This is a genomic window from Rubrivivax rivuli (assembly GCF_004016505.1).
GTDB lineage: Bacteria > Pseudomonadota > Gammaproteobacteria > Burkholderiales > Burkholderiaceae_C > Rubrivivax > Rubrivivax rivuli.
Genome location: NZ_SACR01000002.1, coordinates 341,053 through 449,527, shown reverse-complemented (window position 1 = coordinate 449,527; position 108,475 = coordinate 341,053). Strand labels below are relative to the sequence as shown.

At 69.9% G+C, this 108,475-nt stretch carries 115 protein-coding genes, 2 tRNA genes and 2 pseudogenes (1 of these 119 cut by a window edge); 64 read left to right on the top strand and 55 right to left on the bottom strand.

What is annotated here, in order from left to right:
• From EOE66_RS06610 to EOE66_RS06585, 6 genes and pseudogenes are all read right to left on the bottom strand, one after another.
• Positions 1–360: the beginning of an ABC transporter ATP-binding protein gene (locus tag EOE66_RS06610; protein ID WP_128227876.1), read on the bottom strand. The gene continues 633 nt to the left of window position 1, outside the view; the window shows 360 of its 993 coding nt (coding positions 1–360); its start codon is at positions 358–360; its stop codon lies beyond the left edge, outside the window.
• The gene (locus EOE66_RS06605) at positions 357–1,334 is read right to left on the bottom strand and encodes an ABC transporter ATP-binding protein (protein WP_128227875.1); all 978 of its coding nucleotides are present in this window, start codon (positions 1,332–1,334) and stop codon (positions 357–359) included. Before EOE66_RS06605 ends, EOE66_RS06610 begins: the two co-directional genes overlap by 4 nt.
• Positions 1,334–2,269 (bottom strand): ABC transporter permease, encoded by a 936-nt coding sequence (locus EOE66_RS06600; protein ID WP_128227874.1) that lies wholly within the window; start codon positions 2,267–2,269, stop codon positions 1,334–1,336. The genes EOE66_RS06605 and EOE66_RS06600 overlap by 1 nt, the downstream gene beginning before the upstream one ends.
• A gap of 7 nt (positions 2,270–2,276) precedes the next feature.
• A pseudogene (locus tag EOE66_RS06595) lies at positions 2,277–3,258 on the bottom strand (ABC transporter permease).
• 38 nt (positions 3,259–3,296) lie between these two features.
• Entirely contained in the window at positions 3,297–3,989 is a 693-nt protein-coding gene (locus EOE66_RS06590) for a DUF3047 domain-containing protein (protein ID WP_128227873.1), read from the bottom strand.
• A gap of 151 nt (positions 3,990–4,140) precedes the next feature.
• Positions 4,141–5,139: a porin gene (locus EOE66_RS06585; protein ID WP_128227872.1), complete on the bottom strand. Its 999-nt coding sequence runs from the start codon at positions 5,137–5,139 to the stop codon at positions 4,141–4,143.
• 230 nt (positions 5,140–5,369) lie between these two features.
• Between EOE66_RS06585 and coq7 the strand changes: the two genes are divergently transcribed.
• Positions 5,370–5,996, top strand: coding sequence for a 2-polyprenyl-3-methyl-6-methoxy-1,4-benzoquinone monooxygenase (gene coq7, locus EOE66_RS06580; RefSeq protein WP_128227871.1), 627 nt, complete (start codon positions 5,370–5,372; stop codon positions 5,994–5,996).
• Positions 5,997–6,032: 36 nt separating this feature from the next.
• Here coq7 and EOE66_RS06575 read toward each other — a convergent pair whose 3' ends face one another.
• Positions 6,033–6,455 (bottom strand): OsmC family protein, encoded by a 423-nt coding sequence (locus EOE66_RS06575; RefSeq protein WP_128227870.1) that lies wholly within the window; start codon positions 6,453–6,455, stop codon positions 6,033–6,035.
• Between the two features lie 299 nt (positions 6,456–6,754).
• Here EOE66_RS06575 and ilvA point away from each other — a divergent pair, with 299 nt between their 5' ends.
• Both ilvA and EOE66_RS06565 read left to right on the top strand, forming a co-directional pair.
• On the top strand, positions 6,755–8,347 hold the full coding sequence (ilvA, locus tag EOE66_RS06570; RefSeq protein WP_128227869.1) for a threonine ammonia-lyase, biosynthetic: 1,593 nt from the start codon (positions 6,755–6,757) through the stop codon (positions 8,345–8,347).
• 45 nt (positions 8,348–8,392) lie between these two features.
• Entirely contained in the window at positions 8,393–9,496 is a 1,104-nt protein-coding gene (locus tag EOE66_RS06565; RefSeq protein WP_128227868.1) for a nicotinate-nucleotide--dimethylbenzimidazole phosphoribosyltransferase, read from the top strand.
• A gap of 31 nt (positions 9,497–9,527) precedes the next feature.
• On the opposite strand, the gene EOE66_RS06560 is transcribed toward EOE66_RS06565, so the two are convergent.
• Positions 9,528–10,127, bottom strand: coding sequence for a hypothetical protein (locus tag EOE66_RS06560; protein WP_128227867.1), 600 nt, complete (start codon positions 10,125–10,127; stop codon positions 9,528–9,530).
• Between the two features lie 98 nt (positions 10,128–10,225).
• Between EOE66_RS06560 and gspG the strand changes: the two genes are divergently transcribed.
• The 11 genes from gspG (at position 10,226) to gspF (ending at position 20,754) form a co-directional block, all read left to right on the top strand.
• Positions 10,226–10,687 (top strand): type II secretion system major pseudopilin GspG, encoded by a 462-nt coding sequence (gene gspG, locus EOE66_RS06555; RefSeq protein ID WP_205702663.1) that lies wholly within the window; start codon positions 10,226–10,228, stop codon positions 10,685–10,687.
• Positions 10,662–11,177 (top strand): prepilin-type N-terminal cleavage/methylation domain-containing protein, encoded by a 516-nt coding sequence (locus tag EOE66_RS06550; protein WP_128227866.1) that lies wholly within the window; start codon positions 10,662–10,664, stop codon positions 11,175–11,177. The genes gspG and EOE66_RS06550 overlap by 26 nt, the downstream gene beginning before the upstream one ends.
• The gene (gene gspI / locus EOE66_RS06545; protein WP_128227865.1) at positions 11,174–11,557 is read left to right on the top strand and encodes a type II secretion system minor pseudopilin GspI; all 384 of its coding nucleotides are present in this window, start codon (positions 11,174–11,176) and stop codon (positions 11,555–11,557) included. The genes EOE66_RS06550 and gspI overlap by 4 nt, the downstream gene beginning before the upstream one ends.
• Positions 11,554–12,234, top strand: a complete 681-nt coding sequence (locus EOE66_RS06540; protein WP_128227864.1) for a PulJ/GspJ family protein — start codon at positions 11,554–11,556, stop codon at positions 12,232–12,234. Before gspI ends, EOE66_RS06540 begins: the two co-directional genes overlap by 4 nt.
• Positions 12,231–13,202 carry a type II secretion system minor pseudopilin GspK gene (gspK, locus tag EOE66_RS06535; RefSeq protein WP_128227863.1) on the top strand — a complete coding sequence of 324 codons (972 nt, stop codon included), beginning with the start codon at positions 12,231–12,233 and terminating at the stop codon, positions 13,200–13,202. The genes EOE66_RS06540 and gspK overlap by 4 nt, the downstream gene beginning before the upstream one ends.
• A 101-nt stretch (positions 13,203–13,303) precedes the next feature.
• Positions 13,304–14,578 (top strand): type II secretion system protein GspL, encoded by a 1,275-nt coding sequence (gspL, locus tag EOE66_RS06530; RefSeq protein WP_128227862.1) that lies wholly within the window; start codon positions 13,304–13,306, stop codon positions 14,576–14,578.
• Positions 14,575–15,108: a type II secretion system protein M gene (locus tag EOE66_RS06525; protein WP_128227861.1), complete on the top strand. Its 534-nt coding sequence runs from the start codon at positions 14,575–14,577 to the stop codon at positions 15,106–15,108. Before gspL ends, EOE66_RS06525 begins: the two co-directional genes overlap by 4 nt.
• A gap of 2 nt (positions 15,109–15,110) precedes the next feature.
• Complete coding sequence (gene gspN, locus EOE66_RS06520; RefSeq protein ID WP_128227860.1) at positions 15,111–15,938, top strand: type II secretion system protein N; 828 nt, start codon at positions 15,111–15,113, stop codon at positions 15,936–15,938.
• On the top strand, positions 15,935–18,076 hold the full coding sequence (gene gspD / locus EOE66_RS06515) for a type II secretion system secretin GspD (RefSeq protein WP_128227859.1): 2,142 nt from the start codon (positions 15,935–15,937) through the stop codon (positions 18,074–18,076). Before gspN ends, gspD begins: the two co-directional genes overlap by 4 nt.
• Positions 18,077–18,097: 21 nt before the next feature.
• On the top strand, positions 18,098–19,534 hold the full coding sequence (gene gspE / locus EOE66_RS06510) for a type II secretion system ATPase GspE (protein WP_128227858.1): 1,437 nt from the start codon (positions 18,098–18,100) through the stop codon (positions 19,532–19,534).
• 2 nt (positions 19,535–19,536) lie between these two features.
• Positions 19,537–20,754 (top strand): type II secretion system inner membrane protein GspF, encoded by a 1,218-nt coding sequence (gspF, locus tag EOE66_RS06505; protein ID WP_128227857.1) that lies wholly within the window; start codon positions 19,537–19,539, stop codon positions 20,752–20,754.
• Positions 20,755–20,963: 209 nt separating this feature from the next.
• Here gspF and tatC read toward each other — a convergent pair whose 3' ends face one another.
• The 14 genes from tatC to argB all read right to left on the bottom strand — a co-directional run bounded on the left by tatC (position 20,964) and on the right by argB (position 29,136).
• Complete coding sequence (gene tatC / locus EOE66_RS06500) at positions 20,964–21,761, bottom strand: twin-arginine translocase subunit TatC (RefSeq protein WP_128227856.1); 798 nt, start codon at positions 21,759–21,761, stop codon at positions 20,964–20,966.
• Positions 21,758–22,279 (bottom strand): Sec-independent protein translocase protein TatB, encoded by a 522-nt coding sequence (tatB, locus tag EOE66_RS06495; RefSeq protein ID WP_128227855.1) that lies wholly within the window; start codon positions 22,277–22,279, stop codon positions 21,758–21,760. The genes tatC and tatB overlap by 4 nt, the downstream gene beginning before the upstream one ends.
• 40 nt (positions 22,280–22,319) lie before the next feature.
• The gene (tatA, locus tag EOE66_RS06490; RefSeq protein ID WP_128227854.1) at positions 22,320–22,559 is read right to left on the bottom strand and encodes a Sec-independent protein translocase subunit TatA; all 240 of its coding nucleotides are present in this window, start codon (positions 22,557–22,559) and stop codon (positions 22,320–22,322) included.
• A 102-nt stretch (positions 22,560–22,661) separates the two neighbouring features.
• Positions 22,662–23,012, bottom strand: a complete 351-nt coding sequence (locus EOE66_RS06485) for a histidine triad nucleotide-binding protein (protein WP_128227853.1) — start codon at positions 23,010–23,012, stop codon at positions 22,662–22,664.
• 30 nt (positions 23,013–23,042) lie between these two features.
• Complete coding sequence (locus EOE66_RS06480; RefSeq protein ID WP_128227852.1) at positions 23,043–23,420, bottom strand: DUF4870 family protein; 378 nt, start codon at positions 23,418–23,420, stop codon at positions 23,043–23,045.
• Positions 23,413–23,790 carry a phosphoribosyl-ATP diphosphatase gene (locus EOE66_RS06475; RefSeq protein ID WP_128227851.1) on the bottom strand — a complete coding sequence of 126 codons (378 nt, stop codon included), beginning with the start codon at positions 23,788–23,790 and terminating at the stop codon, positions 23,413–23,415. The genes EOE66_RS06480 and EOE66_RS06475 overlap by 8 nt, the downstream gene beginning before the upstream one ends.
• Positions 23,787–24,197: a phosphoribosyl-AMP cyclohydrolase gene (gene hisI / locus EOE66_RS06470; RefSeq protein WP_205702662.1), complete on the bottom strand. Its 411-nt coding sequence runs from the start codon at positions 24,195–24,197 to the stop codon at positions 23,787–23,789. Before hisI ends, EOE66_RS06475 begins: the two co-directional genes overlap by 4 nt.
• Position 24,198: 1 nt before the next feature.
• Positions 24,199–24,636, bottom strand: a complete 438-nt coding sequence (locus tag EOE66_RS06465) for an NUDIX domain-containing protein (RefSeq protein WP_128227849.1) — start codon at positions 24,634–24,636, stop codon at positions 24,199–24,201.
• Positions 24,629–25,498 (bottom strand): ATP-binding protein, encoded by an 870-nt coding sequence (locus EOE66_RS06460; protein WP_128227848.1) that lies wholly within the window; start codon positions 25,496–25,498, stop codon positions 24,629–24,631. Before EOE66_RS06460 ends, EOE66_RS06465 begins: the two co-directional genes overlap by 8 nt.
• Positions 25,499–25,509: 11 nt before the next feature.
• On the bottom strand, positions 25,510–26,163 hold the full coding sequence (gene pdeM / locus EOE66_RS06455) for a ligase-associated DNA damage response endonuclease PdeM (protein ID WP_128227847.1): 654 nt from the start codon (positions 26,161–26,163) through the stop codon (positions 25,510–25,512).
• Positions 26,164–26,194: 31 nt separating this feature from the next.
• Positions 26,195–26,866 (bottom strand): nucleoid occlusion factor SlmA, encoded by a 672-nt coding sequence (slmA, locus tag EOE66_RS06450; protein ID WP_128227846.1) that lies wholly within the window; start codon positions 26,864–26,866, stop codon positions 26,195–26,197.
• Between the two features lie 149 nt (positions 26,867–27,015).
• Positions 27,016–27,687 (bottom strand): HAD-IA family hydrolase, encoded by a 672-nt coding sequence (locus EOE66_RS06445; protein WP_128227845.1) that lies wholly within the window; start codon positions 27,685–27,687, stop codon positions 27,016–27,018.
• Positions 27,688–27,703: 16 nt separating this feature from the next.
• Positions 27,704–28,210, bottom strand: coding sequence for a hypothetical protein (locus EOE66_RS06440; RefSeq protein WP_128227844.1), 507 nt, complete (start codon positions 28,208–28,210; stop codon positions 27,704–27,706).
• A 23-nt stretch (positions 28,211–28,233) separates the two neighbouring features.
• Positions 28,234–29,136, bottom strand: coding sequence for an acetylglutamate kinase (gene argB / locus EOE66_RS06435; RefSeq protein ID WP_128227843.1), 903 nt, complete (start codon positions 29,134–29,136; stop codon positions 28,234–28,236).
• A gap of 123 nt (positions 29,137–29,259) precedes the next feature.
• On the opposite strand from argB, the gene EOE66_RS06430 reads away from it, so the two are divergent.
• Positions 29,260–29,544, top strand: a complete 285-nt coding sequence (locus EOE66_RS06430; protein ID WP_128227842.1) for a copper-binding protein — start codon at positions 29,260–29,262, stop codon at positions 29,542–29,544.
• 120 nt (positions 29,545–29,664) lie between these two features.
• On the top strand, positions 29,665–30,744 hold the full coding sequence (locus EOE66_RS06425) for an NADP-dependent oxidoreductase (RefSeq protein WP_128227841.1): 1,080 nt from the start codon (positions 29,665–29,667) through the stop codon (positions 30,742–30,744).
• Positions 30,745–30,789: 45 nt separating this feature from the next.
• Here EOE66_RS06425 and EOE66_RS06420 read toward each other — a convergent pair whose 3' ends face one another.
• Together EOE66_RS06420 and EOE66_RS06415 are read right to left on the bottom strand one after the other, a co-directional pair.
• On the bottom strand, positions 30,790–31,608 hold the full coding sequence (locus EOE66_RS06420) for a hypothetical protein (protein ID WP_128227840.1): 819 nt from the start codon (positions 31,606–31,608) through the stop codon (positions 30,790–30,792).
• Between the two features lie 124 nt (positions 31,609–31,732).
• Complete coding sequence (locus EOE66_RS06415; protein ID WP_128227839.1) at positions 31,733–33,727, bottom strand: SDR family oxidoreductase; 1,995 nt, start codon at positions 33,725–33,727, stop codon at positions 31,733–31,735.
• A 192-nt stretch (positions 33,728–33,919) separates the two neighbouring features.
• On the opposite strand from EOE66_RS06415, the gene EOE66_RS06410 reads away from it, so the two are divergent.
• From EOE66_RS06410 to EOE66_RS06400, 3 genes are all read left to right on the top strand, one after another.
• On the top strand, positions 33,920–34,501 hold the full coding sequence (locus EOE66_RS06410; RefSeq protein ID WP_128227838.1) for a phasin family protein: 582 nt from the start codon (positions 33,920–33,922) through the stop codon (positions 34,499–34,501).
• Positions 34,502–34,535: 34 nt separating this feature from the next.
• Positions 34,536–35,798 carry a patatin-like phospholipase family protein gene (locus EOE66_RS06405; RefSeq protein ID WP_128227837.1) on the top strand — a complete coding sequence of 421 codons (1,263 nt, stop codon included), beginning with the start codon at positions 34,536–34,538 and terminating at the stop codon, positions 35,796–35,798.
• A 121-nt stretch (positions 35,799–35,919) separates the two neighbouring features.
• Entirely contained in the window at positions 35,920–36,366 is a 447-nt protein-coding gene (locus EOE66_RS06400; protein WP_128227836.1) for a hypothetical protein, read from the top strand.
• Position 36,367: 1 nt separating this feature from the next.
• Here the strand turns inward: EOE66_RS06400 and EOE66_RS06395 are convergent, their stop codons facing one another.
• Positions 36,368–37,861, bottom strand: a complete 1,494-nt coding sequence (locus EOE66_RS06395) for a carboxypeptidase M32 (protein WP_128227835.1) — start codon at positions 37,859–37,861, stop codon at positions 36,368–36,370.
• 75 nt (positions 37,862–37,936) lie between these two features.
• Entirely contained in the window at positions 37,937–38,419 is a 483-nt protein-coding gene (locus EOE66_RS06390; RefSeq protein ID WP_128227834.1) for a YqaA family protein, read from the bottom strand.
• A 114-nt stretch (positions 38,420–38,533) separates the two neighbouring features.
• Between EOE66_RS06390 and dusB the strand changes: the two genes are divergently transcribed.
• Genes dusB through ruvC form a run of 6 tightly spaced genes read left to right on the top strand, consistent with a single transcriptional unit; the run spans position 38,534 to position 43,631 of the window.
• Positions 38,534–39,601, top strand: coding sequence for a tRNA dihydrouridine synthase DusB (gene dusB / locus EOE66_RS06385; RefSeq protein ID WP_128227833.1), 1,068 nt, complete (start codon positions 38,534–38,536; stop codon positions 39,599–39,601).
• A complete protein-coding gene (locus tag EOE66_RS06380; RefSeq protein ID WP_054138631.1) occupies positions 39,598–39,834 on the top strand; it encodes a helix-turn-helix domain-containing protein in 237 nt (78 codons plus the stop codon). The genes dusB and EOE66_RS06380 overlap by 4 nt, the downstream gene beginning before the upstream one ends.
• A gap of 34 nt (positions 39,835–39,868) precedes the next feature.
• Positions 39,869–41,470: a bifunctional phosphoribosylaminoimidazolecarboxamide formyltransferase/IMP cyclohydrolase gene (gene purH, locus EOE66_RS06375; protein ID WP_128227832.1), complete on the top strand. Its 1,602-nt coding sequence runs from the start codon at positions 39,869–39,871 to the stop codon at positions 41,468–41,470.
• A gap of 22 nt (positions 41,471–41,492) precedes the next feature.
• On the top strand, positions 41,493–42,113 hold the full coding sequence (locus EOE66_RS06370; protein WP_128227831.1) for a lysophospholipid acyltransferase family protein: 621 nt from the start codon (positions 41,493–41,495) through the stop codon (positions 42,111–42,113).
• 7 nt (positions 42,114–42,120) lie between these two features.
• On the top strand, positions 42,121–43,083 hold the full coding sequence (locus EOE66_RS06365; protein ID WP_128227830.1) for a phosphatidate cytidylyltransferase: 963 nt from the start codon (positions 42,121–42,123) through the stop codon (positions 43,081–43,083).
• The gene (ruvC, locus tag EOE66_RS06360; protein WP_128227829.1) at positions 43,083–43,631 is read left to right on the top strand and encodes a crossover junction endodeoxyribonuclease RuvC; all 549 of its coding nucleotides are present in this window, start codon (positions 43,083–43,085) and stop codon (positions 43,629–43,631) included. The genes EOE66_RS06365 and ruvC overlap by 1 nt, the downstream gene beginning before the upstream one ends.
• A gap of 190 nt (positions 43,632–43,821) precedes the next feature.
• Here ruvC and EOE66_RS21730 read toward each other — a convergent pair whose 3' ends face one another.
• Positions 43,822–43,995 (bottom strand): hypothetical protein, encoded by a 174-nt coding sequence (locus EOE66_RS21730; protein WP_164885010.1) that lies wholly within the window; start codon positions 43,993–43,995, stop codon positions 43,822–43,824.
• 333 nt (positions 43,996–44,328) lie between these two features.
• Between EOE66_RS21730 and EOE66_RS06355 the strand changes: the two genes are divergently transcribed.
• Positions 44,329–45,330, top strand: a complete 1,002-nt coding sequence (locus EOE66_RS06355) for an AAA family ATPase (protein ID WP_128227828.1) — start codon at positions 44,329–44,331, stop codon at positions 45,328–45,330.
• A gap of 25 nt (positions 45,331–45,355) precedes the next feature.
• Here the strand turns inward: EOE66_RS06355 and EOE66_RS06350 are convergent, their stop codons facing one another.
• Positions 45,356–47,221 (bottom strand): putative bifunctional diguanylate cyclase/phosphodiesterase, encoded by a 1,866-nt coding sequence (locus tag EOE66_RS06350; RefSeq protein WP_128227827.1) that lies wholly within the window; start codon positions 47,219–47,221, stop codon positions 45,356–45,358.
• A 404-nt stretch (positions 47,222–47,625) separates the two neighbouring features.
• Between EOE66_RS06350 and EOE66_RS06345 the strand changes: the two genes are divergently transcribed.
• The gene (locus tag EOE66_RS06345) at positions 47,626–49,683 is read left to right on the top strand and encodes a winged helix-turn-helix domain-containing protein (RefSeq protein WP_128227826.1); all 2,058 of its coding nucleotides are present in this window, start codon (positions 47,626–47,628) and stop codon (positions 49,681–49,683) included.
• Positions 49,684–49,704: 21 nt separating this feature from the next.
• Here EOE66_RS06345 and EOE66_RS06340 read toward each other — a convergent pair whose 3' ends face one another.
• A complete protein-coding gene (locus EOE66_RS06340) occupies positions 49,705–51,495 on the bottom strand; it encodes a diguanylate cyclase (protein ID WP_128227825.1) in 1,791 nt (596 codons plus the stop codon).
• 62 nt (positions 51,496–51,557) lie between these two features.
• Here EOE66_RS06340 and EOE66_RS06335 point away from each other — a divergent pair, with 62 nt between their 5' ends.
• Positions 51,558–53,810: a patatin-like phospholipase family protein gene (locus tag EOE66_RS06335; RefSeq protein ID WP_128227824.1), complete on the top strand. Its 2,253-nt coding sequence runs from the start codon at positions 51,558–51,560 to the stop codon at positions 53,808–53,810.
• 24 nt (positions 53,811–53,834) lie between these two features.
• Here the strand turns inward: EOE66_RS06335 and EOE66_RS06330 are convergent, their stop codons facing one another.
• Together EOE66_RS06330 and EOE66_RS06325 are read right to left on the bottom strand one after the other, a co-directional pair.
• Positions 53,835–54,992 carry a M14 family metallopeptidase gene (locus EOE66_RS06330; RefSeq protein ID WP_310733097.1) on the bottom strand — a complete coding sequence of 386 codons (1,158 nt, stop codon included), beginning with the start codon at positions 54,990–54,992 and terminating at the stop codon, positions 53,835–53,837.
• Entirely contained in the window at positions 54,962–56,164 is a 1,203-nt protein-coding gene (locus EOE66_RS06325) for a M20 aminoacylase family protein (protein WP_128227823.1), read from the bottom strand. Before EOE66_RS06325 ends, EOE66_RS06330 begins: the two co-directional genes overlap by 31 nt.
• A gap of 79 nt (positions 56,165–56,243) precedes the next feature.
• Between EOE66_RS06325 and EOE66_RS06320 the strand changes: the two genes are divergently transcribed.
• From EOE66_RS06320 to EOE66_RS06305, 4 genes are all read left to right on the top strand, one after another.
• On the top strand, positions 56,244–58,313 hold the full coding sequence (locus EOE66_RS06320; protein WP_128227822.1) for a molybdopterin-containing oxidoreductase family protein: 2,070 nt from the start codon (positions 56,244–56,246) through the stop codon (positions 58,311–58,313).
• A gap of 56 nt (positions 58,314–58,369) precedes the next feature.
• On the top strand, positions 58,370–59,479 hold the full coding sequence (locus tag EOE66_RS06315; RefSeq protein WP_128227821.1) for an aminopeptidase: 1,110 nt from the start codon (positions 58,370–58,372) through the stop codon (positions 59,477–59,479).
• 22 nt (positions 59,480–59,501) lie between these two features.
• Positions 59,502–59,834 carry a polyhydroxyalkanoic acid system family protein gene (locus EOE66_RS06310; protein WP_128227820.1) on the top strand — a complete coding sequence of 111 codons (333 nt, stop codon included), beginning with the start codon at positions 59,502–59,504 and terminating at the stop codon, positions 59,832–59,834.
• Between the two features lie 118 nt (positions 59,835–59,952).
• Positions 59,953–60,546, top strand: a complete 594-nt coding sequence (locus EOE66_RS06305) for a glutathione peroxidase (RefSeq protein WP_128227819.1) — start codon at positions 59,953–59,955, stop codon at positions 60,544–60,546.
• 12 nt (positions 60,547–60,558) lie between these two features.
• On the opposite strand, the gene EOE66_RS06300 is transcribed toward EOE66_RS06305, so the two are convergent.
• Together EOE66_RS06300 and EOE66_RS06295 are read right to left on the bottom strand one after the other, a co-directional pair.
• On the bottom strand, positions 60,559–61,704 hold the full coding sequence (locus EOE66_RS06300; RefSeq protein ID WP_128227818.1) for an ABC transporter substrate-binding protein: 1,146 nt from the start codon (positions 61,702–61,704) through the stop codon (positions 60,559–60,561).
• Between the two features lie 7 nt (positions 61,705–61,711).
• Positions 61,712–61,966 carry an acyl-CoA-binding protein gene (locus EOE66_RS06295; RefSeq protein WP_128227817.1) on the bottom strand — a complete coding sequence of 85 codons (255 nt, stop codon included), beginning with the start codon at positions 61,964–61,966 and terminating at the stop codon, positions 61,712–61,714.
• A 107-nt stretch (positions 61,967–62,073) separates the two neighbouring features.
• Between EOE66_RS06295 and EOE66_RS06290 the strand changes: the two genes are divergently transcribed.
• Genes EOE66_RS06290 through EOE66_RS06260 form a run of 7 tightly spaced genes read left to right on the top strand, consistent with a single transcriptional unit; the run spans position 62,074 to position 69,264 of the window.
• Positions 62,074–63,513, top strand: coding sequence for a wax ester/triacylglycerol synthase family O-acyltransferase (locus EOE66_RS06290; RefSeq protein WP_128227816.1), 1,440 nt, complete (start codon positions 62,074–62,076; stop codon positions 63,511–63,513).
• 23 nt (positions 63,514–63,536) lie between these two features.
• Positions 63,537–64,010: an SRPBCC domain-containing protein gene (locus EOE66_RS06285; protein ID WP_128227815.1), complete on the top strand. Its 474-nt coding sequence runs from the start codon at positions 63,537–63,539 to the stop codon at positions 64,008–64,010.
• Positions 64,011–64,051: 41 nt separating this feature from the next.
• Complete coding sequence (locus tag EOE66_RS06280) at positions 64,052–65,659, top strand: ABC transporter substrate-binding protein (protein ID WP_128227814.1); 1,608 nt, start codon at positions 64,052–64,054, stop codon at positions 65,657–65,659.
• Entirely contained in the window at positions 65,659–66,729 is a 1,071-nt protein-coding gene (locus EOE66_RS06275) for an ABC transporter permease (protein ID WP_128227813.1), read from the top strand. Before EOE66_RS06280 ends, EOE66_RS06275 begins: the two co-directional genes overlap by 1 nt.
• Entirely contained in the window at positions 66,726–67,637 is a 912-nt protein-coding gene (nikC, locus tag EOE66_RS06270) for a nickel transporter permease (RefSeq protein ID WP_128227812.1), read from the top strand. The genes EOE66_RS06275 and nikC overlap by 4 nt, the downstream gene beginning before the upstream one ends.
• On the top strand, positions 67,634–68,473 hold the full coding sequence (locus EOE66_RS06265) for an ABC transporter ATP-binding protein (protein ID WP_128227811.1): 840 nt from the start codon (positions 67,634–67,636) through the stop codon (positions 68,471–68,473). Before nikC ends, EOE66_RS06265 begins: the two co-directional genes overlap by 4 nt.
• A complete protein-coding gene (locus EOE66_RS06260) occupies positions 68,470–69,264 on the top strand; it encodes an ABC transporter ATP-binding protein (RefSeq protein ID WP_128227810.1) in 795 nt (264 codons plus the stop codon). Before EOE66_RS06265 ends, EOE66_RS06260 begins: the two co-directional genes overlap by 4 nt.
• A 4-nt stretch (positions 69,265–69,268) precedes the next feature.
• On the opposite strand, the gene EOE66_RS06255 is transcribed toward EOE66_RS06260, so the two are convergent.
• Positions 69,269–70,354, bottom strand: coding sequence for a tartrate dehydrogenase (locus tag EOE66_RS06255; RefSeq protein ID WP_128227809.1), 1,086 nt, complete (start codon positions 70,352–70,354; stop codon positions 69,269–69,271).
• A 135-nt stretch (positions 70,355–70,489) separates the two neighbouring features.
• Here EOE66_RS06255 and EOE66_RS06250 point away from each other — a divergent pair, with 135 nt between their 5' ends.
• Positions 70,490–70,741: a hypothetical protein gene (locus EOE66_RS06250; RefSeq protein ID WP_128227808.1), complete on the top strand. Its 252-nt coding sequence runs from the start codon at positions 70,490–70,492 to the stop codon at positions 70,739–70,741.
• A gap of 13 nt (positions 70,742–70,754) precedes the next feature.
• On the opposite strand, the gene EOE66_RS06245 is transcribed toward EOE66_RS06250, so the two are convergent.
• The 3 genes from EOE66_RS06245 to EOE66_RS06235 are packed head-to-tail and all read right to left on the bottom strand — an operon-like array spanning position 70,755 to position 73,224.
• A complete protein-coding gene (locus EOE66_RS06245) occupies positions 70,755–71,204 on the bottom strand; it encodes a universal stress protein (RefSeq protein WP_128227807.1) in 450 nt (149 codons plus the stop codon).
• Positions 71,205–71,247: 43 nt separating this feature from the next.
• Positions 71,248–72,219, bottom strand: a complete 972-nt coding sequence (locus tag EOE66_RS06240; RefSeq protein WP_128227806.1) for a tripartite tricarboxylate transporter substrate binding protein — start codon at positions 72,217–72,219, stop codon at positions 71,248–71,250.
• A gap of 24 nt (positions 72,220–72,243) precedes the next feature.
• Positions 72,244–73,224, bottom strand: coding sequence for a Bug family tripartite tricarboxylate transporter substrate binding protein (locus EOE66_RS06235; protein WP_128227805.1), 981 nt, complete (start codon positions 73,222–73,224; stop codon positions 72,244–72,246).
• Between the two features lie 295 nt (positions 73,225–73,519).
• Here EOE66_RS06235 and EOE66_RS06230 point away from each other — a divergent pair, with 295 nt between their 5' ends.
• On the top strand, positions 73,520–74,200 hold the full coding sequence (locus tag EOE66_RS06230; RefSeq protein ID WP_245478936.1) for a pseudouridine synthase: 681 nt from the start codon (positions 73,520–73,522) through the stop codon (positions 74,198–74,200).
• Here the strand turns inward: EOE66_RS06230 and EOE66_RS06225 are convergent.
• Together EOE66_RS06225 and EOE66_RS06220 are read right to left on the bottom strand one after the other, a co-directional pair.
• Positions 74,178–75,773 (bottom strand): amidase, encoded by a 1,596-nt coding sequence (locus EOE66_RS06225; protein ID WP_128227803.1) that lies wholly within the window; start codon positions 75,771–75,773, stop codon positions 74,178–74,180. The genes EOE66_RS06230 and EOE66_RS06225 overlap by 23 nt on opposite strands.
• A gap of 18 nt (positions 75,774–75,791) precedes the next feature.
• Positions 75,792–76,457: a TetR/AcrR family transcriptional regulator gene (locus EOE66_RS06220; RefSeq protein ID WP_128227802.1), complete on the bottom strand. Its 666-nt coding sequence runs from the start codon at positions 76,455–76,457 to the stop codon at positions 75,792–75,794.
• 90 nt (positions 76,458–76,547) lie between these two features.
• Here EOE66_RS06220 and EOE66_RS06215 point away from each other — a divergent pair, with 90 nt between their 5' ends.
• The 10 genes and pseudogenes from EOE66_RS06215 (at position 76,548) to hisA (ending at position 84,246) form a co-directional block, all read left to right on the top strand.
• Positions 76,548–77,483 (top strand): ABC transporter ATP-binding protein, encoded by a 936-nt coding sequence (locus EOE66_RS06215; protein WP_128227801.1) that lies wholly within the window; start codon positions 76,548–76,550, stop codon positions 77,481–77,483.
• Entirely contained in the window at positions 77,480–78,241 is a 762-nt protein-coding gene (locus tag EOE66_RS06210) for an ABC transporter permease (protein ID WP_128227800.1), read from the top strand. Before EOE66_RS06215 ends, EOE66_RS06210 begins: the two co-directional genes overlap by 4 nt.
• Positions 78,242–78,253: 12 nt before the next feature.
• Positions 78,254–78,535, top strand: a complete 282-nt coding sequence (locus EOE66_RS06205) for a BolA family protein (RefSeq protein ID WP_128227799.1) — start codon at positions 78,254–78,256, stop codon at positions 78,533–78,535.
• A 103-nt stretch (positions 78,536–78,638) separates the two neighbouring features.
• A complete protein-coding gene (hisG, locus tag EOE66_RS06200; RefSeq protein WP_128227798.1) occupies positions 78,639–79,292 on the top strand; it encodes an ATP phosphoribosyltransferase in 654 nt (217 codons plus the stop codon).
• A pseudogene (hisD, locus tag EOE66_RS06195) lies at positions 79,289–80,605 on the top strand (histidinol dehydrogenase); the annotation flags it as partial. The gene hisG and the pseudogene hisD, both read left to right, overlap by 4 nt.
• Complete coding sequence (locus EOE66_RS22350; RefSeq protein ID WP_310733101.1) at positions 80,591–81,106, top strand: GNAT family N-acetyltransferase; 516 nt, start codon at positions 80,591–80,593, stop codon at positions 81,104–81,106. The pseudogene hisD and the gene EOE66_RS22350, both read left to right, overlap by 15 nt.
• Before the next feature lie 3 nt (positions 81,107–81,109).
• A complete protein-coding gene (gene hisC, locus EOE66_RS06190) occupies positions 81,110–82,189 on the top strand; it encodes a histidinol-phosphate transaminase (protein ID WP_128227796.1) in 1,080 nt (359 codons plus the stop codon).
• A complete protein-coding gene (hisB, locus tag EOE66_RS06185; RefSeq protein WP_128227795.1) occupies positions 82,186–82,788 on the top strand; it encodes an imidazoleglycerol-phosphate dehydratase HisB in 603 nt (200 codons plus the stop codon). Before hisC ends, hisB begins: the two co-directional genes overlap by 4 nt.
• A 2-nt stretch (positions 82,789–82,790) precedes the next feature.
• Positions 82,791–83,432, top strand: a complete 642-nt coding sequence (gene hisH, locus EOE66_RS06180; protein ID WP_128227794.1) for an imidazole glycerol phosphate synthase subunit HisH — start codon at positions 82,791–82,793, stop codon at positions 83,430–83,432.
• Between the two features lie 70 nt (positions 83,433–83,502).
• Positions 83,503–84,246, top strand: a complete 744-nt coding sequence (gene hisA, locus EOE66_RS06175; protein ID WP_128227793.1) for a 1-(5-phosphoribosyl)-5-[(5-phosphoribosylamino)methylideneamino]imidazole-4-carboxamide isomerase — start codon at positions 83,503–83,505, stop codon at positions 84,244–84,246.
• A 70-nt stretch (positions 84,247–84,316) separates the two neighbouring features.
• Here the strand turns inward: hisA and EOE66_RS06170 are convergent, their stop codons facing one another.
• Positions 84,317–84,850: a CHRD domain-containing protein gene (locus EOE66_RS06170; protein ID WP_128227792.1), complete on the bottom strand. Its 534-nt coding sequence runs from the start codon at positions 84,848–84,850 to the stop codon at positions 84,317–84,319.
• A 129-nt stretch (positions 84,851–84,979) separates the two neighbouring features.
• Here EOE66_RS06170 and hisF point away from each other — a divergent pair, with 129 nt between their 5' ends.
• From hisF to EOE66_RS06150, 4 genes are all read left to right on the top strand, one after another.
• Positions 84,980–85,759 (top strand): imidazole glycerol phosphate synthase subunit HisF, encoded by a 780-nt coding sequence (gene hisF, locus EOE66_RS06165; RefSeq protein ID WP_128227791.1) that lies wholly within the window; start codon positions 84,980–84,982, stop codon positions 85,757–85,759.
• Positions 85,756–86,385 (top strand): 16S rRNA (guanine(966)-N(2))-methyltransferase RsmD, encoded by a 630-nt coding sequence (gene rsmD / locus EOE66_RS06160; RefSeq protein ID WP_310733096.1) that lies wholly within the window; start codon positions 85,756–85,758, stop codon positions 86,383–86,385. Before hisF ends, rsmD begins: the two co-directional genes overlap by 4 nt.
• 68 nt (positions 86,386–86,453) lie before the next feature.
• Complete coding sequence (gene coaD / locus EOE66_RS06155; protein WP_128227790.1) at positions 86,454–86,957, top strand: pantetheine-phosphate adenylyltransferase; 504 nt, start codon at positions 86,454–86,456, stop codon at positions 86,955–86,957.
• A gap of 34 nt (positions 86,958–86,991) precedes the next feature.
• Entirely contained in the window at positions 86,992–87,288 is a 297-nt protein-coding gene (locus EOE66_RS06150) for a YfhL family 4Fe-4S dicluster ferredoxin (protein ID WP_128227789.1), read from the top strand.
• Here EOE66_RS06150 and EOE66_RS22450 read toward each other — a convergent pair.
• The 8 genes from EOE66_RS22450 to EOE66_RS06115 form a co-directional block, all read right to left on the bottom strand.
• On the bottom strand, positions 87,173–87,610 hold the full coding sequence (locus EOE66_RS22450; protein ID WP_375137458.1) for a DUF4124 domain-containing protein: 438 nt from the start codon (positions 87,608–87,610) through the stop codon (positions 87,173–87,175). The two genes, EOE66_RS06150 and EOE66_RS22450, sit on opposite strands and share 116 nt — an antisense overlap.
• A complete protein-coding gene (gene pth, locus EOE66_RS06145; protein WP_128227788.1) occupies positions 87,607–88,251 on the bottom strand; it encodes an aminoacyl-tRNA hydrolase in 645 nt (214 codons plus the stop codon). The genes EOE66_RS22450 and pth overlap by 4 nt, the downstream gene beginning before the upstream one ends.
• A gap of 90 nt (positions 88,252–88,341) precedes the next feature.
• Positions 88,342–88,998: a 50S ribosomal protein L25/general stress protein Ctc gene (locus EOE66_RS06140; RefSeq protein WP_128227787.1), complete on the bottom strand. Its 657-nt coding sequence runs from the start codon at positions 88,996–88,998 to the stop codon at positions 88,342–88,344.
• An 82-nt stretch (positions 88,999–89,080) separates the two neighbouring features.
• Positions 89,081–90,043, bottom strand: coding sequence for a ribose-phosphate pyrophosphokinase (locus tag EOE66_RS06135; protein WP_128227786.1), 963 nt, complete (start codon positions 90,041–90,043; stop codon positions 89,081–89,083).
• Between the two features lie 68 nt (positions 90,044–90,111).
• Positions 90,112–90,188: transfer RNA gene (locus EOE66_RS06130), tRNA-Gln, on the bottom strand.
• Positions 90,189–90,226: 38 nt separating this feature from the next.
• Positions 90,227–91,132 (bottom strand): 4-(cytidine 5'-diphospho)-2-C-methyl-D-erythritol kinase, encoded by a 906-nt coding sequence (ispE, locus tag EOE66_RS06125; RefSeq protein ID WP_205702661.1) that lies wholly within the window; start codon positions 91,130–91,132, stop codon positions 90,227–90,229.
• Positions 91,133–91,134: 2 nt separating this feature from the next.
• A complete protein-coding gene (locus tag EOE66_RS06120) occupies positions 91,135–91,683 on the bottom strand; it encodes an outer membrane lipoprotein LolB (protein WP_245478934.1) in 549 nt (182 codons plus the stop codon).
• Positions 91,680–93,542: a tetratricopeptide repeat protein gene (locus EOE66_RS06115; protein ID WP_245478933.1), complete on the bottom strand. Its 1,863-nt coding sequence runs from the start codon at positions 93,540–93,542 to the stop codon at positions 91,680–91,682. Before EOE66_RS06115 ends, EOE66_RS06120 begins: the two co-directional genes overlap by 4 nt.
• Positions 93,543–93,587: 45 nt before the next feature.
• On the opposite strand from EOE66_RS06115, the gene mutM reads away from it, so the two are divergent.
• From mutM to mutY, 3 genes are all read left to right on the top strand, one after another.
• Entirely contained in the window at positions 93,588–94,427 is an 840-nt protein-coding gene (gene mutM / locus EOE66_RS06110; protein WP_128227783.1) for a bifunctional DNA-formamidopyrimidine glycosylase/DNA-(apurinic or apyrimidinic site) lyase, read from the top strand.
• 88 nt (positions 94,428–94,515) lie between these two features.
• Positions 94,516–96,531: a dynamin family protein gene (locus EOE66_RS06105; RefSeq protein WP_128227782.1), complete on the top strand. Its 2,016-nt coding sequence runs from the start codon at positions 94,516–94,518 to the stop codon at positions 96,529–96,531.
• Positions 96,528–97,553: an A/G-specific adenine glycosylase gene (gene mutY, locus EOE66_RS06100; RefSeq protein ID WP_128227781.1), complete on the top strand. Its 1,026-nt coding sequence runs from the start codon at positions 96,528–96,530 to the stop codon at positions 97,551–97,553. Before EOE66_RS06105 ends, mutY begins: the two co-directional genes overlap by 4 nt.
• Positions 97,554–97,587: 34 nt before the next feature.
• On the opposite strand, the gene EOE66_RS06095 is transcribed toward mutY, so the two are convergent.
• Genes EOE66_RS06095 through EOE66_RS06080 form a run of 4 tightly spaced genes read right to left on the bottom strand, consistent with a single transcriptional unit; the run spans position 97,588 to position 101,712 of the window.
• Positions 97,588–98,226 (bottom strand): LON peptidase substrate-binding domain-containing protein, encoded by a 639-nt coding sequence (locus EOE66_RS06095; RefSeq protein WP_128227780.1) that lies wholly within the window; start codon positions 98,224–98,226, stop codon positions 97,588–97,590.
• 8 nt (positions 98,227–98,234) lie between these two features.
• Positions 98,235–99,134, bottom strand: coding sequence for an RNase adapter RapZ (gene rapZ / locus EOE66_RS06090; protein WP_128227779.1), 900 nt, complete (start codon positions 99,132–99,134; stop codon positions 98,235–98,237).
• The gene (recN, locus tag EOE66_RS06085; protein WP_128227778.1) at positions 99,131–100,834 is read right to left on the bottom strand and encodes a DNA repair protein RecN; all 1,704 of its coding nucleotides are present in this window, start codon (positions 100,832–100,834) and stop codon (positions 99,131–99,133) included. Before recN ends, rapZ begins: the two co-directional genes overlap by 4 nt.
• 2 nt (positions 100,835–100,836) lie before the next feature.
• The gene (locus EOE66_RS06080; protein ID WP_128227777.1) at positions 100,837–101,712 is read right to left on the bottom strand and encodes an NAD kinase; all 876 of its coding nucleotides are present in this window, start codon (positions 101,710–101,712) and stop codon (positions 100,837–100,839) included.
• An 81-nt stretch (positions 101,713–101,793) separates the two neighbouring features.
• On the opposite strand from EOE66_RS06080, the gene hrcA reads away from it, so the two are divergent.
• Entirely contained in the window at positions 101,794–102,822 is a 1,029-nt protein-coding gene (gene hrcA, locus EOE66_RS06075; protein WP_128227776.1) for a heat-inducible transcriptional repressor HrcA, read from the top strand.
• Positions 102,823–102,878: 56 nt separating this feature from the next.
• Positions 102,879–102,955: transfer RNA gene (locus EOE66_RS06070), tRNA-Ile, on the top strand.
• 79 nt (positions 102,956–103,034) lie between these two features.
• Here the strand turns inward: EOE66_RS06070 and EOE66_RS06065 are convergent.
• Complete coding sequence (locus EOE66_RS06065) at positions 103,035–103,412, bottom strand: nuclear transport factor 2 family protein (protein WP_128227775.1); 378 nt, start codon at positions 103,410–103,412, stop codon at positions 103,035–103,037.
• Positions 103,413–103,501: 89 nt separating this feature from the next.
• Here EOE66_RS06065 and yghU point away from each other — a divergent pair, with 89 nt between their 5' ends.
• Entirely contained in the window at positions 103,502–104,425 is a 924-nt protein-coding gene (yghU, locus tag EOE66_RS06060) for a glutathione-dependent disulfide-bond oxidoreductase (RefSeq protein ID WP_128227774.1), read from the top strand.
• Between the two features lie 15 nt (positions 104,426–104,440).
• A complete protein-coding gene (locus EOE66_RS06055) occupies positions 104,441–105,088 on the top strand; it encodes a glutathione S-transferase family protein (RefSeq protein WP_128227773.1) in 648 nt (215 codons plus the stop codon).
• A gap of 18 nt (positions 105,089–105,106) precedes the next feature.
• Here EOE66_RS06055 and EOE66_RS06050 read toward each other — a convergent pair whose 3' ends face one another.
• The gene (locus EOE66_RS06050; RefSeq protein ID WP_128227772.1) at positions 105,107–106,267 is read right to left on the bottom strand and encodes a PAS domain-containing sensor histidine kinase; all 1,161 of its coding nucleotides are present in this window, start codon (positions 106,265–106,267) and stop codon (positions 105,107–105,109) included.
• 197 nt (positions 106,268–106,464) lie between these two features.
• Between EOE66_RS06050 and soxY the strand changes: the two genes are divergently transcribed.
• Positions 106,465–106,950, top strand: a complete 486-nt coding sequence (gene soxY / locus EOE66_RS06045; protein ID WP_128227771.1) for a thiosulfate oxidation carrier protein SoxY — start codon at positions 106,465–106,467, stop codon at positions 106,948–106,950.
• 64 nt (positions 106,951–107,014) lie between these two features.
• Positions 107,015–107,326 carry a thiosulfate oxidation carrier complex protein SoxZ gene (gene soxZ, locus EOE66_RS06040; protein ID WP_205702641.1) on the top strand — a complete coding sequence of 104 codons (312 nt, stop codon included), beginning with the start codon at positions 107,015–107,017 and terminating at the stop codon, positions 107,324–107,326.
• A 13-nt stretch (positions 107,327–107,339) separates the two neighbouring features.
• Here soxZ and EOE66_RS06035 read toward each other — a convergent pair whose 3' ends face one another.
• Positions 107,340–108,455 carry a YeeE/YedE family protein gene (locus EOE66_RS06035; protein ID WP_128227770.1) on the bottom strand — a complete coding sequence of 372 codons (1,116 nt, stop codon included), beginning with the start codon at positions 108,453–108,455 and terminating at the stop codon, positions 107,340–107,342.
• Between the last annotated feature and the right edge of the window lie 20 nt (positions 108,456–108,475).

Genomic DNA, 108,475 nt, shown 5'->3' with positions numbered 1-108,475 from the left:
GATGTCCAGCACCTTCCAGCGCGGGTTCAGGCTGGCGTACGGGTCCTGGAAGATCATCTGCATGCGCCGCCGCAGCGTGCGCAGTTCGGCCGCGTTGCGGCTGGCGTTCGTGGCCTGGCCGTCGAACTGCACATCGCCGCGGGTGGGGCTGTAAAGACCCACGAGCAGGCGCGCCACCGTGCTCTTGCCGCAGCCCGATTCGCCCACCAGCGCCAGCGTCGTGCCCTTCTCGATGCTGAAGCTCACGCCATCGACGGCGTGCACGAAGAGCTTGGGCTGGCGTTCGATGACACGGTTCAACCAGGGCGCCGAGACGTCGAAGGTCTTGGCCAGGTCACTCACTTCCACCAGGGCGCTCATGCCGCAGCTTCCTTGTTCACCAGCCAGCACGCCGCGCGCGTGGCGCCGGCATCTTGCAGTTCAGGGCGGTCTTGCCGGCAGCGTTCGAACACCTGCGGGCAACGCGGGTTGAAGGCGCAGCCGCGCGGGATGGCGTTCAGGCGTGGCATCGCGCCGTCGATCTGCAGCAGCCGTTCGCGGTCTTCGTCCATCGCCGGGATGGAGCCCATCAGGCCGCGCGTGTAGGGGTGGCTGGGCCGGTGGATGACCTCGCCCACGGGCCCGATCTCGGCCACGCGGCCGGCGTAGAGCACGGCCACGCGGTCGCAGGTTTCGGCGATCACGCCCATGTCGTGCGTGACCAGCATCACCGCCGCACCATGCTCTTTGCAAAGCCGCTTCAGCAGCGAAATGATCTGCGCCTGGATCGAGACGTCCAGCGCCGTCGTGGGCTCGTCGGCCACGATGAGCTTGGGCTCGGCCGCCAGGGCCAGCGCGATCACCACCCGCTGGCGCATGCCACCACTGAACTGGTGCGGGTACTGGTCGATGCGCTGTTCGGCCGCCGGGATGCCGGTTTCCTGCAGCAACCGGATGGCGCGCTGGCGGGCCTCTTCGGCGCTGACAGGCAGGTGCGTCTGGATGGTCTCCACCAGCTGCCGGCCGATGGTGTACAACGGGTTCAGCGAGGTCAGCGGGTCCTGGAAGATCGCGCCGATCTGGCGGCCGCGGATCTTGCGCATCTCTTCGTAGGGCAGGTTGTCGATGCGGCGACCGCCGAGCAGGATTTCGCCACCCGCGATGCGCCCGGGCGGCTCCAGCAGACCGATGATGGCCGCGCCGGTGAGGCTCTTGCCGGCGCCCGACTCGCCCACCACGCCCAGGATCTCACCCGGTGCGATGTCGAAGTTGATGTCGTCCAGCGCCAGCAGCGTGCCGCGGCGGGTGGGGAATTCGACGCGGAGGTTCTTCACCTCCAACAAGGGCGTAGCCATCAGCGGAGTCTTGGGTTCAGGGCGTCACGCAGCCAGTCGCCCAGCAGGTTCACGCTCAGGGCGATCAGCACCAGCATCACGCCCGGGAAGATGGTGATCCACCACTCACCAGAGAAAAGGAAGTCGTTGCCGATGCGGATCAGCGTGCCCAGCGACGGGCTGGTGGGCGGCACGCCGACGCCCAGGAAGGACAGCGTGGCCTCGGTGAGGATCGCAGCAGCCACCTGGATCGTGGCCAGGACCAGCACCGGCCCCAGCACGTTCGGCAGAACGTGCTTGAACATGATGCGCAGCGGCGCCACGCCGATCACGCGCGCGGCCTGCACATACTCTTTGTTGCGCTCCACCAGCGTGCTGCCGCGCACCGTGCGCGCGTACTGCACCCAACCCGTGAGCGCGATGGCCAGCACCAGCACGCCGAGGGCCAGGGTGTCTTGTGCGTTCGGGAACATCGCACGGCCCACGCCGTTGATCAGCAGCGCCACCAGGATGGACGGGAAGCTCAGCATCACGTCGCACACGCGCATGATGAACGCGTCGACCTTGCCGCCGATGAAGCCCGACAGCAGCCCCAGGCCCACGCCCACCACCACCGAGAGCAGCACCGAGGCCAGGCCCACCGCCAGAGACAGGCGCGCACCGTAGAACAACGCCGAAAGGATGTCGCGGCCCTGGTCGTCGGTGCCGAGCAGGAAGCGTTTGTCGCCGCCTTCCTGCCAGGCCGGTGGCAGGCGCGCGTCTGACAGGTTCAGCGTCGCCAGATCGAAGGGGTTGTGCGGCGAAACCCAGGGCGCGAAGACCGAGCAGAAGACGCAGAGCACGGCGATGACGGCCGCCAGCATCGCCATCGGCGAGGTCTTGAAGCTGTGCCAGATGTCGCTGTCGAGCCAGCGCGCCAGGCGCCCCGGTTGGGCGGGAGAAGTCGGTGTGCTCATGGGGAACTCAGTGGCCAGCGGCCGATTTCTCGATGCGCAGGCGCGGGTCGACCAGGAAGTACAGAAGGTCGACGATGAGGTTGACGATGACGAAGATCAGCGCGATGAGGCACAGGTAGGCGGCCATCACCGGGATGTCGGCGAACTGCACCGCCTGGATGAAGAGGAAGCCCATGCCCGGCCACTGGAAGACGGTCTCGGTGATGATGGCGAAGGCGATCAGGCTGCCCAGCTGCAGGCCGGTGATGGTGATCACCGGCACCAGCGTGTTCTTCAGCGCATGGCCGAAGTAGACGGCACGGTTGGTGAGACCGCGCGCGCGCGAACTTGACGTAGTCGGTGCGCAGGACTTCCAGCATCTCGGCGCGCACCAGACGCATGATCAGCGCCAGCTGGAAGACGCTGAGCGTGATGGCCGGCAGGATCAGGTGCTGCCAGCCGTCCACGCTGAGCAGTCCGGTGCTCCAGCCGCCGAGCATCACGGTGTCGCCACGCCCGAAGCTGGGCAGCCAGCCCAGGGTGACCGAAAACACCAGGATCAACAGGATGCCGATCAGGAAGGTGGGCAGCGACACACCCAGCAGCGAGAGCGTCATCACCAACTGCGAGCCGAAGCGCCCGCGGCGCAGCGCCGCATAGACGCCGAGCGGGATGCCAACCCCCAGCGCCACCACGGCAGCGCCGAGCGCCAGTTCCAGGGTCGCCGGAAAACGTTCGGCGATGAGGGTCGACACCTGCCGGCCCTGGCGCAGGCTGAGCCCGAACTCGCCCTGCACGGCGTTGCCCACGAAGCGCGTGAACTGCACGGCGAAAGAGCGGTCGAGGCCGAGGTCGCGGCGCAGCTCGTCGCGCTGTTCCTGGGTGGCGTCCTGGCCGAGGATGCTGGTGACCGGGTCGCCGACGTACTGGAAGAGCATGAAGGCGATGAAGGCCACCGTCAGCATGACGATGACGGCCTGCAACAGGCGACGAAGGATGAAGACCAGCATGGGTGTCGGGAGCAGCGGCAGGGTCCGCCGTCAGTGCATCAGTGCAATTCGACCGGACCGTACCACGAGCGCGCGCGTGACTTGGTGTTGTCGGTGTCGGTCATGACCGCGATGGAGTCCAGCCGGCCTGGCGCTTCGCCGAAGGCCAGGCGGAAATCGTCGGCGAGGTTGCGCCGGTGCTCGCGCCAGCGGCCGCGCGCTTCGGGCCCGGAGTCGACAACGATCTTGCGGATGCGGTCGCTGCGCGGGTTGACGATCACCGTACCCACGGGAGCCGTCGCGTCCCACACGTACATGAGCGTGGCGTAGGGCGGGCGTTCGCCGGTGAGCGCTTCGGCCAGTTCGAACATCACCCGGGTCCGGGCGGGCAGGCTGCTGACGTCGCCCTGGAAGCCGAACAGCACGCGCGCTGGCGCGTCTTCGCGGTCGGCGTGTGCGACGCTGCTGTTCTCTGGCGCTTCACTCACCCACCAGGAGAAGCTCACCTCGCCCAAAGCCTGGGCCTCGCGCGAAACGCGCTTGCGCAGCATGCTGGCCGAGCCGTCGGAGGTTGCGGCAATGGCCTGCCGTCCATCCTTCTGCACCCACCGGTACTCGGTGCTGGATTTGCCGGGCAGTGGCACAGCCTGCCAGCCGTCCGCGGCCGGGCCTTCGGCAGGCGGCTGGCGCGGCGCTATCGAGCAGCCGGCCAGCAGCAGGCTCAGCAGCAGACCGAAAAGGCGGGAGGGCATCGGCGACGGTGGTGGTTGGTGCAGGTTCGGGGAGGGTCGGCAACGGGCGCGCCGCAGGGTTGCCCCAAGCTTTCATCCCACAAGAAATTGGCCGCCCGAAGGCGGCCAATCTGGCGATGAATAGCCGCCCCCTCGGAGCGGCTGTCGCAGCTTAGAAGTCGTGGCGGATGCCGACGTCGTAACCCGTGGAGGTCTGACCGGCGCGCATGCCGGCCGGGCCGCTCGGGGAAGCGGTGTAGACGTTGTTGCCCTTGTTGGCGATGCGGCCAAAGTTCGTATACACCGAGGTGCGCTTGGACAGACCCTGGACATAACCCAGGCCGATCAGCGTGGCGCCACTGGCCTTGGCGTACTGGGCCTTGAATGCGCCCGTACCCGTCGGGATCACCGCAGCCACCGTGGCCAGCTTGCGCTTCGTGGTGCTGTAGTCGGCCTGCTCATAAGACGCGTGGAAGGTCGCGAACCCGGCATTGAAAGAGCCACCGAAGATCAAGGAGGTCGCGTCGTCGACCATGCCACCCGTTTGGTCGGCCTTGCCGTACGCGCCCGAGAAATTCAGGGGGCCGGCGGCGTAACCCAGGCGGAAGCCGGTGTACTTGTTGCCGCGTGCACCTTCTGGGGCAGCGATCATCACCTGACCGTACAAACCGCCCATGGCGGGCAGGAAGTAGCTGATCGAGTTGTTGTTGCGAGCAGCCAGACCGGCGTTACCGACGGGCGTTGCGTAGAAGCGGCTGCGCAGGTTGCCGGTAGAGGCCACGCCAACGTAGGCGAAGGGATCGTGCGACACGAAGGTGTTGAACACCGGGTTGTAGTCACGACCCAGGCGCACTTCACCGAAGCTACCGATCAGGCTCACGGTGGAACGACGCTGCCAGCTCTGGCCCGCTGCTTGGCCATCATCAGCGGAGAGGTCGCCTTCCAGCCAGAAACCCGCACGCAAGCCACCGCCCAGATCTTCGACGCCGCGCACGCCCAGGCGGCTAGAAACTTGGCCGTTGGGGCTGACCGACTTGATGGAGCCAGCGTTGCCGTTTTTCACACTACGGGCAGCCAGGTCAACGATACCGAACAGGGTGACCGACGACTGAGCCGAAGCCACGCCCGCGAACGCAGTCAGCGCGGCCAGGGCGAGCAGGGATTTTTTCATTGCAGCTATCTCCTAGGTTGAACGTGAGGTCCCGATCGGGGTGGTCACCCTGCGAGGGGCGGATCAGGCCAACCTCCTCATCGGAAGTTGACGGTATTGCACCAGACGGGTCTCAGCCTTGCCAAGGCATGCTCTGGAAACCACCAAGGAAATGAACACATCAATGTTGTCTGCCAGCAACGCGTGGCAGTTCCTGGGAAAGGTGGGTGATCGGCTATCCTGAGGCCATCATGGAAAGCACCGATCGCTTTTTGTCCAGCATCGACAACGCCTTGCGCACGCTCAGCGGCGCCGTGCATGCGGCACGGGCCGTGCCTGCGCAGCCAACGCCGCCGGCCCACCTCGGTGACGAGGAACGGCGCCTGTCGGGCGCGCTGATGCGCGTGAACCACGTCGGCGAAGTCTGCGCGCAGGCCCTTTACCAGGCGCAGGCCCTGACCGCCCGCACGCCCGCCTTGCGCCAGCAGATGACCGAAGCCGCGCGTGAGGAGACCGACCACCTCGCGTGGACGCAGCAGCGCCTGGCAGAACTCGGCGATCGGCCCAGCCTGCTGAACCCGCTCTGGTACGCCGGCGCTTTCGGCATCGGGCTGCTCGCCGGCCGGTTGGGCGATGCCGTCAGCCTGGGTTTCGTCGTCGAGACCGAGCGCCAGGTCGAGCAGCACCTGGCCGGTCACCTCGACCGCCTGCCTGCCCATGACGAACGCTCGCGGGCGATCGTGGCGGCCATGAAGGACGACGAGGCCCGCCATGCCGACCATGCGCTTGCCGCCGGCGCGCTGCCGCTGCCGGCGCCGGTGCGCTGGCTGATGCGCGGCGCCGCGCGCGTGATGACGGGCACGGCCCACCACCTTTGAGGCGCGCGGGGCCGGAGGCGGCCTGTCTCGCCCGGCTCAGGCGTCCAGCAATTCGAAACTGGTCGTGATCTCGGCCGTTTTGCCCAGCATGATGCTGGCCGAGCAGTAGCGCTCGTGCGACAGCGCGATGGCCCGCTCCACGGCACTGGCCGGCAGGCCCTTGCCGGTCACGATGAAGTGCATGTGGATGCGCGTGAAGACCTTCGGGTCCTCAGTGGCCCGCTCGGAACTCAGCTTGACCTGGCAGGCGCGCACATCGTGGCGGCCGCGCTTGAGGATCAGCACCACGTCGTAGGCCGTGCAGCCGCCGGTGCCGGCCAGAACGGTCTCCATCGGCCGCGCGGCCAGGTTGCGGCCTCCACCGTCTGGCGCGCCGTCCATGGTCAGGAAGTGGCCGCTGCCCGTCTCTGCAACGAAGCCCATGCCGGTGCCCGGCATCCAGTTGATGGTGCATTCCATGTCGAATCTGCCCCTTTCAGGCGCGCCGCGCACCGCGGCTTGGATTTGTAGAGTGTGCTCACCAGAACGCTGCGCAGATTGCATATTGCACCGCAGCATTCAGGTGCTATATTGACTTCAAGGGTGGCGTTGCAAGGCGCGCTGCCCGCCGATTGTCTCCTCCACCTCCAACCGGTGGATTCGGCCCGGGGCCCCAAGCCCCGGGCCTTTTTTCTGTCTCGGCCGGTGGCGCCTGGCAGGGCCGGCGAGCCGGGGCGGGCGCCTTATCATCCCGCCCCCATCACTCGAAGAGCCTGCCCATGCCTGCTGGCAAGAGTCCCGGCAAAAGCAGCCCCAGCCTGGCGCCGCCCGCACGCAGCCCGGCGGCCAAGGGCCAACGCATCGCCGCGTCCTACCTGAAGCGGGTGCTGACGGCGCGGGTCTACGACGTGGCGCGCGAAACCCCGTTGGAACCGGCACGCAACCTCTCGCGCCGCCTGGGCAACCAAGTGCTGCTCAAGCGTGAAGACCAGCAGCCGGTGTTCAGCTTCAAGCTGCGCGGCGCCTACAACAAGATGGTGCACCTGCCAGCCGAGGCACTGGCGCGCGGCGTCATCTGCGCCAGTGCCGGCAACCACGCCCAGGGCGTGGCGCTGTCGGCCAAGCGCCTGGGTTGCAGGGCCGTCATCGTGATGCCGGTGACCACGCCGCGGCTCAAGATCGACGCCGTGCAGGCCCTGGGGGGCGAGGTGGTTCTGCACGGCGACAGCTACTCCGACGCCTACGGCCGTGCCGTGGCCTTGCAGGCCGAGGCCGGCCTGACTTTCGTGCACCCCTTCGACGACCCCGACGTCATCGCCGGTCAGGGCACGGTGGCGATGGAGATCCTGCGCCAGCACCAGGGTCCGCTCGATGCCGTGTTCGTCGCCATCGGCGGCGGTGGCTTGATCTCCGGGGTGGCGGCTTACATCAAGGCCGTGCGCCCCGAGGTGCGCGTGATCGGCGTGCAGACCGCCGACTCCGACGCCATGCTGCAATCGGTGCGCAAGGGCCGGCGCGTGACGCTGGCCGACGTGGGCTTGTTTTCCGATGGCACGGCCGTCAAGCTGGTGGGCGAAGAGACCTTCCGCGTGGCGCGCGAACTGGTGGACGACTACGTGGTGGTCGACACCGACGCCGTCTGCGCCGCCATCAAGGATGTCTTTCAGGACACGCGCAGCGTGCTCGAGCCCGCAGGCGCTCTGGGCGTGGCCGCCATCAAGCAGTACGTGGCACGGCACAAGCTCAAGGGCCAGACCATGGTGGCCATCACCTGCGGCGCGAACATGAACTTCGATCGCCTGCGCTTCGTTGCCGAGCGGGCCGAGTTCGGCGAGCAGCGCGAGGCGCTGTTCGCCGTCACCATCCCGGAAGAGCGCGGCTCCTTCAAGCGGTTCTGCGAGCTGCTGGGCCCGCGCTCGGTGACTGAATTCAACTACCGCATCAGCGACGCAAAGGTCGCGCACGTGTTCGTGGGCCTGGGCATTCAGCGGCGTGACGAAGCCGAGCGCATCGGGCGCCAACTGGTGAAGCAGGGTTTCGCCACCGTCAATCTCACCGACGACGAACTCGCCAAGGAACACGTGCGCCACATGGTCGGCGGGCGCAGCGAACTCGCGCGCGACGAGCGGCTCTTCCGCTTCCAGTTCCCCGAGCGGCCGGGCGCGTTGATGCGTTTTCTGGCGGCCATGCACCCGGGCTGGAACATCAGCCTCTTCCACTACCGCAACCAGGGTGCCGACTACGGGCGCATCCTCGTCGGCATCCAGGTGCCGGCGGGTGACGAGGCCGCCTTCGATCACTTCCTGCGTTCCCTGGCCTACCCCTGCACCGAAGAGACGCGCAACCCGGTGGTCGCGCTTTTCCTGCAGTAGGGCCGCCGCACGGCCGCGCCGAACCGCTCGCTACACTGCCGCGCCATGGCCAGTTCGAACCGTTCCCTCGTCACGCCCACCAGCAACCCGCTGCTGGAGAAGGCCTTGCGCGAGAAACTGCAGCGCCGCAACGAGGTGGGTGGCAGCCTGGGCGAACTGGAGCCCCTGGCCATCCGCCTGGGTCTGATGCAGAACTCGCTGAAGCCGCGCTTCCAGCATCCGCAACTGCTCGTCTTCGCCGCCGACCACGGCATCGCCGTCGATGGCATCCGCGATGCCCACGGCCGCGCCACGCACGAGACCGTGCGCATGCTGCTGGCCAACCAGCTGCCGCTGACCGTGTTCGCACGCGCGCAGCAACTGGAAGTGACCGTCGTCGATTGCGGCATGGCCGAGAAACTGCCCCCGCACGACCGCCTGCTGATGCGCAAGATCACGCATGGCACGCGGAACGCGCGCGTGGCTTCGGCGATGACCCTGCAACAGGCCCACGCCGGCATGCGTGCCGGCATGGAGATCGGCGACAAGCTGCGTGGCAACTGCACCGTGCTGGCCGGTGTGGGCGTGGGCTCGCACGAGAGCGCGGCCATGGTGCTGGCGCGCATGACGAACACGCCGGTGCGCGACCTCGTGGTCAGCGGCCCGGAGATGAACAAGGACGAGCTCACGCACCTGCTCACCGTGCTGGAAGCTGCGCATGCACGGCACCGCGATGTCACCGAGCCTATCGAGGTGCTGGCGGCCTTCGGCGGCTACGAGGTGGCTGTGATGGTGGGTGTGATGTTGATGGCCGCCAGCAAGCGACACCTGTTGATGGTCGACGGCATGCCGGCTTGCGCGGCGCTGATGCTGGCGGCGCGCATCGCGCAGCCGGTCACCGACTACTGCCTGTTCTGCCGCAGTCACAGCCACCTCGGGCTGGACCAGGCCCTGAACCTGTTCCGCGCCTCGGCCCTGCTGGAACTGGGCATGGAAAGCACCGACGGCACGGGGGCCACGCTCGCCTGGCCGATGGTCAAGAGCGCTGCGGCCTTGCTCACCGAAGTGGCCGATGGTGAAGACCCGGGGCCTTCGGTGCCTGATGGCCTGGACGATCCTTTCAGCCCCGCCGAACCTGAGCCCTCGCCCTTCGGCGACGCGCTCTACTGAAAGCGGCGCTTCCGAGGCCTATCGCCGCGGCTCAGCGCTGAGGCTGGGTGTCCGCCTGGTTGGGCTGGGGCTCCACCATCTCCTGGGGCTCCACGGCGGGCATCGGTTGCCCTGGCTGGCGTTGCTGGCCGGGCAGGGGCGGCAAGGTGCCCGGGCGCGAGCCGGCGCCCAGATCGGGCAGGCTGCCCGTGGCGGGCGGCGTGGGTGGGGGCAGGTTCAGCGCCACGAGCACGGGGCCGTTGCGCAAGCCCAGGTTCACGCCGCGGGCTTCGACGCTCTGCACGATCTTGTCGCCATCGATGCGGGCACCCACGCGGTAGGCCTTGGGGGGCTGGCCGTCGATGGCGATCAAGGCCACGCCTTCGCGGCCAGCTTGTCGGGGAGGGGCGCTGAGCACCCCCACCAGCTGGAAGCGCGCATCGGCAGCAGCAACAGGCGCGGCTTCGGCCACGGGCGGCGGGGGGTCGTTGCCCAGCAGGCGGGTGAGGTCGCCGCGCGGTGCCGCCGCCGCGCCGGCCACCTGCGTGTGCGCGGGAGCGGCAGGCGCCTTCACGAAGAGCCGCAAGCCCCAGAACAGGCCGCTGCCGGCGACCAGCGCCCAAACTCCCCACGTCCACCAGCGTGCTGACATGCGCGGATTATCATGCAAGCCACCGGCCAATCTGGCCTTCCTGCCTGCCGCCGGCGCCGCCGGCCCCTGGCCATGCGCCCATGCCTTCCATGCCCCTGATGCACCGTCCCCCGTCTGTCGCGCACCCGGGCACCCAGCCCGCCGGCAGGCCACGCGAGCGCGGCTTCACCCTGATCGAACTGCTGGTGGTGTTGGTCATCATCGGCGTGCTGGGCGCACTGATCGTGCCCAACCTCTTCAGCAGCCTCGATGACGCCCGCAGCACGGCCGCGCGCACCGACATCAAGACGCTGGTGGAGGGCTTGAAGCGCTACAAGATCGACAACCAGCGCTACCCCAGCGCCGAGCAGGGGCTCGACGCGCTGGTGCGCAAGCCCACTGCGGGCGCCGTGCCCCCGAACTGGAAGCCCTACCTCGACAAGCTGCCGGCAGACCCCTGGGGTCGCCCCTACCAGTTCCTCAACCCCGGGGTGAACGGCGAGATCGATGTCTTCAGCTTCGGCGCCGATGGCCAGCCGGGGGGTGAAGGCGCCAATGCCGACATCGGTTCCTGGCAGTAGCGGCCCAGGCCGCTCCGCGGCGCTGCGGCGCGCGCGCGGGCGTGGCTTCACGCTGATCGAGCTGCTGGTCGTCATCGCCATCGTGGCGGTGTCGTCGGGCCTGATCATGCTGACGCTGCGCGATGGCCAGGCCGCCAAACTGGAAGAAGAGGGCGCGCGCCTGGCCGCGCTGCTGGAGATGGCGCGCGCCGAGGCCCGCGTCTCGGGCGTGGCGGTGCGCTGGGTGCCCAAGGGGGAGGGCAATGCCGACCCCGACCCGGCGGTGCAGTTCCGCTTTGTCGGCCTGTCTGCGGCGCAGGCCATGCCCACCCGCTGGCTCGACCCTGCCACGCGGGCCGAGGTTGTCGGCGCGCCGCAGGTGCTGCTGGGCCCTGAGGCCATCCTGCCGCCGCAGCGCATCGTGCTGCGGTTGGAAGCACAGCGGCTCGAGCTCGCCAGCGATGGCCTGGGCCCCTTTGCCGTGGCCACGGCCGCCGGCCCGCAGCCGTGAAGGGCCGCACGCGCCCGGCAGGCCGTCGGCACCGCGGCTTCACGCTGCTGGAAGTGCTGGTGGCGCTGGCCATCGTGGCGATTGCGCTGGGGGCCGGCCTGCGCGCCGCGGGCGTGCTCACCGACAACGCCGCACGGCTGGCCGATGTGGTGGCCGCGCAGTGGTGCGCGGAGAACGAGCTCACCGCCCTGCGCATCAGTCGCGTGTTCCCGGGCGTGGGCGAGGCCGACTTCAGCTGCGAGCAACTCGGCCGCAGCTACCCCGGGCAGCTGGTGACGCGGCCCACGCCCAACCCCAACTTCCGCCGCGTCGACGCGGTGGTGAAGGACAGCGAAGGGCGCCCGCTGCTGACCTTGTCCACCGTGCTGCCCAGGCCATGAACCGCGCCTGCTGTTCCGATTGCCGACGCCGCGCCGCCGGCTTCACGCTGGTGGAGGTGCTGGTGGCGCTGCTCATGATGGCGCTGCTCACCACGCTGGCCTGGCAGGCGCTGGATTCGGTGGTGCGTGCGCGCGACGAAGGCCAGGCCTCGGTCGACCGCACCGTGCGCCTGGCCACCGTGCTGACGCAGTGGGAACAGGACCTGCAGGCCCTGCACGACACCGATCTCGTGCCGCCGCTGGCCTTCGACGGCCAGACGCTGCGCCTCACGCGTCGGGCCGAAGGCGGTGTGCAGCTGGTGACCTGGGCCGTGCGCAGCGGGCGTTGGCAGCGCTGGGTGGGGCCCACCGTGGTGCGCGGCAGCGAGCTGCAGGAAGCCTGGCTGCGCAGCCAGCAATTGCTGGGCACCGAGCCTGGCACCGTGCTGCTCAGCGAAGGCGTGTCCAGCTGGCAGATCTACTTCGCGCGCGGCGGGCAGTGGAGCAACGCGCAGTCCAGCGGCAACGTCGTGGCGGTGCAGGGCCCGCCCACGCCGGCCCCTGCCGCCAGCGGGGCCAGCGCGCCCCAGGGCAACGTGCAGCTGCGCGAAGAGCTGCCCGAGGCCGTGCGCCTGCAGATCTTCTTTGGCGAGAAGCCGCTTACGCGCGACATCGCGCTGGGCCCCGCCGGGTCATGAAGCAGCGCGCGGCGGCCCCGGCCCAGCGCGGCGCTGCGCTGCTGCTGGCCATGGTGATCGTGGCGCTGATCGTCACCATCGCCTCCAGCATGGTGTGGCTGCAGACCCGTGCCGTGCAGGTGGAAGCCGCTGAGCGGGCACGCGCGCAAGCGGCCTGGATCCTCGCCGGTGCGCTGGATTGGTCGCGCCTCATCCTGAAGGAAGACGCCCGAGAGGCGCGCAACCGCGGCCAGAACCGCGATTCGCTCGACGAACCCTGGGCCACGCCCCTGGCCGAGGCGCGGCTGTCCACCTTCCTCGCCGCCGACCAGGACAACAACGCCGACAGCGGCCCCGAGGCCTTCATCAGCGGCGCCATCGTCGATGCGCAGTCGCGCTTGAACCTGCGCGGCCTCGTCGATGGCGCCGGCAAGACCGTGCCGGCGCAGGTGGCCGCACTGCAGCGCCTGGCCGACCTGGCCGGCGCCCCGGCCGACACCGCGGCCCGTATCGCCGAGGGCCTGCGCCTGGCGCAACTGCCGCCTGAGGAAGCCGGCGCCGCCGGGGCCCCGCTGCGCCCGGCGCAGGTGGACGACCTGCGCTGGCTCGGCATCGACCCCGCCACGCTGGCGCGTCTGTCGCTCTGGGTCGAGCTGCTGCCCGTGGCCACGCCGGTGAACGCCAATACCGCCCCGCGCGAGGTGCTGCTGGCCGCCATCGACAACATCGACCTCGGCACGGCCGAGCGCCTGGTGCTGGCGCGCCAGCGCAAACCCTTCGACACGCTGGCCGACGTGCAGGCGCTGTTGCCGGCCGATGCCAAGGTGGAGGGCGCGCGCATTGGCGTTGCTTCGGCCTGGTTCCTGGTGTCAGGCCGGCTGCGGCTGGAAGAGCGGGTGCTCGAAGAGCGTTCGCTGCTGCAGCGCGATGGCGACCGTGTCGTCGTGCGCCGCCGCGAGCGCCACAGCTTCACGGCCCCGACACAGTGAGCATCTGCAGCAAGGCCACAATACGCGCCGCCCGGGCCCATGGCCCGTGGCCGACCGGCTTGCGTTCACCCTTTCCTTGTCGACCTGGCGCCTGAGCACCGATGTCCCTGCTAGCCCTGCTGCTCCCCCCGCGCGAACGCCTGACGGCGCGTGCCGCCGGCGCTGCCGATGCCTTGGCCCATGCAGGCTCTGCGCTGAAGCTGCCCGCGCAGTGGAGCTTCGTGTTCAGCAGCGACGGCCGCAGCGTCACCCAGCAGGGCACGGCCGCACCGGCCCTGCTGCCCCGTGCCGACCAGACCGTGCTGGTGCTGGCCGAGGGCGATGTCAGCTGGCACCGCATCGACCTGCCCAAGGCCCCGCCCGCCCGCCTGCGCGCGGCCTTGCTGGGCGTGATGGAAGAGACGCTGCTGGAAGACGACGAGCACCTGCACTTCGCCTTGGCCGAAGGCGCCGTGCCTGGCCAGAGCGGCTGGGTGGCCGTGACGCACCGCCCACGGCTGGCTGCCGCGCTGGCTGCGCTGGAAGCCGCAGGCCTGGCTGTGGAGCGGGTGGTGGCCGCAGCCGGCCCGGTGGCCGCTGGCGAGCCCGCCCGCGGCCATTTCCACACCGCGGGCGACGACAGCGACAGCGCCCCCTGGCTGACGCTGGCCCGCGCCGACGGCGTGGCCTGCTTGCGTGCCGGCCCGCTGGCCCGCGTGCTGCAGCCCGAAGGCGAAGCCGTGCGGTACACCGCCACGCCGGCGGCCACGGCCGCCGCCGAACGCTGGCTGGGGGCGCCCGTCGGCGTGCTGAGTGAAGCCGAGCGTGCGCTGGAAGCCGCGCAGGCCGCCACCAACCTGCGCCAGTTCGACCTGGCCGTGCGCCACCGCGGCTCACGCGCGGCGCGTGACCTGGGCAAGCGCTTCTTCAGCGCCGAATGGCGCCCCGTGCGCTGGGGCCTGGCCGCGCTGGTGGGCGTGCAACTCCTGGGCCTGAACGTCTACGCCTGGCAGCAAGCGCAAAAGCTCGCCCAGCAGCGCGCCCTGATGACGGCGTTGCTGCAGTCGGCCCACCCCGGCGTGCGCACCGTGCTCGATGCACCGCTGCAGATGCAGCGAGAAACCGAGCGGCTGCGTGCCGCGGCCGGCCGCCCGGGTGAGGGTGATCTCGAATCTCTGATGGGCGCCGCCGCCGCCGCCTGGCCCGACGGCCAAGGGCCAGTGCAAACACTGAACTTCGACGGCACGCGCCTGAGCCTGTCGGCGCCCGGTTTCGGCGCGCCGCAACTCGCGCAGATGCAAGAGCGCCTGCGCGGCACGCCGCTGCGCGCGGAACTGGTGGAAGGCCGCCTCGTGCTGGCCCGCGCCACCACCTCGAACCGCAAGCCCACGCCATGAACGCACCGACCGGCACTTCTTCAGGGCCCGCCGCCCCCGGCCGTGGCGCCGCGCAGGCGCTGGCCCCGCTGCGCAGCTGGTGGCGCGCGCTGCCGGCGCGCGAGCAGCGCCTGCTCACCCTGGCTGGCGCCGTGCTCGGTCTGGCCTTGCTGTGGTGGGTCGTGCTGCAGCCGGCGCTTCGCACGCTGCGCACCGCGCCCGCCGCAATCGAAGCCAGCGAGAACCAGCTGCGCGCCATGCAGCGCCTGGCAGCGGAAGCCACCGAACTGCGCAACGCGCCGCCCGTCAACGTCGAACAGGCCGGTGCGGCCTTGCGCGCAGCCACAGAACGCCTGGGCGACCAGGCCAAGCTCTCGCTGCAGGGCGACCGGGCTGTGCTCACGCTCAACGGCATCACCACCAGCCAGTTGCGCGACTGGCTGGCCGAAGCCCGCTCCGGCGCGCGTGCCCGCCCGGTGGAAGCCAGCCTGCTGCGCAGCGGCCCCGGTTACAGCGGCACCCTGGTGCTGGCCCTGGGGGGCGCGCCTTGACGATGAAGCGCTGGGCTGTCGCCGGTGCGGCCACGGGGGTCCTGGTGGCCTTGGTGGCCTTTGCGCCCGCAGCCTGGCTGGCCGGCGCCCTGGCCTCGGCCACGGGGCAGCGTCTGCTGCTGGCCGACGCACGTGGCACGGTGTGGAACGGCAATGCCGTGCTGATACTGACCGGCGGCGAGGGCAGCCGCGACGCCAGCGCCTTGCCCGACCGCCTGCACTGGCGACTGCGCCCCACTGGCGCGGGTTTCACGCTGCACGCGAGCCAGCCTTGCTGCATCAATGGCGAGCAGCCGCTGCGGGTGGCCTTCGGGCTCGGCCGTGTGCGGCTGGAGTTGCCGGCGGCTGGTGCCGACGCGGGCACGGGCCTCGCCGCCGGCCCTGGCCCCGCCTTCGGGCAATGGCCGGCCGCTTGGCTCACAGGCCTGGGCACACCCTGGAACACGCTCCGGCCCACGGGCACGCTGCAGCTCAGCAGCCCCGGCCTGGTGCTGGAGCAGGTGCAGGGCCGTTGGCGCTTCACCGGGCGGCTCGACCTGACCTTGGCCACCCTCGCTTCCCGCCTGTCGACGCTGGACAGCCTGGGCAGCTACCGCCTCACGCTGAGCGGCGATGCCGCCGGCGAGCAGCCCGCGCGGCTGCAGCTGCTCACCACCGAAGGCGCGCTGCAGCTCAGCGGCAGCGGTGAACTGCTGGGCAGCGGCGCCGCCTCGCGCCTGCGTTTCCGCGGCCAGGCCAGCGCGGCCGGCGGCTACGAAGCCGCCTTGGGCAACCTGCTGAACATCATCGGGCGGCGCCAGGGCGCGTCGTCGATCATTTCCATAGGATGAGCATGAACCTTCGGCAACTCGGCCGCTGTGCCTTGGCCCTGGCCTTGCTGGCGCAACTGCCCGCCGGCGCGCAGGACCTCCCGACGCGCTCGCGCGCACCGGTGACGGTGAACTTCGTCAACGCCGACATCGAAGGCGTCACGCGCGCCTTCGCCGCGATGATCGGCCGCGCCATCGTGGTCGACCCGCGCGTGAAGGGCACCATCACCGTCTACAGCGAACAGCCGCAGACCATCCGCCAGGCCTGGCAGAGCTACCAGAGCGCGCTGCGCGGCCTGGGCTTCTCGGTGGTGGAGAGCGGGGGCCTGCTGAAGGTGGTGCCCGAGGCCGATGCCAAGCTGCAGACCGGCACGGTGTCGGTGGGTGAGGTGGGGGCCAAGGGTGACCAGGTCATCACGCAGATCTTCTCGCTGCGCCACGAGAACCCGAACAACCTCGTGCCCATCCTGCGGCCCCTGATCAGCGCCAACAACACCATCAACGCCAACCCGGCGAGCAACTCGCTGGTCATCACCGACTACGCCGGCAACCTCGAGCGCATCGGCCGCATCATCGCGGCGCTCGACCTGCCGTCCAGCACGGGCGTGGAGGTGGTGCCGCTGCAGCACGCCGTGGCCGCCGACCTGGCGCCGCTGGTGCAGCGCCTGAGCGATGCCTCCGCTGCCGCCGTGCCCGGTGTGCCCAACGCTGGCGGCGGCACCACCGTGGTGGCCGACTCGCGGGCCAACGCCTTGCTGGTGAAGGCCGCCAACCCCGCGCGCCTGGCGCAGGTGCGCGCCACCATCGCGCAGCTCGACCGCCCCAGCACGCTGCTGGGCCCGGGCGGCGGCATGTGGGTCGTGCACCTGAAAAACGCCGAGGCCACGCGCCTGGCCACGGTGGTGCGCGCGGCCTTCGGGGCTTTCGGCACCGGGGCCAGCGGCAGCGCTGCGGCCAGCACCGGCAGCGTGGCCACGCCCGGCGCGGGCACTGCCCCCACGGGGGCGCCCCAGGGCACGCCGGGCAGCCAGGGCACGGGCGGCGGTGCCGTGGCGGGCGCCGCCCAGCCCAGCACGGGCGGCTTCATCCAGGCCGACCCGGCGACGAACTCGCTGATCATCACGGCGCCCGAGCCGCTCTACAAGCAGGTGCGCGCGCTCATCGACCAGCTCGACACGCGCCGCGCGCAGGTCTACATCGAAAGCATGATCGTCGAGGTGGCCGGCGGCGACGCGGCCGACTTCGGCTTCCAGTGGCAGGGGCTGCTGGGCCAGAGCGGCGACCGCACCGGCCTGGCCGGCGGCACCAACTTCACGCCCGCCGGCGGCGTGGGCAACATCATCAGCGTCAACACCGGCGCGGTGCAGGGGCAGATCAACCTCGGCCAGGGCCTGAACGTGGGCTTGCTGCGGGCCTACAACGGCGTCACCTCGCTGGCGGCCATCGCGCGCATGCTGCAGAGCCAGGCGCAGACCAACATCGTCAGCACGCCGACGCTGATCACGCTGGACAACGAAGAAGCCAAGATCGTCGTCGGCGAGAACGTGCCCTTCATCACCGGCCAGTTCACCGGCGTGGGCGGCACCAGCGGCGCCACCACCAACCCCTTCCAGACCATCGAGCGGAAAGACGTCGGCATCACGCTGCGCATCCGCCCGCAGATCGGCGAGGGCGGCGCGGTGCGCATGACCATCTTCCAGGAGCAGAGCAGCGTCAAGCAGGACACCGCGGCCGGCACCACCAACGCCGGCCCCAGCACCACCAAGCGCAGCTACGAAGGCGCGGTGGTGGTGGACGACGGCGAGATCCTCGTGCTGGGCGGCCTGATCGAAGACCGTTTCGTCACCAACCAGAGCAAGGTGCCGCTGCTGGGCGACATCCCCTGGCTCGGCGCGCTGTTCCGCAGCGAGAGCCGCGAACGCCGCCGCACCAACCTGATGGTCTTCCTGCGGCCCATCGTGATGCGCGACGCCGAGGCCGCCAACCGCTTCTCGGCCGACCGCTACGAGCAAATGCGCGGCCGCCAGCAAGACGCGCAGCCTGCGCCCAGCGTGGTGATGCCGATCAACGAATCGCCGGTGCTGCCGGCGCGGCCCTCGGCCAGCCAGCCCTTGGGCAGCGCCCCGGCTGCCGCGCCCGCACCGGCACCGCGCCCCTGATCGCAGGCCCGGGACACTGCCATGGCCGTGCGTCACCCCCTGCCCTACGCCTACGCCAAGGCGCACACGCTGCTGCTCGAAGACGACGGCGAGCAACTCGCGCTGTGGGCCGCCGAGACCACCTCGCCCTCGGCGCTGGCCGAGGTCGGCCGGCTGTTCGATGTGGCTGCCTTCGAGCGCGAGAACAGCAGCACGCTGGTGCAGCGCATCGCCGCGGCCTACGCGGGCGGTGAAAGCAGCGCCGCCGCCGTCATCGGAGAGGTGGAAAGCGGCGTCGACCTCAGCCGCATGATGCAAGACCTGCCCGCGGTGGAAGACCTGCTGGAGGCCGCAGACGACGCCCCCATCATCCGCATGCTCAATGCACTGCTGACGCAGGCCGCGAAGGACGGCGCCAGCGACATCCACATCGAGCCCTACGAGCGCAGCAGCAGCGTGCGCTTCCGCGTGGACGGCACGTTGCGCGAGGTGGTGCAGCCCAACAAGGCGCTGCACGCGGCGCTGATCAGCCGGCTGAAGATCATGGCCGAGCTCGACATCGCCGAGAAGCGCCTGCCGCAGGACGGCCGCATCTCCTTGCGCATCGGCGGCCGCGCCATCGACGTGCGCGTGAGCACGCTGCCCTCTTCGCACGGCGAACGCGCCGTGCTGCGCCTGCTGGACAAGACCGAGAGCCGCTTCACGCTGGAAGGCTTGGGCATGGACGGCGAGGTGCTCAAGAGCTTCGACCGCCTGGTGCAGCAGCCGCACGGCATCGTGCTCGTGACCGGCCCCACCGGCAGCGGCAAGACCACCACGCTCTACGCCAGCCTGGGCCGCGTGGACACCGCCACCACCAACGTGCTGACCGTGGAAGACCCGGTGGAGTACGAGCTGGCCGGCATCGGCCAGACGCAGGTGAACCCGAAGATCGACCTGACTTTCGCCAAGGCCCTGCGCGCCATCCTGCGGCAGGACCCTGACGTGATCATGATCGGCGAGATCCGCGACCACGAGACCGCCAGCATCGCCATCCAGGCCAGCCTGACGGGCCACCTCGTGCTGGCCACCGTGCACACCAACGATGCGCCCAGCAGCGTCACGCGCCTGATCGACATGGGCGTGGAACCCTTCCTGCTGAGCAGCAGCCTGCTGGGCGTGCTGGCGCAGCGTCTGGTGCGCAAGCTGTGCCCGCACTGCAAGAAGCGCGGCGACGATGGCGAAGACGGCCAGCCGCGCTGGCACCCCGTGGGTTGCGAGAAATGCAGCATGACGGGCTACAAGGGCCGCACCGGCGTCTACGAGCTGATGCGTGTGGACGAGCAGGTGCAGGCGCTGATCCACAGCCGTGCGCCCGAGCAGGACCTGGTGGCGGCCGCGCGCGCCGCGGGCCTGAAGAGCATGCGGGAAGACGGTGAGCGGCTGGTGCGTGAAGGCATCACCTCGCTGGAAGAAGTGATCCGGGTCACGCGCGACTAGCCATGCCCGCCTACCGTTTCGAAGCGCTGGATGCCGCCGGCAAGGCCCAGAGCGGCCTGCTGGAAGCCGACAACGTGAAGGCCGCGCGGCAGCAGCTGCGCGGGCGCGATCTGGTGCCGCTGGGGGTGACGGCCGTCACGATGGCCGCCACCGACAACAGCGCGGGCGCGCGCTTCACGCGGCGTGTGTTCTCGGCCACCAGCCTGGCGGTGTGGACGCGGCAGCTCGCTGGCCTGGTGGGCTCGGGCCTGCCGCTGGAGCGGGCTCTCACGGCGCTGGCCGACGAGGCCGAAAACCCGCGCCAGCGCGAGCTGGTGGCGCATTTGAAGAGCGAGGTCAACGCCGGCAGTTCCTTTGGCCGCGCACTCGGCACCGCGCCGCGCGAGTTCGACGAGATCTACCGCGCCGTGGTGGCCGCGGGTGAGCAGAGCGGTGCCCTGGGCGCGGTGCTCGAACGCCTGGCCGACGACCTGGAGGACCGCCAGGCCCTGCGCAGCAAGGTGCTGGGCGCGATGCTCTACCCGGCCATCGTCTCGCTGGTGGCACTGATCATCGTGATCGTGCTGGTCACCTTCGTGGTGCCGCAGATCGCCAATGTCTTCACCACCGGCAAGCGCGCGCTGCCTTTCCTGACGGTGGCGATGCTGGGCGTGAGCAGTTTCGTGCGCAACTGGGGCTGGGCGGTGGCGCTGCTGGCCACGGGCGGCATCACGGCCTTCGTGCTGGCGCGGCGTAACGAAGCCTTTCGCGAACGCACCGATGCGGCCTTCCTGAACCTGCCGCTCTTCGGCCGCCTGGCACGGGGTTACAACGCCGCGCGTTTCGGCGGCACGCTGGCCATGCTGGCCGGGGCGGGCGTGCCCATCCTGAAGGCGCTGCAGGCCGCGGCCGAGACCTTGGGCAACCGTGCGATGCGCGCGGATGCGCTGGACGCGCTGGTGCAGGTGCGCGAGGGCGCACCGCTGGCCAGCGCGCTGGCGGGCAAGAAACGCTTTCCCGGGCTGCTGGCGATGTTCGCGCGGCTGGGTGAGCAGACGGGTCAGCTGCCGCAGATGCTGCAGCGCGCTTCCAAGCAGATGTCGGCCGAGGTGCAGCGCCGCGCGCTGAGCGCCGCCACCATCCTGGAGCCGCTGCTCATCGTGGGCATGGGCGGCGTGGTGGTGGTCATCATGCTGGCGGTGCTGATGCCGATCATTCAGCTGAATACCTGGGTGAAATAGGGCCCCCCAGCTCGCTGCGCTCGCCGGTCTCGGGCTTGCAAGCCCGAGACCGTTCGCCAGCCACTCACAAGCGCGCAGGCGCTTGTTCGGCGCCGGCTCACCCCACCCGAGGGGGAGGTTCGGCCTGTGCCCGGGGGACCCGGGCACGGCCTCTGGCTTGAACGTGGGCGGCGCTTCGCGCGCCCGGTGGCCGGAGCTGGTGCTCGGCTTCAGGCCGACGGCTTGGCGTCGGTTTCGGCGTCGGGGGCCTTGGTGTGCTTGATGAGGAGGCCGGCGGCGATGATGCCGATCTCGTACAGGATGCACATCGGGATGGCCAAGGCCAGCTGGCTGATGACGTCGGGCGGGGTCACCACGGCGGCGACGATGAAGCTGGCAACGATGAAGTAGCCGCGCCAGGCGCGCAGTTGCTCCAGCGTGACGATGCCCATGCGCGCCAACACCACCACGGCAATCGGCACCTCGAAGGCGATGCCGAAGACGAGAAACAGCGTCAGCACGAAGCCGAAGTACTGCTCGATGTCCGGCGCGGCCGTGATGGTGGTCGGCGCGAAGGCCTGGATGAACTTGCTCATCCCTGGAATCACCAGGAAGTAGCAGAAGGCCACGCCGGCGATGAAGAGAATGGTGCTGCTCACCACCAGCGGCAGCACCAGCTTCTTCTCGTGCGAATACAGCCCCGGCGCCACGAAGGCCCACAGCTGGTACAGCACCACCGGCAAGGCCACCATGAAGGCTGCCATCAACGTGATCTTCAGCGGCACCAGGATGGGCGAGATCACGTTGGTGGCGATCAGCTTGGTGTCGGCCGGCAGATGCGCCACCATGGGCGCGGCCAGCAGGTCGTACAAGCCCGCGGGGCCAGGCCAGACACACAGCGCGCCGAACACCACGCCCACGGCGATGACAGCGCGGATCAGCCGGTCGCGCAGCTCGACCAGGTGCGAGACGAAAGGCGCTTCGGTGCCGGCGAGCTCGTCGGGCTTGTTGTCGTTGCTGCTGCTCATCGGCCTGTGGACGACCCGGCGCCGGCCTTGGGACGGAAGCGCGCCACGCGGGCCGCGCCCGACAGCGCCTTGGTGCGCACGCCGTTGCGCTGCTTGTACCACTGGGGCGTGGCCCCACGCTTCAGGCGCCAGTTCTTCTTGGGGTGCGTGTAGTAGGGCGGCGGCGAGGCCAGCGGCTCGTAGCCGATGCTGCTGGAACCGCTGTTCGTGCCATCGCCGTCCAGGCCGGCGGTGGCCGAGGCCCATTCATTGTCGAAGGCGGCACTGGCCGAGTTGACCTCGCTGCGCACCGTGTCTTCCACGTTGCGCGCGGCGTCCTCGAACTGCGTCTTCATCTTCTTGAGCTCTTCGAGCTCGATGCTGCGGTTCACCTCGGCCTTGACGTCGGAGACGTAGCGCTGTGCCTTGCCGAAGAGCGCACCCACGGTGCGCGCCACGCGCGGCAGCTTTTCGGGGCCGATGACCACCAGGGCCACGGCGCCGATGAGCGCCAGCTTGTCGAGGCCGAAGTCCATCATGGCGTCAGCGCCGCAGCAGGAGCAGCTTCAGTCAAGCGGCTCAGCTCTTGGTCTTCGCGTCCACGTCCACCGTGTTGGCGTCGCTGCGCTTGGCGGTGGTGACCTGTTGTGCCGGCGTGTCGGCCGCGGGCGTGTCGTCACCGCCGGTCTTCATGCCTTCCTTGAAGCCCTTGACGGCGCCGCCGAGGTCGCTGCCGATGTTGCGAAGTTTCTTGGTGCCGAAGATGACCACGACGACCAGCAAAACGATCAGCCAATGCCAGATGCTGAACGAACCCATGATCTCTCTCCTAACGAAGGCGAAGCCCGCGATTCTACGGTTGATGCGTGAAGGGCCTGTGGCAGGCGGGTCTCACCCCGCACCGCACCAGGCCCGCTGAATTCAGCCCTTGGCCCAGGGCCGGGGCCCGCCCATCACGTGCATGTGGAGGTGGTAGACCTCCTGCCCGCCGTCGGGCCCGGTGTTGATGACGGTGCGGAAGCCCCCCGTCACGCCCAGCTGTTTCATCAGCTGCGGCGCGAGGCCCAGCATGCGCCCGAGCAGCGCGTCGTGCTCGGGTCCCACGTCGGCCAGCGTCGCGATGTGCTGCTTGGGAATCACCAGCACGTGAACCGGCGCCCACGGCGCGATGTCGTGGAAGGCCAGCAGTTGATCGTCTTCGAAGACCTTCTTGGCAGGGATCTGCCCGGCGACGATCTTGCAGAAGATGCAGTTCGGGTCGGCGCTGCTCATGGGTACAAGGGGGAAGGAAGTGGCGGGGTTTCAGGCGCCGATGGGGCGGTTGCCGTTCAGGTTCATCCAGCCGCGCACCACGCGGTAGAGGAACCAGATGGAGATGCAGGTCCAGGCGATCCAGCCCGGCACCGCGAACAGCAGCCACAGCGGTGCGGTGACGAGATAGAGGATGGCCGCGATCACCACACTGCGGATGCGCCAGCCGAAGTGCGATTCTTGCCAGGTGCCGACGGCGTCGCCGCGCTTGACGAGGTCGATGATGAAGGCCACCACCAGCAGCGCCACGCCCGGCTGCGCGCCTGGGATCACCGCGCCCACGGCCACGATGGCGTGCAGCAGGTAGCTGATGTGACCCACGGTCTTCAGGCTGTTGTCGCGGTCGACGGTGTCGATGACTTCACTCACGGCTGCTTCCTTTCGCTGCGGCTTGGGCCTCGGCAGATTCACGCTCGCGCGCCTTGCGCAGGGCGAATTCTTCCAGCCCCGACAAGCCCTCACGCCGCTCCAGTTCGGCCAGCACATCGGCCGGTTTCAGGTTGAAATGCGCCAGGGCCACCATCGTGTGGAACCAGAGGTCGGCCACTTCGCCCACCAGGGCAGCGCCGCCGCCGTCCTTGGCGGCCATCACCACTTCGGTGGCCTCTTCGCCCACCTTCTTCAAGATGGCGTCGGTGCCCTTGGAAAACAAGCGCGCGACGTAACTTTTGTCGGGGTCTTGCCCTCGGCGCGATTCGATGACCTCGGCCAGGCGGGCCAGGGTGTCGTTGCTGCTCATTTGTAGATGCTCTCGGGGTCTTTCAGCACAGGCTCCACGGCCTGCCATTGCGGCGCGGGAGCGCGGGTGTCCAGGCGCTGGAAGAAGCAACTGTGGCGGCCGGTGTGGCACGCGATGGAGGGGTCGTGGCCGTGCTGGGTCACGCTGAGCAGCACGACGTCGGCGTCGCAGTCCAAGCGCATCTCGTGCACCTGCTGGAAGTGGCCCGACTCTTCGCCCTTGTGCCACAGGCGCTGCCGCGAGCGGCTGTAGTACACCGCCTGCCCGCGCGCCGCGGTGGCGGCCAGCGCCTCGCGGTTCATCCACGCGAACATCAGCACGTCTTTCGTGCCGTGCTCCTGGGCGATGACGGGCACCAAGCCCTGCGCATCCCACTTCACTTGATCGAGCCAGTCCATGGGCCGCAGTCTAGTGGGTGGGGCCTGCGAAACCCTGCTCGGCGGCCAGCCAGGCCAGCACCGGCACGGTGCCGGGCAGCACTGGCGCCACCTGCACCGGCAGCGTCTGCCAGGCCATGGTCTGGCCTTCGCGCATCTCGAAGTCGCCCGTCCACTGCCACACCTTGCAGAAGTGCAGGCGCACGCGGGCGTGCGGGTAGTCCATCAGGTCGATCTTCCACGGCTCGGCGTGGCCGATGGTGATGCCCAGTTCTTCCTGCAACTCGCGGCGCAGCGCCTGCACCACGGTTTCGCCGGCTTCGAGCTTGCCGCCCGGGAACTCCCAGTAGCCGGCGTAGACCTTGCCTTCAGGGCGGCTGGTCAGCAGGAAGCGGCCCTCGGCATCGATCAAGACCCCGACCGCGACATCGACGGCCTGGCGCTCAGGCGTTGGTGCTGGCTCAGCCACCGTGCCGCCCCGCGTAGTCGCGCGCGAACTGCTGGGCCACGCGGCCGCTGCGGCTGCCGCGCTCCAGCGCCCAGACCAGGCTCTCCTGCCGTGCTGCCGTGATGGCGTCTTCGGCCACGCCGAAAGAACGCAGCCACTGGGCAACGATCGCCAGGTACTCGCCCTGCGTGAAGGGGTAGAAGCTGATCCAAAGCCCGAAACGCTCGCTCAGCGAGATCTTTTCTTCCACCACCTCGCCCGGGTGCACCTCGCCGTCCTCGGTGTGCTGGTAGCTCAGGTTCTCCTTCATGTACTCGGGCAGCAGGTGGCGGCGGTTGCTGGTGGCGTAGATCAGCAGGTTGTCGCTGGCGGCGGCCACGCTGCCGTCGAGCACGCTCTTCAGCGCCTTGTAGCCGGGCTCGCCCTCGTCGAAGCTGAGGTCGTCACAGAAAACGATGAACTTCTCGGGCCGCTCGGCCACCAGGTCGATCAGGTCGGGCAGGTCCACCAGATCGGCCTTGTCCACCTCGATCAGGCGCAGGCCTTGCGGCGCGTACTCGTGGAGCATGGCCTTCACCAGGCTGCTCTTGCCCGTGCCGCGTGCGCCCGTCAGCAGCACGTTGTTGGCGCCGTGGCCGGCGACGAATTGCGCGGTGTTGCGCTGCAGGCGCTCTTTCTGCGCGTCCACTTCCTTCAGATCGCGCAGGGTGATGCGCGAGACGTGTTTCACCGGCTCCAGCACGCCCGCGCTGCCACGCTTGCGGTAGCGGAAGGCCACGGAGGCCTGCCAGTCTGGGGCCGTGGCGGCGTGCGGGAGGATGGCCTCCAGCCGTGCCAGCAGCGATTCGGCGCGCACCAGCAGGTGCTCAAAGGCGGGGTTCATGGGCGCGCAGTTTAGGCGGCGGGCAGGGCGCGCACTTCGTCGCCGGCCACCACGCAGACGCGGTCGCCGGGCTGCGGCTGCACCACGTGCATCCCAGTGAACGCGCCGAAGGCCGGCAGCACACCCACCGCGGCGCCGAAGTGGAAGCAGGGCAGGCGCAGGCGCTCGTGCGCGCGCCCGCCCAGCACCACGGCCGGGTGCAGGTGCCCTGCCAGCGTGTAGGCGCCAGCAACGGGCTGCGGGTGGTGGCACAAGGCCAGGCCACCCAGGGCCCAGGGTTCGTCGACACAGCGCACGCTCCAGGCCGCAGGCGGGTCGCCGGCATGGCCATCGTGGTTGCCGCGCACCAGCGTCAGGCGCAGGTGCGCGTGGGCGTCGCGCCAGGCCGCCACCGCCGCCCAAGTGGCCGCGGTGCGCGAACGTGCCGAGTGCAGCAGGTCGCCCAGAAAGATGATTTCTTCAGCGCCCGTGGCCGCCACGGCGTCGCTCAGGCGCTGCAGGGTCTCGGTGGTGGTGCCGCCGGGCACCGGCACGCCCAGCTTGCGGAAGCTCACGGCCTTGCCGATGTGGACATCGGCCACCAGCAGCGTGCGGTGTTCGGGCAGGTAGGCCGCGCGTTGCGGCAGCAGCCGCAGCGTGGTGCCGCCCGCTTGGATGTCCAGCATGGCCGGGTGCGCTGTCGCCGCGCTCAGCGGCTCAGGTCGTCAGCCGGTGCAACGCGGGTTCGAGGTGCTCGGTGGGCAGGCGCTTGAAGCCCGAGCGCGCGTAACGCTGCAGCCGGCCGATGGCCAGAGCGCTGAGCGCCGAGGCCAGGGCCTGCGCGTCGACACTGGGCGTGGGCGAGCCCGCCGCCTCGGCGGCGGCGCGCAGGCTCTGGCGCAGCTGCGATTCCAGCCGGTCGAAGAACTGGTTCATGCGCAGCGTCAGGCGCTCGTGCTCGAAGACGAGCGCGTCGCCCACCATCACGCGCGTCATGCCCGGGTTCTTCTCGCCGAACTGCAGCAGCACGGCGACGATCTTCTGCGCCTGCACGGCCCCCGAGGTTTCGTGCTCGGTGATGCGGTTGACGAGCGTGAAAACGCTGCTTTCGATGAACTCGATGAGCCCTTCGAACATCTGCGCCTTGCTGGCGAAGTGGCGGTAGAGCGCCGCTTCGCTCACCTCCAGCTTGGCCGCCAGCGCGGCGGTGGTGATGCGCTCGGCGCCGGGCTGCTCCAGCATGCCGGCCAGCGTCTGCAGGATCTGCACGCGGCGTTCGCCCGGCTTGGGCCGCTTGCGCATGGGCGCTGCAGCGGCGGGGCTGTCGGCGGCGGCTTCGTCGAGGTCGTCTTCGCCGACCGGGGGGGTGTCATCTGTCACGTCGGACATGCGGTCGGGCGGCTCGGCTGGGGCGGGGTGTCGGAAACAAAAAAGATTCTTGCACAGCGCCTGCGCGGGGCCGCTTGCAGGTAAACACTGACAAACGCCGCGCCAGCACCCGGGGTAGGGCGGGTGCCGCGCCGGCCCGGTCCGCGTGTTCAGCCGCTGCGCAGCAAGGCGCGCAGTGCGCGCACGCGCAGGCCCACGTAGGCCGGCCGCCGGTGCGGCCGCTTGCGCTCGGGCGGCAGCCAGCGCTGCATCCACACGGTGTCCATGCCCACGCGGCGCGCGGCCTTCTGGTGCACGAGCGTATCTTCCACCAGCACGCAGTGCGCCGGGTGCACCCGCAGCCGCGCAGCCACCGCGCGCAGCATGCGCGCGTCGGGCTTGGGCCGCAGCCGGCCGAAGACCTGCATCTGCTCGATGGCGATGACGCCGTCGAAGAGGTGCGCGATGCCCAGGGCCCCCAGCACGCGTGCGGCGTAGGCCGCCGGCGCGTTGGTGAGGATGTAGCGGCGCCCCGGCAGCCGCGCCAGCGCCGCGATGTCGGCACGATGCCCGCGCACGCGCGCCTCCAGGCCGGGTAGCACGTGCGTGTGGTGCAGGAAGTGCGCGGCATCCACGCCCTGGTGCTTCACCAGGCCCAGCAGCGTGGCCCCATAGCGGTGCCAATGCTGGTTGCGCAGCGCCTCGGCCTCCGCGCGGGGGAAGCCCAGGTGCTGCTCGATGTAGTCGCCCATGGCGTCGCGGATCTGCGGCATCGACGCACCGGCGGCATCGTGCAGCGTGTCGTCCAGATCGAAGAGCCAGACGCGGCGGCGCGAGCTCATCGCACTGCGCAGCCGTTCAGAACAGCCACAGCCGCTTCTTGCGCAGTGCACGCACCGCCACGCGCTTGCCCAGCACCAGTTGCTTGATGATGAGCTCGGTGCGGCGCTCGTCGAAGCGGTGCCGCGCGATCACGGGCGAGGGCATGGGCGTGATGCGCTGGCGCAGTTCCAGCCGGCCGGCCTGGGCGTCCCAGCCTATCCAGAAGTTGTGGCTGCGCCGCCCGCTGGGGCCGGGCCAGTTGTAACGCACGCCGTCGCCCGTGAAACCCAGCGAGGCGCCCTGCTGCGAGCGCAGCCAAACGCGGAAGGCCGTGCCTTGCTTCGGTGCCTCGGTGACGACTTCGCGGCGCAGCTTCAGCTCATCGGGCAGCGCGTCGTTGAAGGCCTCCAGCCGCTGCCAGAGCGCAGCCAGCGCTTCTTCGCCGGCACGGAGGGCCTCGGCGCTGGCCTCACCGGCGGCCGCGCCCGGCGGCACTGCCGGCTTGCGCTTGCGGCGCTTGAGTTCCTTCTGGATCCAGGACATGGGGCCTCCGCCGCGCCGGCCGCTCAGTGCGAGCGGATCATGGTGCCGTAGGCCTGGTCGGTCAGGATCTCCAGCAGCATCGCGTGCGGCACGCGCCCGTCGACGATGTGCACGGCGTTCACACCGCTCTTGGCCGCGTCGATGGCGCCGGCGATCTTGGGCAGCATGCCGCCGCTGATGGTGCCGTCCTCGATCAGCTCGTCGATCTGCCGCGCCGTCAGGTCCGTCAGCAGTTCGCCGGCCTTGTTCAGCACGCCCTTGATGTTGGTGAGCATCACCAGCTTCTCGGCGTTCAGCACCGTGGCCAGCTTCGCGGCGACCAAGTCGGCGTTGATGTTGTAGCTCTCGTTCTTCTCGCCAAAGCCGATGGGGCTGATGACGGGGATGAACTGGTCGTCCTGCAGTGCCTTGACCACGCTGGGGTCGATGCTGGTGATCTCACCGACCTGGCCGATGTCGTGCTGCTTGCTTGGGTCGTCCTTGTCGGTGAGCTTCATCTGGCGCGCGCGGATCATGCCGCCGTCGCGCCCGGTCAGGCCCACGGCCTTGCCGCCGGCGGCGTTGATCAGGCCGACGATGTCCTGCTGCACCTCGCCGCCCAGCACCCACTCCACCACTTCCATGGTCTCTTCGTCGGTGACGCGCATGCCCTGGATGAAGGTGCCCTTCTTGCCGATCTTGGCCAGGGCGTCGTCGATCTGCGGCCCGCCGCCGTGCACGACGATGGGGTTCATGCCCACCAGCTTGAGCAGCACCACGTCTTCCGCGAAGTCCTGCTGCAGCGCCGGGTCGGTCATGGCGTTGCCGCCGTACTTGATCACCAGCGTCTTGCCATGGAACCTGCGGATGTAGGGCAGGGCCTGGGCCAGGATCTCGGCCTGGTCGCGCGGCGTGATGTGGGACAGGTCGGGGTCGGGGCTGCTCATGGGGGTGGATCCTGGGCGTGGGCTCGGGCGCGATTGTAGGAAGCCGCGCCTGCAGGAACCATCGGCCTGCGGCACACTCCAAGGCAGGGCCGCCGTCTGGCGGTTTGCAGGGAAGGACCTCTGATGAAGCGCTGGCTGCTTGCCTTGACCGCCGCCGTGCTGGCCGCTTCGGCCTGGGCACAGGGTGCGCCCGTGGCCGGAGAGGTGACCAAGCTCGACAAGACCACCGGCCGCATCACGCTGAAACACGGCGAGATCAAGCACCTGGACATGCCGCCGATGACCATGGTCTTCCGCGTGCGCGAGGCCAGGCTGCTCGACGGCGTGGCCGTGGGCGACCGCGTGCGCTTCACCGCCGACAAGCTGGACGGCCAGTACACCGTCACGGCCCTGAGCAAGGCGCCCTGACCGAGCGGCCTCCTACAGGCCGGTACCGCGTCGCGCACGCGACGCCGGCGCCTCCCGGGGCTCGGTAGCATCTGCCGGCAGCGCGAACTCTCGCGCTGCGTCTGTTGGAGAAAGCCCCCCATGAACACCCCCGCCGCCCCGCTGGCCACGCTTGTCAACCACCAGGTGCGCCTGGCCGCCCGCCCGCAGGGCCTGCCCGGCCCCGAGTGCTGGCAGCACACCGAGGAGCCCGTGCCCGAACCCGGCGAAGGCGGTGTGGTCGTCAAGGTGCTGGCGCTGAGCCTGGACCCGGCCATGCGCGGCTGGATGAACGAAGGCAAGAGCTACATCCCGCCCGTGGGCATCGGCGAGGTGATGCGCGCCGGCGGCGTGGGCGTGGTCGTGGCCTCTAAGAACCCGGCCTTCGCCGTGGGCGACCACGTCAGCGGCGGCCCCGGCGTGCAGGAGTACTGGAGCATCGCCGCCGACCATCTCAAGCGCAGCGGCCTCGTCAAGATCGACCTGCGCGCCGGCACGCTGACGCAGTGGCTCAACGTGCTGGGCATGCCTGGCATGACGGGCTACTTCGGCCTGATGGATGTGGGCCAGCCCAAGGCCGGCGAGACCGTGGTGGTCTCGGGCGCGGCCGGTGCCGTGGGCCAGACCGTGGGTCAGATCGCCAAGATCAAGGGCTGCCGCGTGGTCGGCATTGCCGGTGGGCCGGCCAAGTGCGAGTGGGTGGTGAAGGAACTCGGTTTCGACGCCTGCATCGACTACAAGGCCCCGGCACCCGAGGGCAGCACCAAGTGGGACGCCGTGCGAGAGGGCCTCAAGCAGCACTGCCCGGCCGGCGTGGACGTGTACTTCGACAACGTCGGCGGCGAGATCCTCGACACCGTGCTGGCGCGCATCAACCGCAAGGCCCGCATCATCATCTGCGGGGCCATCAGCCAGTACAACAACACCACCGCCGTGCAGGGCCCGAAGAACTACCTCAGCCTGCTGGTGAACCGCGCGCGCATGGAAGGCATCGTCGTCTTCGACTACGCCGACCGTTACCACCTGGCGGTGGCCGAGATGGCCGGCTACCTGAAGGACGGCCGCATGAAGAGCAAGGAAGACGTGGTGACGGGCGGCGTGGCCGCTTTCCCCGGCACGCTGCCCAAGCTCTTCACGGGCGAGAACTTCGGCAAGCTGGTGCTGCAGGTGGCCGAGGCCTGAGCCCGCCCCTGCCGCGCTGAGGCGGGCCGCGCCCGCCTCGCGACCTCAGCGCATGCTGGCGCCGCCCAGCACGCCGAGCAGCACACGTTCGACGTTCTGCTCCACCATGTTGCGCAGCACGTCGACCTTCTCCTGCGGGTCGAGCGCGTTCCAGATGTTTTCGGCTTCGATGTCCTTGCGGCCGGCGAAGAGGCGGCCGACACGGATGGTCTCGCTGCCGACGATGTCGCCGGTCTTCACCTCCATGAGTTGCAGGCGCACCATCATGAAGGCGCCCAGGAAGCCCGACGAGGGCAGCCCGGTGTCCACGTTCTTCAGCTCGGTGGTGTTGTCGAGGTAGTAGCCGATGCCCTCCACCACGCCCCGGCCGACGCTGAAGCCGTCGTTCACGGGGAAACGCGCGTCGCCGCGGTTGCGCGTGATCAGCAGGATGTGCGTGAGGCCGTTCTTGTTGATGGCTTCAATCACCCAGGCCGGCAACTCGGCGCGCGCTGCGCCGTCGGCAACGGCGCGCTGCTCGGGCAGCGTCATCGGCTGCGTGGCGCGGAACATCTGCAGCTGCGTCTGCGGGTAGTGGTTGCCCACGGTCTTCGTGACGGCGCGCAGCGCTGCCTGGTCGAAGCCGATGTTCTTGGTGGGCAGCGACTCGCGCAGGTTGCGGTCCAGGCGCGTGTCGGTGACGGGGGCGGCGAACACCAACTGCAAGCCGTCGCCCATCAGCGAAAAGACCCCCAGCTTGCCGATGCCGGCGCGGGCAGCGAGCGCGGCGCCGGGGACGAACAGACCCGCGCCCAGGGCGGCGGGCAGCGCCAGGCTCAACAGGCGCCGGCGGTTGCGGGCATTCGGATCGATGGTGGCATGCATGGCAGGGCCTCGGGGTGACAGCGATGCCGGGCATTCTGCATGCCGGCCCTGCGCCCCGTATCCACCCTTGCGACGGATGGTCACTTGGGCGGATGAAGGGCCGGCGAAGCCGCGCGAGTGCGTCTCAGAAGTGGATGCCGCGCATCAGCGCCTGCACCGCCACCGCCTCGGCGCTGAGCTGCGGCTTGCCTTTCTCGCCCTTGGCGGCGTCGCTGTCGGGGAACATGCGGAAGGTGGTGTTCATCGTGATCTGCGCGATGCGCGGCACCAGCGCGTGCAGCACCTCGCCGAAGATGCCCAGGCGCGTGGCGATGCGCACCGGCTTGGCGATGCAGGCCTGCGCGATCATGTCGGCCGCCTCTTCTGGGCTGAGCGTGGGCACGTTGTTGTAGATCTTGGTGGGCGCGATCATCGGCGTGCGCACCAGCGGCATGTTGATGGTGGTGAAGGTCACGCCCTGGTCGGCGAACTCGCTGCTGGCGCAGCGCGTCCAGGCGTCCAGCGCCGCCTTGCTGGCCACATAGGCCGAGAAGCGTGGCGCATTGGTCAGCACGCCGATGCTGCTGATGTTGACCACATGGCCCTTCTTGCGTGCCGCCATGCCCGGCAGCAGGCCCATGGTCACGCGCAGGCAGCCGAAGTAGTTCAGCTGCATCGTGCGCTCGAAATCGTGGAAGCGGTCGTAGCTGCTTTCGATGGCGCGACGGATGCTGCGGCCGGCGTTGTTGATGAGGAAGTCGACGCCGCCGTGGTCGGCGATGAGCTGCTGGATGAAGCGGTCGCAGTCGGCCATGTCGGCGATGTCGGCCGAGTAGGCCACGAAGCTGTAGCCCTTGGCCTTGGCCTCGGCGCAGGCTTCGTCGAGCTTGTCCTGGTCACGCCCGCAGATGATGGTGGTGGCGCCGGCCTCGGCGAACTTGTGCGCCGCCGCCAGACCGATGCCGCTGCTGCCGCCCGTCACCAGCACCACCTTGCCGCCCACCGTGCCCTTCAGGCTGCGGTCGATGAAGAGGTCGGGGTCGAGGTGGCGCTCCCAGTAGTCCCACAGCAGCCAGGCGTAGTCGCGCAGGTCGGGGCATTCGATGCCGCTGCCCTTGAGCACCGCATCGAGTTCCCGGCGGTCGTAGCGCGTCGGGAAGTTGATGAAGGTGAACATGTCGTCGGGCAGGCCCAGGTCCTTCATCACCGCGTTGCGGATGCGGCGCACCGGGGCTAGCGCCATCATCCCCTTCTTAACGCTCTTGGGGATGAAGCCCAGCAGTGCGGCGTTGACGAAGAGGTTCATCTTCGGGGCGTGCGCGGCCTTGCTGAAGATGTCGAGCACGTCGCCCACGCGGTAGCCCTTGGGGTCCACCAGGTGGTAGCACTTGCCGGTGTGGTTGTGCTTGTCGTGGCTGATGTGGTCGAGGCAGGCGACGACGAAGTCCACCGGCACGATGTTGATGCGGCCGCCCTCGATGCCCACGCTGGGCATCCACGGCGGCAGGATCTGCCGCATGCGCTGGATGAGCTTGAAGAAGTAGTAGGGCCCGTCGATCTTGTCCATCTCGCCGGTCTTGCTGTCGCCCACCACCAGGGCCGGGCGGTACACCGTCCAGGGCACCTTGCACTCCTTGCGCACGATCTTCTCGCTCTCGTGCTTGGTCATGAAGTACGGATGGTCCAGGCCCTCGGCCTCGTCGAACATGTCTTCGCGGAACACGCCTTCGTACAGGCCCGCCGCGGCGATGCTGCTGACATGGTGCACGTGCCCGGCGTCGATGGCCTTGGCGAACTCGACCATGTTGCGCGTGCCTTCGACGTTCACCTGCACCTGGCTCTCGGCGTCGGCGCCCAGGTCGTACACGGCAGCGAGGTGGTAGACCGCATCGATCTGGCCCTTCAGCGCCTTCAGCGCATCGGCCACCACGCCCAGCTTCTTGGCCGTGAGGTCGCCCGTCACCGGCACTGCGCGGGCCTTGCCCGAGCCGCTGAGGCCCCAGTACTCGTACAGCGCAGCGAGCTTGCTTTCGCTGCCCGCGCGCACGAGGAAGTGCACCTTGGCGCCACGCCGCGCCAGCAGCGCCTTGACGAGTCTCTTGCCGATGAAGCCGGTGGCGCCGGTCACGAAATACTGCATGCAGTGCTCCTCGCGGGGATGGTTCAGGGTGGTGCGGTGGGCGCACAGCATAGAGCCGTCTCACTAGAGATTTAGGCTGCGCCCCCCAGGGGGGAACCCTATATTCATCGTCGTGGTGTTGCCGCATTCCGCGCCGTGGCACCAGCCCCCACAACAAGCGGCTTCGGCCGCAGCAACCCAGAGGAAGCCACCATGGTCAAGAAGACGAAAGCCGCCGCCCCCAGCGCCCCCGAAGCTGCGAAGCACAGTCAACTGGCCGGCGCCGTGAAGGATTCGGCCCAGCAGATCTGGCTGGCCGGCATGGGCGCCTTCAGCAAGGCCCAGGAAGAAGGCACCAAGGTCTTCGAGGCCCTGGTCAAGGAAGGCATGACGCTGCAGAAGAAGACGCAGGGCATCGCCGAAGAGAAGATCAGCGAAGTCACCGGCAAGATGAGCGCGATGGCCGACACCGTCAGCAACAAGGCCGGCCAGAACTGGGACAAGCTGGAGAGCATCTTCGAAGCCCGCACCGCCAAGGCGCTGAACAAGCTGGGCGTGCCCACCGCGAAGGACGTGCAGGCCCTGGCCGAGCGCGTGGACGCGCTGGCCGCCGCCGTGGCCAAGCTGGGCAAGGGCGCGGCGCCGAAGGCTGCCGTGAAGGCCGCCGCCAAGCCGGCCGCGAAGGCTGTGAAGGCCAAGCCGGTGGCCAAGCCCGCCGCCGTGGAAGCCGTGGCCGAGAAGGCGCCCGTCAAGCGCGCCCGCAAGACCGCCGCCAAGCCGGCAGCTGCCGCCTGATCCAGGCCGCTGACGTCGGCGTCCGAGCCTTGCCGTGCCCGTAACGCGCCCGCGCATCGGGCTGGCCCTGGCCGGCGGCGGACCGCTCGGCGCCATCTACGAGATTGGCGCGCTCTGCGCCCTGGCCGAGGCCCTGCCGGGTCTCGACTTCACGGCGCTCGACGGCTACGTCGGTGTTTCGGCCGGCAGCTTCATCGCCGCGGGCCTCGCCAATGGCCTGACGCCCAGGCAGCTGTGCACCTCCTTCGTCGAGAACGAGGGGCCGGCCACCGATCTGATCCGCCCCGGGCTCTTCTTCCGCCCCGCGTGGCAGGAGTACGCCCAGCGTCTGCTGGCCGCCCCGCGGCTGGCCGGCCAGGCCGCTTGGGACGTCACCGTGCGCGGCCGCACCTTGTTGGCCGCGGCCGAACGCCTGGGGCGCGTGCTGCCTGCGGGACTGTTCAGCAACGCCGCGCTGCAGGCCCAACTGGCGCAGGTGTTCTCCGCACCCGGCCGCAGCAACGATTTCCGCCAGCTCCAGCGTGAGCGCGGCCGCCGCCTGGTGCTGGTGGCCACCGACCTGGACAGCGGCGAGGCCGCGCCCTTCGGCCTGCCCGGCTGGGACCACGTGCCCATCTCGCAGGCCGTGGCCGCCAGTGCCGCGCTGCCCGGGCTGTTCCCACCCGAGCCCATCAACGGCCGCTGGTACGTGGACGGTGCCCTGAAGAAGACGCTGCACGCCCGCGTGCTGCTGGACGAGGGCCTGGACCTGCTGCTGTGCCTGAACCCGCTGGTGCCTTTCGATGCCCGCGGCGCCTCTTCCCGCGAAGCCCCGCGCCACCGCGTGCTGGGCGGTGCCAGCGAGCGCATTCCGCAGCTGGTAGCCGGCGGCCTGCCGCTGGTGCTGAGCCAGACCTTCCGCTCGCTCATCCACTCGCGCCTGGAACTGGGCATGAAGGGCTACGAGGCCAGCCATCCGGGCACCGACATCCTGCTCTTCGAGCCCGACCACGCCGACCCGGAGATGTTCCTGGCCAACACCTTCGGCTACTCGCAGCGGCGCGTGCTGGCCGAACACGCCTACCAGCACACGCGGGCCGACCTGCGTTCACGCCGCAGCGAACTGCGCGCCACGCTGTCCGCGCAGGGCCTGGTGCTGGACGAGGCCGTGCTGGACGATGCCCAGCGGCGCTTGTTGCGCCGCCGCATCGGTCGCCGCCCGGCGGCCCTGCCGGCTTCGCGCACCGAGGCGGGTCGGGCGCTGCAGCGCCTGGACGAGGTGTTGAACGACCTGGAGCGCGCGCTGGCCGCGCGCTGAGGCCGCCCGGGCGGGCTCAACGTGACGAAATGTCGCTGCCGGCGCCCACGTCGGTGACGTGCGGGCTGGCTTGCGGCAACATGCGCCATGCGCGAGCCCGCCGCCTGCTTCGAGCCCGAACATGAGCCTTTCCCCACCGCCCAGCCCTGCCCCCCAAGACCGCCTGCGCGGGCGGCTGATGGCTGAAGCGCTGGGCCGCCTGCTCGACCGCGTGCGCGGCTCGCGCGAGGTGCTGCCTCATCTGGCGGCGCTGGAGCGGGGCCTGCTGGCCGAGGGCCTGCCCGCGCTGGCCGCGGCGTCGACGCCCGCGCTGGGCCGCATCGCCTCGCAACTGGCCAGCCTGCCCTTGCCTGAAGACGACCGGCCGCTGCAGGACCTGCTGCACCGCGTGATGGACAGCCTGGAAGCGCGCCGCGCCGAGGTCAGCAACCAGCCCTTCGACATCGAGAAGACGGTGGTCATCGAGGAGATGAGCCACACCGACTTCATGACCATCCAGCGCGCCGAGGCGCCCACAGAATTCGACGACGGCCGTTCGCTCGACGGCCGCCCTGCCCAGCCGCGCTGAATCAGCCCAGGTAGCGCGTTTCCAGGTGCGCCTTGAAGTGGGCCGCGTTCAGCGGCTCACCGCTGGCCCGGCGGGCCAGCTCGTCGGTGGTCCAGCGGCTGGCCTGCGTCCAGATGTTGTCGCGCAGCCAGTCGAACACCGGGGCGAGGTCGCCCGCGCCGATGCGGGCGTCCAGGTCGGGCATCTGCCGGCGCATGGTGGCGAACCACTGCGCCGCGTACATCGCGCCCAGCGAGTAGCACGGGAAGTAGCCGAACAGGCCCGAGGGCCAGTGCACGTCCTGCATGGCGCCGTCCTTGAAGTTGCCGCGCGTGTCGACGCCCAGCAGCTCCATCATCTTCGCGTCCCACAGCGCCGGGATGTCGTCGACCTCGACCTCGCCTTCGATCAGCGCTTTCTCGATCTCGTAGCGCAGGATGACGTGGGCCGGGTAGGTGACTTCGTCGGCATCGACACGGATGAACCCGGGCTTCACGCGCGTGATGAGCCGGTGCAGGTTCTGCGGCGTGAAGGCCGGCTGCGCGCCGAAGGTGGCGGTGACCATGGGTGCCAGGCGCGCCACGAAGCCGGGGTGGCTGCCCAGCTGCATCTCGAAGCTCAGGCTCTGGCTCTCGTGCAGCGCCATGCTGCGCGCCTGCGCCATGGGCTGGCCGAGCCACTCGCGCGGCAGGTTCTGCTCGTAGCGGCCGTGGCCGGTTTCGTGGATGGTGCCCATCAGGCTGGTGATGAACTCGTCATCGCGGAAGCGCGTGGTCAGGCGCACGTCCTCCGGCACGCCGCCGCAGAAGGGGTGGGTGCTGACATCGAGCCGGCCGGCCTCGAAATCGAAGCCGAGCAGGCGGATGACCTGCTCGCACAGCGCCCGCTGTTTCTCGATGGCGAAGGGCCCCACGGGCAGGATCACGTCTTCCTGCGCCTGCTTGGCGATGACCTGCTGGATCAGGCCTGGCAGCCAGCGCCGCACGTCGCCGAAGACCTGATCGACCTGCGTGCAGCGCATGCCAGGCTCGAATCGGTCCATCAGCGCGTCGTAGGGGCGCAGGCCGCTCTTGTCGGCCAGCAGCTGGGCCTCTTCACGCGCCAGGGCCAGCACTTCCTTGAGCTGCGGTGCGAAGCCGGCCCAGTCGTTGGCCGGGCGCTGCTGGCGCCAGGCGTGTTCGCAGCGCGAGGTGACGATCTGCTGGCGCTGCACCAGGCTTTCGGGCAGCGCGGTGGCGGCCTGCCACTGGCGCTGCATCTCGCGCAGGTTGGCGCGCTGCTCTTCGCTCAGCGGCTCCTGCTCGGCGCACTGCAGGCCGTGGCCCAGGTTCGGGTCGGTGCGCATGCGGTGCAGCAGCGCGGCCATCTCGGCCAGCGCGGCCGCGCGCGCCTCGTTGCCCTTGGGGGGCATGTTGGCGGCGTGGTCCCAGCCGGCGATGGCCTGCAGGTGTTCGAGGTTGTGCAGGCGCGTCCAGGTGGAGGCCAGCTGTTCGTAGGCGGGGGTGGCGGTGCTCATGGCTTGCGGCAGGGCGGGCAGAAGAGGCCGGCATTGTGGCGGCCTGCCGCGCTGCTGGCGAAGGCCACAACCCCGTTACAGACTCAACTGCCCCGGAAAGAGCCACAGCAGCGCCGCCGTCATCGTGACGTAGCGCAGGAACTTGCCGATGGCCATGTAGAACACGCAGGGCCAGAAAGGCAGCTTGAGCCAGCCGGCCAGCGCGCACAGCGGGTCGCCCACCGCGGGCAGCCAGCTCAGCAGGCAGGCCTTGGGGCCGAGCTTCTCCAGCCAGCGCAGGGCCCGCAGTTCCAGTTTCTTGTGCTGGATCTTCTCGTACAGGGCTTCGGCGCCGTAGCCCATCCACCAGCTGATGGCGCCGCCGATCGTGTTGCCGACGGTGGCCACCAGCACGGCCGGCCAGAACAGATCGGCGTTGAGCTTGAGCAGGCCGATGACGGCGAACTCGCTGCCCATGGGCAGCAGCGTGGCCGAGACCACGGCCACGAGGAAGACGACGGCGAGGCCGTAGGTCGGCTCGGCCAGCGTGTGCAGGAGGGACAGGAACCAGGCTTCCATCGGGAGGCCGGATTATGGGCAGGCCGCCCGGGCCCAGGCCGTGCAAGGCCGCTGGCGGGTGGGCTGGCTATACTCGCGCCTCATTTTTCAGCACCACCACCGGCCCTCCCTTCCATGCGCATCGGCTCCATCGAACTGCCGAACAAGCTGTTCGTCGCACCGATGGCCGGTGTCACCGACCGCCCTTTCCGCATGCTGTGCCGCAGTCTCGGCGCGGGCTATGCGGTCAGCGAGATGGTCACCAGCAAGCGTGAGCTCTGGAAGAGCCTGAAGACCTCGCGCCGGGCCGACCACGAAGGCGAGCCGGCGCCCATCGCGGTGCAGATCGCCGGTGTGGACCCTGCCGAGATGGCCGATGCCGCGCGCTACAACGTCGACCGCGGCGCGCAGATCATCGACATCAACATGGGCTGCCCGGCCAAGAAGGTGTGCAACAAGTGGGCCGGCTCGGCGCTGATGCAGGACGAGCCGCTGGCCACCGCCATCGTCGAGGCCGTGGTGGCCGCCTGCGCGCCGCTGAACGTGCCCGTGACGCTGAAGATGCGCACCGGCTGGTGCCAGGCCGAACGCAACGCCGTGCGCCTGGCGAAGATGGCCGAGAGTGCGGGCGTGGCCATGGTCACCGTGCACGGCCGCACGCGCGAGCAGGGCTACAAGGGCTGCGCCGAGTACGACACCGTGGCCGCGGTGAAGGCGGCGCTGAAGATCCCGGTGGTGGCCAACGGCGACATCCACAGCCCCGAGAAGGCGCTGCAGGTGCTGCGCGCCACGGGCGCCGATGCGCTGATGATCGGCCGCGCGGCACAGGGCCGGCCCTGGATCTTCCGCGAGATCCTGCATTTCCTGGCCACTGGCGAGCACCTGCCGCCGCCGGCCACGCACGAGGTGCGGCGCTGGCTCACCGAGCACCTGCACCAGCACTACGGCCTGTACGGCGAGCACATTGGCGTGCGCAGCGCGCGCAAGCACATCGGCTGGGCGGTGCGGGCCCTGCCCGGCGGCGAGGCCTTCCGCGCCGAGATGAACCTGATCGACGACACCGGCGCGCAGTTGCGCGCGGTGAACGACTACTTCGAGTCCCTGGCCGAGACGCACCCGCTGCTGCCTCAGCAGGCCGCGGCCCTGGCCGCCAACGATGAAGACGGCGCCGAAGCCACCGAGCCGGCGGCCCAAGCCGCATGAGCAAGAAAGACATCGATGCCTGCATCCGCACGAGCGTGGAGCAGTACCTGAAAGACCTGCGCGGTGCCGACCCCGCCGACCTGCACGAGCTCTTTCTCGGCGCGGCCGAGAAGCCGTTGCTGGAGGTGGTGCTGCGCCACGCCGAGGGCAACCAGAGCAAGGCCGCCGAATGGCTGGGCATCAACCGCAACACGCTGCGGCGCAAGCTGCTCGACCACAAGCTTCTGAAATGAACGCGGCCCTCGCCGGCCGCAAGGAAAGCGCATCTTGGCTGCACCTACCAGCAACGCCCCCCTCACCGCCCTGATCTCGGTCTCCGACAAGACCGGCGTCGTCGAATTTGCCCAGGCCCTGGCTGCGCAGGGCGTGCGCCTGCTGTCCACCGGCGGCACCGCGCGGCTGCTGGCCGATGCCGGGCTGGCCGTCACCGAGGTGGCCGAAGTGACCGGCTTCCCCGAGATGCTGGACGGCCGCGTGAAGACGCTGCACCCGCGCATCCACGGTGGCCTGCTGGCGCGGCGCGACCTCCCCGAGCACATGGCCGCGCTGGCCGCGCACGGCATCCAGACCATCGACCTGCTGGTGGTCAACCTCTACCCCTTCGCGATGGCCACCGCGCGGCCCGATTGCACGCTGGAAGACGCCATCGAGAACATCGACATCGGCGGCCCGGCCATGCTGCGCGCCGCGGCCAAGAACTGGGCCGATGTGGCGGTGCTCATCGACCCGAGCGACTACGCGCAAGTGCTGGCCGAGCTGCGTGCCGGCGGCCTGCAGCGCAGCACCAAGTTCCGCCTGGCCAAGAAGGTGTATGCACACACCGCGGCCTACGACGGCATGATCAGCAACTACCTCGGCGCGCTGCAGCCGGGCGTGGAGTCACAGGCCGACGCCGTGCCCGCGCGCGAGCCTTTCCCCGCCACCTACACGCTGCAGCTCACCAAGACGCAGGACATGCGCTACGGCGAGAACCCGCACCAGGCCGCCGCCTTCTACCGCGACGCCAAGGTCGCCCCGGGCCTGCTGGCCGGCTGGGTGCAGCTGCAGGGCAAGGAGCTCAGCTACAACAACATCGCCGATGCCGACGCCGCCTGGGAGTGCGTCAAGACCTTCGACGTGCCGGCCTGCGTGATCGTCAAGCATGCCAACCCCTGCGGCGTGGCGGTAGGCAGCAGCCAGGTGGCGGCCTACATCCAGGCGTGGAAGACCGACCCCACCTCGGCCTTCGGCGGCATCCTCGCGTTCAACCGTCCGCTGGACGAAGCCACGGCGCGGCAGATCGGCGAGCACAAGCAGTTCGTGGAGGTGCTGATCGCACCGGCCATCACGCCCGAGGCACGGGCGCTCTTCGCCGCCAAGCAGAACGTGCGCTTGCTGGAGGTGCCGCTGGGCGCCGACGCCAACGCGCTGGACTTCAAGCGGGTGGGCGGCGGCATGCTGCTGCAGACGCCCGACGTGAAGAACGTGGCGCCGGGCGAGCTGCGCGTGGTCACCAGGCTGGCGCCCACGGCGGCGCAGATGGACGACCTGCTCTTCGCCTGGAAGGTGGCCAAGTTCGTGAAGAGCAACGCCATCGTCTTCTGCGGCGGCGGCGCCACGCTGGGCGTGGGTGCCGGCCAGATGAGCCGGCTCGACAGCGCGCGCATCGCGCGTGTGAAGGCCAACGCGGCCGGCCTGAGTCTGGCCGGCTCGGCCGTGGCCAGCGATGCGTTCTTCCCCTTCCGTGACGGGCTGGACGTGGTGATCGACGAAGGCGCCACCTGCGTCATCCAGCCCGGTGGCAGCATGCGCGACGACGAGGTGATCGCGGCGGCCGACGAACGCGGCATCGCCATGGTCTTCACCGGCACCCGCCATTTCAGACACTGACGGTGTCGCAAACCCTCCGCCCATGACACGCGCCGATGTTGCGGGCGGCCTGCTGGCCTTCATTGCGCGCCTGATCACGGGCGCGCAGGGGCACTGGAAGGGCTGCCCGCCCAAGGCCGAGCAGCGCATCTACTTCGCCAATCACCAGAGCCACCTCGACTGGGTGCTGATCTGGGCGGCGCTGCCGCATGAGCTGCGCGCGGTCACGCGGCCCATCGCGGCCAAGGATTACTGGACGGCCACGCCGCTGAAGCACTGGATCACGCGCGAGGTCTTCAACGCCGTCTACGTGAGCCGCACGCGCACCGACGACCAAGACCCGCTGGAGCCGCTGGTGCAGGCCTTGGGCAACGGCGATTCGCTGGTGATCTTTCCGGAGGGCACGCGCAGCAACAAGGGCGAGCCGCAGGCCTTCAAGAGCGGCCTGTTCCACCTGGCCGAGCAGTTCCCGCAGGTGCAGCTGATCCCGGCGTGGGTCGACAACGTGCAGCGCGTCATGCCCAAAGGCGAGGTGGTGCCGGTGCCGATCCTGTGCACCGTGACCTTCGGCGCGCCGCTGCAACTGCAGGCCGGTGAAGACAAGCGCGATTTCCTCGCCCGCGCACGGCAGGCCGTGGTGGACTTGCGTCCGCACCTGGCCTGAGCGGCGCATGAGAACCCTGCGCGAGCTCAGCGTCGACCAGCAGGTGAGCCTGCTGTTCGTGGTGCTCTTCGGGCTGCTGGCCGTGGGCTCGCTGCTGGCCTTGCTGCTGCTGCGTCGCGAGGGCGAGGCGAGCGACCGCCGCCTGCGCCTGCTGCGCGACATGCGTGCGCTGTGGGTGGGTTCTCTGGTCTTCTGGCTGGCGTGGGTCACGGCCCCGGTGGGGGCCACGCTGCTCTTCGGCGCCTTCAGCTTCTTCGCGCTGCGCGAGTTCATCACGCTGATGCACACGCGCCGGGCCGACCACCGCAGCCTGCTGCTGGCGTTCTTCGTGGTGCTGCCGTTGCAGTACGTGATGGCTGGCGGGCGCTTCTTCGACCTGTTCACCGTCTTCATCCCGGTCTACGTCTTCCTCGCCATCCCGGTGGCCAGTGCCCTGGCCGGCGACCCCGAGCGCTTCCTGGAGCGCAACGCGAAGATCCAGTGGGGCATCATGGTCTGCGTCTACGGCCTGAGCCACGCGCCCGCGCTGCTGCTGCTGAACTTCCCGCGTTTCGAGGGGCGCGGGGCCTTCCTGCTGTTCTTCCTGGTGGTGGTGGCGGTGGTGGCGCAACTGGTGCAGGAGGCCTGCAGCCGCTGGCTGCGCCGCCGGCCCGTGGCGCGCCACATCGACCGCAGCTTCAGCTACCGGGCCTGGTTCGCGGGCGCGCTGGCCGCGGGCATCACGGGGGCCTTGCTGTACTGGGTCACGCCCTTCAAGGCCGGGCAGGCGCTGGCGATGGCCTTCATCGCCGGCGGCGCCGGCACGCTGGGCGAACTGGTGATGAAGGCGCTGAAGAAGGACGCCGGCGTGCGCTACTGGGGCAACACCGCCAGCGTCACGGGCGCCGTGGGCCTGCTGGACCGGCTGGCGCCGCTGTGTTTCGCGGCGCCCGTGTTCTTCCATTCGGTCCGCTGGTACTTCAAGCTCTGATGCGCATCCTCGGCATCGACCCCGGTTTGCAGCGCACCGGCTTCGGCGTCATCGAGGCCGACGGCCCGCGCCTGGCCTACGTGGCCAGCGGCACCATCAGCACGCTGGAAGCGCCGCGCGGCGACCTGCCGGGCCGGCTGAAGATCATCTTCGAGGGCGTGAAGGAGGTGGTGCAGCGCTACACGCCCGATTGCGCCTGCGCCGAGATCGTCTTCGTCAACGTCAACCCTCAGAGCACGCTGTTGCTGGGCCAGGCACGCGGCGCCGCGCTGGCCGCGCTGGTCTCGGGCGGCCTGACGGTGGCCGAGTACACGGCGCTGCAGATGAAGAAGGCCGTGGTGGGCCACGGCCTGGCCAACAAGGCCCAGGTGCAGGAGATGGTCAAGCGCCTGCTCAAGCTGCCCGCGCTGCCCGGCAAGGACGCGGCCGACGCCCTGGGCCTGGCCATCTCGCACGCGCACGCCGGGGCCTCGTTCACGGCGCTGGCCGCCGCCGCGCCGCTGGCGCGCCGCCAGCACGCGCAGTACCGCAAGGGCCGCACGTTCTGAGGGCAGGGCTGGCCGCGTGGCGGCACTGGCGCTGGGCGCGCCGCCCCGAAGAGAGGCGGTTCGTGCAAGGCGCACGAACCCAAAAAAACAGCCCCGGCAAGCCGGGGCTGGAAGGGTCTCGGTGTTGACTGAGACTCAGGAGTGATCGGTGGGCCGCGCCAGGGCGGCCGGCGTGGGCCCGGGGGCGGTTTCAGGCCTTGGGCGCCGTGACGCCATGGTGCGCCAGTTGCGCTGCGGTGGGCTCGCTGGTGGCCAGGCCGTTGACGGCCAGCAGCATGGCCACCGTCATCACGCTGGCCAGGGCCAGGGCCGACAGGCGGGCGGGGGTGGCGGGCTTCAGGGTGTTCTGGGCGGTGGTGTTCATGGCGGGGTGTCCTTCTGTGCGGTGTTGCGTTGCGCTTTGTCGATGGGTGCACTGTAGGCAGCGCCGCCCCGCGCCGCGACGGGCTTGCGATGGTCTGCAGGCTTGCAGCGGCCAGCGGCAGAAAGCGGCGACGAACGGCATGGCGCTGGCGTGAAGCCTGCCCGCAAGCCGGGGCCGAACGAGCCCTGATGCCCCGATTTGCGGTGTGAGACCGGGTTTGATTCAAGGCCTGCTTGTGGCACGCTTTGCTTCAATCAAGACGCACCTGCAAGGTTCTCTTGTCGTCCGTGTGTCCCGTGCAAACGTTCGGTGCAAGTGGAAGGAGCCCGCCTGATGAGCGCTGAAACCGGCCTGGTCCCTGTTTCTCACCTCGGCCACGGTCTGCCCGTGGCCCGCATGCGGGCGGTGTACCGCCTGGACGAGGTGGAAAAGCGCCTCGACAAGCTGCCCCAGCGTGAACACGAGAACCTGCGTGCCACCTACGAGCGCATGCTGGAGAAGGGCCCCGAGCGCTTCCAGGTCAAGCCCGGCGGCCTGCCGGCCATGGACCATCTCTACGACGAGATGCCCAACTTCAATGCGGTGCTCGACGACGTCAAGCGCCAGCTCGCGCTGTGCACCGACAGCCGCGACGCGCTGGAGATCACGCCCATGCTGCTGCTGGGCCCGCCGGGCATCGGCAAGACCCACTTCGCGCGCGAGATCGCGCAGCTGCTGGGCACGGGCCTGGGCTTCATCAGCATGAGCAGCCTCACCGCCGGCTGGGTGCTCAGCGGCGCCTCCAGCCAATGGAAGGGCGCGCGGCCGGGCAAGGTCTTCGAGACCCTGGTCGACGGCCAGTACGCCAACCCGGTGATGGTGGTCGACGAGATCGACAAGGCGCGCGCCGAGCACGCCTACGACCCGCTGGGCGCGCTGTACAGCCTGCTGGAGCACGACACCGCCGGCGCCTTCACCGACGAGTTCGCCGAGGTCGCCATCGACGCCAGCCAGGTGATCTGGGTGGCCACGGCCAACGACGAGCGCAGCATCCCCGAGCCCATCCTCAACCGCATGAACGTGTTCGAGGTGCAGGCGCCCGATGCCGATGCGGCGCGCGCCATCGCGCTGCGCCTGTACCGCCAGCTGCGCGCCAGCCACGACTGGGGCCAGCGCTTCGACGAGCAGCCTTCGGAGGCCGTGCTCGAACGCCTGGCCAGCACCGCCCCGCGCGAGATGCGCCGCGCCTGGATGACGGCCTTCGGCAATGCCCGGCTGGCCGGCCGCAGCACCATCGAGCTGGCCGATCTGCCCGGTGCCAGCGGCAAGCGATCGACGATCGGCTTCGTGCAGTAGGCGCCGGGCCTGGCGCCATGGGCGCTCAGGCAGCCCGCGGCGTCGCGGGCGGCGTGGGGCCGCCGCGGCGCGGCGCAGCCTCTTCCTGCAGGAAGCGTGAGCAGTCGGCGCTGCTCAGCGGCCGGCTGATGAAGTAGCCCTGCACCACGTCGCAGCCCAGGTGGCGCAAGAACTCCAGCTGCGAGGTGGTTTCCACCCCCTCTGCCACCACGCCCACGCCCAGGCTGTGCGCCAGCTGGATGGAGGCCGAGCAGATGACGGCGTCGTTGGCATCACGCTCGATGTCGCTCACGAAGCTGCGGTCGAGCTTCAGGCAACTCAAGGGCAACTGTTTCAGATAGGCCAGGCTGGAGTAGCCCGTGCCGAAGTCGTCGATGGCCACGGCCACGCCGATGCGGCGCAACTGCCCGAGCAGCGTGGCCATGCGCTCGGGGTCGCCCATCGCGACGCCTTCGGTCAGCTCCAGCTCCAGCGCGTTGCTGGGGAGGTGATGCCGTTCCAGCGCCCGGGCCACCTCGCCCACGAAGCTGTCGGCCTGCAGTTGCCGGGCAGAGACGTTCACGGCCACGCGCAGCCTGGCATGCCCGGCCTGGCGCCAGAGCGCCACCTGCTGCAGCGCCTGCTCCAGCACCCACAGGCCGATGGGCTCGATCTGCCCGGTTTCCTCGGCCAGGGGTATGAAGTTGGAGGGCGGCACCAGCCCGAGCTGGGGGTGCTGCCAGCGCACCAGCGCTTCCACGCCGATGATGAGCCCGCTGCGCAAGTCCAGCTGCGGCTGGTAGTGCAGCACGAGTTCGCCTCGTCGTGCCACGCCGCGCAGGCCGACATCCAGCGCCAGCTGCATCTGCATGGACTCCCTCAAGGCCGGCGTGATGAACTGGTAGTTGTTCCGGCCCTGGCGCTTGGCGTGGTACATCGCCGCGTCGGCGTTTTTCATCAGCGTGGCGCTGTCTTCGCCGTTGTCCGGGGCCAGCGCGATGCCGATGCTCGGGCTGGAGTAGATCTCGTGCCCCTGCACCACACACGGCTGGCTCAGGCTGTGCAAGACCTTGCTGGCCAGGGCCTCGGCGGCCGCGGCCGCCCCCGGGCTCTCGGTCGTGAGCACCAGCCCGAATTCGTCGCCGCCCAGGCGCGCCACGATGTCGGTGCCCCGCACCAGCGCCCGCAGGCGGCGCGCCACCTCCACCAGCAGCGCGTCGCCCACGCCGTGGCCCAGGTTGTCATTGACCTTCTTGAAGTGGTCGAGGTCGACGAACAGAACGGCCAGCCCGTGCCGGTCGCGATGGGCCGCGGCGAGCGCCACCTCGAGCTGGCCCCTCAGGTGGGCGCGGTTGGGCAGTTGCGTCAGCGGGTCGTGGCTGGCCAGGTGTCGCAGGCTCTCCTCGGCCTGCCTGACTTGCGAGAGATCGATGGCGCTGCACACGTAGTGCGTGACCCGGCCCAGTTCGTCGCGCACCACCGACATCGTCGTCCAGCGCGGGTACTCGTGGCCTTCCTTGTGCCGCACCCACACCTCGCCGCGCCACAGCCCGGTGGTGGCCAGGGTGCCGAACTGCTGGGCCAGAAGTTCGGGATCCTGGGCCGCATCGGCCAGCAGCAGGCGTGAGTCTGTGCCCAGGATGGAAGCGGCCTCATGGCCGGTCTCGCGTTCGAAGGCCGGGTTCACTTCGATGAGGCGCAGTTCCTTGTCGAGGATGGCCATCGACTCCCCGCTGTTCGCGAAGAAGCGTGCCAGCAGATCGATGCGCTGGCGTGCCCGTTGGTGGTGACGGTGCAGCCGCCACCAGAGCAGACCACCGCCGCCGTAGCCCAGCAGCAGCACCGCCCAGGCCAGGCCGAGCGCCGACGGCGCGCTCTTCGGAGGCGGCGCAGGGGTGGGCGCAGACGCCAAGCCCCGGCCCGCTGGGTCGGCAGCGTGTGCTTCGGCCAGCCACGGGGTCCTTGCAGCCTGGGGGCCTCCCTTCGGCCCGTGGAAGCTGAACACCGCCAGCAGGAGCGCTGGCCCCAGCAGGATGAGCGTCAGGGCGGCGGTGCCCGGTCGGAAAGCGCGTTTCAACGGTGGACGTCGGAGCAAGGGGTCGGCGTGAAGGCCGGGGCGGTTGGCCCTCGAAGAGAATCATTCTTGTCATCAGAAGTGATCGGAGCCACACTCTGGCGGCCGCGGCGACAAGATTGAGCCAGGATTGAACCCGCGGGCCGCCTGCCTGCCCTCGGGGGCCCGTTAGGGTCGCGGCCTCGCCGCGGCCGAGGTCGCCCCGGCTCTTCCAACGCCACCCGGTGCCACGCCGCAGCTTCATGAACCGCATCGCCCACGAACCGCCCGTCGCGGCCCAGCCCCCTGTCCTTTGCTTCGGGAATTGCGAGTTGCGGGCCGGCACGCGTGAGCTTCTCGTCGATGGCCGGCCCCAGGCCCTGCGGCGGCGGGTTTTCGATCTGATGCTCTACCTCATCGCGCACCGTGCGCGCGTGGTGCCGCATGCCGAGCTGTTGAAGGAGGTCTGGCCCCGGCCCAGCGTCTCTTCCAAGATGCTGGCGCGCGCGATGATGGAAGCGCGGCGTGCCTGCGGCGATACGGCCCAGCAGCCCGCCTTCTTCGCCTCGGTGCATGGCGTGGGCTACCGGTTCGTGGGGCAGCTCCGGGACGCTTCGGTCGCCCCGGCCGGCGGCAAACCCTTGGCAGAGCCGGGTGCCGCCGGGGTGCTTGACCTGCTGCAACAGGCCAAGGCTGCCCGCGACGCCGGCCGGTTCGACGAGGCCCAGCTGCTCGCGGAGCGCGCCCTGGTGTTGGCAGGCCAGGTCCCTTCGCCCACTGCACGCGTGCAGGCGCTGGCGCTGTGTTCTGCACTGACCCTGCGGCGCGGCACGGCGGGCGCGGCTGCCAGGCTGGCGGCGCAGGCCCTGCAGGTGGCGCGCGCTGAAGGCAGCGATCAGCTCGAAGCCCAGGCGCGGCTGGCCTTGGGCTGCGTTCACGTGGCCGCGGGTGACAGCGCCTTGGGCCTTCGGTATCTGCAGGCAGCCCACGAGGTGCTGCGGGCCTCGGGCAGCCCGGAGGACCTGATGCGCTGCAAGAGCTACATGGCGGCGGCGTTTCGCGACAAGAGCAACGCGCAGAGCGGCCTGCGCTTGTGTCGGGACAGCCTGGCCTATGCCATCAGCCAGAACGCCACGCAGCAGATCCTGGCCGAGCGCTGCAACGAGATCGTCTTCCTCATCAACCTGGGCGAGCAGCTGGAGGCCGAGCGCCATGCCGCCCAGGCACGGGCCACCTACGAGGAAGGCCTGGCCCTGGTCGAGGCCTTGATCCGCGACATCGCCGAACTCGGGGCCGTCAACCGGCGCGAGCCGGCCCTGGGCAACCGGGCGAGCCTGCTCGAAAAGCTGGGCCGTGTGGACGAGGCCTGGCAGGCGATGGCCGATCTTGAGCAGGCCATGGACTTGTCGGCCGGGGCTGGCAGCCCCGTGCATGCGGAACGCCAGCAGATGTTCCTGACCCTGAAGGCGATCCTGCTGGCCCGTTCAGGTCGGTATGCCGAGGCGCTGCAGCACATCGAGGGCTGCATCGAGGTCGCGCAGCGCCCCGGTCATGTGAGCAACCTGCCCTGGATGTACGGTGTTGCCAGCGACTTGGCCGAGCGCGCCGGGCGCTGTGGCCTGGCCTTGACCTGGGCGCGCCAGCAGACGGCGGCGCAGGCTGCCCGCCACGCCAGCGATGCGGCTCAGCTGGTGCGCATCCTGGAGGCTGAACGCAACATCGAGGACGTGCAGGCCGACCTGGAACGCTCGCGCCACCAGGTGGCCACGCTGCTCCAGGAGAACGCCGCCCTGCGCCAGCAGGCCCAGGCGATGGTGGGTGCGCTGCATGTCTCGCCGCTGACGGGTCTTGCCCCGGAGTCCAGCCTCGGCGCGGCCTTTCACGGGCCTCACTGGCAGGCCCGGGCGCGGGGCCTGCCCATGTGCCTGGGCCTGCTCAGCCTGAACGGCGCGCTGCTGGCGCGCATGCAGCATGCGCCTGAACTGCTGCTGGCCTTCCACAAGCGTGCGGCCGAGGTGCTGCGCAACCATGCCGACATTGCCTACCCTGCCGTGGAGGTGGGTGCAGGTCAGCTGGTGTTCCACATCCGGGACGCGGGCCTGCTCCGCGCGGCCGAGGTGTGCCGGGCCGTGGCGGCGCAGTTGCACCGCCAGGACTGGAACCCTGCCGAGCCCGGCTCGGCACCCGTGTGGCAGGCGCACCATCTGGACGGCGCGCTGCTGGAGTCGGTGGACAGCGTCGTGCACCAGCTGCGCGCCCGCGCGGCGGCGCAGGCCAGCCCGGGTGCCGTTGCCGGCCCGGCGGCTGTCGCCAGCGACTGAGCGCCGGCATCGGCAGCGCCTTCAGGCCGTGGCGAGCGAGCGCCCGCCGCGCTGCACGCGGTGGCGGCCGGCTTCCTTGCCGGCATACATGGCGGCATCGGCGCGCTTGATCAATTCGTCGGCGGTGTGGCCGTCCAACGGTGCCAGGGCGTAGCCGGCGGTCAGGCCCACGCGGCAGTGCTGCCCCTCGATGACGAAAGGCTCTTCGAAGGCTGCCAGCATCTTCTGCCCCAGGGTCTGGGCGGTGGATTCGTCGGGCAGCCCGGCGGCCAGCACCACGAATTCGTCGCCGCCCAGGCGCGCCACCACGTCGCTGGCGCGCAGCTGCGTCTTCAGGCGCTGCCCCACGGCCACGAGCAAGGCGTCGCCCACGTCGTGCCCGTAGCGGTCGTTCACGGGCTTGAAACCGTCCAGGTCCAGCAGGTACAGCGCCAGCAGCTGCTGCGGGCGCGCCTGGGGCAGCGCAGCCGTCAGGTGCTGCTGCAGGCCGCGGCGGTTGGGCAGGCCGGTGAGGGCGTCGGTCTGCGCCAGCGTGCGCAGGGTCTCGGTCTCCAGGCGCGCGCGGTCGGCGCTGCGGTGGATGGCCTGCACGCGCAGGCTGAGCACGGCCATCCAGGCGCTCATCTCCACCATCAGAGAGAAGGGGTAGACGTGCTGCGCCCAGAACGTGGGCTCGACATGGCCGCGCAGCAGCCCGGCCGTGACCACCGCGCCCACGGCATAGAAGGCCCAGCCGAAGAGCATGTAGACCGCCGTGTGAGCGCCCTGCCGGGCCCGGATGTAGGCCGCCGGCAGCACCGCGATGGTGGCCACCATGCCCAGCGCGGTGACGGCGGACTGCGCGCTGCGGTAGTCGAGCAGCCCCGTCAGCGTGGCGCCCAGGGCCAGCAGCGCCGCGATGCTGATGCCCTGCAGCACGCGCGAGATGAAGCGGCTCACCTCCCACACCGCCAGCGCCGCGTTCATGAAGCGCGCTGCCGCGGCCACGGCCACCATCACCGCCATCGGCGCCACGCTCATCGACAGGGCGGGCCAGTCGGGCCACAGGTACTGCGCGCCCAGGCCGAAGTAGGCCAGCACGAACACCAGGTTGCCCGCCAGCAGCAGGGCGTAATCCAGGAACAGCGCGTCGCGCAGCGTGATCCAGTGCGTGAGGCTGTAGATCAGCATGCACAGCGCCAGGCCGATGACGATGCCCAGCAGGACCTGCGACCGCGATTCGTGCGCGGTGAAGTCTTGCGGCGTGCGCACGGTGATGGGCAGCACCATCGAGCTCTGCGTCTGCACGCGCAGCAGCAGCTCGTGGCGGCCGGGCGCCAGGTTCAGCGGGGCGGCGTGCGTGCGCGCCGGCATCACCTTGTCGGCGCCGCGCTGCTGGTTGCCCAGGCGCAGGTGCTGCACCAGTTCGCCCTGGCTCAGCACATACACATCGATGAGGTTCAGCGAGGGGTAGTCGATCTGCAGCACGCGCTGCACGGGCAGGGCGCCGGGCACCTCCACCGCGAAGCGCAGCCACAGCACGCTGGCGCTGCGGCCGAGGTTCGAGACGGTGCCGGTGGGCACCTGGAAGCGCTGCGGCGTGGCCAGCACGTCGTTCAGCGACCACTGGGCTGCGGGGTCGGGCAGCACCTGCACCGCGGGCCAGACAGGCACGGCAGGGCGGCTGTCGAGCAGCAGGCTGGCGGGCCCCTCGGCCGCCGGGCCGCCCGCAGTGGCACGCGCCGCGGCGCTGAAAAGCAGCAGCCAACCCAGCAGCAGTGCGCAGCACCAGGCGGCTGTGGCGGGGGGCAGGGGGCGTGGAGATCGGGCCATCGGTCTTCGTGTATCGGCCGCGGGCGGCCAGGCTTGAGGCGGCCGCGCCAGAATCCGACCCCATGGCCCGCTTCCACCCTGCAGACTGCCCCCCCCGCGACGCCAGCCGGCCCCGTCGGGCGTGGGCCGGCGCGGGCCTGGCGCTGCTGCTGGCGCTGCAGGCGGTGGCGCCGGCCTGGGCGCAGGAGCCCCCGCGCCCGCGCGTGGGCCTGGTGCTGGGCGGCGGCGGGGCGCGCGGCGCGGCCCACATCGGCGTGCTGGAAGAGCTGGAGCGCCTGCGCATCCCCGTGGACTGCGTGGCCGGCACCAGCATGGGCGCCCTGGTGGCCGGGGCCTGGGCCGCGGGCCTGACCCCTGCCGAGATGCGCCAGGAACTGGCCCGGGCCGACTGGGCCGACATGTTCCGCGACGATCCCGGCTACGAGGAGCTCAACTTCCGCAACAAGCGGCTGCAGCAGCGCTTCCTGCCCGGTTCGGAGACGGGTTTTGCCGGCGGCAGCGCCGTGGCGCTGCCGGGCGTGGTAACGGGGCAGAAGATCAAGCTCTTCTTCAACCACCTGGTGCGTGCCGACACCGGCGAGCGCGAACTGCAGCAACTGCCGCTGCCGGTGAGCATCGTGGCCACCGACATCGGCACCGGCGAGCGCGTGGTGCTGCGCGACGGCAGCCTCACGCTGGCCATGCGCGCCAGCATGAGCGTGCCCGGCCTGCTGGCGCCGGTGGAGTACCGCGGGCGCAAGCTGGTGGACGGCGGCCTGGTGGACAACGTGCCCATCAAGGAGGTGCGCGAGCGCTGCGGGGCCGATGTCGTCATCGCCGTGAACGTGGGCTCGCCGCCGCTCAAGCCCGAGCAGGTGCAGGGCCTGCTGAGCATCACCACGCAGATGGTGGCGCTGTTGACCGAGCAGAACGTGGCCGCCAGCCTGGCCTTGCTGCGGCCGCAGGACATCTACATCCAGCCCGACCTCGGGCCGGTGACCGCGGCCGACTTCGACCGCCACACCGAAGCCGCCGACCGCGGCCGCGCCGCCGCGGCGCTGCTGGCCGAACGCCTGGCGCCGCTGGGGGTGCCCGAGCCGGCCTATGCCGCCTGGCAACGCAGCGTGGCCGTTCGCGAGCGTGACGTGCCGCGCATCGACGCGGTGGAGATCGCCGGCCTGGGCCGCGTGAACCCCGAGGTGGTGCGCCGCTACCTGGAGCAGCGCGACGGCGCGCCGCTGGACACCAACGCCCTCAACCGCGACCTGCTGCGCGCCTATGGCGACGGCTTCTACGAGCGCGTGGACTACAGCGTGGTGCGGCAGGATGGCCGCAACGTGCTGCGGCTCTTCCCGGTGGAGAAGGCCTGGGGCCCCGACTACCTGCGCCTGGCCCTGCGCCTGGACAGCAACCTCAGCCAGGGCAGCAGCTACACGCTGCGGGCGGGCTACCAGAAGACCTGGCTCAACCGCCTGGGCGGCGAACTGCTCTTTGTGGGTGAACTCGGGGGCAGCACCGGCGGTGGCGTGGAGTGGTACCAGCCGCTGGACGAGCGCCACCGGGTCTTCGTCGCCAGTTCCATCGACTACAAGCGCGAGCGCAACGACTACTGGTTCCTGGAGCAGCGCATCGCCGAGTACCGCACCGCGCGCACGCGGGCCGAACTGGCCGTGGGCCTGAACTTCCGCTTGCTCGGACAGGTGCGCCTGGGCTGGCGCGAGACGCGCATCAGCAGCGGTCTGGAGACCGGGCTGGACGTGCTGGGCGGCCTGGCCACCAACCGCGCCGAGCGCGCCAGCGGCGGCTGGCTGTTCGCGCTGGACCTGGAGCAGGCCGACCGGCTGCACTTCCCGAGCCGGGGCTGGGCCACCAAGCTGAGCCTGTACGACTCGCCCCGCCGTGATTACGGGCGGCTGGCGCTGGAAGGCAGCGTGGCGGTGCCGTGGGAACGCTACGTGATCTCGGCGCGCAGCACCTGGGTGGGCGCCACGCGTGGCGAATTGCCGCTCAGCGATGCCGCCCGGCTGGGCGGGCTGCTGAACCTCACGGGCTTTGCCGCCGGGCAACTGGTGGGCGACGAAGTGGCCTACGCGCAGTTGCGTGGCGAGCGCGTGATCGGCCGCGCGCCGCTGGGCCTGCGCGGCGAGTTGCGCGCCGGTGTGGCGCTGGAGGCGGCGCGCATCGGGGTGCCCTACACGAGGCAGGTGCGCACCGGCACGCTGCACAGCCTGGCCGTCTACCTGGGTGGTGAAACGCCAGTGGGCCCCTTCTTCGTGGGCGTGGGGCGGGGCAGCGGCGGGCTGGTCAACGCCTACCTGGTGATCGGCGCGCCTTGATGGGCCGGCCGCGCGGCGCGCGGCTCAGGCCTGCGACAGCCCGGCCAGCGCCAGCCGGGCGGCTGCCAGGCCCTGCGTGACGATCTGCTGTTTCCACAGCGGGGTGTCGGTGTAGAAGGCCTCGCGCATGGCGCTGCGGGCGGCCTCGCGGGTGTCGGCCGGCACGGTGCCAGGCGGCTGTGCGGCGCACCAGTGGTCGAAGCGCAGCGCCCACAAGGTCTGGGCCAGAGAAACCGTGCCGTACTCCAGGGCGATGCCGGTGTACTCGGCTCGCGGGCAGCTGTCTCGAGCGGCCTGCCACAGCATGCCGCTGATCTGGCTGGCGCTGCTGCTGCCGTCATGCAGCGCCGTCACCACGCCGCCATCGGCCTGCCACCAGGCGCGCGCGCGGGCCAGGGTCTGGGCATCGGCGGGCGCCGCGAAGATGCGTTCGCCATGGCCGCTGGGGCCCAGGCCGGTGTGCAGGTCGATCCAGGCCAGCTGCTGCACGCCAGCGCCATGCTGCCGCAGCACACGCTCGATGGCCAGGCGGCTCCACGTGGGCCCGCTGCCGCCGTAGAACAGGCCTAGCGGGTGCCGGTACTGCCCGCCGCTGACGGCCTGCTGGAAGCCGCGCTCGCCGTGCTGCTGCGTGTAGGCCTGCAGCGCGGCTTCGTTCTCTTCGCTGGGCGGCCAGGTGGGGGGCACCAGCAGGTGGGCCAGCGCGTCGTAGCCCGTGTTGGCCGGCCGGTGCAGGCCATCCAGACCCTCGAAGGCGATGAAGTTGCGGTTCAGGTCCACGCCCTCGTGCGTGACGCGCCGGCTGTGCGAGAAGCCGTGCGGGTTGAGCGCGTGCACGAAGAGCAGCGCCACGCCGGCGGCCTGCGCTTCCTGCAGGAAACCGGGGTTACCCAGCAGCGCGTGCTGCACGCCCGAGCCGCAGTGCCCTTCCACGCCGTGGCAGGCGCTGCTGATCACCAGCAGGCGCGGCAGGTCGAAACCACCCACACGCGCCACGTCCATCGCCAGGGCTTCGCCTTCAGCGCCAGGCAGCGGGTGGGCCAGCGTCTGCACCGTGGCGCCGGCGGCGCCGCTGGCGTCGAGGAACAGCCGCCGCGCGGCGCGGTAGCTGGGGGCGAAGTGGTGGTCGGCGTCCATGTGCAGCGCCGGGCTCAGCGCACCGGCGCCGGGGCCTTCAGCCACTCTTCGGCCAGGCGCACCCAGGCCGTGGCGCCCAGCGGGATCAGCTCGTCGTTGAAGTCGTAGCTGGGGTTGTGCAGCGTGCAGGGGCCCAGGCCGTGGCCGCCTTCGCGGTGCGCGCCGTCACCGTTGCCGATCATGAAATAGCAGCCCGGCTTGGCCTGCAGGAAGTAGCTGAAGTCTTCGGCGGCCATCGTGGGTTCGAAGCCCTGCACGTTCTCGGGGCCCACCACCTCGCCCAGCACGCGCTGCACGAAGGCCGTCTCCAACGGGTGGTTCACCGTGGGCGGGTAGTTGCGCTTGAAGCTGAACTCGCAGCGCGTGCCGAAGGCCGCGGCGGTGTGCTCGGCCACCTCGCGCATGCGCCGCTCGATGAGGTCGAGCGTCTCGATGCTGAAGGTGCGCACGGTGCCCTGCATCTCGCAACGGTCGGGCACCACGTTGGTGGCCTCGCCGGCGTGGATCATGGTCACGCTGATCACGCCCGGGTCCACCGGGTGCCGGTTGCGCGTGATGATGGTCTGGAAGGCCATCACCATCTGCGCCGCCACCGGCACCGGGTCGATGCCCAGGTGCGGCATGGCCGCGTGGCTGCCCTTGCCGTGGATGGTGATGCTGAACTCGTTGCTGCTGGCCATCATCGGCCCGTTCTTCACCGCGAAACTGCCCACGGGCATGCCGGGCCAGTTGTGGGCGCCGAACATGGCCTCCATCGGGAAGAGGTCGAAGAGGCCGTCCTGGATCATTTCGCGCGCGCCGCCGCCGCCTTCTTCGGCGGGCTGGAAGACGAGGTAGACCGTGCCGTCGAAATCGCGGTGCCGGGCCAGGTGCTTGGCCGCGGCCAGCAGCATGGCGGTGTGGCCGTCGTGGCCGCAGGCGTGCATCTTGCCGGGGTGCTGGCTGGCGTGGGCGAAGGTGTTGTGCTCGGTCATCGGCAGCGCGTCGATGTCGGCGCGCAGGCCCACGGCGCGGCTCGACGTGCCGTTCTTGACGATGCCCACCACCCCCGTCTTGCCCAGGCCGCGGTGGATGGGGATGCCCCAGTCGGTGAGCGCCTTGGCGATGACATCGGCCGTGCGCACTTCCTGGAAGCACAGCTCCGGGTGCGCATGGATGTCGCGGCGCAGGGCCGTGACTTCGGCCGCGTCGGCCAGGATGGGTTCGATGAGCTTCATGACAGCAGGCCCCTCAGTGGAAGGCGGATCTTAGCCAGCCCCCCGGCGCTGTGCCGGGTGGGTGTGCGATAGTCTTTCGATGAGTTCCGCTTCCCTCGGCGCGCCCGGCGCGCCTGCCGCCACCGTGGTGCAGGGCGCCTGCCCGCACGACTGCCCCGACACCTGCGCGCTGCACATCACCGTGGAAGACGGCCGCGTCACGCGCGTGGCCGGCGACCCGGAGCACCCGCCCACCCACGGCGCGCTGTGCACGAAGGTGAGCCGCTATGCCGAGCGCACCTACCACCCCGAGCGCGTGCTCACGCCGCTGAAGCGGGTGGGCAAGAAGGGCGAAGGCCGCTTCGAGCCCGTGGGCTGGAGCGAGGCGCTGGCCGACATCGCCAGCCGGCTGCAGCGCATCGCTGCGCGCAGCCCCGAAGCCATCCTGCCCTACAGCTATGCCGGCACCATGGGGCTGGTGCAGGGCGACGGCATGGCCGCGCGCTTCTTCCACCGGCTGGGCGCGAGCCTGCTCGACCGCACCATCTGCGCCAGCGCCGGCGCCGAGGGCCTGATGGCCACCTACGGCGGCAAGGTCGGCATGCACGTGGAGTTCTTCGCCGAAAGCAAGCTCATCCTGGTGTGGGGCAGCAACCCCATCACGAGCAGCGTGCACTTCTGGAACTTCGCGCAGCAGGCCAAGCGGGCTGGCTCCAAGCTCGTCTGCATCGACCCGCGCCGCACCGAAACGGCCGAGAAGTGCCACCAGCACATCGCGCTGCGCCCGGGCACCGACGGTGCACTGGCGCTGGGCCTGATGCACGAGCTGATCACGCACGAGCTGCTCGACCACGACTACGTGAACCGCTTTGTGGAAGGCTGGCCGGCGCTGCGCGAGCGTGCACGGCAGTGGCCGCCCGAGCGCGTGGCGCAGGTCTGCGGCCTCACGGCCGACGAGGTCCGCGGCCTGGCACAGGACTACGGCCGCACGCGGCCTGCGGCCATCCGCCTGAACTACGGCATGCAGCGCGTGCGTGGCGGCGGCAACGCCGTGCGCCTGGTGGCGCTGTTGCCTTGTCTGACCGGCGCCTGGCGCCACCGCGCCGGTGGCCTGCTGCTGAGCAGTTCGGGCTGGTTCAAGGGCGTGCGGCACGACGCCTGGCTGCAGCGGCCCGACCTGCTGGGCCAGCGTACGCCGCGCACCATCAACATGAGCACCATCGGCGACGCACTGCTCAGCGAAGCTTCGCCCACCTTCGGGCCGAAGATCGAGGCCGTGGTGGTCTACAACAGCAACCCGGTGGCGGTGGCGCCCGAGAGCGGCAAGGTGGCGCAGGGCTTTGCGCGCGAGGACCTCTTCACCGTGGTGCTGGAGCACTTCCTCACCGACACCGCCGACCACGCCGACTACGTGCTGCCCGCCACCACGCAGCTGGAGCACTGGGACGCGCACAGCGCCTACGGCCACACCTACGCGCTGCTGAACCGCCCGGCCATCGCGCCGCTGGGGCAGGCGCGCAGCAACGCCGAGATCTTCCGTGCGCTGGCCGCGCAGATGGGCTTCGAGGAGCCCTGTTTCACCGACAGCGACGAAGCCTTGGCCCGCGGCGCCTTCGACGCGCGGCACGTCGACCTGGACGAGCTGTTTGCGCGTGGCTGGTCGAAGCTGAAGATCGCCGAAGCGCCTTTCGCCGAAGGCGGTTTCCCCACGCCCAGCGGCAAGGCCTGGGCCGACGCGCCGGGCTACGGCCTGCCCGACCATGTGCCCAACTATGAAAGCGCCGAGAGCGCGCCCGAGCTGGCCGCGCGCTACCCGCTGGCGATGATCTCGCCGCCGGCGCGGCACTTCCTCAACAGCACCTTCGTCAACGTCGCCAGCCTGCGCGCGGCCGAGAAGGAACCGCTGCTGGAGATGCACGCCGACGACGCCGCCGCGCGCGGCCTGGCCGACGCCACCGAGGTGCTGGTGTTCAACGACCGCGGCCACTACCGCTGCCGCCTGAAGGTGAGCGCACGCGCGCGGCCGGGCGTGGTCAACGGCCTGGGCATCTGGTGGCGCAAGCTGGGGCTGGACGGCACCAACGTCAACGAACTGACGCACCAGCGCCTGACGGACCTGGGCCGGGCGCCCACGTTCTACGACTGCCTCGTCGAGGTGCGGGCGGCTTGAGCGGCGGTGGACACACGGCACGCCAGCGGCGCAGGCCGCTCTGGATCGTCGGACTGATGGCCACGGGCGGCCTGATCGGCACCGTGCTGCTGGCGGCAGCGGCCGTGTGCCTCACCAGCGGCTGCAGCACCCTGGGCTACTACGCCCAGGCCGCCGGCGGCCACCTGGACCTGCTGCAGCGCGCCCGCCCCGTGGCCGAGGTGGTGGCCGACCCCGCCACGCCCGAGCCGCTGCGCCAGCGCCTGCAGCGCAGCCAGCAGATGCGCGACTTCGCCGTGCGCGAGCTGCAGCTGCCCGACAACGACAGCTACCGCCGCTACGCCGACCTGCAGCGCGAGGCCGTGGTGTGGAACGTGGTGGCCGCGCCCGAACTGGGCCTGACGCTGAAGACCTGGTGCTTCCCGGTGATGGGCTGCGTGGGCTACCGCGGCTACTTCAGCCGCGAAGCCGCCGAGGCCACGGCCGCGCAGCTCAAGGCCGAAGGCTGGGAGGTGATGCTCTACGGCGTGCCGGCCTACAGCACCCTGGGCTGGAGCAACTGGGTGGGCGGCGACCCGCTGCTCAACACCTTCATCAGCTGGAGCGAAGCCGAGCTGGCGCGCCTGATCTTCCACGAGCTGGCCCACCAGGTGGTCTACGTGGCCGACGACACCACCTTCAACGAAAGCTACGCCACGGCCGTGGAGCGCCTGGGCGGCCGCCTCTGGCTGGCGCAGCACGGCAGCGCCGCGGCGCTGGCCGAGGTGCAGGCCACCGAGCGGCGCCGTGAAGACTTCCGCGCGCTGACCTTGCGCGCGCGGCAGCGCCTGCTGGAGATCTACGCCGGCCCGGGCAGCGACGACGAGAAGCGCCAGGCCAAGGCCGCGGCGATGGCCGCGCTGCGCGCCGAGTACGCTGCCCTGAAGGGCGGGCCCTGGGGCGGTTTCGCGGGATATGACGGCTGGTTCGCGCGTGCCAACAATGCATCCTTCGGTGTGCTGGCCGCGTACAACGAGCTGGTGCCGGGTTTCGAGGCCTTGTTCGAGGCCGAAGCGCGCGATTGGTCGAGGTTTCATCGCGCCGTGAAGGAACTGTCAGCCCGGCCCGGAGACGAAAGACGACAACGGCTCGTGCAGCTGGGGGCGCGGCCCCCGGCGGCCGGCACCCCCACCCCTGCAACGCCTTGAAAGAAGCAGCGAGAACGACACCATGGCCGACATCCACATCCACCGAGAACACAGCCTGGGCCTGGCCCAGGCGCGCAAGATCGCCTGGCAATGGGCCGAAGAGGTGGAGAACAAGTTCGACATGGAGTGCACCGTGGTCGAAGGCGAGACCAGCGACACGGTGGAGTTCAAGCGCACCGGCGTCAGCGGGCGCCTGATCGTGGCCGGCGACCATTTCGAACTCGAGGCCAAGCTCGGCTTCCTGCTCGGGGCCTTCAGCAAGACCATCGAGGCCGAGATCACCAAGAACCTCGATGCCCTGCTGGCCAGCAGCAAGCCGGCGAAGAAGGCCGCGGCCCGCAAGACGGCGAAGTGATGCACGCCGGGCGCCCAGGCCTGCTGGCCGCCGGCGTTTAAGCCGCGTTTGCCCCTGAGGCCACGCGCCGCGGCGCTTGGTGGCAGCATCCGCGCTCCGTCATTGCCAGGGCCGTTCCATGAAAGTGCCATCGATCCTCGCTCTCTCCGTGCTGGCTGCCGCCTTGGGCACCACCGCCGCCGTGCCCGCATGGGCCCAGGCCGCGCCTGCGGCCGCGGCTGCTGCGGCCTGCCCCGCCTTGCTGCAGCACAGCTTCCCGCGCCTGCAGGACGAGAAGCCGCAGAACCTGTGCCAGTACGCCGGCAAGGTGCTGCTGGTCGTCAACACCGCCAGCAAGTGCGGCTTCACGCCGCAGTACGAAGGCCTGGAGGCGCTGAACGCCAGGTACGGCCCGCAAGGCCTGGTGGTGCTGGGCTTCCCGAGCGGCGACTTCGGCGGGCAGGAGCTGAAGGACAGCAAGGAGATCGCCGATTTCTGCTTCAACACCTACGGCGTGAAGTTCCCGATGTTCGCGAAGAGCTCGGTCAAAGGCTCGGCCGCCAACCCGCTGTACGTGCAGCTGATCCAGGCCACCGGCAAGACGCCGGGCTGGAACTTTCACAAGTACCTGATCGGCCGCGACGGCAAGCCGCTGGGCAGCTACGGCAGCAACGTCACGCCCACGGCGCCCACGCTGGTGGCCGAGATCGAGAAGGCGCTGGCTGCGAAATGAGACCGTGCGGCCTCAGCGCCGCACCTTGCCGTCGCCGGTGAGCATCGAGAGCTCGACGAACGTTGATCCACGCCGGTTGCGCGGCCCGAAGCTCACCTGGAAACCGCCTGCGTCGTAGCGCTGCATCGACTCCAGTGCGTCCACCAAGCTGGCGCGCGTGGGGTTGCCGCCGGCACGGCGCAGGCCCTCGGCCAGCACCTTGGCGGCGAGGTAGCCCTCAATGCTGCTGTAGTTGGCCGTGGCATCGCCACCGGCGCGCTTGACGGCGTCGAGGTATTCGCGCGCCAGGGCGTTGGTGGTGCTGAAGGGGAAGGGCATCACCTGGCTCACCACCACGCCCAGGCCGTCCTTGCCCAGTTCGTCGGCCAGGGCCTGCGTGCCCACGAAGCTGACGTTGTAGAAGGTGCCGCCGTAGCCGGCCTTGCGCGCTTCGCGCACGAAGGCAGCGCAGCTCTTGTAGGCGCTGATCTGCACCACCGCGTCGGGCATGGCCGGCACGATGGCCTGCACGGCCGCGGCCACGTTGACCGAATTGCGCTCCACCAGGCCCACGGCGGCGGGGGCCAGTTGCTGCGCCTTCAGTGCGCGCAGTACGCCGTCCAGCCCGGCCTGGCCGTAGCTGTCGTTCTGGCGGAAGACGGCGATCTTCTTGCGGCCGAGCGCGGTGAGTTGCTTCACGATGAGCGCCGTCTCGTCGTAGTACGAGGCGCGCACGTGGAAGACGTTGCGGTTGAAGGGCTCGCGCAGCGCCTCGGCACCCGTGAAGGCACCGAAGAAGGGGATGTTGGCCGCCGTCACCAGCGGCAGGGCGGCCAGCGAGGTGGGCGTGCCGACGTAGCCGAAGAGCGCGAACACCTCGTCGTCGATCAGCGTGCGCGTGTTGACGGCGCAGCGTTCGGGCTCGTAGCCGTCGTCCATCGCGCGCAGTTCGATGCGGCGGCCGTTGACGCCGCCTTCGGCGTTCAGGCGCTCGAAGAAGATGCGCGCGCCGCGGTTCATCTGCAGGCCCAGCTGGGCGGCTGGGCCGCTCATCGCGGCGCTCTGGCCCAGCAGGATGCGGCGTTCGCCTTGGGCCCAGGTGGGCAGGGCCAGGGCAGCGGCAGCGCCGCCGGCCAGGGTTTTCAGGGCCTGGCGGCGCGGCAGGGTCGCAATCGGCATCTGGGCTTTACTTCAGCGATTCGATGAGGTCGACGTAGGACTGCATGGCCTCTTCGGCGCTGGTGCCCTTGAGGGAGTCCCAGGCGTCGAACTTGGCACGGCCCACCAGGTCGGTGAAGCCGGGGCGCTTGCCCTGCACGTCGCCCTCGGTGGCTTGCTTGTAGAGCGAGTAGATCTTCAGCAGCGTCATGTTGTCGGGCTTTTCCGGCAGCTGCTTGCTGGCGGCAACGGCGGCTTCGAAGGTGGCTTTCAGGTCGGCCATGGCGGGGGGCTCCGTGGGTGAAAATCCTTGGTTGACGGGGCGGATGTTACCCAGCATCGTGCGCCGCGCCGGTGCCCCGCGCCCACCCCTTGCAGGAGTTCCTTCACATGTCCCATGCCGCCGAGCGCATGTCGCGGGTCGATACCGCCTGGCTGCGCATGGACAACGAGGTGAACCTGATGATGATCGTCGGCGTGTGGCTGCTCACGCCGGCCCTCACGCTGGAGGCGCTGCGCGAGCGCATCGAGAGCAAGCTGCTGAAGTACGAGCGCTTCCGCCACAAGGCCGTGGCCGACGCGATGGGCGCGACCTGGGTGCCCGACGACGACTTCGACATCGCCCGTCATGTGGTGCGCGCCACGCTGCAGCGCCAGCCCGGCGAGAGCGAACGCCACGCGCTGCAGCGCCTGTGCGGTGAACTGGCCATGACGCCGCTGGACCCGGCGCGCCCGCTGTGGCAGTTCCACTTCATCGAAGACTACGAAGGCGGCAGCGCGCTGGTGGCCCGGGTGCACCACTGCATCGGCGACGGCATCGCGCTGATCAGCGTGATGATGAGCATCACCGACGGCGGTGCCGAGCCGCCGAAACGCCGCAAGCGCGAGGCCGCCGAAGACGCGGGCGAGGCCGACTGGCTGGCCGATGCCGTGCTCAAGCCGCTGACCGACCTCACCATCAAGGCCATCGGCATGTACGGCGGCGGCATGGCCAAGAGCATCGACATGCTGGCCAACCCTTACCAGCCGCTGCTGGGCAGCATGGACATGGCGCGCACCGGCTACAAGGTGCTGGGCGACGTGGCCGCGCTGGCCGTGATGCCCGACGACTCGCCCACGCTGCTGAAGGGCAAGCCCGCCGGCCGCAAGGCCGTGGCCTGGAGCGAGCCGATGTCGCTGGACGCGGTGAAGACCATCGGCAAGGGCCTGGGCTGCAGCGTCAACGACGTGCTGCTGGGCTGCGTGGCCGGCGCCATCGGCGAGTACCTGCGCGGCCGCGGCGAAGACCCCGCGGGCAAGGAGATCCGCGCCATGGTGCCGGTGAACCTGCGCCCGCTCGACAAAGCCTGGCAGCTCGGCAACCGCTTCGGCCTGGCGCCGCTGGTGCTGCCCATCGGCATCAGCAACCCGGTGGAACGCACCTACGCCGTGCACCAGCGCATGAACGAGCTCAAGGGCAGCTACCAGCCGCTGCTGGCCTTCGCGGTGCTGGCGATGTCGGGCCTGTTCATCAAACCAGTGCAAGACGCCGTGCTGGGCATGTTTGCGAAGAAGGCCACCGCGGTGATGACCAACGTGCCGGGGCCTGCGGCGCCGCTGAAGTTCTGCGGCAGCACCTTGCGCCAGACCATGTTCTGGGTGCCGGCCTCGGGCGACATCGGCGTGGGCGTGTCCATCCTCAGCTACGGCGGCGGCGTGCAGTTCGGCCTGATCACCGACGCGGGCCTGTGCCCCGAGCCGCAGCAGATCATCGACCGTTTCGAGCCCGAGTTCGAGAAGCTGCTCTACCTCACGCTGATGCTGCCCTGGGCCGGGCAAGACGGCGCCTGACAACACCTCGCAAGGAGACCTGCATGACCATCACCGTCGACATCGACCTCGGCTACGAATTCACCGTCAAGGCGGGCATGAAGGACGTGTTCGACGTGCTCTCGCACGTGCCCACGTCGGCCAGCTTCTTCCCGAAGGTGGACAAACTCACCGAGATCGCGAAAGACACCTACCGCTGGGAGATGGAGAAAGTGGGCACCGCGCAGGTGAACATCCAAACCGTCTACGCCAGCAAGTACGTGACCGACCGCAAGAAGGGCACCGTGGTCTGGACGCCCGTGAAGGGCGAAGGCAACGCGCTGGTGGGCGGGCACTGGAAGCTGAAGGAAGGCAAGGCCGGCACCGAGATCGAGTTCAAGGTGGCCGGCAGCGTGGACGTGCCGCTGCCCGGGCTGATGAAGGCGCTGGTGGGGCCGGTGGTGAGCAGCGAGTTCGAGAAGCTGGTCGACAAGTACATCGCCAACCTCATCAAGAAGTTTGGAGGCGAGGTGGAGTGACACACTCTCGGGCTGTCGTCTTGATCGCCCGGAGTACTGTCTTGTCCCACCCCCAGTTCACCCGCCGCCGCCTGGGCCAGGCCGCGGCCGCTCTCGGTGCCACCGTCTGGTGGCCCGCCCAGGCCGCCACACCGCCCGACACGCTGGTGCTGGCCATGCAGCTGGACGACCTCATCAGCCTGGACCCGGCCGAGGCCTTCGAGATCACGGCTGGCGAGCTGCTGGGCAACACCTACAGCGCCCTGCTGCGCTACGACGTGGCCGAACCCAGCAAACTGGTGCCCGAACTCGCCACGCAGTGGGCGGTCTCGGCCGATGGCAAGCGATATAGCTTCACGCTGCGACCGGGCCTGAAGTTCGCCAGCGGCAACCCGCTCACCGCTGAAGACGTGGTGTTCAGCCTGCAGCGCGCCGTACTGCTGGACAAGACGCCGGCCTTCATCCTCACGCAGTTCGGCTTCAGCAAGGCCAACGCGAAAGAGCGCATCCGCCAGACCGGCCCGCTCACGCTGGAGCTCGACACCGACAAGGCCTACGCGCCCACGCTGGTCTACAACTGCCTGACGGCCGGCGTGGCGGCCGTGGTGGACAAGAAGCTGGTGCTGAGCAAAGAGGCTGGTGGTGACCTCGGCAACGGCTGGCTGAAGACCAACTACGCGGGCAGCGGCGCGCTGAAGATCCGCGAGTGGCGCGCCAACCAGCTGGTGGCATTGGAGCGCAATGATCAATACACGCTCGGCCCCAAAGCGCCCCTGGCCCGCGTGATCTACCGCCACGTGAAGGAAAGCGCCACGCAGCGCCTGCTGCTGGAAAAGGGCGATGTCGACATCGCGCGCAACCTCACGCCGCAAGACCTGGAGGCGGTGGCCGCCAAGCCCGAGATCGCCATCACCGCCACGCCCACGGGGCAGCTCATCTACCTGGGCCTGAACCAGAAGAACCCGGTGCTGGCCAAGCCCGAGGTGCGCGAGGCGATGAAGTGGCTGGTGGACTACGACGCCATCGCCGCGACGATCATGAAGAACATCGGTGTGGTGCACCAGAACTTCCTGCCGGTCGGCTTGCTGGGCGCCTCGAAAGAGCGGCCCTACAAGCTGGACGTGGCGAAGGCGAAGGCCTTGCTGGCCAAGGCTGGCGTACCCCAGGGCTTCAAGGTCACGGTGGACATGCGCACCACGCAACCCATCCAGGGCATCACCGAGGCCATGCAGCAGACCTTCGCGCGCGCCGGCATCCAGATGGAGATCATCCCCGGCGACGGCAAGCAGACGCTGACCAAGTACCGCGCGCGCAGCCACGACCTCTACATCGGCAACTGGGGCGCCGATTACTGGGACCCGCACACCAACGCCGACACCTTCGCACGCAACCCCGACAACGGCGACAACGCGGCCACCAAGCCGCTGGCCTGGCGCAACGCCTGGGCCATCCCCGAGATGACCAAGAAGGCCGACGCCGCCGCGCTGGAGCGTGACGCTGGCAAGCGCGCCAAGCTCTACCAGGAACTGCAGGCCGAGTTCCGCAAGACCAGCCCCTTCGTGATGCTCTTCCAGCAGACCGAGGTGGCCGCGCACCGCAAGAACGTGGCCGGCCTGCGTCTGGGCCCCACGGCCGACGGCACGCTGCTCTACAAGGTCAGCAAGCGCTGATGCGATGGCGTGAATCTGGGCCGTTGCGCGGGTTGCGCGCGGTCGGGGGCCTGGCCTTCTCGGTGGCGCTCACGCTGCTGGGCCTGCTGGCCGTCACCTTCTTCATAGGCCGCGTGGTGCCGGTGGACCCGGTGCTGGCCGTGGTGGGCGACCGCGCGCCCGAGCACGTGGTGCAGCGTGCGCGTGAAGAGCTGGGGCTGAACCTGCCGCTGCACGAGCAGTTCGCGCGTTACGTTGCCAAGGCCGCGCGGGGCGATTTCGGCACCTCGGTGCTGACGGCCAACCCGGTGTGGGAAGACGTGAAACAGGCCTTCCCGGCCACGCTGGAGCTGGCCACCTGCGGCATCCTCATCGGCGCGGGCCTGGGCGTGCCGCTGGGCGTGTGGGCCGCGGTGCGCCGCGGCGGCGCCGCCGACCACGCGGTGCGCGTGATGGGGCTGGTGGGCTACTCGGTGCCCATCTTCTGGCTGGGCCTGATGGCGCTGGTGCTCTTCTACGCCAAGCTGGGCTGGGTGTCGGGGCCGGGGCGCATCGACGTGGCGCACGAGTTCAGTGTCGACCGTGTCACCGGCCTGCTGCTGGTGGATGCGGCGCTGGCGGCGCGCAGCAGCGGCGACTGGTCGGCCTTCCGCAGCGCCTTGAGCCACCTGGTGCTGCCGGCCAGCCTGCTGGGCTACTTCTCGCTGGCCTACATCAGCCGCATGACACGCAGCTTCATGCTGCACGAGCTGGCGCAGGAGTACATCGTCGCCGCGCGCGCCAAGGGCCTGAGCGAGGCGCGCATCGTCTGGCGCCACGCGCTGCGCAACGCGATGGTGCCGCTGGTGACGGTGATCGCGCTCAGCTACGCCGGCCTGCTGGAAGGCAGCGTGCTCACCGAGACGGTGTTCTCCTGGCCGGGCCTGGGCCTGTACCTCACCAACAGCCTGCAGAACGCAGACATGAACGCCGTGCTGGGCGCCACGCTGGTGGTGGGCACGGTCTTCATCGTGCTGAACCTGCTGAGCGATGCGCTGTACCGGATGCTCGATCCGCGAACGCGAGACACCCGCGCCGAGGTGCCGCGATGAAGGCGCAATGGCAAGACCTGCAGCAGTGGCTGCTGAGCGACCGCCCTGCCTCGCGCCGCCAGGCCGCCTGGGGCCGCGCCTATGCCGGCTGGCGCAGCTTTGCTCGCAACCGGCTGGCGTTGGTGGGCCTGGTGCTGGTGCTGGCGCTGGTGGTGCTGGCCGTGCTGGCGCCGTGGATCGCGCCGCACTCGCCCACGGTGGGCGACCTCGCGCAGCGCCTGCAGCCGCCCTCGGCCACGCACTGGTTCGGCACCGACGACCAGGGCCGCGACATCTTCAGCCGCCTGCTGCACGGCAGCCGCATCACGCTCTTCGTGGTGGTGCTGGTGGCGGTGCTGGCCGCGCCGATCGGGCTGCTGGTGGGGACGGCGGCCGGGTATGCCGGCGGCTGGGTGGATGCGCTGCTGATGCGCATCACCGACATCTTCCTCGCCTTCCCGCGGCTGATCCTCGCGCTGGCTTTCGTGGCCGCCCTGGGGCCGGGCATCGAAAACGCGGTGATCGCGATCGCCATCACCAGCTGGCCGCCCTACGCCCGCATCGCCCGCGCCGAGACGCTCACGCTGCGCCAGGCCGACTACATCCAGGCCGTGCGCCTGCTCGGCGCCGGGCCGGTGCGCGTGGTGCTGCGCCACGTGATGCCGATGTGCGTGCCCAGCGTCATCGTGCGCGTGACACTGGACATGGCCGGCATCATCCTCACCGCCGCCGGCCTGGGCTTCCTGGGCCTTGGCGCGCAGCCGCCCCTGCCCGAGTGGGGCGCGATGATCGCCGCCGGCCGCGCCTACGTGCTCGACCAGTGGTGGGTGGCCGCCGCACCGGGTGCGGCCATCTTCATCGTGAGCCTGGCCTTCAACCTGCTGGGCGACGGCCTGCGCGACGCGCTGGACCCGAGGGCGGCGTCATGAGCGAGGTGCTGTTGACGGTGGACGACCTGCGCGTGGCCTACCCGCGGCGCGAAGGCGGCCTGCAGGAAGTGGTGCGCGGCGTGAGCTTCACGCTGGGCCGCGAGCGCCTGGGCATCGTCGGTGAATCGGGCAGCGGCAAGAGCCAGACCGGCCGCGCCATCCTGGGCCTCACGGCGCCCGGTGGCGTGGTCAGCGCGAAGGCCTTGCAGTTCGGTGATGTGGACTTGCTGCGCTGCCCGCCACGGCAGCGCCGCGCCTTGCGTGGCGGCCGCATCGCGATGGTGCTGCAAGACCCCAAGTACTCGCTGAGCCCGGTGATGCGCATCGGCGCGCAGATCGAAGAAACGCTGCGCATGCACACGCGCTGCACAGCGGCCGAGCGCCGCGCACGCATGCTGCAGGCGCTGGCCGATGTCGGCATCGACGACCCGCCGCGCGTGGCGCGCCTCTACCCGCACGAGGTCTCCGGTGGCATGGGCCAGCGCGTGATGATCGCGATGATGCTGGTGGCCGGGCCCGAGCTGCTGATCGCCGACGAACCCACCTCGGCGCTGGACGTCACGGTGCAATTGCAGGTGCTGGGCGTGCTCGACCGCCTGGTGCGCGAACGCGGCATGGGCCTGATCTTCATCTCGCACGACCTGCGCCTGGTCAGCAGCTTCTGCGACCGCGTGCTGGTGATGTATGCCGGCCGCGTGGTGGAGACCCTGGCCGCTTCCGAGCTGCACAACGCGCAGCACCCCTACACACGCGGCCTGCTGCACTGCCTGCCGCAGCTGGACGCACCGCGCCACCCGCTGCCCGTGCTGCAGCGCGACGAGGCCTGGGCGCGATGAACGCAACGCCAAGCACCACGCCGCTGGGCCTGCACGTGCAGGGCCTGCGTGTGGTCTACGGCAGTTTCGCCGCGGTCGAGGGCCTGAGCTTCGACGTGGCGCCGGGCGAGAGCTTCGGCATCGTCGGTGAATCGGGCAGCGGCAAGAGCACGGTGCTGCGCGCGCTGTGCGGCCTGGCGCCGCGCACGGCGGGCGAGATCGGCCTCACCAGCAGCGAGCCTGGCGCTGCGCTGCCGCCGCCCGGCAGCCTGGGCTGGCGGCGCGCGGTGCAGATGGTCTTCCAAGACCCCTACGGCAGCCTGCACCCGAGGCAGACGGTGGACCGCATCCTGGCCGAGCCCCTGGCCATCCACGGTCTTGGCGAAGGTGATGAACGCGAGGCCCGCATCCAGCAGGCGCTGGACGAGGTGGGCCTGGGCGCGGGCTTCCGCTTCCGCTACCCGCACCAGCTCTCGGGCGGGCAGCGCCAGCGCGTGGCCATTGCGCGGGCCTTGATCCTGCAGCCGCAGGTGCTGCTGCTGGACGAGCCCACCTCGGCGCTGGACGCCAGCGTGCAGGCCGAGGTGCTGAACCTGCTGGAAGCGCTGCGCGCACAGCGGCGCCTGAGTTTCGTGATGGTGAGCCACGACCTGGCGGTCGTCACGCACCTGTGCCAGCGCCTGCTGGTGATGCAGGGCGGCCGTGCGGTGGAAACGCTGGCCGCAGCCGACCTGGCGGCGCGCCGCGTGCAGGCGCCCTACACGCAGCGCTTGATGGCAGCCGCCGCGGGCTTCGTGCGGCCGGCCGCCTGACCGTTCAGACCCCCGCGGCCACCCGGGCCGCGATGGCCTGGCCCATCACCGTGGTGCTGGCGCTGCCGCCCAGATCGCGCGTGACTTCGCTGCGCGGGCCCGTCAGCGTGGCTTCGATGGCGCGCAGGATGGCGTCGTGCGCCGCCTGCTCGCCCAGGAACTGCAGCATCAGCGCGGCGCTCCAGATCATCGCCACCGGGTTGGCGATGTTCTGGCCGTAGATGTCGGGCGCGCTGCCGTGCACGGGCTCGAAGAGGCTCGGGAAGGTGCGCTCGGGGTTCAGGTTGGCCGAAGGCGCCAGGCCGATGGTGCCGGTGGTGGCCGGGCCCAGGTCCGACAGGATGTCGCCGAAGAGGTTGCTGGCCACGACCACGTCGAAGCGCCCGGGCTGCAGCACGAAGCGGGCGCTCAAGATGTCGATGTGCTGCTTGTCCACCGCCACGGCCGGGTAGTGCGCATGCATGGCGTCGGCGCGGCCGTCCCACCAGGGCATGCTGATGGCAATGCCGTTGCTCTTGGTGGCCACCGTCAGGTGCTTGCGCGGGCGGCTGTTCGCCAGCTCGAAGGCGTACTTCAGCACGCGGTCGCTGCCGTGGCGGCTGAACACGCTCTCCTGGATCACCACCTCGCGCTCGGTGCCCTCGAACATGATGCCGCCGAGCTTGGTGTACTCGCCCTCGGTGTTCTCGCGCACGATGAAGTAGTCGATGTCGCCGGGCTTTCGGCCGGCCAGCGGGCAGGGCACGCCTTCGAACAGGCGCACCGGGCGCAGGTTGATGTACTGGTCGAACTCGCGGCGGAACTTCAGCAGGCTGCCCCAGAGCGAGACGTTGTCGGGCACCGTGGCCGGCCAGCCCACGGCGCCGAAGAGCAGCGCATGCTGGTCTTGGAGCTGCGCCTTCCAGTCGGGCGGCATCATGTCGCCGTGGGCGGCAAAGTGGTCGCAGCTCGCCCATGCGATGGGCGTGAGGTCGAGCTGCACGCTGAAGCGCTGCTGCACGGCCTGCAGCACGCGCAGGGCTTCGGGCATCACTTCCTTGCCGATGCCGTCGCCGGGGATGACGGCAATGCGGTGGACAGGCTGGTTCATGGTGGGCGCGGTGGGGCTGTAGAAGGCGCCAGCATCGTACGGGGCCGCACGGCGGGCCGGCGTGTGGGCTTTGCTTAGGGCCGTGCCCCGCCTGCACGGCACGCCCGCCCTTGCTCGTGCGATAGTGCGGCCCCCATGACCGAGTTCGAACCCGACCCCTACCGCCCCATCAACCGCCGCCGCCGCGTGCTGGTGGCTGTGCTGGCCGTGGGCACGGCGTCTTTCGGGGTGTGGGCGATGACACGCAAGTCGGGCCTGGTGCGCAACGCGGCGCTGCACCCGGTCGACGTGCCGGCCTGCACCGCGGGCCAGCGTGCCGACCCCAAGGCCGGCTGCGTGGGCAGCATGACGAGCGTGATCAGCGTGCCGGCTTCCGGCGCGCGCTGAACACGCCGACGTTTCAGCCCCTCGCGCCTTCGCTCGGCCGCGGCGGGCGCACCACCGTCACCGGCACCGGGCTGTGCGCCAGCAGCGCCAGCGCCACGCTGCCCACCGGGTGGGCTGTCTCGCCGGCGCCTCGGGCCCCCATCACCACGGCCTGGCAGCCGTAGTTCTCGATCAGGTCCACCAGCACGTGGCCGGGGTCGCCGCCGGCCACCTCGCTCTCGAAGCCCAGCCCCGCGGCATCGAGCATGGCCTCGGCGGTGCGCAGCAGGTCGGCGCCGGCGTCGGCGCGCACCTGGTCCAGCACCACCGGGTCGTGCGCCACCACCACCTCGTACAGCGAAGGCGGCTCCTGCACGTTGGCCAGCACGAAGTGGGCCTTGAGGCCCCCACGCACCAGTTGCACCGCGTGGTGCACCGCCGCCAGCGAAGCCAGCGATCCGTCGACAGGCAGAAAGATCTTCATGGCTTGAGTGTGCGCCTTTGCCGCGGGCTGGTGAACGCCGGCCTCAGGTCTTCATCGCCATGCCCAGGCGTTCGATGGTCGCCTTCTCGGCCTGGAAGGTTTCACGCGCCCACTTGGTGTACTGCTCGGTGCCCATGTAGATGATGGTCTGGTCGAACTTGTCGAAGATGGCCAGCACGGCCGGGTCTTCCAGCGTCTTGCGGAAGGCGTCGTGCAGCGTGCGCGTGACAGCCGGGTCCATGCCCTTGGGGCCGCACACGCCGAAGGGCGAATCGCTCACGGTCTTGTAGCCCAGCTCGGTGAGCGTGGGCACTTCGGGCCAGCGCTTGGTGCGTTTGCTGCCGTAGGTGGCAATCAGCCGCAGCTTGCCGCTGGCCACGTGCGGGGCCCAGCCGGTGGCGTCGCTCGCGCCCATGGTGTGGCCGCCCAGGATGGCCTGCATGTTGTCGGCGTTGCCCTTGAAGGGGATGTGGTTCAGCGTGATGCCGGCGCGCTGCGCGAACTCTTCCATCGCCAGGTGCGGGCTGGTGCCGGTGCCGGTGCTGCCGTAGGTGAACTTGCCCGGGTTGGCCTTGGCGTAGGCCACGAGATCGGCCACGCTCTTGATCGGCCCCTCGGCCGGCACCACGAGGCCGAAGGTGTAGCCGGTGAGGCAGGCGATCCAGGTGAAGTCGGACAAAGTGTCGAAGGTGGTCTTCTGCATGTGCGGGATGCGGAAGACGCCGTGCGGCAGCTGGCTCAGCGTGTAGCCGTCAGGCTTGGCACTCACCAGTTCGTTGGCGCCCAGCATGCCGCCGGCGCCAGGCTTGTTGTCGACGATGATCTGCTGGCCCAGCGTCTTGGCCGCGCTCTCGGCGATGGCGCGGATGACGGCATCGGTGCTGCCCCCGGCCGGCCAGGGGCAGATGTAGCGGATGGGCCGCGCCGGGAAGGCCTGCGCCAGGCCCAGCGAGGGCAAGGCCAGCGTGGCGGCGCCCGCGGCGGCGGTGGTGAGGACGTGGCGGCGTGTGGTCATGCGGTGTACTCCGTTGGCAAGGGGTCAGTCTGCTTTGGCGCCAGAGTCTTTGACGACCTTGGCCCATTTCGTGATCTCTCTCGCCTGGTAGGCGCTCAGTTCCTCCGGGGTGCTGATCCACGGCTCCAGGCCCAGGGTCTTCATCTTCTCGGCCACGTCGGGCAGCTTGTAGACGCGCTGCATCTCGGCGTTGAGCCTGGCGACCACGTCTTTCGGCGTGCCGGCCGGCGCGAACATCGCGAACCAGGTGGTGGCCTCGAAGCCGGGCACCGTCTCGGCCACGGTGGGCACGTCGGGCGCGGCGGCGCTGCGCTTGGCGGTGGTCTGTGCCAGCGCGCGGATCTTGCCTTCCTTGGCCATGGGAAGCGCCGAAGGCATGTTGTCGAACATCACCTGGATGCTGCCGCCCACCAGGTCAGGAATGGCGAACTGCCGGCCCTTGTAGGGCACGTGAGTCATGCTGGTGCCGGTGAGGCTCTGGAAGAGCTCGCCCGAGACGTGCACCGATGTGCCGATGCCCGGGCTGCCGAAGCTCAGCTTGTTCGGGTTGGCCTTCATGTAGCTGATGAGCTCGGCCACGCTCTTCACAGGCAGGTCGTTGTTCACCACCAGCAGGTTGGGCGCCGAAGCCACGTGCCCCAGCGGCGCGAAATCGCGCACCATGTCGTAGGGCATCTTGCTGTAGAGCGCGCCGTTGATGGCGTGCGTGCCCACCGTGCCCATCACCAGGGTGTAGCCGTCGGCCGGCGCCTTGGCCACCATCTCGGCGCCGATGTTGCCGCCGGCGCCGGGCTTGTTGTCCACCACCACGGGCTGGCCGAGCTGGGCCTTGTCGGCGAACAGCCGCGCCAGGATGTCGGGCGCGCCGCCGGGCGGGAAGGTCACCACCAGGCGGATGGGCTTGTTCGGGTAGGCCTGCTGGGCGCCGGCGGGGCCGGCCAGCAAGGCTGCGGCGGCCACGCCCGAGAGCGCGGCCAAGGCTTTCAAGAAGGTCTTGCGCTGCATGCACCTGTCTCCTGCTTCGCCGTGCGGCAAGACAGCCGCCGGGGGGCTCTGCCGGCCCCGGCGCAGGATAGGACAAGCCCTGCGGCATGCGTCTGCGCACAAGCCCTGACGGGTTTCCCCGCGGCTTGTCGCTTGCGGGACAAGAGACCCGGCGGATGCCCTGGCCACGGGGCGAGGGGCCGCCTCGCGGCCGTGTCGCGCAGGGTCGACGGGACCCGCCGGTGGGCTAAGCTGCAGGCTCCACCACCGGAGACCGCCCGTTCGCCTGACCCTGCTGCACGAGGACGCCGAACTCGTGGCGATCGACAAGCCCGCCGGGCTGCTGGTGCACCGCACGGCCCTGGACGCCCACGAGCCGCTCAACGCGCTGGACCTGCTGCGCGCGCAGTTGGGTGAGCCCTTGTGGCCCGCCCATCGCCTGGACAAGGGCACTTCCGGCGTGCTGCTCTTCGCCCGCAGTGCCGACGCGGCGCGGGCCATCGGGGAAGAGTTCAGGGCCGAGTTCAGCGCCGGGCGCGTGGCCAAGCAGTACCTGGCGCTGGTGCGCGGCTGGCCGGCGGACGAGGGCCTGGTGGACCACCCGCTGGCCCGCGACCCCGAGCGGCCCTCCACCGGTCAGCCGCACTTGCAGGCCCTCACGCGCTGGCGTGTGCTGGCGCGTCACGAATGGCCTTTTCCGGACGGCCGCCATGCCAGCAGCCGCTATGCCTTGGTCGCGGTGTGGCCCGAGACCGGCCGTCGGCACCAGATCCGTCGCCACTTCAAGCACCTCGCACACCCGCTGGTGGGCGACAGCACCCACGGCAAGGGGCCGCACAACCGCGCGGTGGCTGCTTGGCTGGGGACGGCGCGGCTGTGGCTGCATGCCCAGCGGCTGACCGTGGCCGGCCGGGTGATCGAGGCCCCGCCCGGGCCCGAGTGGGCAGCGCTGGGCGCGCAGGCCCCGGGCGCGGCTACACCGGCACGCTGCGCTTGACGTAGGCCGGTGCGCAGCGGTGCTGCGTGGCCTGCTCGAAGGCCAGCCCATAGGCCAGCAGCTGCGCTTCGGTGTAGGGCCTGCCGACGAAGCTCAGGCCCAGCGGCAGCCCTTGCACGAAGCCCGCCGGCACCGTGAGGTGCGGGTAGCCCGCCACCGCCGCCGGCGTGCTGAAGCTGCCGCCGTAGTGGTCGCCGTTGACGGGGTCGATGAGCCAGGCCGGGCCGCCGGTGGGGGCGATCAACGCGTCCAGGCGGTGGGTCTCGAAAGCGCGGTCCAGGCCTTCGGTGCGCGCGCCCTTCACGCAGGCTTCCAGCGCTTCGCGGTAGGCCGGGCTGTCCAGGCCGCCCAGGGCCTGCGCCTTCTCGAAGAGCTCTTGCCGGAACCAGGGCATCTCGCGCGCCGCGTGCTGGCGGTTGAAGGCGATGACGTCGGCCAGGCTCTGCACCTTGGCCTGCGGCGCGTAAGTCTTCAGCCAGACCGCGAGATCGTGCTTGAGTTCGTGGAGCAGCACACTGAGTTCGGCGTCGCCATAGCCGGGCGCGGGCAGGCCGGCGTCGTCGACGATGGTGGCGCCGAGTTCACGCAGCTTGGCGATGGCGGCTTCCAGCACGGCATCGGCTTCGTCGTTGCCCGTGAAGTAGGCGCGCGCCACGCCCATGCGTACGCCCTTCAGGCTGGCGGCCGCCAGCGGACCGGTGGGCGCCGCGGGCTGCTTCAGCGTGACGGCGTCGTCGGCATCGGGCCCGAGCATCGCGGCATAGAGCAGTGCGGCATCCGCCACCGTGCGGGTCATCGGACCGGCCGTGTCCTGGCTGTGCGCGATGGGGATGATGCCGGCACGGCTCACGCGCCCGATCGTCGGCTTCAGGCCCACCAGGCCGTTGATGGAAGCCGGCGAGACGATGCTGCCGTCGGTCTCGGTGCCCACGCCCAGGGCGCACAGGCTGGCGGCGATGGCGGCCCCCGTGCCCGAGCTGCTGCCGCTGGTGCTGCGGTCCAGCGCGTAAGGGTTGCGCGTGAGGCCGCCGCGCGCGCTCCAGCCGCTGGTGCTGCGCGTGCTGCGGATGTTGGCCCACTCGCTGAGGTTGGTCTTGCCCAGGATCACGGCGCCGGCCTCGCGCAGGCGCTTCACGATGTGCGCGTCGCGGTTGGCGCGCACGCCATCGAGGGCCAGCGAACCCGCGGTGGTGGCCATCTTGTCGGCGGTGGCAATGTTGTCCTTCAGCAGCACGGGCAGGCCGTGCAGCGGGCCGCGCAGTTTGCCGGCGCGGCGCTCGGCGTCGCGTTCACGCGCGATGGCCAGCGCGTCGGGGTTCATCTCGATCACGCTGTTGAGCTTGGGGCCGCGGCGGTCGAGGGCCTCGATGCGCGCGCTGTAGCCCTTCACCAGCGCTTCGGCCGTGGTGCGGCCGGTCTGCAGCGCTTGCGCCAGGGCGTTGGCGCTGGCCTCCTGCAGGTCGGGCAGGGCGGCCGTGGTGGCCTTGTTCGGGGGCTGGGCGTTGCTCATCGCAGAAGCTTTCAGGGTGGCAGCGCCCGCAGTGGCGGCCAGAAGAAGAGAGCGGCGTTGCATCGTTGGGTGTCGGGCGGTTCAGGGGTTCAGGTAGGCCGCCGCCAGCGCGTGCAGGTGCTCGCGCGAGGCGGTGTCCAGGTGCGGCAGCAGCAGCGCCAGCGCGTGGTAGCCGCCGCGGCCCATGGCGGCGGCGGCGCTTTCGGGCTCCAGCGCCTTGCGCGGTTCGCGCACGTACTCGAAGCTCAACCAGTAGGTCACCAGCACCACCATGCTGGTGGCCAGCGGCGCGGCCTCGGCACTGGTCAGGCGGACGGCACCGCTGCGTGACAAACCGTCCAGCAGCGCGTGCATGGCCTTGGCCTTGTTCTTCAGCACGAACTGGAAGTGCGTTTCCAAGCGGCGGTTCTTGCTGAGCAGGTCATTGAGGTCGCGGTAAAGGAAGCGGTAGCCCCACACCAGCTCGAAGAGCATGTGGAAGAAGAGCCAGGCGTCTTCCACGTTCTCCACGCCATCGGCGGCGTGCAGGATCTCGGCCAGCGCCTTTTCGTAGCGGTCGAAGAGCGCGTTGATGAGTTCGTCTTTGGCCGGGTAGTGGTAGTACAGGTTGCCCGGGCTGATGCCGAGCTCGGCGCTGATCAGCGTGGTGCTGACATTGGGCTCACCGAAGCGGTTGAAGAGGTCGAGCGTCACTTCCAGGATGCGCTCGGCGGTGCGGCGGGGCTTCTTGGTGGGCTTGGGCGACATGGGCTGGATTCTGTGGCCGGCGCGCAGCGGGGCGGCTGCCTACAATCCCGCGCTCTGCGCAGGCCCTTCTGGCCTGCACGCCTGTTGCCCATGCCCGCCGTCTCCTTCAAGAACATCAGCAAGACCTACACGGGCGCCCGCGGTAGCTTCCAAGCCTTGAAGGGCGTCAGCTTCGACATCGAAGCCGGCGAATTCTTCGGCCTGCTCGGCCCCAACGGCGCCGGCAAGACCACGCTGATCAGCATCCTGGCAGGCCTGGCGCGTGCCACGGGCGGCAGCGTCACCGTGATGGGCCACGATGTCGTCAACGACTACGCCGCCGCACGCAAGTGCCTGGGCATCGTGCCGCAGGAACTGGTCTTCGACCCGTTTTTCAGCGTGCGCGAGACGTTGCGCATCCAGAGCGGCTACTTCGGCGTGAAGAACAACGAAGCCTGGATCGACGAACTGCTGCAAAGCCTGGGCCTTTCCGACAAGGCCAACGCCAACATGCGCCAGCTCTCGGGCGGCATGAAACGCCGCGTGCTGGTGGCGCAGGCGCTGGTGCACAAGCCGCCGGTCATCGTGCTGGACGAACCCACCGCGGGCGTGGACGTGGAACTGCGCCAGACGCTGTGGCAGTTCGTCAGCCGCCTGAACCGCGAAGGCCACGCCGTGCTGCTGACCACGCACTACCTGGAAGAAGCCGAGGCCCTGTGCGGCCGCATCGGCATGCTCAAGCAGGGCCAGCTGGTGGCGCTGGACCGCACCAGCGCTTTGCTGGCCGGCCGCGCCAGCACCATGCTGCGCTTCAAGACCGACGCTGCCCTGCCGCCGGCCGTGGCGGCCGTGGCGCGCGTGACGGGCCGCATCGTGCAGGCCAAGGCACACGACGCCGCCGAGGTGGAACACCTGCTGGCGCTGCTGCGTGCCGAAGGCGTGAAGGTGGAAGACCTGGAGATCGGCCGCGCCGACCTGGAAGACGTGTTCTTGGAGATCATGAACGCCGCAGGCAGTGTTTCAGCGCCCACTGGGAGCGCCGCATGAACTTCGAAGGCGCCTGGCCGCTGTTCCGCAAGGAGGTGCTGCGCTTCTGGAAGGTGGCCTTCCAGACCGTGGCTGCGCCCGTGCTGACCGCGGTGCTCTACCTGCTGATCTTCGGCCACGTGCTCGACAAGCATGTCGAGGCCTTCCCCGGCGTGGGCTACACCAGCTTCCTGGTGCCGGGCCTGGTGATGATGAGCGTGCTGCAGAACGCCTTCGCCAACAGCAGCAGCTCGCTGGTGCAGAGCAAGATCACCGGCAACCTCGTCTTCCTGCTGGTGACGCCACTCAGCCATTGGGCCTGGTTCGCGGCCTACGTGGGCGCCTCGGTGGTGCGCGGGCTGGCCGTGGGCACGGGCGTGATGCTGGTGACGGTGTGGTTCGCGCCGTTGCGCCTGGCCGAGCCGTGGTGGATCTTGATCTTCGGCGCCCTGGGCGCGGGGCTGTTGGGTTCGCTCGGGCTGATCGCCGGCTTGTGGGCCGAGAAGTTCGACCAGATGGCGGCCTTCCAGAACTTCATCATCATGCCCATGACCTTCCTGTCGGGCGTGTTCTATTCGGTGCACTCGCTGCCCGCGATGTGGCAGGCCGTGAGCCACTTGAACCCGTTCTTCTACATGATCGACGGCTTCCGCCGCGGCTTCTTCGGAGTGAGTGATGTGTCGCCCTGGTTGAGCCTGGGTGTGGTCGGCCTGAGTTTTGTCGTGGTCGCTGGCCTGGCTTTGCGCCTGCTGGCCACCGGCTACAAGATCAGAAGCTGAGAGAATTCGGGCATGGCCGACCCCACCCCTGACGAAGTCCGCAGCTACATCGCTGCCGGGCTGCCCTGCACCGTTCTGGAAGTGGAAGGCGATGGCCGCCACTTCTTCGCCACCATCGTCTCGGCCGAGTTCGACGGCCTGAGCCGCGTCAAGCGCCACCAGCGCGTGTATGCGGCCCTGGGCGATAGAATGCGCGAGCAAATTCATGCCCTCTCGATGAAGACGCTCACCCCCTCCGAACACGCGGCAGCAGCGCAGGCCCCGGGCCTGGGCGCGGCCCCCCACCACCACTGACAACCCCCTTGCGGTGCGCCGCAGGGGTTGCCCTGCGCCACCTGCGACACAAGAGGGGGTGCACCAGGCGGGCCCGGCAGCGCATCGACGGACACCCACACCGATGATCACGCTCGCCTTGTCCAAAGGCCGCATCTTCGAAGACACGCTGCCGCTCTTGCGCGCCGCGGGCATCGAGGTGCTGGAAGACCCCGAAAAGAGCCGCAAGCTCATCATCGGCACCAGCCGGCCCGATGTGCGTGTGGTGCTGGTGCGCGCTTCCGATGTGCCCACCTACGTGCAGCATGGCGGCGCCGATCTCGGCGTGGCCGGGCTCGACGTGCTGCTGGAAGCTGCGGCCGACCACGGCGGCGGCCTCTACCGCCTGCTCGACCTGGGCATCGCGCGCTGCCGCCTGAGCGTGGCCGTGCGCGAGGGCTACGACTACGCCGCCACCGTGAAGCAGGGCTCGCGCCTGAAGGTGGCCACCAAGTACACGCACCTGGCGCGGCAGTTCTTCGCCAGCAAGGGTGTGCACGTCGACCTGGTCAAGCTCTACGGATCGATGGAACTGGCGCCGCTCACGGGTCTGGCCGACGCCATCGTCGACCTCGTCTCCACCGGCAGCACGCTCAAGGCCAACCACCTGGTGGAGGTGGAGAAGATCATGGACATCTCGGCGCGCCTGGTGGTGAACCCCGCGGCGCTGAAGCTCAAGCGCGAGCCGCTGCGCGCGCTGGTCGAGGCCTTCGAGGCCGCCCTGGGAGCGCAAGCATGAGCCGCCCTGTGAACATCCGCCACCTCAGCACGGCGAGCGCCGATTTCGAGGCGCAGTTCGGCGCGCTGCAGCACTGGTCGGCCGAGACCGACGCCGCCATCGAAAGCCGTGTGGCCGAGATCATTGCCGACGTGCGCGCACGCGGCGATGCGGCGCTGCTGGAACTCACCGCGCGTTTCGACGGCGTGCAGGCCGCGAGCGTGGCGGCGCTGGAAATCGGCCGCGAGGAACTGCGCGCTGCTTTTGAAGGGCTGCCCGCCACGCAGCGCGCGGCCCTGCAGGCCGCTGCCGAACGCGTGCGCCGCTACCATCAGCGCCAGCTGGAAGCCAGCAGCCGCAGCTGGCACTACCGCGATGCCGACGGCACGCTGCTGGGCCAGAAGGTCACGCCGCTGGACCGCGTGGGCATCTACGTGCCCGGCGGCAAGGCCGCCTACCCGAGCAGCGTGCTGATGAACGCCATTCCGGCGCAGGTGGCCGGGGTGCCCGAGATCGTGATGGTGGTGCCGACGCCGCGCGGTGAGAAGAACGCGCTGGTGCTGGCCGCGGCCTTCGTGGCCGGCGCGCACCGCGTATTCACCGTCGGTGGTGCCCAGGCCGTGGCCGCGCTGGCTTACGGCACCGCCACGGTGCCGCGGGTCGACAAGATCACCGGCCCGGGCAACGCCTATGTGGCCAGCGCCAAGCGCCGCGTCTTCGGCCAGGTCGGCATCGACATGATCGCCGGGCCCAGCGAGATCCTCGTGCTGGCCGACGGCAGCACGCCGGCCGAGTGGGTGGCCATGGACCTCTTCAGCCAGGCCGAGCACGACGAACTTGCGCAGAGCATCCTGCTGTGCCCGAGCGCCGACTACATCGCGCAGGTGCAGGCCGCCATCGACCGGCTGCTGCCCGAGATGCCGCGCCAGGAGGTCATCCGTGCCAGCCTGGAAGGCCGTGGTGCGCTCATCCTCACGCGCAGCCTCGAAGAAGCCTGCGAGATCAGCAACCGCATCGCGCCCGAGCACCTGGAAGTCAGCACCACCGAGCCCGGCCGCTGGGAAAAGCTGCTCAAGCACGCCGGCGCCATCTTCCTCGGCGCCTACACCAGCGAGAGCCTGGGCGACTACTGCGCCGGCCCCAACCACGTGCTGCCCACCAGTGGCACGGCGCGCTTCAGCTCGCCGCTGGGCGTGTACGACTTCGTCAAGCGCAGCAGCCTCATCGAGGTGAGCGAAGCCGGCGCCCAGGTGCTGGGCCCGGTGGCCGCCACGCTGGCTTATGGCGAAGGCCTGCAAGGCCACGCACGTGCGGCCGAGATGCGGCTGAACCCGCAGGCGGCACCCGCGCCAGCGGCGGCCGATCGGCCTTTCAGCGTGCGCCCGGTGGACGCCGGCAATGTCGACGCCGTGCTCAAGCTGCAGGTGGCTGCGGGCCAGCGGCGTTTGGTCTCCAACGTCGAGCGTTCGCTGGCGCAAGTGGCTTACGAGCCCGCCGGGCGCGCCGTGGCCATGTTCAGCGGCGAAGGCAGCGACGAAGAAGCCGTCGGCATGATGCTGCTCTACGACATGCGCATGGACAAGAAGTCGCCCGCCGATCAACTGTACGTGTGGCGCCTGCTGGTGGACGAACGTTTCCAGGGCCTGGGCCACGGCCGCCGCGCGATGCAGTGGGTGATCGAAGAGGCGCGCCGCCTGGGCTTGCCTTCCGTGGGGCTCTCTCACGTCGAACTCGAAGGCCACGCCGGCGACTTCTACGAGAAGCTGGGCTTCCGCTACACCGGCGAGGTGGACGAAGGCGAGCTCAAGATGATCCTCGCGCTGGGAGGCGACTGAGTCATGGGCACCGAACGCCTGAAGCAGACCTTGCGGCAAGACGTGCAGGGCATGCACGCCTACGCCATCCAGCCCAGCGCCGGCTTCATCAAGCTCGATGCGATGGAGAACCCTTTCGTGCTGCCGCCGGAACTGCAGCACGCACTCGGTGAACGCCTGGGCCGTGCGGCCATCAACCGCTACCCCGCGCAGCGCGTGGCCGATCTGGCCGCGGCGCTCACCGCCCACGTGCAACTGCCGGCCGGCCAGCGGCTGATGCTGGGCAACGGGTCGGACGAGCTGATCGACCTGCTGGCGGTGGCTTGCGATGTCCCCGGCGCCACGATCCTCGCGCCAGTGCCCGGCTTCGTGATGTACGCGATGTCCGCCCAGTTGCGCGGCCTGAACTTCGTTGGCGTGACACTGACGGCCGACTTCCAGCTGGACGAGGCCGCCATGCTGGCCGCCATCGAGCAGCACCGTCCGGCCATCACCTACATTGCCTACCCGAACAACCCCACGGCCAATCTCTTCGACGATGCCGTCATCGAGAAGATCGTCGCGGCCATCGGCAAGCAGAACGGTCTGGTGGTGTTCGACGAAGCCTACCAGCCCTTCAGCGCGCGCACCTGGCTGCCGCGCCTGGGTGCGCACGATCACGTGCTGGTGCTGCGCACGCTGTCCAAGTTCGGCTTGGCCGGCGTGCGCCTGGGCTACCTCTGTGGCCCGACAGCGCTCATCGACGAAATCGACAAGGTGCGCCCGCCCTACAACGTGAGCGTGCTGAACGCCGAAGCCGGCCTTTTCGCGCTGGAGCATGCGGGCGAGTACGCACGCCAGGCGGCGCTTTTGAAGGAAGAGCGCACGCGGCTGATGGCAGCGTTGTCTGACGTGCCGGGCGTGCAGGTCTTCCCCAGCGAAGCCAACATGGTGCTGGTGCGCGTGCCCGATTCGAAGCGCACTTTCGAAGGCATGAAGCAGCGCGGCGTGCTCGTCAAGCACGTGGCCGGCCTGCACCCGCTGCTGCAGAACTGCCTGCGCCTGACCGTCGGCGCGCCCGAAGAGAACATCGTGATGATCCGTGCCCTGAAGGAAAGCCTGTGAGCGAAGCCCTGCAACGCGTGGCCGAAGTACGCCGCGACACGAAAGAGACGCAGATCCGCGTGCGCATCAACCTGGATGGCACCGGAGCGGCGAAGCTGGCCACCGGCATCGGTTTCTTCGACCACATGCTCGACCAGATCGCGCGCCACGGCCTGATCGACCTCGACATCGAAGCCCAGGGCGACCTGCACATCGACGGCCACCACACCGTGGAAGACGTGGGGATCACGCTGGGCATGGCCTTCGCGCAGGCCGTGGGCGACAAGAAGGGCATCACGCGCTACGGGCACAGCTACGTGCCGCTGGACGAAGCCTTGTCGCGCGTGGTGGTCGATTTTTCCGGCCGCCCCGGCCTGCACATGCGCGTGCCTTTCAAGGCGGGCATGGTGGGCGCTTTCGACACGCAGCTCACCTACGAGTTTTTCCAGGGCTTCGTGAACCACGCGCTCGTCACGCTGCACATCGACAACCTGCACGGCGACAACGCACACCACCAGTGCGAGACGGTTTTCAAGGCCTTCGCGCGTGCGTTGCGCATGGCGTTGACGCCCGATCCGCGCTCGGCAGGTGTCATCCCGTCCACCAAGGGTTCGCTGTAGACATGGCCACCGTCGCCGTCGTCGACTACGGCATGGGCAACCTGCGCTCGGTCTCGCAGGCCGTGATGCACGTGGCTGCCAGCACGGGCCTGGAGGTCATCGTCACCCAGCGCCCTGAAGACGTGCTGTCTGCAGAACGCGTGGTGCTGCCCGGCCAGGGTGCCATGCGCGACTGCATGGCCGAGTTGCAGCGCAGCGGCCTCAAGGACGCCGTGCTGCACGCCGCCGCGAACAAGCCCCTGATGGGTGTGTGCGTGGGCATGCAGATGCTGTTGGACCACAGCGAGGAACAAGACACGCCCGGCCTGGGGCTGATCCCGGGCCGCGTGCACCGTTTCCAACTCGAAGACCGGCTGCAGCCCGACGGCAGCCGCTACAAGGTGCCGCAGATGGGCTGGAACCGCGTTCATCAGCGCCCGCACGCGCTGTGGGCCGGCGTGCCCGAGGGCAGCTGGTTCTACTTCGTGCACAGCTACTACGCAGCGCCAGCCGAAGCCGCGCACAGCGTGGGCGAAGCCGAATACGGCGCTCGCTTTACCTGCGCCGTCGCGCGGGATAACATTTTTGCCACCCAGTTCCACCCCGAGAAGAGCGCCGAGCAGGGCCTGGCCCTGTACCGCAACTTCCTGCATTGGCAACCCTGACGCTCCCCGCGCAGCCCTGCCCACCCTCCAGCGCCCTGCTGCCCCATTCCCACCACGCTCCCCCCGAGCCATGCTGCTGATACCGGCCATCGATCTCAAGGACGGCAAGTGCGTCCGTCTGCAACAAGGCGACATGGACGTCGTCACCACCTTCGGTGACGACCCCGCCGCCATGGCCCAGCGCTGGCTGGACGCGGGCGCGCGCCGCCTGCACCTGGTCGACCTCAACGGCGCCTTTGCGGGCAAGCCGGTGAACGAGGGCGCCGTGAAGTCCATCCTGCGCGTGGTGGGCGACAAGATCCCCGTGCAACTCGGCGGCGGCCTGCGCGACCTGGACACCATCGAGCGCTACCTCGACGACGGCCTGAGCTACGTGATCATCGGCACGGCCGCCGTCAAGAGCCCGGGTTTCCTCAAGGACGCCTGCAGCGCCTTCGGCGGCCACATCATCGTGGGCCTCGACGCGAAGGACGGCAAGGTCGCCACCGACGGCTGGAGCAAGCTCACCGGCCACGAGGTGGTGGATCTGGCCAAGAAGTTCGAGGATTACGGCGTCGAAGGCGTGATCTACACCGACATCGGGCGCGACGGCATGCTGACGGGCATCAACATCGATGCCACGGTCAAGCTGGCCCGTGCGCTCACCATCCCTGTGTTTGCCTCAGGCGGCTTGTCGAACATCGCCGACATCGAGCGCCTGTGCGCGGTGGAGTCCGAAGGTGTCGAGGGCGTGATCTGCGGGCGCAGCATCTACACCGGCGCGCTCGACTTCACGGCGGCCCAGCAGCGCGCCGACGAACTGGCCCAGGCCTGAGCAGGCCAGTTTTTCCGCGCCTGAACGAAAAAGCCGCCCGAGGGCGGCTTTCTTGCGGGTGTCGGGCGCTTCAGCCGCGACGGCGGCGCGCGGCGAATGCCACGGCGCCCAAACCGGCCAGCATCAGGGCGTAGGTGCCCGGCTCGGGCACCACCGTGGTAATGGGCAGGAAACCGCGGATCTCACCGCCCTGGTAGGTGCCGGGCGTGTGGATGTTCACGTAGGCTCGGCCGGCGGCAGCGCCGGTCAGCAGCGAGTTGAAGGCTATGGGGGTGAGGGCGAACACGTTCGAGTACGTGCCCGTGGTGGTGGCGGGCAGCGGCGTGAAGTTCAGCGCCACGCCGGCGTTGCCCGTCAGCGGCGTTGCGGTGCAGCAGTGGATGTGGCCGAAGGGGGCGCTGTTGGCCAGGCCCGCGAAGCTGAGTTGCACCGTCACCGTGGAGGCCACATCGTCGAAGGTGACGATGGCTGCACCGGTGGCCGTGGAGGTGGGCACAGGTTCACCGGCGCTGGACAGCGTGGTGACGAAGATCGTGGTCAGGGCCGAGGCAGGCAGAGCGGTGAACAGCCCCACTGCTGCGGCGGCGATCAGGGATGCGCGCATGGCGAACTCCGGGAAACGGCGGGAGAGATATCCCAGCGCGTTTGTACCTGCTGCCCGCGCGATTGCACAGCCCGAAGGGTCAGCCACCCCGCAAGCGAGGGGTGCCAGTTCGGCACGGGATAATCGCGCATGCTCGCCAAAAGAATCATTCCCTGTCTCGACGTGACTGGCGGCCGTGTCGTCAAGGGCGTCAACTTCGTTGCGTTGCGCGACGCCGGCGACCCCGTCGAGATCGCGGCGCGCTACAACGACCAGGGGGCCGACGAACTGACCTTCCTGGACATCACCGCCACCAGCGACGGCCGTGACCTCATCCTCCACATCATCGAGGCCGTGGCCTCGCAGGTCTTCATCCCGCTGACCGTCGGTGGCGGTGTGCGCACGGTCGAAGACGTGCGGCGCCTGCTGAACGCCGGCGCCGACAAGGTCAGCTTCAACTCGGCGGCCGTGGCGAACCCGCAGGTCATCCGCGACGCATCCGACAAGTACGGCGCGCAGTGCATCGTCGTGGCCATCGATGCCAAGCGGCGTGCAGGCGACGACCTGGCCGCCCAGGGCCCGGGCTGGGACGTCTACACCCATGGCGGGCGCAAGAACACGCACCTGGACGCCGTGGCCTGGGCGCGGCAGATGGCCGAGCAGGGTGCGGGCGAGATCCTGCTCACCAGCATGGACCGCGACGGCACCAAGGTCGGCTTCGACCTCGAACTCACCCGCGCCGTCAGCGACGCGGTGCCGGTGCCCGTCATCGCCTCGGGCGGCGTGGGCGCGCTGGAGCACCTGAGCGAGGGCATTCGCATCGGCGGCGCCGATGCGGTGCTGGCCGCCAGCATCTTCCATTACGGCGAGTTCACGGTCGGCCAGGCCAAGGCGCTGATGGCGCGCGACGGCATCCCGGTGCGCCTGTGAAGAACCCCGCCCCGCGCAAGCCGCAGGCCCATGGCCGCGACCCCAAGTCGACCCGGCCCGTCATCAAGCCTGCCACGCGGCACCCGGGCGAGGTGCGGCTGATCGCCGGCCTGTACCGCGGCCGCAAGCTGCCCGTGGCCGACCGCCCCGGCCTGCGCCCCACGCCCGACCGCGTGCGCGAGACCCTCTTCAATTGGCTGGGCCAGACGCTGGACGGCTGGCGCGTGCTGGACGCCTTCGCCGGCAGCGGGGCCCTGGGCTTCGAGGCTGCTTCGCGCGGCGCCGCCGAGGCGGTGCTGCTCGAACTCGACCCGGCCCTGGTGGCCAGCCTGCGCGAGAGCCGCGAACGCCTGAAGGCCGAGGCCGTGAAGATCGAGCGCAGCGAGGCCTTGCGTTGGATGGCCGGTTGCACGCCGCAGCGCTTCGAAGCCGTGCTGCTCGACCCGCCTTTCGATGCCGGTCTTGGCGCAGCGGCTGCGGCCGCCGCAGCGCGGCTGGTCGTGCCCGGCGGCTACGTCTATCTGGAGGGCCCGGCGCCCTTGGCCGAAGCGCCCGCCGGCCTGGTGCTGCACCGCAGCCAGCGCGCCGGCGCGGTGCACAGCCAGCTGTGGCAGGCGCCGCTCTGAGCCCCCGCTACACTGGCCGCGCCGCGCCAGGCACCCCCCACCCTGACCCCCGCCAGGAGGCTCGCGCCGTGACCCTCAAAGCCCCGCTCACCGCCGTCTACCCGGGTACCTTCGACCCCATGACCCTGGGCCACGAAGACCTGATGCGGCGTGCCGCCAGCCTCTTCGACCGCCTCATCCTGGCCGTGGCCGTGGGCCACCACAAGCGCACGATGTTCACCATCGCCGAGCGCCTGGAGATCGCGCAGGAGATCGCTGCGCCTTATGGCAACGTCGAGGTCACTGCCTTCCGCGGCCTGCTGCGCGACTTCGTCGTCGATGCCGGCGGCAAGGTGGTGGTGCGCGGCCTGCGCGCGGTCAGCGACTTCGAGTACGAGTTCCAGATGGCCGGGATGAACCGGCAACTGATGCCGGACGTCGAGACCGTGTTCATGACGCCGAGCGACCAGTACCAGTTCGTCAGCGGCACCTTCGTGCGCGAGATTGCCAGCCTCGGCGGTGATGTCTCGAAGTTCGTGGCACCCTCGGTGCTGCGGCGGCTGAAAGAGCGCGTCACGCAGTCCGACAGCTGAACCCGCCACCCCAGCACCGAAACCGAGCACCGACATGGCCCTGTGGATCACCGACGAGTGCATCAATTGCGACGTCTGCGAACCCGAATGCCCGAACCAGGCCATCTCGATGGGCGCGGAGATCTACGAGATCGACCCCCACCGCTGCACCGAATGCGTGGGCCACTTCGACGAACCGCAGTGCGTGCAGGTGTGCCCGGTGAGCTGCATCCCGGTCAATCCGTCTTTTGTCGAGACGAAGGTGCAACTGCTCGCGAAGTACCACGTGCTGCAGGGCCCGCCGGCCGCAGCGCCTGTGGCCGAAGCTGGGCTTCCTTCGACGGGCGCTTGAATCCAGTTGCCTGGCGCAGAGGCGGGCGCTTCGTGTCAGCCGCCACTGGCCCCAGCGAGGCCAGCCCGCTGCCGCGCTGAGCGGCTTCTTCGGCCAGGCGCTCGCGCCGCAGCTGTTCGGCCAGGCGGATTTCGTGCTCGGCGCGGGCCCGGGCGGCCGCCAGGTCTTCGGCGGGCCGCGTCTCGGCCACGGCGAGTGCGCGGCCTTCGGCGCAGGGCGTGTCGCTGAAGCTGCGGCCGTCCGGCCCGCAGCGCCAGACCGTCTGGGCGCTGGCCAGCCCCGCCAGGTTGCACAGGGCGAGTGTCACGAGCAGTTGCTTCATGGGGGGGGCTCTCCGGTGGTGGCGTCAGGCGTGGCCGTCGCCGGCGGTTTGCGCGGCGGCTTGGGGCGGGGCGGCTGGGCGTGGATGGCGGCCAGCGCCTTGTCCATCTGGCCGGCGATCAGCAGCTCGCTGGCGGCCAGCGATTGGTCGATGGCCTTGAAGATGCCTTCGCGCTGCTCGGGCGCCGGTTTCTTCAGCACGTAGTTCACCACCTCGGCCTTAACGCCCGGGTGGCCGATGCCCAGGCGCAGGCGCCAGAAGTCGGGGGTGCCCAGCAGGCCGTGGATGTCTTTCAGGCCGTTGTGCCCGCCCGAACTGCCGCCCAGCTTCAGCTTGGCCTGGCCGGGCAGCACGTCGAGCTCGTCGTGCACGACGAGGATCTCCTTCGGCTCGATCTTGAAGAAGCGCGCCAGCGGCGCGACCGAAGCGCCCGAGCGGTTCATGAAGGTCATGGGCTCCAGCAGCCACACCGGGCCGCCGGGCAGGTTGGCGCGCGCCACCAGGCCCTGGTAGGCGCGCTCGGGCACCAAGCGCACGCCGAGTTTGGCCGCCAGCGCGTCGATCCACCAGAAACCGGCGTTGTGGCGCGTGGCCTCGTACTCGGTGCCTGGGTTGCCCAGGCCAACGAAGAGTCGAATCATGGGAACGATTATTGGGCGCAGTGGAAACGAAAAAGCCCCACCGAGGTGGGGCCTGGCAGCACGGGAGAGAGGGACTCCCGAAGGGGGGGCTTAACCGCCGCGGCCCTTCTGCTGCTTCTCTTCCTTGCGGGGCTTGGCGCCCTTGCCCTTGTCGGCAGCCACCACGGCCGTCGGGGCCACTTCTTCTTCGATCTTCGGCGTGGTCACGGCAACGATCACCGGGTCCAGCGTGCCGCGCTTGACGGCCTTGATGCCGGCGGGCAACTGCAGGTCGCTGGCGTGCAGGCTCTGGTTCTTCGTCAGGCCCGACAGGTCGATGTTGACGAACTCGGGCAGTTGCGAGGCCAGGCACTCGATCTCGAGTTCCAGCGCCACGTGGCTGACCAGGCACTTGTCGGTCTTGACGGCCGGCGAGCTTTCTTCACCGCTGAAGTGCAGGGGCACCTTCTTGCGCAGCTTGGTGGTCTCGTCCACGCGCTGGAAGTCGATGTGCAGCACGATGGGCTTGAACGCGTGCATCTGGAAGTCGCGCAGCAGCACCTTCTCGACCTTGCCGCCCAGTTCCATCTCGAGGATGGAACTGTGGAAGGCTTCCTTCTTCAGCGCGAAGAACAGGGCGTTGTGATCGAGTTCGATCATCGTGGGCGTGCCGGCACCGTAGACGATGCCGGGCACCTTGGCGGCGTGGCGCAGGCGGCGGCTCGCTCCGGTCCCCTGCAGCGTACGCGCATAAGCGGTGAATTTCATGAAAACTCCAAGTGGATGAGGCGCCCGCGACCAGGCGCCAGGGAAATGACACCGCGCCAGCCGCGGTGTCGAGGTTTGCCGTTCAGAAGTTGTTGTTCTGCTCGGCAAAGAGGGAGGTGACCGATTCGCCATCGGAAATGCGGCGGATGGTCTCGGCAAACAGGAAAGCCACCGACAACTGGCGGATCTTGGTGCAGGTCTTGCCGGCGTCCGACAGCGGGATGGTGTTGGTGATGACGACTTCGTCGATCTGCGAGTTGGCGATGCGCTCCACCGCCGGGCCCGAGAAGACCGGGTGCGTGCAGTAGGCGTAGACGCTCTTGGCGCCGCGGGCCTTCAGCACCTCGGCCGCCTTCACCAGCGTGCCGGCGGTGTCGATCATGTCGTCCATGATCACGCAGTTGCGGCCTTCGATCTCGCCGATGACGTGCATCACTTCAGACACGTTGGCCGTGGGCCTGCGCTTGTCGATGATGGCCAGGTCGCAGCCGAGTTGCTTGGCCAGCGCGCGGGCGCGCACCACGCCGCCGACGTCGGGGCTCACCACCACCAGGTTGGGGTAGTTCTTGCTCTTCAGGTCGGACAGCAGCACCGGGCTGGCGTAGATGTTGTCGACGGGGATGTCGAAGAAGCCCTGGATCTGGTCGGCGTGCAGGTCCATCGTGAGCACGCGCTCGACGCCCACGGTTTCCAGCAGGTTGGCCACCACCTTCGCGCTGATGGGCACGCGCGTGCTGCGCGGGCGGCGGTCTTGGCGGGCGTAGCCGAAGTAGGGGATCACGGCGGTGATGCGGCGCGCACTGGCACGCTTGAGCGCATCGACCATGATCAGCAGTTCCATCAGGTTCTCGTTCGTGGGCGCGCAGGTGGACTGCACCACGAAGACGTCGCGGGCGCGAACGTTCTGACGGATCTCGACGGTGACCTCGCCGTCGGAGAAACGGCCGACGGAGGCGGCGCCGACCTCGACGCCCAGGTGCTTGGCCATCTCCTGCGCGAGCACCGGGTTGGCGTTGCCGGTGAACAGCACGGTGTTGAAAAGCACGCTGGTGTCTCCGTCGGAGGTGCGCCGGCGGGGCCGGTGGTGGCCGCGCCTGGCGTCAGAAGAAGATTTGGCAGGGGAGGAAGGACTCGAACCCTCGCATGTCGGAATCAAAATCCGATGCCTTAACCAACTTGGCGACTCCCCTACACAGGTTGCAGCCCGGAGGCCACCACCCAAAACCTGTCAGTCGGCCCAAGCCCGCAAAGGGTGCCCAGACAAACTGCTGCACATCCGCCCCACCCAGCCTGTTGGCAGATTCTGGAAATCTGCCGCCGGGTCTGTCGCCAGGGATGGCGCCGACGTGCCCACTCTTGAAAAGACGGCGCTGCCGGAGCCCGTCATGCGGCTGTTGCCGTAACGGGCCGCCAACCACGAAAGGGCTTGCGCCACTTCCGGGCAGCGGTCTTCGGCGGGTGCTTGCAGGTCGTTGCGGCCGTAGCCTTCAACAAAACGCTGCATCCAGTCTGCCGGCAGGCCGCTGCGGCTTGCCTCTTCAGGAGAGCCCACAACTATAACAGCTTCTGTGTCGCGCTTGAGAAGCGGGTGCTCGAAGATTTCTCGCGTCGGCAAGGATGCGGCAGGCTTCACGACCGCGTAGGCCTGCACCGGCCAGTCGATCGGGCGCAGCACCTCGCCGATGCCTTCGACGAATGCATTGCGGCCGCCGATGAAGAACGGCACGTCGGCGCCGAGCTTCAGGCCCAGTTGCGCCAGACGTTCGCGCGGCCACTGCAGGCCCCACAGCCGGTTCAGCGCGAGCAGCGTGGTGGCTGCATCGGAGCTGCCGCCGCCCATGCCTGCGCCCCAGGGCACGTGCTTGTGGATGTGGATGTCGGCGCCCAGGGTGCAGCCGCTGGCGGCCTGCAGGGCGCGGGCCGCGCGCAGGCAGAGGTCGTCTGCGGGCAGCGCGGGGCCGAGATCGTGGCGCTGCAGGCGGCCGTCGTCGCGGCGTTCGATGTGCAGGACGTCGGCCCAGTCGATCATCACGAAGGGCGACTGCAGCAGGTGGTAGCCGTCGGCTCGGCGGCCCACCACATGCAGGAACATGTTCAGCTTGGCCGGTGCCAGCAGGTCGTAGAGGGCTTGCAGGCTCATGCGGGGGCATCCAGCTTGATGCGCAATTGCACGGCAGGCGGCGCAGTGCGGCGGGCTTCGATGAAGCCTTCGGCCAGGCGCGTGAGCTGCACCTGCCAGCCTTGCTGTTCGAAGCCTTCGGCATTGGGCGTGTGTGGCGCGGCAGGCCAGGGGCGGCCCGCCAGCCAGTCGGGCAGGGCCGCCAGCGGCAGGGCCTCGCCGAGGGCGGCCATCGACAGTTCGTCCAGGCTGCCGAACTCGCGCTGGCCTTCCCCGGTTTCCAGCCGCACGCGGCCTGGTGCCCAGCGAGCCTGTGCGACGCTGGTGCCCAGGGGTGAGAGCAGGCGCAGCTCACCAACCAAATCGGTGCCGCGCAGTTCGAAGCCAGCGCTGACGCTTTGCGCCACCCGCTGAGGGCTCGCGTCCACGCGCACCGCGAGGCGGCCGGTGGTGTAGGGGCCGGTGGCCGAGGGCATGTCGGGCGGGGGCGTCACGCTGGCGCAGGCGCCCAGCAGCAGGGCCGCGGCGGCCCAGATGGCAGGCCGCGTGAACCGCGCCGCGTTCACAGGTCGACGCGCAAGCGGGCCAGTGTCTCGCGCAGGACCTCGTTGGCCGCGTCCCGGCTGCGCGCTTCGCGCAGCACACGCCGCGCTTCATCGCGCTGCCCCATCGTCCACAGCACCTCGCCGAGGTGCGCAGCGATCTCGGTGTCGGGCCGCGTGCCATAGGCCAGCCGCAGCAGGCGCGCCGCTTCGGGCAGGTTGCCCAGCTGGAACTCCACCCAGCCCAGGCTGTCGGTGATGAAAGGGTCGCCGGGCGCGAGCTGCAGCGCGCGCTGGATGAGTTCACGGGCTTCCGGCAGGCGCAGCTTGCGCTCGGCCAGCGAGTAGCCCAGCGCGTTGTAGGCGTGCGCGTTGTCGGGCTTCAGCTCCATCACGCGGCGTAACAGGCGCTCCATGTCGGCCAGGCGGTCGAGCTTCTCGGCCATCATGGCCTGCTCGTAGAGGATGTCGGCGTCGGTGTTGAAACGCTGGCTGGCCATGCCCAGCACCTCGTAGGCCTCGGCCCAGCGTTTCACGTCGCGCAACACGCCAGCCTCGGCCATCAGCTTGGCGCGTGCGTCATCAGGGCCGCGCTCAGGGGAACTGCGCACGATTTCCCGGGCCTGTGCGATCTTGCCCTGGCGGGCCAGGATGGAGGCCCGCCGCGTCTGCACATCGAGTGCATTGCGCGGGTCGTCGATCTTGGCCAGGTAGGCCTCGGCCGCCGCGAAATCGCGCCGCTGCTCGGCCGCCTGGGCCAGCATCAGCCAGGCCTGTACCAGCCCTTGCGCCGGGCCTGCTGCAGTGGTGTCGTCGTCGTCCGGGCCGTCGTCGTCGCCGCCGCGCGCCATGAGGGGCTCGTTCGCGGCACCTGCGGCCTGGCGTGCGGCCAGGGGTTGGGCCAGTTCGACATAGCGACGCAGCGCCGCCTCGCCTTCGTTGACGTTCTTCAGCTCCAGCTGCAGCGCGCCCAGCGAAAGGTAGGGCTGAGCGACGTCGGGCTGCTGCTGCGTGAGTGTCTGCAACTGGGCCACTGCAGCGGGATAGCGCTGCGCGGTGGTGAGCACGCGCACATAGGCCAGGCGCAGCGCGGGTTCGGCCTGCGGCTGCTTCAGGTAATCGAGCACGAGGCTCTCGGCCGCGGGCTGGCCGCGCATCAACTCCATGCCCAGCAGGGCCGGGCCGGGCGAGCTGGGTTCCAGGGCCTGCGCCTCTCGTGCGAGTTCGAGCGCGCGCGCGGGTTCGCCGGCTTCCAGCCAGGCGCGGCCCAGCGCGATGCGCACCGGCACGCGCGTGCTCTCCACGTCGCGGTAGGGTTTGAGCGCGTCTTCGGTCAGGCGTGCCACGGCGCGCGCGTCACCCGCGCGCTGCAGGAAACGCGGCAGCACCGAGATCAGGCCCGGGCGTTCGGCTGCCGGCGTGAGCGCCAGCAGCGCACGCAGGGGTTCGGCCACGGCTTCAGGGCGGTTCATCAGCAGCAGGATCTGCAGCTGCAGCCGCGCGGCATCGGCCGAATCGGGCTTGGCCAGTCGCCATGCGCGCGAGGCCGCCAGGGCCTGGTCGCCCGCGCGGGCGCGCAGCGCGATGTCGGCGGCGCGGCGGAAGAGGCCGTCGTCGCGCGTGCGCCGGGCGGCGTCGAGCATGAGTTCGTAGGCGCTGCCGGCATCGCCAGCGCCCAGGGCCATCTCGCCGACGAGCAACTGGTAGAAAAGCCGGTCGTCCATCGCCGAATTCACCACCGGTGCCGGCGCGGATTCAGCGGCTGGCGCCGCAGCGACGCGGCCTTGGGCAAAACTGGTGGCTGGCCCGAACATGCCCAGGCTGCACAGCAGCAGGGAAGCCCGGACAGACAAGGCCGCGGGGCGGCGCAAGAGGTGAGACATCGGGGTTCCCATGGGGTCTGGATTCATTCTCACATAATGAGTTCCATGCCCGAGCTCCCGGAAGTTGAGGTCACCAGGCGGGGCTTGGCCGCGCCGCTGCGCGGCGCGCTGGTGCTGGGCGCGCGGCTGGGCAAGCCTTTGCGCTGGCCCCTGGGTTGCGAGCCCGAGAGCCTGGTGGGCCACCGCGTGGGCGAGATCACCCGGCGGGGCAAGTACCTCTGGTTGCCTTTGCTGGGCGCGGCCGAAGGGGCAGGGGCCGTCGGCGGGTTGCTGTTGCACCTGGGCATGTCGGGATCGCTGGCGCTGCAGCAACTGCAGCAGCCCCCCGGCCCACACGACCACTTCGACCTGCACACCAGCGCGGGCACGTTGCGCCTGAACGACCCGCGGCGCTTTGGCGCCGTGGTGTGGTCCGCGTCGCCCGCCGACGAGCCGGCCGCCACGCTGCTTCGGCGCCTGGGCCCCGAGCCCTTCGACCCCGCGCTCACGCCGCTGAGCTTCCACGCGGCCTTGCAGCAGCGCCGCTCGCCGATCAAGGCCGTGTTGCTGGGCGGCGAAGCCATCGTCGGGGCCGGCAACATCTACGCCTGCGAGGCCCTGTTCCAGGCCGGCATCCACCCGGCGCTGCGCGCCGACCGCATCAGCCGGCCACGGGCCGCGCGCCTGCTGGCGGCCCTGCGCGCCACGCTGGCGCGCGCGCTGGACCTGGGGGGCTCGACGCTGCGCGACTTCACCGACGTGCACGGCGCCAGCGGCGCCTACCAGGCCGAGGCGGCGGTGTATGGGCGCGAAGGCCAGCCCTGCGGCCGCTGCGGCGGCACCGTGCGCCGGGTGGTGCAGGCGCAGCGTTCGACCTATTTCTGCACCAACTGTCAGCGTCGGTAACGTTGCGTTTGACTGTGACATCCGGCCCTCATGAGGGTGTGCCGGCGCCAGGGCCTGCGCTAGCATGCCCCGCGACTTGCACGCCCACATGAGCACCCCGCGCACCGACCTCCCCGCCGAGCCTGCCGCTCCCGCCGGCACGCCGGCCAGCGCCATCGCGCAAAGCCTCGATGCGCTGGCCGGCTGGCGCGCGCAACTCGAGCGCCACATCGTGCAACTGGGCCGAGCCCTGGCCGACCAGGACCTGCTCGACGACGGCGATGGCGCGGTGCTCGCCGGCCTGCGCGACCGCCTGGCCTCCGACAAGCTGGTGCTGGCCTTCGTCGCCGAGTTCTCACGCGGCAAGAGCGAGCTGATCAACGCCATCTTCTTTGCCGATGCCGGCCGCCGCGTGCTGCCGGCCACGCCGGGCCGCACGACGATGTGCCCGGTGGAGCTGCGGCATGAGCCGCAACTGCCGCCGCGCCTGTCCTTGCTGCCCATCGAGACGCGCCTGCGGGGCTTGTCCCTGACCGAACTGCGCCCGCGTGACGAACACTGGCAGCACGTGCCGCTGGACGCGGGCAACGCGCAGACGCTGGTGCAGGCGCTGGGTGCCGTCACCCGCACGCAGCGTGTGAGCGTGGAGCAGGCCGTGGCTTTGGGCTTCTGGAGCGAAAGCCAGCCAGAAGACAACCCGCCGCAGGCCGAAGACGGCAGCGTGGAAGTGCCGGCTTGGCGCCACGCGGTCATCAACTACCCGCACCCGCTGCTGCAGCGCGGCCTGGTCGTCATCGACACCCCGGGCCTGAATGCCGTGGGCGCCGAGCCCGAGCTGACCTTGGGCATGCTGCCTTCTGCGCATGCCATCGTGTTCGTGCTGGGCGCGGACACTGGCGTCACGCGATCCGACCTGGCCATCTGGCGCGAGCACCTGGGCCAAAGCAGCCTGGACCGCTTCGTGGTGCTCAACAAGATCGACACGCTGGAAGACCCTCTGGGCACACCCGAGGGCGTTCAGGCGCAGATCGAGCAGCAGCGGCTCACCGCCGCCGAGACGCTGGGCGTGGCGCCGGCGCGCGTGTTCGCGCTGTCGGCTCGCGAGGCGCTGGCGGCCCGCGTGGGCGGTGATGCGGCGGCCTTGCAGGCCAGCCGCCTGCCGCCGCTGGAGCAGGCGTTGGCCGACGAGCTGCTGCCGCGGCGGCAGGCCTTGCTGGTGCAGTCGGCCGTCAGCGTGGTGCAGCAGTTGCGGGCATCGGCCAGCCGGCGTGTGGGCGACCGCCGCCGCCAGCATGCCGAGCAACTGATGGAACTGCGCGGCCTGCGCGGCAAGAGCGGTGCCAAGCTGCGCATGATGATGGAGCGCGTGGAACTGGAAGTGGCCGACTTCGAGCGCTGCACCTCGCGCCTGGTGGCGCTGCGTTCCGTGCAGGGCCGCATCCTGCGCACGGTGCTGGCCGGGCTTTCGGCCGAGGCCCTGCGCAACGAGGTGGCCACCCTGCAGGCGGCCATGGGTGCGCGCCCGCTGAACCTGGGCGCACGCGGCGCCTTCGACGATTTCATCGGCCGCCTTCGCCAGGCCCTGGCCCAGTCGCGCCAGCAGGCCGATGAACTGCGCCAGATGCTGGAGGCCAGCTTCCGGCAGCTCAACACCGAGTTCGGCTTCGCCTTCTCGCTCGGCCCCGTGCCGGACATGAAGCACTTCGAGGGCGAGATCGAACTCATTGCCGAGAACTACGGCCGCTACCTCGGCATCACCCAGGCCTGGCGCCTGGCCGCGCCGGGCTTTGCCGAGCAGTTCAGGCGCATGCTGTCTTCCAAGCTGCGCGTGGTCTTCGAGAACGCCGCGGCCGAGCTCGAGCTCTGGAGCAAGGGCGCCAGCGGGCAGGTGGAATCGCAGTTGGGCGAGCGGCGGCGCGGATTCATGCGCCGGCGTGAAGCTTTGCAGCGCGTGCAGGCGGCCGCTGGCGACCTGGAGCAGCGCATCGCCGAAGTGCAGGCCCAGGAAGATCACTTGGGCACCTTGCAGGCGCGCCTGGACGCCCTGGCCGCCGAGGCCATCGCCAGCGCACAGCGCCTGGGGCGCGAGGTGGTGCCCGGCCTGGCGGCCCGGGACGCCGCTTGACACGGCCCGGGCTGGCCGGCGAACTCATCGCCTGGCAGCGCCAGCACGGCCGCCACGGCTTGCCGTGGCAGGGCACGCGCGATGCCTACCGCGTGTGGTTGTCCGAGGTCATGCTGCAACAGACGCAGGTGAGCACGGTGCTGGACTACTACCCGCGTTTCCTGGCGCGCTTTCCGGATGTGCAGGCGCTGGCCGCTGCGCCGCTGGATGACGTGCTGTCGCTGTGGAGTGGCCTGGGCTACTACAGCCGCGCGCGCAACCTGCACCGCTGCGCGCAGGCGGTGGTGGTGCAGCACGGCGGGCGTTTCCCACCCAGCAGCGCAGCGCTGGCCACCTTGCCCGGCATCGGCCGCAGCACCGCAGCGGCCATCGCGGCCTTCTGCTTTGGTGAGCGGGCCGCCATCCTCGACGGCAACGTCAAGCGCGTGCTCACGCGCGTGCTGGGTTTCGAGGGCGACCTGTCCTCCAGCGCCGAAGAGAAGCGGCTCTGGGCGCTGGCCGAGGCGCAACTGCCAGAGCGCGATGTCGATGTCTACACGCAGGGCCTGATGGACCTGGGGGCCACTGTGTGCAGCACGCGCTCGCCAGCCTGTTTGCTGTGCCCGCTGCAGGCGCGCTGCGTGGCGAAGGCGGCCGGCACGCCCGAGCGTTTCCCGGTGAAGACCCGGAAGCTCAAGCGCAGCCGCCGCAGCCATGCGCTGCTGTGGCTGCGCCAGGGCGGGCGCTTGTGGCTGGTGCAGAGGCCTGAGCGTGGCGTGTGGGCCGGCCTGTGGAGCCTGCCCGAGTTCGAAGACGCCGCAGCGCTGCAAGCCTTGCTGGCCGCCGCGCCCGGCGAAGGTGAGTGGCTGCCCGCCATCGAGCATGCGCTGACGCACTTCGACTGGACGCTGCAACCCCATGTGTGGACCTTGCCAACCGGCGCCGCCCTGCCAGCAGGCTTGCCGCCGGGCCGCTGGGTGACGGAAGAAGAGGCGCTGGCCATGGGCCTGCCGGCCCCGGTGCGCAAGCTGCTCGCTGGCTGAAACTGAAGCGCGCGGCTGCGCTGTGCGCAGCGGCTCAGCCCACCACGACCTTCTTGTCGCGCAGGAAGCCGTCCACCAGCGAGAGCCGGATCACGGGGTCTTCCAACTCCATCAGCTTCTGCTTGGCCGCGAGGCTGATGGGCAGCAGTTCGCACCAGCGGTTGGCCACCCAGCCGGCTTCATCCAGCCGGTAGGGCGCGGCGAACGGTACACGGTCGCCGGCCTGCAGCTTCTTGATGGCCTCGGCCAAGGCCTGCACGGTCTGCAGCATGGCCGGCCCGGGCAGGCGCACCGGGTCGGGCGGCAGCAATTCGGCGGGCGCGACCCACAGGCCGTTCTCGCGCTGCGTGGGCGTGCCGGTCATGCGAAAGCGCTGGCTGGCATGGGCGCGCACCCGCAGCAGGCCGGGGTCGTCGGCGTCCACCTCGTCGAGGTGGCACAGCACCCCCACGTTCTCCATCTGCACCTTGGCGGCGTGGCGGCCGGCTTCAGAGCCGGCCATCAGGCACACCACGCCGAAGGGCTGGCCGTTGCGCAGGCACTCGCTCATCAGGTCGAGATAACGCGCCTCGAAGACCCGCAGGCCGAGCAGCCCGTCAGGGAAGAGCACCGTGTTCAGCGGGAACAGCGGCAGCGGCGAGGGCAGGGCGGCGGAGTCGGGTGCAGAGGGCATCGGGGCCTTCAGCCGCGGGCGTCGAGCTCGCGGTGGCGGATGAGCGTGGCGTAGCGCCCGTCGAAGCGCCGTGCCAGCCACTCGACGCTGTACACCGAACGGTGCTGCCCGCCGGTGCAGCCGATGGCCACGGTGAGATAGCTGCGCTGGTCGTCTTCGAAAGAAGGCAGCCAGCGCTGCAGGAAGGTCTGGATCTGCGCGAGCATCTCCACCGCCTCGGGCTGCGCTTCGAGGTAGGCCGCCACGGGCGCGTCGCGGCCGGTGAGCGGCCGCAGTTCGCGGATGTAGTAGGGGTTGGGCAGCACGCGCACGTCGAACACGTAGTCGGCATCCAGCGGCACGCCGTGCTTGAAGGCGAAGCTCTCGAACACCAGCGTCAGCGAGGCTTCGCGCGCACCCACCATCGAACGCACCCAGCTGCGCAGCAGCGCTGGGCGCAGCTGGCTGGTGTCGATGACGGTGGAGATCTCGCGCAGACCCGAGAGCAGGTCGCGTTCGAGCTCGATGGCTTCCACCAGGGCGCGCGTGCCGTCACCACCGCCGGGCACCGAAGTCAGCGGGTGCGGGCGGCGCGTTTCGGAGAAGCGGCGCACCAGTGCGTCGGTGCTGGCATCCAGGAAGATGGGACGGATGCGCACGCCTTCGGCGCGCAGGTCTTCGATCAGCGGCACCAGATGCGGCAGCGAGCCCGCCGTGCGCACGTCCACCGCCACCGCCACGCGGTGCGTGTAGCGCTCGTGTTCGAGGCGGATGAACTCGCGCAGCAGTTCGGGTGGCAGGTTGTCGACGCAGAAATAGCCCGCGTCTTCCAGCGCGTGCAGCGCCACCGACTTGCCCGATCCCGAGATGCCCGTGATCAGCACCACCTCGTCACGCCGGCCGTGGTCCAGCGACATCCACTCGCTCATGGGCGTGCCTTTCGCGGCTTGGGAAGCTGGGGCTCGGCCGCGGGCTCTTGTGACAGCAGGGCCTGCGCGTGCGCCGTGCCCGAGAGCTTTTCGCCGCCCAGCATGCGGGCAATCTCGGCCACGCGGGCTTCGCCCTCCACCGGCTGGATGTTCGACAAGGTCTGCCGACCCTGGAGTGCCTTGCTCACCACGAAATGGTGGTCGGCGCAGGCAGCCACCTGCGCCAGGTGCGTGACGGCCAGCACCTGCGTCTGTCCGGTGTGTGCCGCGCCGAGCTGCTTCATCAGCCGACCCACGCTGTCGGCCACCGTGCCGCCGACGCCGGCGTCGATCTCGTCGAAGATCAAGGTGGCCACGCTGCCCGTGCCGGCGCCTTGCGCCGTGGTCACGGCAATGGCCAGCGCCAGGCGCGAAAGCTCACCGCCCGAGGCCACCTTGGCCAGCGCGCGCGGCGTGCTGCCGGCATGGCCGGCCACGCGCAGCTCGGCAGCTTCCAGGCCGTAGGCCTGGGCTTCGTCTTGCGGCAGCAGCGCCACTTCGAAGCGCCCGCCGGCCATGCCCAGCTGCTGCATGGCCTGGGTGACGGCTGCGCCCAGGCGCGGCGCGGCCTTCTGGCGCAGCTTGGAGATCTTCTCGGCCTCGCGGCGCCAGGCCTGCTCGGCCGCGGCCACGCGGGCCTGCAGGCCTTCGAGGTCGGCCGCGGCATCCAGCTGCTGCAGCTCTTGCTGCCAGCCGGCCAGCAGCGCGGGCAGTTCGGCCGGCGTGCGGCGGTAGCGGCGGGCTTGGGAGACCCAGGCGCCGATGCGCTCGTCCAGCTCGGCCAGGCGGCCGGGGTCGGGCTCGCGGTGGCCGAGGTAGGCGTGCAGCGTGTGCGCGGCGTCTTCCAGAAGCGCCTGCGCGTTGCGCAGCACCTCGGCCACGGGGGCGAGGCTGCTGTCGTAGCGCTGCACCTCGTCCAGCGCATCCACGGCGCGGGCGGTGAGGCCGATGGCGGCGGGCTCGTCTTCAGACAGCGCGTTCAGCGCGGCGCGCGCGCCGTCCAGCAGCGCCTGCCCGTGGGCCAGGCGCTGGTGCTCGGCGTTGAGCACGTCCCACTCGCCTTCGGCCGGGGCCAGCTTGTTGAGTTCACCCACCTGCCAGGCCAGGCGTTCGCGCTCGCGCTCCAGTGTGTCGCGCTGCTGGCGGGCGGTTTCCAACTGTGCCAGCGCGGCGCGCCAGGCGGCCCAGGCGGCTTGCAGGGCGGTGGTGTCGGCACCGGCCTGCGCATCCAGCAGCGCGCGCACGGCGGCCGGGCGCGTGAGGCTCTGCCAGGCGTGCTGGCCGTGGATGTCGATGAGGTGTTCGGCCACCTCGCGCAGCTGCGTCACCGTGGCCGGGCTGCCGTTGACCCAGGCGCGGCTCTTGCCCTGCGCATCCACCGTGCGGCGCAGCAGCAGCGTGTCTTCGGTGGCGAAGCCGGCTTCTTCCAGCCAGGCGGCCAGCGTGGGCGGGCTGTCGAACTCGGCGCTCACCTCGGCCCGCGCCGCACCTTCGCGCACGATGCCGGCATCGGCACGCTGGCCCAGGGCCAACTGCAGGGCGTCGATGAGGATGGACTTGCCGGCGCCGGTTTCGCCGGTCAGAACGGTGAAGCCGGCGTTCAGTTCCAGTTCGAGTTCGGCGACGATGACGACATCGCGCAGGCTCAAGCGGCGCAGCATGTTCAGCCTGCCCCGTCGTACCAGCGCAGCTTGCGGCGCAGCGTGGCGTAGTAGCTCCAGCCGCGCGGGTGCAGGAAGCGCACCTTGAAGGCGCTGCGCCGCACGCGCACCTCATCGCCGTGCAGCAGGCTGGCGAGGTTGTGCATGTCGAAGTTGGCCGAGACGTCTTTGCCCGAGACGATGCCGATGCGCACCTCGCCGCGGTCGGGCAGCACGATGGGGCGGTTGCTCAGCGTGTGGCTGGCAATCGGCACCACGATCCAGCCGCCGATGCCCGGGTGCAGGATGGGCCCGCCCGCGCTCAAGGCGTAGGCGGTGCTGCCGGTGGGGCTGGCCACGATCAGGCCGTCGGCGCGGATGTTGGCGACGAACTCGTCGTCCACGTCCACCCGCAGTTCCACCATGCTGGCGGTGGCGCCGCGGCTGACCACCACGTCGTTCATCGACAGGCCTTCGTAGATGCGCTGGCCGTCGCGCCAGACATCGCCTTCGAGCATGCTGCGCTGCTCTTCTTCGTAGTCGCCGGCGACGATGGGCGCCAGCGCTTCCTGGAACTGGCCCAGCGGGATGTCGGTAATGAAACCCAGGCGGCCCTGGTTGATACCCACCAGCGGCATGTTCCAGCGCGCCAGTTCGCGCGCGATGCCCAGCATGGTGCCGTCGCCGCCCACCACCACGGCCAAGTCGCAGCGCTGGCCCACCTGTTCCGGGGACAAGGCCTCGAAATCGGTCACACCGGTGGCGGCAGCCGTGTCACGCTCGAAGCTGACTTCCAGCCCGCGGCCCATCAGGAAATGGGCGACCTCTTCCAGCACCGGGCGTATGCCCCGCGCCTGAAATTTCCCGACGATGGCTGCATGACGAAAGCCCGATGGCATGCGATGGATTACACCATAGGGCCCCCGCCCCGCCGTGACCGTGGGCACGCGATACGCAGGCCCAAAATACAATGAAGCACCATGCTTGACGACCGTGCCCGGACCCTGCTGAAGACGCTGGTGGAGCGTTACATCGCCGACGGCACGCCGGTGGGCAGCCGCACGCTCTCACGCACCTCGGGGCTGGACCTCTCGCCGGCCACCATCCGCAACGTGATGGCCGACTTGGAAGAGCTGGGCCTGATCGCCAGCCCCCACACCAGCGCCGGGCGCATCCCCACGGCGCGCGGCTACCGGTTGTTCGTCGACACCATGCTCACCGCGCGCCCGCGCGAACTCGGCGTGATGCCGCCCGACGTGGCCGCCGCCAGCGGCCAGTTGCACCCCGACCAGCCCCAGCGCGTGATCGCGCAGGCCGCCAGCCTGCTGAGCAGCCTGAGCAGCTTCGTTGGCGTGGTGACGGCGCCGCGCAAGGCCAGCGTCTTCCACCACATCGAGTTCTTGCGGTTGGGCGAGAAGCGCGTGCTCGTCATCCTGGTGGCGCCTGATGGCGACGTGCAGAACCGCGTGATCTTCACCGCGCGTGACTACGCCCAGCCCGAGCTGCTGGAAGCCACCAACTACCTGAATGCGCACTACGCCGGCCTCACCATCGAAGAGGTGCGTGAACGGCTCAAGCACGAGATCGACGCGCTGCGCGGCGAGATCGCCACGCTGATGCAGGCCGCCGTGCAGGCCGGCACCGAGGTGCTGGCCGAGGCCACCGACAATGTGGTGGTGAGCGGCGAACGCAACCTGCTGACGGTGCAGGACTTCGGCAACGACATGAGCAGCCTGCGCCGGCTGTTTGATGTGTTCGAGCAGAAGACCGAACTGATGCGCCTGCTGGACGTGAGCAGCCGCGCCGAAGGCGTGCGCATCTACATCGGCGGCGAAAGCCACGTCGTGCCCTTCGAAGAGCTGAGCGTGGTGACGGCCCCTTACGAGGTGGACGGCCGCGTGGTGGGCACGCTGGGCGTGATCGGCCCCACGCGCATGGCCTACGACCGCATGATCCAGATCGTGGACATCACCTCGCGGCTGGTGGGCAACGCGCTGTCGACGAAGTAGGCGCAGCCCGGGCCTGCCGCAAGGCCGGCACCTAGAATGCGTCGCCTGGTAGCGAGGGGCCGTTAGCTCAGTTGGTCAGAGCAGAGGACTCATAATCCTTTGGTCGTTGGTTCAAGTCCAACACGGCCTACCACCGCGTTCACAACGCGAACATCCGCCGCGCCAAGTGGCCTCAATGTCGGGCCGAACGCGAATCGCGGGGCTGGCTTCGCTCAGCCACCACTCACGAACCAAACCTTGGTGATGCCGCGTTCGGCCACCTCGTAGATGGCCGCCACCTCCATCGGCTCGGCCTGCACCCCGTGCACCCTTTCGTGGTCGATGACCTTGTTGCCGAAGGTCATGCGCTTGACCAATTCGGCGTGCAAGCCGGGCAGCTGGAAGCGGTGCTCGCGGTAGTGCGCGGCCAAGGCCTCGCGGCCCACCAGCACGGGTTCGGGGTTCGGCAGGCGCCACACCTCCACGTCTTCGGCGTACTCGGCCACAAAGGCCGCCAGGTCGCGGGCGTTGTAGGCGTCCAGCTGGCGCTGGGCGAAGGCCGCGGGGGCCAAGGAATCCAAGCGGTCGGCAGGGTTGGGCGTCGGGTTCATGCAGGCTTGATGGGCAGTGGCGCGTGGCCCGCAGTGTGGCCCAGGGCGGCGCCCTGCAGAGCAAGCCACCGCGCAGCACAATGCGCCGCATGAGCACCACCGACACTGCATCCACGACCCCGGCCCCCGCCGGTCCGCCCGCGCAGCCCGCGGGCTACCAGCCGCCCAAGGTGTGGGCACCGCCGGCGGCCAACGGCGGCCGTTTCGCCAGCATCAACCGCCCGGTGGCCGGCGCCACGCACGAGCAAGAGCTGCCCGTGGGCCGCCATCCGCTGCAGCTGTACTCGCTGGCCACGCCCAATGGCGTGAAGGTCACGGTGATGCTGGAAGAGCTGCTGGCGCTCGGCCACAGCGGCGCCGAGTACGACGCTTGGCTCATCCGCATCCAGGAAGGGCAGCAGTTCGGCAGCGGCTTTGTCGGCGCCAATCCGAACTCCAAGATCCCGGCGCTGGTCGACCACAGCGGCCCGGTGCCGGTGCGCGTGTTCGAGTCGGGCGCCATCCTCATGTACCTGGCCGAGAAGTTCGGCGCCTTCCTGCCCACCGAGCCGGCGGCGCGCGCCGAATGCCTGTCGTGGTTGTTCTGGCAGATGGGCAGCGCGCCTTTCCTGGGCGGTGGCTTCGGGCACTTCTACGCCTACGCGCCTTTCAAGATCGAGTACGCCATCGACCGCTACGCGATGGAAACCAAGCGCCAGATGGACGTGCTCGACCGCCGCCTGGCCGAGACCGAATACGTGGCCGGCAACGCGTACACCATCGCCGACATGGCCATCTGGCCCTGGTACGGCGCGCTCTCGCAGGGCCTGCTGTACGAGGCGGGCGAGTTCCTGCAGGTGCAGCAGTACACGCACGTGCGGCGCTGGGCTGAACAGTTGGCGCAGCGGCCGGCCGTGCAGCGCGGGCGCATGGTCAACCGCGCCTGGGGCGAGCTCGCCAGCCAGCTGCACGAGCGCCACGATGCGAGCGATTTCGAACTGCGCACGCAAGACAAGCTGGCACCCGCCGCCTGAAGCCCGGGCCCGCCCATGACGACCTTCCCGCGCCCGCTGCTCTACGACTGCGCCACCGCGCCGAGCCCGCGGCGCGCCCGCATCCTGCTGGCCGAGAAGGGCGTGGCGCACGACACCGTGCAGGTCGACCTGCGCAACGGTGAACAGCTGACCGAGGCCTACCGCCAGATCAACCCGCTGTGTACCGTGCCGGCGCTGCGCACCGAAGAAGGTGCGCTGCTCACCGACAACGCCGCCATCGCCGCCTACGTGGAGGCGCACTACCCCGCGCCGCCGCTGCTGGGCCGCACGCCGCTGGAGAAGGCCGAGATCGCCAGCTGGCAGTGGCGCGTGGAGTTCGACGGGCTGATGGCCGTGGCCGAGGCCTTCCGCAACACCAGCCCGGCGATGGCTGGCCGCGCACTGCCGGGGCCCGTGCACCACGCGCAGATTCCGGCGCTGGGTGAGCGGGGTCTGTTGCGTGTGCAGCAGTTCTTCGAGCAGCTGAACGCGCGGCTGCGTGGGCGTGATTTCATCGCCGGCGAGGGTTTCAGCATCGTGGACATCACCGCCGTGGTGGTGGTGGACTTCGCGCGCGTGGTCAAGCTCAAGCCCGGCGACAACCTGCCTGAGCTGCTGCGCTGGCGCGCCGCCATGGCCCAGCGGCCTTCGATGTCGGTTTGAGTGTTGCGCCGCCTGACTTCAGGCGGCTGCAGCAGGTTCAGCGGCGGGCAGCAGCAGCTGCACGGTGGTGCCGGTGCCCTCGGTGCTGGCCAGCGTGATTTCGCCGCCCATCTGCCCCAGCAGCCAGCGGCACAAGACCAGGCCCAGGCCGACGCCCTCCGCGGGCGCATCGCGTTCCAAGCGCGCTGCGGGGCGGCCCACACGGTTGAAGGGTTCGAAGACGTGCGGCAGCTGGGCCGCGGGGATGCCCAGGCCATCGTCCTGCAGCGTGAGGCGCCAGCGTGGCGCATCGCCGGGTTCGGCTTCCACCGTCAGCCGCACGCTGCCTCCGCTGCGGCTGAACTTCAAGGCATTGCCGAGCAGCTGGCCCAGCACCTGCTGCAGGCGCTGGGCGTCGGCCCAGACCTGCGCATGCTCCGGCAGCGGGCCGGTGAGCACGGTCACGCCACGGGTGGCCGCCAGCGCCGCGTGCGCCTGACAGGCTGCTGCCCAGGCCTCGGCAACGGGCACCGCCACCATCTGCAGTTCGAGCTGGCCGCTTTCCGCCCGGGTGAGATCGAGCACGTCATTGACCAGGGCCAGCAGTTGCCAGCCGGCCTGCTCGATGAGGCCCAGATGGCGGCGCTGTGTGGCCAGGTCGGCCGTGCCCAGCTGGCTGCGCAGCAGCTGGGCAAAACCGAGCACGGCGTTCAGGGGCGTGCGCAGCTCGTGGCTCATGCGGGAAAGGAACTCGTCCTTGACCCGCTGCGCGGCCACCGCGCGCACGTGCTCGGCGCGCAGCGCCTCGAGCTCGCGGCGGTCGGTCAGGTCGGTGAGGGTGCCCACCACACGCAGGGCGTTCCCGGCCTCGTCGCGCTGCACCACGCGCCCACGAGAAAGCACCCAGCGGTAGTTGCCCGCTGCGGTGCGCAGCCGGAACTCCGCGCTGTAGGCTGGCGTGTGGCCCTGCAAGTGGGCCTCGAGTGTCGCCTTCATCGCACCGAGGTCGTCGGGGTGCACCCGAGAGCGCCACACGCTGGTGCTCTCGGGCGCGTCGTCGGGCGGGTATCCGAGCATCTGCTTCCACTCGGGCGAGTAGTGCACTTGGTGTGCCGTAGGATCGAGATCCCATACGCCAAACGATGCGCTTTGCAGGGCCAGCCCCCAGCGCTGCTCCAGAGCTTTCAGGTCGTTATGCATGCGGGGGCTCCGCTCGCCTGCGCGCCGGGTGGAAGTTCATGGGCACAGTATCGGGTGCACGCGCGGCAAATCAAGCCGGCAGGAGGCGCCCCGATCGGCAGCCCTACCGGCCTGCAGGGCGTGCAACGGCAGCGCCGATGCCCGGGCAGCGCGTGCCCGAGAATCCGCAGTGGCGCGTCTTCGCATGCAAGTTGGTCATGACCCCTACCCACGAACGAATTTCCCAGCCTACCCGCCGCACAGTGCTTTCCCGCTCGGCGGGGGTGGCGGCGCTGCTGGCCGGTGCCGGCCTGCTGCCCTTGCAAGCGCAGGCAGCCTGGAACGCGAGGGCCTTCGAGGTGAAGACCCTGGCCGAACTCGCCCGGGTCCTGGGCGGTAGTGTGCCGGCGGAGAGCAAGGACCTGGCCGTGACCGCCCCCGACCTGGCCGACAACGGCGCCGTGGTGCAGGTGGGCATCGCCACCACGCTGCCGGGCGTGAAGCAGTTGCTCCTGCTGGTCGAGAAGAATCCGAACGTGCTGTCGGCCTCTTTCGACATCACCGATGCCATCGATCCCGCCTTCACCGTGGGCGTGAAGATGGGCCAGACCTCCCAAGTGCTGGCCGTGGCCCTGATGAAGGACAACCGTGTGTTGTACGCACAGAAGGAAGTGAAAGTCACGCTGGGCGGCTGCGGCGCTTGACCCACGCCGGGGGCTGCCGCTTGGCAACGCTTGACCGACATTCAGTACAGACGAGGAGCAACCCATGGCAGAACCGATGCGCATCCGCGCTCAAGCCAGCGGCGACAAGGCCACCGTTCGCGTGCGCATGGCCCACGAGATGGAGAGCGGCCAGCGCAAAGATGCAGCCGGCAAGACGGTGCCGGCCTGGTTCATCCAGGAGGTCACGGCCCACCACAATGGCCGGCGCGTGCTCACTGCGGAATGGGGCCCCTCCATCTCGAAGAATCCGTTCTTCCAGTTCGTGGTCAGGGGCGCGAAGGCTGGCGACAAGATCGCTTTGACCTGGCGCGACAACAAGGGCGACACGCGCACCGACGAAACCACGGTGGCCTGAGCCAGGGCCCCGTTCAGTGCATGCGCTCGATGCGCCAGGCCTGGTAGCGCAGCGCGGCCACCGCCCCTGCCACGATGCCCGCCAGCGCGATGAAACTGCCGAGCGACAGCGTCGACACGCCTGACAGGCCCTGCCCCACCGTGCAGCCCATGGCCAGCACGCCGCCCACGCCCATCAGCAAGGCGCCCGCAAGGTGGTTGCCCAGGTCTTCAATGCCGCCGAAGCCTTCCCAGCGGAAACTGCGGTCGAGCATCGAGACGATGAAGGCCCCCAGCGCCAAGCCCACCACGCTGAGGATGCCCAGCGTCAGTGTGCGCGAGGTGTCGCTGAAGAACAGCAGCCAGTCCAGCGTGTAGGCCACCGGCGCCACCATGCTCAGCGACTCCATGCGGCGCGAGTTCGTGCCCAGAAAAGCCGGCTCCAGCGTGTTCGGGTCTTCGGGCACGTAACCCAGGCGGCCGCTGACCCACCACACGGCCACGATCACCGCGCCAACGCCCAGGCCACCGGCCAGCACCTCGCCGCTGCGGCCCTCGGGTTTGCTCAGCACCCACACCAGCAGCACGAGCGCCAGCGCCGCACCGAGTGCCAGCGCCGCCGTGGCCGTGGGCAGGCCGAAAGCGGCCGCGGCGATGGAGGGGAGGTCTTGCCCGGTGGCGAGTTCGAAGTGCACCTTGTCCACCGTGTTCACACGCAGCACGCCCGTGATGCCGCGCAGCGTGGCGTAAGACGCGAGCCCCAGCACCAGCAGCACCACCAGCGCCTTGAGATTGCCGCTGCCCAGGCGCAGCAGGTTCTTGCTGCCGCAGCCCGAGGCCAGCACCATGCCGAAGCCGAACAACGCGCCGCCCAGCAGCGCCGACAGCCACAGCACGCGCGGTGCCGCATAGATGCTGCCGCTGGCCTGCACCCAGCCCGCGGCCACCATGCCGTTGAAGCCCAGCACGGCCACGGCCACGGCCAGCACCCACATGCGGGCGCGTTCCCAGTCGCCCATGTTCACCACGTCGGCAATCGCGCCCATGGTGCAGAAGCGCGTGCGCTGCGCCACGGCGCCGAAGATCACCGAAAGCGCGAAGGAGGCCCAGAGCACCTGTGTCGTGAGGCCAGGGATGTCGACTGTGTCCATCCCCGAATTGTGGCGCGCCG

Bases quoted from the DNA above. Each gene is read 5' to 3' on its own strand.
- EOE66_RS06600 (WP_128227874.1), bottom strand. From the start codon at position 2,269: ATGAGCACACCGACTTCTCCCGCCCAACCGGGGCGCCTGGCGCGCTGG.
- EOE66_RS06255 (WP_128227809.1), bottom strand. From the start codon at position 70,354: ATGAACCAGCCTGTCCACCGCATTGCCGTCATCCCCGGCGACGGCATC.
- EOE66_RS06605 (WP_128227875.1), bottom strand. From the start codon at position 1,334: ATGGCTACGCCCTTGTTGGAGGTGAAGAACCTCCGCGTCGAATTCCCC.
- EOE66_RS06095 (WP_128227780.1), bottom strand. From the start codon at position 98,226: ATGCCCTCTGCACCCGACTCCGCCGCCCTGCCCTCGCCGCTGCCGCTG.
- EOE66_RS06290 (WP_128227816.1), top strand. From the start codon at position 62,074: ATGTCCCATGCCGCCGAGCGCATGTCGCGGGTCGATACCGCCTGGCTG.
- EOE66_RS06320 (WP_128227822.1), top strand. From the start codon at position 56,244: ATGAGTTCCGCTTCCCTCGGCGCGCCCGGCGCGCCTGCCGCCACCGTG.
- EOE66_RS22450 (WP_375137458.1), bottom strand. From the start codon at position 87,610: ATGAAGCAACTGCTCGTGACACTCGCCCTGTGCAACCTGGCGGGGCTG.
- EOE66_RS06210 (WP_128227800.1), top strand. From the start codon at position 77,480: ATGAACTTCGAAGGCGCCTGGCCGCTGTTCCGCAAGGAGGTGCTGCGC.
- EOE66_RS06400 (WP_128227836.1), top strand. From the start codon at position 35,920: ATGAGCCTTTCCCCACCGCCCAGCCCTGCCCCCCAAGACCGCCTGCGC.
- pth (WP_128227788.1), bottom strand. From the start codon at position 88,251: ATGATTCGACTCTTCGTTGGCCTGGGCAACCCAGGCACCGAGTACGAG.
- EOE66_RS06050 (WP_128227772.1), bottom strand. From the start codon at position 106,267: ATGCATAACGACCTGAAAGCTCTGGAGCAGCGCTGGGGGCTGGCCCTG.
- EOE66_RS06345 (WP_128227826.1), top strand. From the start codon at position 47,626: ATGAACCGCATCGCCCACGAACCGCCCGTCGCGGCCCAGCCCCCTGTC.
- recN (WP_128227778.1), bottom strand. From the start codon at position 100,834: ATGCTGCGCCGCTTGAGCCTGCGCGATGTCGTCATCGTCGCCGAACTC.
- EOE66_RS06430 (WP_128227842.1), top strand. From the start codon at position 29,260: ATGAAGCGCTGGCTGCTTGCCTTGACCGCCGCCGTGCTGGCCGCTTCG.
- soxZ (WP_205702641.1), top strand. From the start codon at position 107,015: ATGGCAGAACCGATGCGCATCCGCGCTCAAGCCAGCGGCGACAAGGCC.
- EOE66_RS06550 (WP_128227866.1), top strand. From the start codon at position 10,662: ATGCCGACATCGGTTCCTGGCAGTAGCGGCCCAGGCCGCTCCGCGGCG.
- EOE66_RS06365 (WP_128227830.1), top strand. From the start codon at position 42,121: ATGAGAACCCTGCGCGAGCTCAGCGTCGACCAGCAGGTGAGCCTGCTG.
- rapZ (WP_128227779.1), bottom strand. From the start codon at position 99,134: ATGAGCGAGTGGATGTCGCTGGACCACGGCCGGCGTGACGAGGTGGTG.
- mutM (WP_128227783.1), top strand. From the start codon at position 93,588: ATGCCCGAGCTCCCGGAAGTTGAGGTCACCAGGCGGGGCTTGGCCGCG.
- EOE66_RS06340 (WP_128227825.1), bottom strand. From the start codon at position 51,495: ATGGCCCGATCTCCACGCCCCCTGCCCCCCGCCACAGCCGCCTGGTGC.
- EOE66_RS06105 (WP_128227782.1), top strand. From the start codon at position 94,516: ATGAGCACCCCGCGCACCGACCTCCCCGCCGAGCCTGCCGCTCCCGCC.
- EOE66_RS06065 (WP_128227775.1), bottom strand. From the start codon at position 103,412: ATGAACCCGACGCCCAACCCTGCCGACCGCTTGGATTCCTTGGCCCCC.
- gspK (WP_128227863.1), top strand. From the start codon at position 12,231: ATGAAGCAGCGCGCGGCGGCCCCGGCCCAGCGCGGCGCTGCGCTGCTG.
- EOE66_RS06590 (WP_128227873.1), bottom strand. From the start codon at position 3,989: ATGCCCTCCCGCCTTTTCGGTCTGCTGCTGAGCCTGCTGCTGGCCGGC.
- EOE66_RS06080 (WP_128227777.1), bottom strand. From the start codon at position 101,712: ATGCCATCGGGCTTTCGTCATGCAGCCATCGTCGGGAAATTTCAGGCG.
- EOE66_RS06325 (WP_128227823.1), bottom strand. From the start codon at position 56,164: ATGAAGCTCATCGAACCCATCCTGGCCGACGCGGCCGAAGTCACGGCC.
- argB (WP_128227843.1), bottom strand. From the start codon at position 29,136: ATGAGCAGCCCCGACCCCGACCTGTCCCACATCACGCCGCGCGACCAG.
- pdeM (WP_128227847.1), bottom strand. From the start codon at position 26,163: ATGCTGGACATCCAAGCGGGCGGCACCACGCTGCGGCTGCTGCCGCAA.
- hisH (WP_128227794.1), top strand. From the start codon at position 82,791: ATGGCCACCGTCGCCGTCGTCGACTACGGCATGGGCAACCTGCGCTCG.
- EOE66_RS06150 (WP_128227789.1), top strand. From the start codon at position 86,992: ATGGCCCTGTGGATCACCGACGAGTGCATCAATTGCGACGTCTGCGAA.
- EOE66_RS06475 (WP_128227851.1), bottom strand. From the start codon at position 23,790: ATGAGCAGCAACGACACCCTGGCCCGCCTGGCCGAGGTCATCGAATCG.
- ilvA (WP_128227869.1), top strand. From the start codon at position 6,755: ATGCCTGCTGGCAAGAGTCCCGGCAAAAGCAGCCCCAGCCTGGCGCCG.
- EOE66_RS06035 (WP_128227770.1), bottom strand. From the start codon at position 108,455: ATGGACACAGTCGACATCCCTGGCCTCACGACACAGGTGCTCTGGGCC.
- EOE66_RS06410 (WP_128227838.1), top strand. From the start codon at position 33,920: ATGGTCAAGAAGACGAAAGCCGCCGCCCCCAGCGCCCCCGAAGCTGCG.
- EOE66_RS06205 (WP_128227799.1), top strand. From the start codon at position 78,254: ATGGCCGACCCCACCCCTGACGAAGTCCGCAGCTACATCGCTGCCGGG.
- hisA (WP_128227793.1), top strand. From the start codon at position 83,503: ATGCTGCTGATACCGGCCATCGATCTCAAGGACGGCAAGTGCGTCCGT.
- EOE66_RS06310 (WP_128227820.1), top strand. From the start codon at position 59,502: ATGGCCGACATCCACATCCACCGAGAACACAGCCTGGGCCTGGCCCAG.
- EOE66_RS06265 (WP_128227811.1), top strand. From the start codon at position 67,634: ATGAGCGAGGTGCTGTTGACGGTGGACGACCTGCGCGTGGCCTACCCG.
- EOE66_RS06380 (WP_054138631.1), top strand. From the start codon at position 39,598: ATGAGCAAGAAAGACATCGATGCCTGCATCCGCACGAGCGTGGAGCAG.
- EOE66_RS06315 (WP_128227821.1), top strand. From the start codon at position 58,370: ATGGCCACGGGCGGCCTGATCGGCACCGTGCTGCTGGCGGCAGCGGCC.
- EOE66_RS06585 (WP_128227872.1), bottom strand. From the start codon at position 5,139: ATGAAAAAATCCCTGCTCGCCCTGGCCGCGCTGACTGCGTTCGCGGGC.
- EOE66_RS06560 (WP_128227867.1), bottom strand. From the start codon at position 10,127: ATGTCAGCACGCTGGTGGACGTGGGGAGTTTGGGCGCTGGTCGCCGGC.
- soxY (WP_128227771.1), top strand. From the start codon at position 106,465: ATGACCCCTACCCACGAACGAATTTCCCAGCCTACCCGCCGCACAGTG.
- EOE66_RS06215 (WP_128227801.1), top strand. From the start codon at position 76,548: ATGCCCGCCGTCTCCTTCAAGAACATCAGCAAGACCTACACGGGCGCC.
- EOE66_RS06445 (WP_128227845.1), bottom strand. From the start codon at position 27,687: ATGAGCTCGCGCCGCCGCGTCTGGCTCTTCGATCTGGACGACACGCTG.
- EOE66_RS06260 (WP_128227810.1), top strand. From the start codon at position 68,470: ATGAACGCAACGCCAAGCACCACGCCGCTGGGCCTGCACGTGCAGGGC.
- gspD (WP_128227859.1), top strand. From the start codon at position 15,935: ATGAGCATGAACCTTCGGCAACTCGGCCGCTGTGCCTTGGCCCTGGCC.
- EOE66_RS06565 (WP_128227868.1), top strand. From the start codon at position 8,393: ATGGCCAGTTCGAACCGTTCCCTCGTCACGCCCACCAGCAACCCGCTG.
- EOE66_RS06235 (WP_128227805.1), bottom strand. From the start codon at position 73,224: ATGCAGCGCAAGACCTTCTTGAAAGCCTTGGCCGCGCTCTCGGGCGTG.
- gspF (WP_128227857.1), top strand. From the start codon at position 19,537: ATGCCCGCCTACCGTTTCGAAGCGCTGGATGCCGCCGGCAAGGCCCAG.
- gspE (WP_128227858.1), top strand. From the start codon at position 18,098: ATGGCCGTGCGTCACCCCCTGCCCTACGCCTACGCCAAGGCGCACACG.
- EOE66_RS06525 (WP_128227861.1), top strand. From the start codon at position 14,575: ATGAACGCACCGACCGGCACTTCTTCAGGGCCCGCCGCCCCCGGCCGT.
- EOE66_RS21730 (WP_164885010.1), bottom strand. From the start codon at position 43,995: ATGAACACCACCGCCCAGAACACCCTGAAGCCCGCCACCCCCGCCCGC.
- EOE66_RS06295 (WP_128227817.1), bottom strand. From the start codon at position 61,966: ATGGCCGACCTGAAAGCCACCTTCGAAGCCGCCGTTGCCGCCAGCAAG.
- EOE66_RS06460 (WP_128227848.1), bottom strand. From the start codon at position 25,498: ATGAACCCCGCCTTTGAGCACCTGCTGGTGCGCGCCGAATCGCTGCTG.
- yghU (WP_128227774.1), top strand. From the start codon at position 103,502: ATGAGCACCACCGACACTGCATCCACGACCCCGGCCCCCGCCGGTCCG.
- hrcA (WP_128227776.1), top strand. From the start codon at position 101,794: ATGCTTGACGACCGTGCCCGGACCCTGCTGAAGACGCTGGTGGAGCGT.
- EOE66_RS06140 (WP_128227787.1), bottom strand. From the start codon at position 88,998: ATGAAATTCACCGCTTATGCGCGTACGCTGCAGGGGACCGGAGCGAGC.
- hisC (WP_128227796.1), top strand. From the start codon at position 81,110: ATGGGCACCGAACGCCTGAAGCAGACCTTGCGGCAAGACGTGCAGGGC.
- hisG (WP_128227798.1), top strand. From the start codon at position 78,639: ATGATCACGCTCGCCTTGTCCAAAGGCCGCATCTTCGAAGACACGCTG.
- coq7 (WP_128227871.1), top strand. From the start codon at position 5,370: ATGGAAAGCACCGATCGCTTTTTGTCCAGCATCGACAACGCCTTGCGC.
- hisF (WP_128227791.1), top strand. From the start codon at position 84,980: ATGCTCGCCAAAAGAATCATTCCCTGTCTCGACGTGACTGGCGGCCGT.
- EOE66_RS06055 (WP_128227773.1), top strand. From the start codon at position 104,441: ATGACGACCTTCCCGCGCCCGCTGCTCTACGACTGCGCCACCGCGCCG.
- dusB (WP_128227833.1), top strand. From the start codon at position 38,534: ATGCGCATCGGCTCCATCGAACTGCCGAACAAGCTGTTCGTCGCACCG.
- tatB (WP_128227855.1), bottom strand. From the start codon at position 22,279: ATGATGGACTTCGGCCTCGACAAGCTGGCGCTCATCGGCGCCGTGGCC.
- EOE66_RS06390 (WP_128227834.1), bottom strand. From the start codon at position 38,419: ATGGAAGCCTGGTTCCTGTCCCTCCTGCACACGCTGGCCGAGCCGACC.
- EOE66_RS06395 (WP_128227835.1), bottom strand. From the start codon at position 37,861: ATGAGCACCGCCACCCCCGCCTACGAACAGCTGGCCTCCACCTGGACG.
- EOE66_RS06575 (WP_128227870.1), bottom strand. From the start codon at position 6,455: ATGGAATGCACCATCAACTGGATGCCGGGCACCGGCATGGGCTTCGTT.
- EOE66_RS06335 (WP_128227824.1), top strand. From the start codon at position 51,558: ATGGCCCGCTTCCACCCTGCAGACTGCCCCCCCCGCGACGCCAGCCGG.
- tatC (WP_128227856.1), bottom strand. From the start codon at position 21,761: ATGAGCAGCAGCAACGACAACAAGCCCGACGAGCTCGCCGGCACCGAA.
- slmA (WP_128227846.1), bottom strand. From the start codon at position 26,866: ATGTCCGACGTGACAGATGACACCCCCCCGGTCGGCGAAGACGACCTC.
- EOE66_RS06220 (WP_128227802.1), bottom strand. From the start codon at position 76,457: ATGTCGCCCAAGCCCACCAAGAAGCCCCGCCGCACCGCCGAGCGCATC.
- EOE66_RS06415 (WP_128227839.1), bottom strand. From the start codon at position 33,727: ATGCAGTATTTCGTGACCGGCGCCACCGGCTTCATCGGCAAGAGACTC.
- EOE66_RS06420 (WP_128227840.1), bottom strand. From the start codon at position 31,608: ATGCATGCCACCATCGATCCGAATGCCCGCAACCGCCGGCGCCTGTTG.
- EOE66_RS06245 (WP_128227807.1), bottom strand. From the start codon at position 71,204: ATGAAGATCTTTCTGCCTGTCGACGGATCGCTGGCTTCGCTGGCGGCG.
- EOE66_RS06300 (WP_128227818.1), bottom strand. From the start codon at position 61,704: ATGCCGATTGCGACCCTGCCGCGCCGCCAGGCCCTGAAAACCCTGGCC.
- EOE66_RS06115 (WP_245478933.1), bottom strand. From the start codon at position 93,542: ATGTCTCACCTCTTGCGCCGCCCCGCGGCCTTGTCTGTCCGGGCTTCC.
- EOE66_RS06170 (WP_128227792.1), bottom strand. From the start codon at position 84,850: ATGCGCGCATCCCTGATCGCCGCCGCAGCAGTGGGGCTGTTCACCGCT.
- gspG (WP_205702663.1), top strand. From the start codon at position 10,226: ATGCACCGTCCCCCGTCTGTCGCGCACCCGGGCACCCAGCCCGCCGGC.
- tatA (WP_128227854.1), bottom strand. From the start codon at position 22,559: ATGGGTTCGTTCAGCATCTGGCATTGGCTGATCGTTTTGCTGGTCGTC.
- gspN (WP_128227860.1), top strand. From the start codon at position 15,111: ATGAAGCGCTGGGCTGTCGCCGGTGCGGCCACGGGGGTCCTGGTGGCC.
- nikC (WP_128227812.1), top strand. From the start codon at position 66,726: ATGAAGGCGCAATGGCAAGACCTGCAGCAGTGGCTGCTGAGCGACCGC.
- EOE66_RS06285 (WP_128227815.1), top strand. From the start codon at position 63,537: ATGACCATCACCGTCGACATCGACCTCGGCTACGAATTCACCGTCAAG.
- gspL (WP_128227862.1), top strand. From the start codon at position 13,304: ATGTCCCTGCTAGCCCTGCTGCTCCCCCCGCGCGAACGCCTGACGGCG.
- EOE66_RS06305 (WP_128227819.1), top strand. From the start codon at position 59,953: ATGAAAGTGCCATCGATCCTCGCTCTCTCCGTGCTGGCTGCCGCCTTG.
- EOE66_RS06540 (WP_128227864.1), top strand. From the start codon at position 11,554: ATGAACCGCGCCTGCTGTTCCGATTGCCGACGCCGCGCCGCCGGCTTC.
- EOE66_RS06275 (WP_128227813.1), top strand. From the start codon at position 65,659: ATGCGATGGCGTGAATCTGGGCCGTTGCGCGGGTTGCGCGCGGTCGGG.
- ruvC (WP_128227829.1), top strand. From the start codon at position 43,083: ATGCGCATCCTCGGCATCGACCCCGGTTTGCAGCGCACCGGCTTCGGC.
- EOE66_RS06440 (WP_128227844.1), bottom strand. From the start codon at position 28,210: ATGTCCTGGATCCAGAAGGAACTCAAGCGCCGCAAGCGCAAGCCGGCA.
- EOE66_RS06425 (WP_128227841.1), top strand. From the start codon at position 29,665: ATGAACACCCCCGCCGCCCCGCTGGCCACGCTTGTCAACCACCAGGTG.
- EOE66_RS06240 (WP_128227806.1), bottom strand. From the start codon at position 72,219: ATGACCACACGCCGCCACGTCCTCACCACCGCCGCCGCGGGCGCCGCC.
- EOE66_RS06370 (WP_128227831.1), top strand. From the start codon at position 41,493: ATGACACGCGCCGATGTTGCGGGCGGCCTGCTGGCCTTCATTGCGCGC.
- EOE66_RS06485 (WP_128227853.1), bottom strand. From the start codon at position 23,012: ATGAGCAGCGCCGACCCGAACTGCATCTTCTGCAAGATCGTCGCCGGG.
- EOE66_RS06355 (WP_128227828.1), top strand. From the start codon at position 44,329: ATGAGCGCTGAAACCGGCCTGGTCCCTGTTTCTCACCTCGGCCACGGT.
- EOE66_RS22350 (WP_310733101.1), top strand. From the start codon at position 80,591: ATGCGGCTGAACCCGCAGGCGGCACCCGCGCCAGCGGCGGCCGATCGG.
- EOE66_RS06250 (WP_128227808.1), top strand. From the start codon at position 70,490: ATGACCGAGTTCGAACCCGACCCCTACCGCCCCATCAACCGCCGCCGC.
- EOE66_RS06225 (WP_128227803.1), bottom strand. From the start codon at position 75,773: ATGCAACGCCGCTCTCTTCTTCTGGCCGCCACTGCGGGCGCTGCCACC.